Genomic DNA, 110,267 nt, shown 5'->3' with positions numbered 1-110,267 from the left:
ATCGAGGGGGTGTTTCGCTACCTCGCGACGCGGGGCGACTATGGCCCGGGCGAGGTCGAGGGCAAGGTGGCGCGGCGGATGGCCAGGGCGGGCCGCTTCGAGCGCCATTTCGAGGAGTGGGCGCGGCGCGATGGGACGGTCCTGGAGTTGCGAAGCTCGCCGCTGGCGGCGGGCGGTTTTGTGGCCGTGTTTACCGATGTGACGGGCCGGCGGCGCGACCAGCACCTGCTCGAAGCCAAGCACCGGGAGCTCGAAGAGGCGCAGCGCATTGCCCATATCGGCAGCTGGCGCTGGGCGCTTGGCGCCGCAGAGGTCGATGTGTCGGAAGAAATGGCCCGCTTCCTGGGGGCGCCGGATCGTGGCGAGCGCATCACCTTGCGGGGCGGTCTGCGGTGTTTGCGCGGCGACGACCGGGCGCGCTTGCATCGCCCCCTGATGGCCCTCGTTCGTGAGGGCGAGCCGCTCGATGTGATGTGCCAGGTGCAGGCGGCGGGGCGTGTTCGCGATGTGCATCTGCTTGGGCGTGCCGAGCGCGATGAAGCCGGTCGGCTGGTTCGTGTGGTGGGCACCGCGCAGGACGTGACGGCCCGGCGGGAGGCCGAGCGGGCGCTGTCGGAGAGCGAGCAGAAGTTCCACGCGATCTTCAACCAGACTTTCCAGTTCATCGGCCTGCTGTCGCCCGACGGCATCTTGCTGGAGGCCAACCAGACCTCGCTCGATTTTGCCGGCGTGCCGGCCCGCGATGTCATTGGCCGGCCCTTTGCCGACGGGCCGTGGTGGCAGGGGGCGCCCGAGAGCCGCCAGCGGCTGCTGTCGGCTATCAATCGCGCAGCCGCCGGGCAGTTCGAGCGCTTCGAGACCGAGCATCCGGCGGCCGACGGGAGCACGCATTTCGTCGACTTCTCGCTCAAGCCGGTGTTCGATGCGATGGGCCGGGTGAGCTTGCTGATTCCCGAGGGGCGCGACATCACCAGCTTCAAGCTGGCGCAGGCCGAGCTGCACGCCGGGCGGCAGATGTTTGCCACCATCTTCGACAAGAGTCCGGTGGCGCTGGCGCTGGTGTCGCTCACGCGGCAGACGATTCTGCAGGTGAACGCGGCCTGGGAGCGCGTGCTGGCCATCCCGGCGGTGCGCGCCATCGACAATGACACGGTCTCGCTGGGCTTGTGGGACGACCCCTCGGAGCGGCTGCGGTTTCTGGACCTGGTCGGCCAGACACATCGGGTGGATGGGTTTGAAGCGCGGCTGCATCGGGGCGACGGCACGCAAGGGGTGTTCGAGATCTCCAGCCGTGTGGTGCTTCTCGACGAGCAGCGGGTGTTGCTCAGTTCGCTGGTCGATGTCACCGAACAGCGTCGCGCGCGGGAGGAGGTTCGGACGCTCAACGCCACGCTTGAGGCGCGCGTCAGGCAGCGCACCGAGGAGTTGCTGCAGGCCAAGGAGCGGCTGGAGCAGGCCATGGGCCAGCTGGTGCAGTCCGAGAAGCTGGCATCCCTGGGGGCGGTGGTGGCCGGCGTGGCACATGAGCTGAACACGCCGCTGGGCAATGCGCTGACCGTGGCCTCGGCGCTGCATGCCGAGGTGCGCCAGTGCCAGCGCGACGCGGCCGAGGGCGGGCTGACGCGAACCCGCTTCGATGAGTTCATGCGCACCAGCCAGACTGCCGCCGAATTGCTCGAACGCAATATCGACCGCGCGGCGCGGCAGATCAACACCTTCAAGCAGGTGGCCGTGGATCAGACCAGCGAGCGGCGGCGTGAATTCGATTTGCGCGACATCGTCGATGAAGCCTTGCTGACCTTCGCGCCGCGCCTGGCCAGGTCGCCGCACCGCCTGACGGTGGATATCCCCGAGGGCATCCGGATGGACAGCTACCCCGGGCCGCTGGAGCAGGTGCTGGCCAATCTGGTGACCAATGCGCTGATCCACGCCTTCGACGACACCACCGGCGGCCAGATGCGCTTGTGCGCCACGCGGGAGCGCGCCGACGAGATCGTGCTCCGCTTTGAGGACAACGGCCGGGGCATGAGCGCCGAGGTCGCCGCGCATGTTTTCGACCCCTTCTACACCACCCGGCTGGGTCAGGGCGGCAGCGGGCTGGGGCTGTATATCGCCTACAACTTCGTCACCGGCATGCTCGGCGGTCAGGTGAGTTTGCGCACTGCGCCTGGCGAGGGCGCCGGTTTTGTCGTGCGCCTGCCGTGTGTCGCGCCCGAGCGCGATGCCGGGGCGGTGCTGCCGGCCAATCTGCTGGACGCCGGCGCCGACTGATCAGTCCGGCGCGTCGAGCGCTTCCAGCGCTTCGTGCACCTCCAGCCAGCGCAGCTCGGCACCCTCGATGTCGTCGGTGAGCCGGGCCTGACGTTTGAGCAGATCCTGCAACAGCGCAGTGTCTTGCCCGGCATACAGGCCGGGGTCGGCGAGCCGGGTGTCGAGCAGGGATTTTTCGTTCTGCCAATTGGCCAGTTTGCGTTCGAGTTGCTCGACTTCCTTGAGTAGCGGTCGCCGTGTGGTCAGCCGGGCTTTGCGCTCCTCGGCCGATTGGTTTCGTTCGGCCTTGCGGGCGGCTTTGTCGGCGGCCTGATCCGGGCAGGCCAGCGCGGCCTGTTCGGCGGCGCGCTGCGCGGCCAGCCAGTCGCGGTAGTCGTCCAGATCGCCATCGAAGGCCTGGAGCCGGCCGTCGTGTACCAGCACGAAGCGGTCGCAGGTGGCGGCCAGCAGCGCGCGGTCGTGCGAGACCAGCACCATGCCGCCGTCGAAGTCCTGCAGCGCCAGGGTCAGCGCATGGCGCATTTCGAGATCGAGGTGGTTGGTCGGTTCGTCGAGCAGCAGCAGATTGGGCTGGCGCCAGATCAGCAAGGCCAGGGCGAGGCGCGATTTTTCGCCGCCTGAGAACGGCCCGCAGACGCTGGTGACGCAGGCGCCGCTGCCGACGCCGTCCTTTTCGCCGCGAAAGTCGAAGCCGCCGAGATAGTTGCGCAGGTCCTGCTCGCGGGCGGTGGGGTCGAGCCGGGTCATGTGCTGCAGAGGCGATTCGTCCAGGCGCAGGGTGTCGAGCTGGTGCTGGGCGAAGTAGCCGATGGCCAGGCCTTTGCCGTCGGTGCGCTGACCCGTTTGCAGCGCGAGCTGGCCGGCGAGTAGCTTGATGAGCGTCGATTTGCCGGCGCCGTTGCGCCCGAGCAGGCCGATGCGTTCGCCCGGGCGCAGGGTCAGCGTGAGATCCGACAACACCGGCTTGCCGCCGTAACCGACCGCGCCGTTCTCGACATCGAGCAGCGGGTCGGGCGCGGGCGGCGCGGGGCGGAAGCCGAAGTGGAAGGGCGTGTCCACATGCGCGGCCGAGATCAGCTCCATGCGCTCGAGTGCCTTGATGCGGCTCTGCGCCTGGCGCGCCTTGGTGGCCTTGGCGCGGAAGCGGTCGACAAACTTGTGGAGGTGGGCGCGCTCGCGTTGCTGCTTGTCGAACAGCGCCTGCTGCTGGGCGAGGCGCTCGCCGCGCTGGCGCTCGAACTCGGAGTAGCCGCCGCTGTAGAGCGTGAGGCGCTGCTGTTCGATATGCGCGATATGGCCGACCACGGCGTCGAGGAAGACGCGGTCGTGGGAAATGAGCAGCAGCGTGCCGCGATAGTCGCGCAGCCATTGTTCGAGCCAGATGACCGCGTCGAGGTCGAGGTGGTTGGTCGGCTCGTCGAGCAGCAGCAGGTCGGAGCGGCACATCAGCGCCTGCGCGAGGTTGAGCCGCACCCGCCAGCCACCCGAGAAGTCAGACACTGGCCGGGTGAGGTCGGTACGTGCAAAACCCAGACCGTCGAGCAAGGTGGCGGCGCGGGCGGCGGCGCTGTAGCCGTCAATCTCCTGCAGCCGGCCGTGCAGCAGGCCGATGCGCTCGCCGGCGTGCTCGGCTTCGGCGGCGGCCAGCTCGGCTTCGACGCGGCGCAGCGCCACATCGCCATCGAGGGCGTAGTCGAGCGCGCTGCGGGCCAGCGCCGGGGTCTCCTGCGCCACATGCGCGACCACCCAGTGCGGCGGCAGCTCGCAGTCGCCCTGATCCGGGTGGAGCTGGCCGCGCAGCAAGGCGAACAGGCTGGATTTGCCACAGCCGTTGGCGCCGGTGAGGCCGACCTTCCAGCCCGGATGGAGCTGGACGGTGGCGTCGTCAATAAGGACTTTGGCGCCCCGGTTGAGGCGCAGTTTGCGGAACTGGATCACGTGGGCAAACGCGGCGAAAAAACGGTATTGTACGGGCTCGTTTGCTACCTGCTCATCCTCACGCCATGACCCGCCCGCTTCGTTTGTCCGCGCTGCTCTTTACCTGCCTGCTGTCTGCGACCGGGGCCGGGGTGGTTCATGCCGCAGATGACACCGACAGCAGCGAGAATCTGCGCGCGCAGGCCAGGTCGATTCGCAAGGCCGCGGAAGCCGATTTTGCGCAGCGCGAATCGGGCTGTTACGACCGTTTCCGCGTCAATGCCTGTCTCGACGATGCCCGGGAAGATCGCACCGCGCAGATGCAGACCGCGCGCAAGCTGGAGGCCCGGGCCAACCGGATCGACCGCGGCGAGCGCATCAAGGCCATGGAGGCCCGGCTCAAAGAAGCCGAGGAGCGCCGCGCCAAACCCACCCCGGTACCGCTGCTGCCGCTGCCCGGCAATCAGTGAGCGGTCATTGCGGCTGAGTCGGGCGCCGCGCCAATCTGGCCGGCGGGCCGGTTGAAGCTGACCGAGGGCGTCCACGGCGCGGCGCGCAGCACCGGCGTGCGGTCACGCAGCACCAGCGCCGGATTGCTGAAGGGCGCCAGGCGCTCGAGAAAATCAATCATTTCCATCAGCGGCGAATTGCGGAAGAAGCTCGCTTCGGGCGTCTCCAGCCAGATGCGGTCGGCGAACACGTAGAGCTCGTGCGGCTGGTCGCCGATGCCGTCCTGATCCAGATCGAAGCCCTGGTAGGTGTCCCAGTAGTTACCCGCCCAGTGCTCGGCCTCGATCTGCCCGGCGTTGGTGGCGGTGACCTGCCACAGGTTGTGTTCAAAGCGGTTGTTGATGAGGATGCGCCCGCCGCGCTCGCCGTAGAAGTTGATGCCGGTGACGTTGTGGGCGAGGCGGTTGTTCACCATCACCAGCCGGCTGATCGGGTCGGACGAGGAGTCAGCCATCAGGCCGATGGCGCAATGGATCAGCTCGTTGCCCTCGATCAGCACGGCGGTGCTTTCCTTGATGGCGATGCCCGCGCCCGACACATGCATGGCGTGCATCACCCGGTTGTTGCGCAAGATGAAACCGTTGGAGTTGATGACCACCAGGCCGGTGGCGTTGTCGGTGGCCAGGTTGGCTTCGACCAGCGTGCGCGGCGAGAACAGGAAGTTCATTGCCCGCCGGCTGTCGCGGATGGTGTTGCCGATGATGCGGTTGCGCGGCGAGTTGGTGATGGTCAGGTCGCGCATGTGCTCGAACACATTGTCTTCGATGCGGTTGTCCATCGCGTACCACAGGCGCAGGCCGTCGCCGCGGTCGGCGGTGTCTTCTCCGCGCGAGCGCACCCGGTTGCCGCGCACCAGGTTGTGGTTGGATTTTTGCAGCACAATGCCGAACAGCACATCGTCGAGCACGTTGTCTTCGATGCGGTTGTCGTGCCCCTCGACATAGATGCCGGAATGGATCTGGTCGTGCGAGTCGCCGCTGCCGCGCACGATCAGCCCGCGCAGCACCGAGCCGCTGGCCTTGAGCGTGATGACAGAGCCCGCATGATTGCCCTGAATCACGGCCTGACCGCCGCCATCGAGAATCAGCCGCCCGGTGATCTTGACTGGCCCCTCGTAGGTGCCGGGCGCCAGACGCAGGATGCCGGTGCCCGCCAGGGCGGCGTCGATCAGCGGTTGCAGCGGCGCGGCCAACGCGCTGGCGAGCGGCAGCAGACCGGCGAGAACGACGAGAAGGGCGAGACGCAGGGTGGGGAGCATGAGCACGGCGAGATGATGAACCGGCGATGCTAAGGGCGCAATCGCCGCGCGGCTGCGACAAAGATCAAGAAAATGCGTCACCGGGCGTGGGTTCAACATCGGCTGGAGGCGTTGGACAGCCCGGTTTCCGGCCGTCGCGCACCGGGTTCATGTCATTGAATTTCTGATAGAATTCGCCGCGATTGTGCGTCGGCCCCGCTGCCGGCGCTTTGCTTTTTACGGATTCAGGATTCGCGCTGTGCTCATCGCCAACAACATCACCATGCAGTTCGGGGCCAAGCCCCTGTTCGACAACGTCTCGGTCAAGTTCGGGGACGGCAACCGCTACGGCCTGATCGGTGCCAACGGCGCCGGCAAGTCCACCTTCATGAAAATCCTGTGTGGCGAGCTGGAGCAGTCGGCCGGCAATGTCACCAAGGAAGCCAACGAGCGCATGGCCTACCTGCGCCAGGATCAGTTCGGCTTTGAAGACACACGGGTGCTTGACGTGGTGATGATGGGCCACACCGAGATGTGGGCCTGCATGCGCGAGAAGGACGCGATCTACGCCAACCCCGAGGCGAGTGAGGACGACTACATGCGCGCCGCCGAGCTCGAAGGCGTGTTTGCCGAATACGACGGCTACACCGCCGAGGCGCGCGCCGGCGAGCTGCTGCTGGGCGTGGGCATCCCGACCGAACAGCACAACGGCCCGATGAGCCAGGTGGCGCCGGGCTGGAAGCTGCGCGTGCTGCTGTGTCAGGCGCTGTTCGCCAATCCCGAGATCCTGCTGCTCGACGAGCCGACCAACAACCTCGACATCAACACCATCCGCTGGCTGGAAGACACGCTCAACGAGCGCAACTCCACCATGGTCATCATCTCGCACGACCGGCACTTCCTGAACCAGGTGTGCACCCACATGGCCGACCTGGATTACGGCACCATCAAGGTCTATCCGGGCACTTACGACGACTACATGGAAGCGTCCACCCTGGCGCGCCAGCGTCAGGCCAGCGCCAACGCCCGCGCCAAGGACAAGATCGCCGAGCTGCAGCAGTTCGTGCGCCGCTTCTCGGCCAACAAGTCCAAGGCCAAGCAGGCCACCAGCCGGATGAAGCTGATCGACAAGCTCAAGCCGGAAGACGTGAAGCCGTCCAGCCGTCAGTACCCGTGGATCCGCTTCGATGTAGACGCCAAGGACAAGCTGCACCGTCAGGCCGTCGAGCTCGATAACGTGAGCTTCGCCTACGAGGGCATGGACAAGCCGCTGATCAAGTCGCTGTCGCTGGCCATCGATGCCGGCGACAAGGTGGCCATCATCGGCGAGAACGGCGTGGGTAAAACCACGCTGATGCGCCTGCTGATGGGCGAGCTGACGCCGCAGAAAGGCACGATCAAATGGGCCGAAAAAGCCAAGCTCGGCTACTACGCACAGGACCACTCGGCCGAGTTCAAGTCCGATGTGTCGCTGACCGACTGGATCTCCGAGCATGTGCGCGACGGCGGTTTTGAGGGCGAGGACATGGAAACCCTCATCCGCGGCACGCTGGGCCGCCTGCTGTTCTCGGGCGATGAGGTGAAGAAACCGGTGCGCGTGATCTCCGGTGGCGAGCAGGGTCGCATGTTGTTTGGCAAGCTCATGCTGCAGAGCAAGAACGTGCTGCTGATGGACGAGCCGACCAACCACCTCGACATGGAGTCGATCGAGTCGCTCAACTCGGGGCTGGAGAAATACGCCGGCACCTTCCTGTTCATCTCGCACGACCGCGAGTTCGTGTCCTCGCTGGCCACGCGCGTGATCGACATGCGCCCGGACGGCGATGTGATCGACTATCGCGGCACCTACGAAGAATATCTGGGCAGCCAGGGCATCGAATAATCCCGCCCGACTGCTGTTGTTGAGAATGCCGGCCCGGCGATCGCGGGGCCGGCATTGTGTTTTGGCAGACTCGCTATCCGTGAGACCCTGTCGATGACTTACACGAGATGTCATTCATGATCAGCACCATCCTCCCCGTGTCCAGTCTGTTGCTGGGCATGGCCATACTGTTGGCGGGTTCCGGTTTGATTGGCACCCTGCTCGGCCTGCGCGCTAGCGTGGAAGGCTTTACCGGCTTGTCGCTGGGTTTGATCATGTCGGGCTTCTTTGCCGGCTACATCGTTGGCGCCTTTGCGTGTCCGCCCTTGATCCGGCGCATTGGCCACATCCGCGCTTTTACCGCCATGGCCGCGCTGGCGGCGGTGGTCTCCTTGCTGTACGGCATGGTCGTCAATCCGTGGTTCTGGTGGGTGTTGCGGGTGATCCACGGGGTGACCATGGTCGCCATCTACATGATCATCGAAAGCTGGCTCAACGAGCAGATGCACGACAAGCGCGGCAAGATCTTCGCCGTCTACATGATGGTCAGCTTCGTGGCGCTCGGCCTGGGCCAGTTCATGATCGCCATTTATGGCGCCGAGCACATGGGCTCGTTTGCGCTGGTGGCCATTTTCTATTGCCTCGGTCTGGTGCCGATTGCGCTGACGCCGGTCGATCAACCCACCCCGATTCAGACACCGAGCCTGCCGCTGGCCCGCCTTTACAAGGTATCGCCGGTCGGCTTTGCCGGTGGTCTCGTGTCCGGCCTGGTGTCCGGCGCGTTCTGGGGCTTGTCGGCGGCCTTCGCAGCGGCGCAGGGCCTGGATGATTTCAATGTGGCGGTGTTCACGGCGGCGGCCATTTTCGGCGGCGCGTTCATGCAATGGCCGGTGGGTCACGCGTCGGAGCATCGCGACCGGCGGGTCGTGTTGGTCAGCGTGTGTGTGCTGGCGGCCGTTTGCGCCGTGGCGATGTTCGCGGTTGCTGAGCTGTCCGTCATGGCGCTGGTCATCGCCACCGCTCTCTACGGGGGCTTCGCCTTCACCATCTACAGCCTGGCCGTGGCGCAGACCCACGACCGTTTCCACTCGTCCGAGGCGCTCGAAGCCACCAAGGCCTTGCTGGTGTTGCACGGCACGGGCGCGGTGATCGGGCCGGTGCTGGCCGGCGGCATCATCACCGCGGCCGGTGCGCGCGCCTTTCCGCTGGTGCTCGTCGGCATGCTGGTCGGGCTGGCGCTGTTCACCGCCTGGCGTATCCGCCGCGACGCGCCGGTGCCCGACGCCGAGCTGACCGAGTTCCTGGCGGTGCATCGCACCTCGGTGATGGCCATGGAGATGGACCCCCGCACGCCGGACACCAGCACGCACGCCGACGACGACGAGCCCGCGGTGGCCCCGACCGAGGAAGTCCGCCAGGGGGCCTGACACGCGGTGCGCGCTTTCGCTGGCGCCAGAATGAACATGGCATGCTGCCGGCCGTTTAGCCATTTGACATTGCGCACTGCACGCTGAGTTTGGCGGGCTTTTCAGCCACAATGCGCGACCTCCATCGATTTGGGCGCGCCCGTGGCCGAACCTCTTCCCTTCCCTGTTGCCCCCAAAGCGTGGGCCGCGTTCTTGTTCAAGCGGCTGGGCTGGCGCGTGGAGATGGGCACGCCGCCCGGGCCCAAGATGATCCTGCTCGCCTACCCGCACACCTCCAACTGGGACTTCCCCGCGGGTTTGATGGCCCGTTTTACCTGTGGCTGGCCGATACGCTGGGTGGGCAAGCACACCATTTTCCGCGCACCCTTCGGCCGGCTGTTTCGCTGGCTGGGCGGGATTCCCATCAACCGCTCCCGACCCGGCGGCTTCATTGACGATGTGGTGGCGCAGATCCACGCCGACGCGCACGCCATTGTGTGCATCGCGCCGGAAGGCACGCGCGCCTATGTCGAGGGCTGGAAGAGCGGTTTCCACCGGATCGCGCGTCAGGCAAACGTGCCCATCGCGCTGGGCTACATCGACTGGGGCCGGCGCTGCGTCGGGATTGCGGCCTACGTGCAGCCGACCGACGACATCGAAGCCGACCTCGAAGCCATTCGGGCGGGCTATGCCGGCATCAAGGCCCTCTACCCCGAGAAGGCCGGCCGGATCGCGATCCGTTAGGGCGGGCGTCTGGTCGAAAAGTTTTGCACAAAACTATCGTGTGTTAGACTTTACGGCTACTCATTACAATCAATGACTTCGCGTCGGGCGACATCGTCGCCATTCTGAGGACATCACGACTCCGTCATCGTCGGGCAGTTTCGCTTCTGTCGGCATCTTGGCTTTTTGGATGACCTCAATCCGACACGGAGATTGTCGCAAGGACGCATGTCGGAAAAACTCGTCGTCAAAAATCTCTACAAAGTCTTTGGAGACCGGCCCAAGGAAGCGATGAAACTCGTCGCCGAGGGCAAGGACAAAGCCACCATCTTTGCCCGCACCGGGCAGACCCTCGGCGTCATCGACGCCAGCTTCAGTGTCAATGAAGGCGAAATTTTCGTCATCATGGGCCTCTCCGGCTCCGGCAAATCGACGCTGGTTCGCCTGCTCAATCGCCTGATCGAACCGACCTCGGGTCAGGTGCTGATCAACGGTCGTGACATCGCCAAGATGAACGACATCGAGCTGCGCGATCTGCGCCGCTCGGAGGTCAGCATGGTGTTCCAGTCCTTCGCATTGATGCCGCATCTGTCGGTGATCGACAACACCGCCTTCGGGCTGGAACTCGCCGGCATGGCCGAAGCCGAGCGCCATGCCCGCGCCATGGTCGCGCTGGAGCAGGTCGGCCTGGCCGAGCGCGCGCACAGCTATCCGGATGAGCTCTCCGGCGGCATGCAGCAGCGTGTCGGTCTGGCTCGCGCGCTGGCCAATGACCCGCAGGTGCTGCTCATGGACGAAGCCTTCTCGGCGCTCGACCCCTTGATCCGCACCGAAATGCAGGACGAGCTGGTCAAGCTGCAGGCGGCGGACAAGCGCACCATCATCTTCATTTCACACGACCTGGACGAAGCCATCCGAATCGGCGATCGCATCGCCATCATGGAAGGCGGCGTGGTGGTGCAGGTGGGCACGGCCGAAGAGATTCTGCGCAACCCGGCCAACGATTACGTGAAGTCCTTCTTCAAGGGTGTGGACGCCACCAGCATCCTGTCGGCGGCCGATCTGGCGCGCAAGACCCAGGTCAACATCATCGATCACCAGGGCATGGGCGTGCGCAGTGCCATCGAGCGCTTGCGCTCGCATGACCGCGAGTATGGCTACGTGGTGAGCCCCGACCAGAAGCTGATGGGCGTGGTCTCGCTCGACAGCTTGCAGAAGGCGGCCAAGGCCAGCCCGGATGCCAAGCTGCGCGAAGCCTTCCTGCCTGAGCCGCACGTACTCACCCCGGACACCCCGATCAGCGAGCTCTACGAGCCGCTCACCCAGCATCCCTACGGCTTGCCGGTGGTGGATGAGAAGGGGCGCTACCGCGGCGCGATCACCCGCAACACCATGCTCGAATTCCTGCATGCACAGAACACGGAGGACGCGGCATGAGCGATCAGACTGCAAGCAATCCCTGGGCCGCCGCGGCACCCAGTACGCCGCCAGCCGCCGAGGCCAATCCATGGGCGACGCCCGCTGCGGCGGCGCCCGAGCCTGCCGCCGTCGAATCGACGGCCGCCGCCCCTGCCAACCCCTGGGGCGGCGCCGCACCGAGCCCGGCCGAAGCACCTGCCGCCGCCAATGGCGACTGGCTGGGCGCGCCGCCCGAGGCCGCGCCCGAGCCGCCCTTTGACTGGGTGCACCCCTTTAACGATTCGGTGATCCCGCTCGACACCTGGGTCGATCAGGGCCTGAACTGGGTGGTGGATAACTTCCGCCCCTTCTTCCAGGCCGTGCGCCTGCCCATCGACGCCACGCTCACCGGCATCGAGCAGGCGCTGCTCGCCGTGCCGGCCTTCGCCATGATTTTGCTGTTCGGTCTCATCGCCTGGCAGGTGAGTGGTCGCCGCCTGGCCATTGGCTCGGTGATCTCGCTGATCGTGATCGGCCTGATCGGCGCCTGGGACGAAGCCATGGTGACCCTGTCGCTGGTGCTCACCTCGGTGTTCTTCTGCATGGTCATTGGTCTGCCAACGGGCATCATCATGGCGCGCAACGACAAGCTCGAAGGGCTCGCCCGACCGGTGCTCGACGCCATGCAGACCACGCCGGCCTTTGTGTATCTCGTGCCGGTGGTGATGCTCTTCGGCATCGGCAACGTCCCCGGCGTGGTGGTCACCATCGTGTTCGCCCTGCCGCCGCTGATCCGCCTCACCAACCTGGGCATCCGTCAGGTGCGGCCCGACCTGATCGAAGCCTCCCGCGCCTTTGGCGCCTCGCCCTGGCAACTGCTCACCCGCGTGCAACTGCCGCTGGCCATGCCGACCATCATGGCCGGCATCAACCAGACGCTGATGCTCGGTCTGTCGATGGTGGTCATCGCCTCGATGATCGCCGTCGGCGGCCTGGGTCAGATGGTACTTCGCGGTATCGGCCGGCTCGACATGGGGCTGGCCACGATTGGTGGTCTGGGCATCGTGATCCTCGCGATCATGCTCGACCGCATCACACAGGCCATGGCCGGCGGCAAGACCTCGCCGGGTCGCTGGTACGACACCGGACCGATCGGTGCAGTCCGCCGGCTGCTCGGCAAGTCCGCCGCCGCCTGATTTTTCAAACCTTTCACAGGAGACGCACACCATGCGACTTTCCCGACTGACTCATCTTGCGCGCGGCACCGCCATTGCGCTCGCCGCCACCTTTTCGCTCGGCGCCTTTGCCGCCGACATGCCCGGCAAGGGCGTCAAGGTCCTGCCGATCAAGAGCTCCATCGCCGAAGAGACCTTCCAGACCGAACTGGTCATGCAAGGCCTCAAGGACCTCGGCTTTGAGGTCGGTGGCATCAAGGAAATCGAATACGCCGCCGGTCACATCGCGCTGGGCAACGGCGACGCCACCTTCATGGCCGACCACTGGGACCCGCTGCACATCGATTTCTACGAGCGCGCCGGTGGCGACAAGAAGCTGTTCCGCGAGGGCGTGTACTCGCCTGGCGCGCTGCAAGGCTATCTGATCGACAAGGCCACCGCTGACAAGTACGGCATCAAGTCGATTGACCAGCTCAAGGACCCGAAGATCGCCAAGCTCTTCGACACCGACGGCGACGGCAAGGCCGATCTGGCCGGCTGCAATCCGGGCTGGGGCTGCGAGAAGGTCATCGAGCATCATCTCGATGCCTATGGCCTGCGCGACAACGTGACCCACAAGCAGGGCGCCTATTCGGCGATCATCGCCGACACCATCGCGCGTCAGAATCAGGGCCAGGCGGTGTTCTACTACACCTGGACGCCTTACTGGGTGAGCGGTGTGCTCGTGCCGGGCAAGGATGTGGTGTGGCTGCAAGTGCCGTTTTCGGCCTTGCCGGGTGAGCGCAAGGATGTGAACACCGCGCTGCCCGATGGCTCGAACTACGGCTTCCAGGCCAACAACCAGCGCATCATCGCCAACCGTGCTTTTACCGACGCCAACCCGTCGGCGGCCAAGTTGTTTGAGGTGATGAAGCTGTCGGCCAACGACATCTCGGCGCAGAACCTGCGGATGCGCGATGGCGAGAACAAGCCGGCGGATATTGCCCGGCATGTGGCGGGCTGGATCAAGGCCAATCGCGCCACCTACGACGGCTGGCTCGATGCGGCCCGTGCCGCTGCCAAGTAATCGGCGCTGACGCAACGCAAAAACGGCCACCGGTGACGGTGGCCGTTTTTGCGTTCAGGCGGGGGGCGTTGCCGGTCGGCGTGCCGGGTCCAGCCAGCGACGCAGCACCGCGTAGAGCTGTTCGGGTTCGAAGGGCTTGGACAGGTAATCGTTCATGCCCGCCTCGGTGCAGCGCTGCCGGTCTTCGGCGAAGGCGTTGGCCGTCATGGCCAGGATCGGCACCTCGCGTCCTTCGGGTAGCGCGCGGATGGCACGGGTGGCCGCCAGGCCGTCCATCACCGGCATCTGCATGTCCATCAGGATCAGGTCGTAGGGCTGCCGGGTAAACAGCGCGAGCGCTTGCTGACCATCTTCGGCCACGTCTGCGCTCAGACCGACGTCAGCCAGCAACTCCGTTGCCACATACTGATTGACCTCGTTGTCTTCGACCAGCAGCAAGCGGCGCTGGCCAAAGTCGCGCGCCAGCACGCTGGCGTCGGTGTGCAGGTCGGAGGCTTTCGGCAGGGGCGCGGGCTCGGTCTCGACGAGGCCGAAATGCGCAGTGAACCAGAAGGTGCTGCCTTTTTCGGGCGTGCTGCTCACGCCGACGCTGCCGCCCATCAGTTCTGCCAGGCGGCGGCTGATGGCCAGCCCCAGGCCGGTGCCGCCGTAGCGCCGGGTGGTGCTCGGGTCACCCTGTTCGAAGGCGTTGAACAGCCGCGGCTGGATGTCCGCATCAATGCCGATACCGGTGTCGATGACCTCGAAGCGAAGGGTCACGCCGTCGCCAGCCTTCTCCAGCGGGCGAATGCGCAGATGGATGCCGCCGCGCTGGGTGAACTTGACCGCGTTGCCCAAAAAATTGAACAGGATCTGACCGACGCGGGTGGCGTCACCTGTCACGCGGGCGGGGACCCGCGGGTCAACAACAACGCTGAGCGTCAGCCCCTTGGCCTCGGCGCCGTCTTGCACCAGAGCGATCGTGTCGTCAGCCACCCGGGCGATCTCGAAGCCGGCGATGTCGAGCGGCATGCGGTCGGCTTCGATCTTCGCGATGTCGAGCAGATCGTTGATGATGGCCAGCAAGTGTTTGCCGGCACTGACCACGCTGTCCAGCCGTCGGGCGTCATCCGGCCGGGGCTGGTTGCGCAGCATCAGCTGGGTCAGCCCGATGATGGCATTGAGCGGGGTGCGGATCTCGTGGCTCATGTTGGCCAGGAAGGTGCTCTTGGCCCGGCTCGCGGTTTCCAGTGCGGCCGTGCGCTCGGCCACCAGGTCTTCCAGATGGTGGCGGTGCCGCGCCAGCTCTTCGGCGGCCTCGCGCTTTTCGGTGATGTCGCGGGCAAAGCCGACGGTGCCGATGATGCGGCCGTCGACCGTGATGGGTGATTTGTACACTTCGAGCCAGCGTGGTTCGCTGCTGGTTTCATCGAGCGCTTCGAGATGCCGGCTGGAACCGCTGGCGAGCACGGCGCGGTCGTCTTCGCGGTAGCGCTCGGCGACTTCTTGCGGCCAGACATCAAAGTCGGTCTTGCCAGTGACCGCTTCAAAGGACTCGGCGGCACAGGCTTTGACAAAAGGCGCGTTGACCGCCAGATAGCGACTGTCGGCGTCCTTCAGCCACACCATGAAGGGGAAGTTGTCGAGCAAGGCGCGCTGATACCGGTCGCGTCGTTGAAGCTGTTCGGCCGCGTGTTCAGCGTCGGTGATGTCGTTGACATAGGCCACGACATGCGCGCGCCCCTCAATCTCGATGACGCCGGCGGAGAGGCTGCAGCGCATCGTTCGGCCGTCACGGGCGGACAGGCTGGTGCGGTAATTGACGCAGCCGCCATGCTTGACCATTTCATCACGCCACGCGCAGCGTGTTGCCGAGTCTGGCCACAAACCGAGCTCCAGTGAGGTGTGGTCACGCGCCTCGTCGGCACCATAACCAAATACCTTGCGGAAAGCATCGTTAACCTCGCGGTAGCGCCCGGTTTCGAGTTCCGAAATACTGATCGCCAGCGGACTGGATTGGAAGGCGATCGAGAACATCTGTCGCGCCTTGTCGAGGCGCTGGCGCGCCTCGTGCTCGGTGGTGATATCGCGGGCCACGCCGAGCACCCCCACCAGGCGACCCTGCGCATACATTGGTGTCTTGACCGTCTTGAGGAGCGCCCGCCGCTGGTCGACGGCGAAGGTCACCCACTCCTCGTTGCTGCACGGCTCGCCGGCATGCATCGCGGCGAGGTCTTTCGATCGAAAAAAATCGGCCAGCTCACGATCGACGAAGTCGTAATCGGTCTTGCCGATGATGTCGGCTTCCGGCGCGCCAAAAAAATCGGAAAACCGCCGGTTGCAGCTGAGGTAGGCGCCCTCCGGGTCTTTCAGCCAGATCAGGTCGGGGATGGTATTGACCAGCGCGCGCAGATGGGCGCGTTCCTCTTGAAGCGCCGCTTCAGTGTCTTGCCATTCGGTAATGTCCATGACGACGCCGCTCGCCTGCAGCGCCCAGCCGTCCTCGCGCCGCTTGACCACCCGGCCGCGATACCTCACCCAGCACCAGCTCGCGTCGCCGCGCCGGACCCGGACCTTGAGCTCCATGGGGCGACCCTGGCGCCAGGCCGCGATGGTGGTTTCCTGTGCGGGTGTGCGATCTTCCGGGTGGAGCGTGAGCAGCCAGCGCTCGGCGTCCGGTGGCAGGGACTCCGCCGGTACACCGAGCATGGTGGCGATAAAGGGACTCCAGGTGAAACGATCCGCAATGCAGTCGTAAGACCAGATGCCGACACCGGCTTCGTCGAGAATTTTTTGCTGGTCTTTCAGGGGCATGGGCGAAATCTCTCGGGCGCCAAAACCGCGCCAGTTACGAAGATCTAACGGGCTGAATCAGGTGATCTTTACAACAATATCGTGGAGGGTATTGGCGCAGGCGGCCATGCGGTCGGCGGCGTTGGACAGGTGACGGTAAATCTCGCGGCGTTTGAACATGTTCAGATAATCGTCGCCGACGAACAGCTCGGCCAGCGCCTTGCGGTAGAGCTTTTCGACCCGGCGCTCGGCTTTGCGTCCTGCGGCGGCGTCGGTTTCGGCGGCCAACGGGGTGGTGGCCAGCTTGGCATAGCCATTGATCAGCGCCTGGGCGCCGCCGTCGAGCTGGATGGCCATGTGGTGCATGGCCTCGTCGGGGTCTACGCCCAGCACCGACATCTCGTTGACCGTGGTCTTGCAGTAGTTGACCACATCGTCGAGCGTCATGATGGCGCGGTAGATGTCCTCGCGGTCGCAGGGCGTCGAGAAGGCTTCGTTGAGTGTGTGCAGATTGCGGATCTTGATGGTGTCGGCGGTGTGTTCGTCGCGCTTGATCTCCTTGGCCAGCGCGGCGTCGCCACTCTTCATGAAGCGCACCAGCAGATGCGTGGTGTGCTGCACATGAATGGCCTGCTCATGCAGCAGACCGTAAAAGTCCGGCGCCTTGGGCACCATCCGGTCGATGATCCGGTGGAACAGGGCGGATGGCGAGAAGCGGCCAGGGGTGTCGGGGGTCATACGCTAGGCCCGGAGAGAAAAGGAAGAAGTGCCAGCAAGGCGAGCGCGCCCGCGGCGGCCGAGGCGGGCAAGGTGAGCAGCCAGGTGTGGCCGATCTCGCGCGCCTTGCCCCAGCGTACTGCCTTGGGACGCTCGGCGGCGCCGATGCCCATGATCGAGCTGGCCACCACGTGGCTGGTCGACACCGGCGCGCCGACCAGCGCGGCGGTGAAGATCACGCCGGCCGAGGTCAGTTGCGAATCGAGCGCATGCAGCGGCCGCACCTTGTAGACCGAAAAGCCGAGCGTACGGACGATGCGCCAGCCGCCGGAGAGAATGCCCAGGGTGAGCGCGGTGGCACAGGCCAGCATGGCCCAGAACGGAACGGAAAACTCGGGCAGATAGCCGCCGAGCACCAGCAGCAGCGTGATGATGCCCATGCTCTTCTGGGCGTCGTTGGCGCCGTGCGAAAAGGCCAGCGCCGCGGTGGTGACGAACTGCATGCGCCGCAGCCGGGTGTTGATGCGCGGGTGGGCGGCGCGCAGCAAGAGCATCGCCAGCCGGTGAATGGCAAAGCCGGCCAGCAGGCCGATCAGCGGCGAGAGAATGAGCGCGGCGAGCACCTTGAGCACGCCGGTCAGGTGGCCGCCCTCGCGCCAGGCATCCATGCCCCACACCACGTGCTCGGCCCCGGCGGCCAGCACGGTGGCGCCGATCAGCCCGCCGACCAGGGCGTGGGATGACGACGAAGGCAGGCCGCGCCACCAGGTCAGCAGGTTCCAGGCAATCGCGCCGATCAGCCCGGCCAGCACCACCACGATGGCGTGGCTGGCGGCCAGCGCGCTGAGGTCAACAAAGCTGCCGATGGTGTTGGCCACGGCGGTGCCGCCGAGCAGCGGGCCGAGAAATTCGAACACCCCCACCACCACCACCGCCTGGCCCGGCGTCATGGCGCGGGAGGCGATGACGGTGGCCACCACATTGGCCGCATCGTGGAAACCGTTGGTGTAGTCGAACACCAGCACGATCACCACGGCGATGAGGGTCAGCACAAAAATGCCGTCCACGCGGCAGGTCCTTTTTCAGGTCTTTGCCTGAATGCTAACCCCCGGGGGATCTTTCATCCTAGAAACCGTCGTTGGACGCGCCCGAGGGTGCGCCTGGCGCGCTGTCTGGCAAGGCGCGACGACGCACAGCCGGCACGGTGCAAGGAGGCGCAACGCAGCAAGGCGGGCCGCCAGACGCACAATCGGACGCCACCCACCGGGTGATCGGCCTCGAAACCGAAAAGCTTCGCATGTTCAATACCTTGCGCATGGGCACAAGCGGTCAGCTGCGGTTTCTAGGTTCATGCAGCGCACTTCGGGATTCAGTGGGTTGCGCGATGCGTGCGCGGCGAGTCATCCACGTGCATCGCCCAGACGCGGCGGAAGTCGCGTGCCGAGGCAAAGCCGCATTGCTCGGCCACCCGCTCCATCGACAGGCTCGGGTCGGCCAGTAGCTGGCGGGCGCGGGCGATGCGCAGCTGCTGCTGGTAGGCCACCACGCCAATGCCGGCGTGGCGGGTGAACAGGCGGGTGAGGTGGCGCGGGCCGACATGCGCCAGCTCGGCCAGCTCTTCGAGCGTCCAGCGTCGCGCCGGGTCGCGGGTGATGGCGTCCTGCACTTTGTGGACCACCGGGTGCAGATGATTGCGATGCGCCAGCCACGGCGACAGCTGCGGATCGTTTGGCCCGCGCCGCGCGTACATCACCAGGCGCCGCGCCACACGGGCGGCCAGTTCGGCGTCGAAGTGCTGTTCGATGAGGTAGAGCGCCAGATCGATGCCGGTGGTGATGCCCGCGCTGGTCACCACCTGGCCGTCGTCGACAAACACCCGGTTTTCCATCACCCGCGCGGTCGGCGCGCTCTGGCGAAGCAGGTCGAGCAGCGCGTGGTGGGTGGTGCAGGGGCGTGCGTCCAGCCAGCCGGCGCGGGCCAGCAGCAGCGCGCCAGAGCAAATGCTGGCGACGCGGATGTCGCGCCCGCGCTGGGCGGCCAGCCAGTCGATGACGGCCAGCGCCTCGGGGCGGGCGTAGTCGAGTGCTTCTTGCGCGTTGCCGGCGAAGATCAGCAGCGCGCCGTCGGGCAGCGTGTCGGGTAGCGGCGCCAGGCCGGAGAGCGTGACGCCCATCGAGGTGCTCAGCTCGGGCACCGGGGCGCAGGTGGTCACCGTCAGGTCGGCGCCAATGTCGGCGGCCATGCGCAGGGTTTCGGCTGGCCCGGCATAGTCGAGCAGCAACACATTGGGCGTGACGATGAAATAGACCGCCAGCGTCATGTCGCTCCCCGCAGGCGTGTCATCAGACGCGTGCCAAACAGATTCACGCCCAGGCCCAGCATCAGCAGCCCGCCCCCGATCCAGTGCACCGCCTGCAGCGCCTCGCCATACACCAGCCAGCCGGCGCTCAGGCCGACCAGCGGCACCAGCAGCGGAAAGGCGGCCACCTGGTTGGCCGGGTAGCGCGACATCAGCCGCGCCCACAGGCCATAGCCGAGCAGCGTCGCGCCCCAGCCCAGGTACATCACCGCGCCGGCCGAGCGCAGGCTGAAGTGCGATAGCGCACTGACGATGGCGGTCGGCCCTTCGATCAGCAGCGACATGGCCAGGAAGGGCAGCGGTGGCACCAGGCTGGCCCACACCACGAAGGCCAGCAGGTTGATCGGGCCGTTGCGGTTGAGGGTGCGGCTGACCACGTTGCCGGCCGCCCAACTGCAGGCGGCGGCCACGGTGAGCATGAAGCCGGCCAGCGGCATGCTCACGCCGTGCGCCGTGCCGATCAGCCCCAGTCCGCCGGCGGCCAGCACCAGCCCGGCGAGCTGGCTGGGCCGCCAGCTCTCCTTGAGCCAGATGGCCGCAAACAGCATGGTGAAGAAGGCTTGCGACTGCAGCACCAGCGAGGCCAGCCCCGAGGGCATGCCGACATGGATGGCGGTAAACAAAAAGGCAAACTGGCCAAAGGCGATGGTCATGCCATAGGCCAGATAGGTGCGTAGCGGCAACTTGGGCGCACGGAAGAAGAACACCGCCGGCAGCGCCGCGGCCAGAAAGCGCAGCGCGCCGAGCAGTAGCGGCGGCACCTCGGCCACGCCGGCCTTGATGACCACGAAGTTCACTCCCCACACCAGCACGACCAGCAGGGCGAGGGCGATGTCGACCGGCTTCATCGTCACGTTCACGACTTGGCGGCCAGGAAGGCGCCGGCGCCGACCATGATCGAGCCGGCGCTGCGGTTCAGGCCGCGCATGGCGCGCGCCGAGCGGAAGTAGCGCCGTGCGCGCGATGCCATCGTGGCGATCAGCATCAGGCCGAGCATCAGCGCGGCGAGCGTGAGCACTGCGGCCAGCGCGATGTCCTGCACGCTGAGCACGGTCAGGTCCATGAAGGTGGGCAGGAAGGCGATGTAGAACAGGATCACCTTGGGGTTCGAGGCCGAGATCAGAAAGCCTTGCACAAAGCTGCCAAGCGGGCTCATGCGCTTGACCACCTGTGCCGTGAAGCCGTCGTCGACCGGTGTGCGCCACATGCCGACACCCAGATAGATCAGGTAGGCGGCGCCGGTAAAACGGATGACGGTGAACAGCTCGCCCCAGTTCTTGGCAATGGCGGCCAGGCCGAGGCAGGCGAAGATGAGATAGAGGATGTCGCTGATCGTCATGCCCAGCGCCAGGGCGATGCAGTCGCGCGCGCCGCTGACCAGCGCGCGGGCGAGCAGGGCGAAGATGCCCGGGCCCGGCGTGATGGCGAAGATGAAGATGGCGACAAAGAAGGTGAGGGCGCTTTCAAAGCTCATGGCGATGACTCTAGAGGGCTGTCCTGCCAGTGATAGTCCATTTGCCGCGCCGTCGCCATGGCCAGTTTGTCGCCGGCCAACCGGGCCACCAGATGCAGGCTCATGTCGATGCCGGCCGAAATGCCCGCCGAGGTGAGGATGTCGCCATCGTCGATCCAGCGGCCGGTGTCCACCACTGTCAGCGCCGGAAAGGCGTCGGCCAGCGCGGCCACGTCTTCCCAGTGGGTGGTGACCGTACGTCCGTCGAGCAGACCGGCGCCGGCCAGCAGGAAGGCGCCGGTGCACACCGAGGCCAGCAGTTCGACCTGCGTCGCCTGAGTTCGCAGCCATTCGATGAGATCAGCCCGGCCGCGCTCGGCGCGCTCGTCGCCGCCGGGGACGATGAGCACATCCAGCGGCGGGTGTTCGGCCAAAGTGTGCGTCGGCAGCACGCTCAGCCCGGCGCGGGCGGTGATCGGCCCGCGTTGGCGTGCGATCGTCACCACCCGGAACGGCGGTTCGGTGTCCGGCTGTTGGCGGCCGGCGACACGACTCGCCGTGGTGAACACCTCAAAGGGGCCGGCGAGGTCGAGAACCTCGACGTCGTCATAGACATAGATGCCGACGGTGCGCATGGCTCAGTCCAGCGCCGCGAGGGCGTCGGCGGCGGTGGCGATGCGCGCAAAGCGCCCAGCCAGCACCAGCTCGGTGTGCGCCTTGATCTCGTCGGGCGAATAGGTGCGACCGCTGCCGGCGTGGGTCATCGGGAAGGTCAGCGTGGCCTCGGTCACATAGTCCACCGAGTAGCCGATGTCGGCGCCGTAGCGGGTGGTGGTTTCGCAGCACTGCTCGGTGCGGATGCCGGCGATGATCAGGTGGTTGATGTCGCGACGGCGCAGCCACAGATCGAGCCCGGTGTCGGAGAAGGCGTTGTGGGTGTGTTTGTGAAATGTTGCGTCGGGCGCGCCGGGCAGCCAGTCGAGGGCGCGGACATGGCCCGAGGCCTCGGTAAACGGTCCGGCCGCGCCGACGTGGAAAATGTGGACCACCGGCACGGCGCGGGCGCGGCAGCCGGCATCGAGGGCGAGCACGGCCTCGCGAAAGGCCGGCAGATCGACATCCGACCAGAAGGGCATCTGGCGGAAGGATTCCTGGATATCAATCAGGATCAGGGCGCTGCGTTGGGCGGGGTGAGCCATGTGCGTGTCTCCGGTGGGTGAGTGTGCTGACATTGTCGGTCAGCGCCAGGGTCAAGATAAATAGCGGATCCGGACCACCTTGGGACGAAAGTGGACATCCTGTACCGGTGCGCCCTGCGGCACAACCACCCGGCGGTCCCCCGGCGCGGATGTCGTGACACAGGGCGCAGGTCTTGCAACATTGGCTGCAAAGTCGTTCAACCCGGCGCGAATACGGCCGTTGAAGGCGTACTACCTTCGTCTTAAGCATTGTCACGCCTATGCCATCGCTGGACATCCGAACCCTCATCTTGCTGCTCGGCCTGGGCAATCTCTTGCTCTTCCTGACGCTGGTGAGCTTTCGCTTCGTGCGGGACGATCGCAACGCCGGCGTCTCGCATCTGTGGATGGTGTCGAAGCTGTTGCAATCGGCCGCCTGGGCCTTGCTGTGGGCGCGCGGCAGCATTTCCGGCTTCTGGTCGATTGAGGTCGGCAACACCTTGCTCCTGGCCGGCTTCGGGCTGGAGACGCTGGCCGCCTGGCAGTTTTCCCGCGGGCGCCTGCCGCGCTGGCTGATCGCCGTGGTGGTGGTGGTGGTGGCGGTGCGCTATCCGCTCAATCTGCTCGGTGGCGCCGATCCGGCGCATCGGGTGGTCGTGGCCTCACTGCTCTCGGCGGGCTTGTTCGCGATGACCGGCTGGGCGCTGGTGTGGCTGCGCCCCGAGCGCACACGGCTGCAGTACTTTATCGGCGGCAGCACCTTGCTGCTGGCCGCGGTGGTGGCAACGCGCGGCGTGCTCGCCGGTTGGCCGGGCAATGGCTTCGCGCTGCTCGACGCCAATGTCATCCAGGTGGCGACCTTCCTGTCGCTGTTTCTGCTCATGCTGACCAACGGCTTTGGGGTGGTCCTGCTCGATACCGAACGGGTCGGGCACCGGCTCAAGACGCTGGCCACGCGCGACAGCCTGACCGGCGTCAGCAATCGCCGCGATTTTCTGGAGCGACTTCGGGTGATGGTCGCCTCGGCCAGTCGCAACGGCTATCCGTTCACGCTGATGGCGCTCGATCTGGATCACTTCAAGCAGGTCAATGACCGTTTCGGCCACCCGGGTGGCGATATCGCCTTGTGTCGATTTGCGCAGCTGTGTGAAGACACGGTGCGCGAGTCCGACGTGGTCGGCCGGGTGGGGGGTGAGGAGTTCATGGTGGCCATGAACGGCGCTGGTGCCGAGGAGGCGTTGGCGGTGGCAGAGCGGCTGCGGGCCTTGGTGGCCAGCACGCCGGTCACGCTGGCGTCGCGCGGGGAGCTTGACCTCTCGGTGAGCGTGGGCCTGGCGACCTTGATCGCCGGTGACAGCGTGGCCTCGCTGATGACCCGCGCCGATGCCGCGCTCTATCGCGCCAAGCGAAACGGTCGCAACCGGGTCGACGTGGATGGCCAGGCGCCGGCACCGACCGGGGCATCGTGGCTGGAGCAGGCGTCGAGGTTTCCGGACACCGTGTAGACCGGCGGATGCGGCATTCTGCGCTTGACGCCGCCCCCGCCCCTGCGCTTACTCTGAGCGACGTACGACGGCGGTCGGGCGTGCCGCCCCGCCGGGGTGAAACCGAGAGAGATCCATGTCATCGATTGTGCTGAAAACTGAAATTCCGGGTCCTGAGAGTCGCGCCCTGGTGGCGCGTCGCGATGCGGCCGTCTCGCGCGGCGCCGCCCGGCTGACCGGTATCGCCGTGGCCAGCGGGGAAGGCGCGACCGTCACCGATGTGGACGGCAACACCTACATCGACTTCGCCGGCGGTATCGGCACGCTGGCGGTGGGCCACAGCCCGGCCGAGGTGGTGGAGGCGATCCGAACACAGGCCGAGCAGCTCATCCACATGTGTTCGATTGTCGCCACCTACGCGCCCTACGTGGACGTGTGTGAGCGTCTGAACACCTTGGTGCCCGGCGACTTTGCCAAAAAAACCACGCTGCTCAACAGCGGCGCCGAAGCGGTCGAGGCGGCGGTGAAAATCGCCCGCGCCTACACCGGCCGGCAAGCCCTGATCGTGTTCGAGGGCGCCTATCATGGCCGCAGCAACATGACCATGGGCATGACCAGTAAGTACGCGCTGTTCAAGCAGGGCTTTGGCCCCTTCCCGGCCGAGATCTATCGCCTGCCTTTCCCCAATCTGTATCGCCGCCCCGCCGGCATGAGTGAAGACGTCTACATCGACCTGTGCATCGAACAGTTCGACCATGCGCTGATCGCTCAGGTCGCGCCGCCAGCAGTGGCCGCCGTGGTGGTGGAGACGGTGCAGGGCGAGGGCGGCTTCCTGCCGCTGCCGCCGCGCTTTGCCGCGCATTTGCGCGCGCGTTGCACCGAACACGGCATGCTCTATGTGGCCGACGAAGTGCAGGCCGGCATGGGCCGCACCGGCAAGCTGTTTGCGGTCGAACACTACGACCTCGTGCCCGACCTGCTGGTGTGCGGCAAATCGCTCGCCGCCGGCATGCCGCTGGCCGCGGTCACCGGCCGCGCCGAGATCATGGACGCGCCCCACCCCGGTGGCCTGGGCGGCACCTACAGCGGCAATCCGGTGGCCTGCGCCGCGGCGATGGTCGCGCTCGACACACTCACCTCCGACGCCTTCCAGACGCGCGCGGTGCAGGTCGGTCAGCGCCTGCGCGCGCACCTGGAGGGCCTGCAATCGACCTTCCCCGACATCATCGGCGAGGTGCGCGGCCTCGGCCCCATGCTGGCCATGGAGCTGGTCAAGAGCACCACCCACCGCACGCCTGACCCCGAACTGACCAACGCCATCAATGCCGAAAACCTCAAGCGCGGCCTGATTACCCTGCGCGCCGGGCTGCATGCCAACTGCCTGCGCTTCCTGCCGGCGCTCAACATCACGGATGAACAGATCGACGAAGGCATGGCCGTGCTCGCCGAAGGCATCGTCGCGGCCAAAGCGAGTTTGGCATGAGCGTGCCACGCGTGATCCCGCTCGCCGGTTCGCCGCGCCAGATGGGCCTCGCCCACGGCCAGGCCTTTCGCGATGACATCCGCCGCTACTCCGCCGAACGTGTCGCGCTGGCGGGCAGTGAAATCTGGACCGGTCACGCCATGGATCGCGCCGCCGTGCTGGCGCTGGCCGAAGCCTGCGTCGAGGCGCATGTCGCCTACGCGCCGGAGCTGGCCATGGAGTTGTCCGGCATCGCCGAAGCCACCGGGCTCAGCGTGGCCGAGCTGATCATCACCAACGGCTTCACCGATTTCATCGACCTCGTCTATGCCCGCGGCGGCAGTCACGGCGTCACCGAGAAGGTCGAGGACGACTGCACCGCCTTCATCATCCCCGACCGGCTCAGCGTCGACGGTAAGGGCTTCTTTGGCCAGACCTGGGACATGCATGCCGGCTCCAAGCCCTATGTTGTGCTGCTGCACGGCCGCCCCGATCACGCCCCTGCCTTCATGGCCTTCAGCCTCACCGGCTGCATTGGCATGATCGGCATGAACGATGCCGGCATCGCCATCGGCATCACCAACCTGCTTGGCGCCGAGGGGCAGATCGGCGTCAGCTGGCCGTTTGTGGTGCGCAAGGCGCTCCAGCAAACCGATCTCGACGCCGCGCTGGCCTGCATCACCGAGGCCACGCTCATGGGCGCCCACAACTTCCAGCTCTTCGACAAACACGGTAACGGCGTCAACGTTGAAGCCATGCCGGGCCACTGCCATGTCACCCGCAGTGGCGCCGACGCGCTGGTGCACAGCAATCACTGCCTGATGCCCGACACCCTGCGCCGCTGCCGCCCGCGTGCACCCGCATCGCAAGCCTCCAGCGAAGCCCGCCTCGCCCGCGGCCAGTCCCTGCTCAGCGCCGGCGGCCTCACGCCGCAGGCGCTCATGGCCCTCACCCGCGACCCCACCATCTGCGTGCGCGCCACCCCGCCGCTCGACATGGAAACCTGTGGCGCCGTCATCATGCAGCCCGCCACCGGCCGCTTCTGGGCCGTGCAAGGCCTGCCAACCGAAAACGACTACGCGGCGCTGACGGTCTGAGCGACTGCGCCCCGACGATATTGGGAACGGCGGATAAGCGCAGCGCATCCGCCGCGCCTTGTTCCAGCACCGATGGCGGAAGGCGCTTCGACTTTTTGGCCGACGCGCTGTGTCGGGCCCCGACCCGTGCGGGGCTGTCAGGCGCGGCGTAGATCGTCGAGTACCGGGATGGCGGACAAAAAGATCAGAATGCCGGCCAGCGGCACGGTGGCCAGATAGCCGATGTGCTTGAAGCCGAACGCGCCAAGGATGCCGCCGACCAGGAAGAACAGGCAGAGCATGGCCAGGGTTGCCAGCCGGGCCCGATCGGCAACGACAGCGTGTTCGTCGTGTTCGCTGGCGCGGTTCCAGTACACGAGCTTGCCCAGTTCGATGCCCAGGTCGGTGATGACCCCGGTGAGGTGTGTGGTGCGGATCACCGACCCCGACAGCTTGGTGATCACCGCGTTCTGCAAACCCATGGTGAAGCACAGCAGCATCACCGTCATCGGCACGAACAGCCCCTTGAGCGTCGACAGGCTCGCGCCGAGCAAGCCAAAGAGCAGAAACAGGGCGGCTTCGAGCAGCAGCGGCAAGGCGTAGCGGCTGCGCAAGGCATGTCGCCGGGCGAAGTTGATCATCAGGGTGGACACCATCGCGCCGGCCAGGAAGGACAGCAAGGCGCCGAGGGCGCCGAGCGCGAGACCAAATTCACCGAGCACGATATCGTCGGCCATCGATGACACGATGCCCGTCATGTGCGAGGTATAGCGCTGAACGGCCAGAAACGCCCCCGCATTGGCCGCGCCGGCCACAAAGGCCAGTGCAAGGCCCAGGTGCTTGTCGGTACGGCTGGATCGACTGTGGCTGGTCAGGCTGCGTGCGTAATGAATGGGCATGTGGGTTGGACGGGGGGATGGCGTTTTGTCGGGGTGGTCAGCGGGCCAGGCGTGTGGGCCGGGGGTGCCAGGATGGCGTCGTCCCGAGCGCCCGGACGTCGAGCCGGATTTTCGCACGCCAGCGATCTAGGTGCGCCGCTCCGCTCGCCACGCCGACAGCGTCCACAAAAAACTCGCCCCATCCGACACCGCAAAGAACAGCGCCAGCGGCCCCGGCACGATCCCGAACCCCCACAGCGCCGCCATGATGAAGGGCACCAGTGGCCGGTCGAGCAGCGACGCAAACACAAAACCCCGCGCGTCCAGTCGCCCGCTCACCACATACAACATCCCCAGGCCACCCACCAGCAGCCCCACCAGGCGAAAGTAATTCGCCGCCTGATCGCTCAGCGCTGGCAACTGCAACACGCCCGCCACCCAATGCGGCGCGAACAGGATCAGCGGCGCTTCCAGCAGCAGAATCCAGCCGAAGACCTCGACAGTGCGGGCCGAGCGGGATTGCGCTGTGGGGTGGCACAGGCGGTCGAACAGGGTTGAGGACATGGGTTTGGCCAGGGTTGGGGGAGCTTGCCTTCATCATGGTTGTTGAAGCGCGATCTTGCCAGCCGGATGGCCGGAGAAAGTCTTTGCGACCATTTCCTGTTTTTCGCGTCTATACCGGTGTATCGACCCTTCGATGCATGTCGGAACACACTCTGGAGTCGAAAATGAAACGTTTCCATGTCCATATCGCGGTCGACAACCTCGCCGCGAACATTGATTTCTACAGCAAGCTGTTTGGCCAGCGCCCGAGCAAACACAAGGCCGATTACGCCAAATGGATGCTTGACGATCCGCGCATCAACTTCGCCATCTCGTCGCGAGGTGCGGCGAGCGGCGTGGATCACTTTGGCATGCAGGCCGAGCACCCCGAGGAGCTGAGCGCGCTTGAGGCGCACGCCCGTGACGCGTCGGCGGATGCCCTGTTTGATCAGGGCGAGGCAGCCTGCTGCTACGCCAGGAGTGAAAAGCACTGGGTCGTCGACCCCCAGGGTATTGCCTGGGAACACTTTCTGAGCATGGCCGATACCGAGACCTTCGGCGGCGGCAGGCTTGCCAAGACGGGGGACTGCTGCGCGCCGCGGAGTGTGTCCGCGGCCGCCGATGCGCCGACCGAGGCCGGATGCTGCGCGTCTGAGGCCACGACCGCGGCCGGCGGGTCTTGCTGCGGCTGAGCATGGCGCGGATGAAGCCGGCAAACGGCGCGCTCGAAGACGCCTTTGTGGTCTTGCAGCAAAGCCTGCGCAGCTATTTGCGCAGGCGGCTGCCCGACGCCGCGCAGGTTGACGACGTGTTGCAGGACGTGTTCGTCAAGGCCATCGTCTCGCAGCAGGCCGGGCGGTCAATCGAGAACCTGAGCGGGTGGCTCTACGCAGCGGCACGTACCGGGGTGGCCGATTATTTTCGTCACCGGGGGGTGGCGACCGACGCGCTGGACGAGGATCTGGCGATCAGCGCCGACGCGGACGGGCTGCAACTGCACACCGATCTGTCGTCCTGCCTGCGTGCGTTCATCGACCAGCTGCCGCCACACTACCGGGAGACCTTGCTCGCCACGGAACTGGAAGGCCGGCCGCTGCGCGCGCTGGCCCAGGAGCAGGGCGTATCGGTGTCGGCGATCAAGAGCCGGGCTGCGCGCGGACGCCACATGCTCAAGGCGCGGCTTCTTGCGTGCTGTCATGTGGAGATGAAAGACGGCCTGGTGAGTGACTATCATCGTCGGTCCTCCGATGATTGCGACGAGGGGTGTGCCTGACCGAATTCGCACCGCGTGGACGGTCGAAGAGCCCCCAACATGCAGAGTCACCAACGCTTGGGCTTCGCTGCGCACACCGCATGGCATGTCACCCGCGCGTCGCCGTGCCAGGGTGCCGGCGCGTGGCTCGTTGCTGGGTTACACGAAGCGGGTCGCTTCTTCCAGATCGCCATGCGTGCTCGCCTTGCCCAGCGCGCCGACAAACTTGCGCCAGGCCAGATCGTCATGGTCGATGCGGATCAGGGCGATGTGGCGGTCTTGCGAGCCGAGGCGCAGGACGGTGACGCGCATCACGCTCCAGTCGGCGGCGCCCAGCTCGAGGATGACCGTGCCGGTGCTGCCGGCCGGCAGCCGGCTGGTGCTGTGGACGCGAAAACCGGTGGCGGAGCATTCGAACACGGTGAGTTCGAAGTTGCGACGGATGCCGAGCTGGCGGGTGGAGAATTCCCCGGGGCAGCGGACCGAGAAGCGGCGGTGGGTTCGGCGGCGCATCTCCGAGCGCGGGGCATCGTCGGGCACCGGCGGCAGCACGCTCTTGTATTCGGGCAGATCGTAGATCGAGTGCAGCAGCATGAGCTCGCGCAGGCGCAAGGTGGCGAAGGCCTGGGTGCGTTCGTTGAAAAAGTGGTCGATCAGCGCCGGCGTCATGACCGGGTCGGTGGTGGTGTAGAAGCGCTTGGTGGGCCACTGGGTATTGGGCAGGCTGGCGCTGGTGAAGTAGTGGTGCAGGTTTTTTTCGGGTGGCAGGCCGTGGTAGCGCCGCCGGAAGACGGTGGGCGCCGAGCCCAGGTCGAGATGGGCGCCGACGGCGGGCGCGCCGTTGACGAAATCGTAGTGGGCGACGGGGCTCTGCTTGAGGCGGCGGAAGCACAGGATGGCCTCGTAAAACCCGATATGACGCGGATTGACGGCGATGACCAGGTGGCGCGCGTCGAACTGCCGGGTGGCGTATTCATACATGAACTTGAGCAGCGGCAGCAGAATGCGCCCGCTGGCCGAGCGGAAGCGGCGGTCGATGGCGAGCGCTGACACTTCGGCGATATTGCCGCCGGCTTCGCGGATGGCGGCGATGTCGAAAATGCGCTGCATGGGAAAGCCCATGGCGCTTTCGCGCACCAGCGACACAGTGGCCACGACCCGGTCGCCCGAGCGGCACAGCAGCGTCGAGGTGGTGGGCAGGGCGTGATAGACCGTGGCGCGCAGGCCGGAGGCGTCGGGCTTCATGAAGCCGGCCTCGACATAGGCTTCGTGGAGCAGATGGAAACAGGCTTCGAGTTCTTCGCGGGTTTCGGCCAGCTTGAAGACGATCTTGGCCGGCAGCTGTGTTTCGCAGCGAATCGCCCGGCTGTAGGCCGCAAAGCGCCAACTGGCCGGGAGCCAGTGGACCAGCGGGCCGAGAGCCGAACGGGCGAAGCGTTTGAAGAATTTTTTCATCGAAGGCGCGGTCTCGCTGCGCGGCGCGGGTGCTCAGTGGGTTGCCACAGCAGGTGGGTATCGTACCAGCCCGCGTGGCTCGCGCTGGCGAAAGAATCCTCACTCGCGGCGAGCAATTCGGGCTAGCGGGGGTCGGCCTCGGCAGACGAGGCATTGATCTCGTCCTGCAAGGCTTCGAGCGCATCGAGCACCTGGATGAATTTCTCGCCCATGGGGGTTACCGCGTACTCGACGCGCGGCGGCACTTCGTTGAAGGCCTTGCGTTCGAGGATGCCGAATTCGAGGTTGCGGCGCAGGCAGTCATTGAGCACTTTGGTGGTGAGGCCGTCGACACTGCGCACCATTTCGCCGGGGCGCTTGGTGCCGTTCTTGAGGAGCTGGTAGACCGTGAGCGACCATTTGCAGCCGAAGATGGCTTCGACCATGTGGGCACTACGGGCCGGGGCGACACGGCGGGGCATTTTTTTATCGTTTGAATTCATCAAGATAGACCAATAAGTACCTACCAGACCAATTTGTGCTTACTTTTCAACAGGATAAGTGCGCCCCTAAGCTGTGTCCACCTCGATAAATGACTTCAGGAGCACAGCATGAACACCTCAACGCAGACCACTGCACTCATCATCGGCGGCGCCAGCGGCATGGGGCTGGCCAGCGCGCAGCGGCTCGCCGACGACGGGCATCGCGTGATGATTGTCGGGCGCTCGGCCGACAAACTGGCCAGGGCAAAGGCCACGCTGGCGGCGGCGGATACGTTCCAGGCCGACCTGACCGTGCCGGCGGATGTCGACCGGCTCGTCGCGCATATCGATGCCCTGCCCCGGCCGATCGGCGCGCTGGTGAATGCCGCCGGCACCTTCAATCCCAAGCCTTTTCTCGCCCATGAGGCGGCGGACTACGATGGCTACATGGCGCTCAATCGCGCGACCTTTTTCATCACCCAGGCAGTGGCCCGCAACATGCAGCGCCATGGCGGCGGTGCGATGGTGAACATCGGTTCGATGTGGGCGCGGCAGGCGGTCAAGGCCACGCCCTCGTCGGCGTATTCGATGGCCAAGGCGGGGCTGCATGCGATGACCCAGCATCTGGCGATGGAGCTGGCCGAGCATGGCATCCGGGTCAACGCGGTGTCACCCGCCGTGGTGAAGACGCCGATCTACGAAGGCTTTATCGCCCCGGCCGAAGTCGACGCGGCGTTGGCCGGTTTCAATGGGTTTCACCCCATCGGCCGCATCGGCCAGCCGCAGGATGTGGCCAGCGTGATCGCGTTTCTGTTGAGCGACGCGGCGTCCTGGGTGACCGGCGCGGTGTGGGATGTGGACGGCGGCGTGATGGCCGGGCGGAACTGACGCCGACCGCACGGCTTCTATACTGCAGAGCTCAACGGGGAAACAACGAAATGCTCAATATGGACTTCACCCGACAGGTGACGATCGACACCGCCGCCGTGCCCTGGCAGCCCAGCCCCATGCCTGGTGTGTGGCGCAAACCGCTGGCGCGCGAAGACGCCGAGCGCGGCCACGCCACCAGCGTGGTGCGCTACGACGCCGGCGCGCGTTTCAGCCGGCATGAACATCCCGGCGGCGAAGAGATTCTGGTGCTCGACGGCGTGTTCTCCGACGAGCATGGCGACTTCGGCCCCGGCACCTACTTTCGCAACCCGCCGGGCAGCGGCCATGCGCCCTTCAGCGCGGCGGGCTGCACCTTGCTGGTCAAGCTGCATCAGTTTGCGCCGGGCGACACCGCCAGCGTCTGCATCGACACCACGACCACCGCCTGGCTGCCCGGTCAGGGCGGCTTGCAGGTGATGCCGCTGCACGCATTCGAGGGCGAGCATGTGGCGCTGGTGAAATGGCCGGCGGGCGAGCGTTTCGTGCCGCATCGGCATTGGGGTGGCGAAGAGATCTTCGTGCTCAGCGGCGTGTTTCTCGACGAGCACGGCCGCTACCCGGCCGGCACCTGGCTGCGCAGCCCGCACCTGAGCGCGCATCATCCCTTCGTTGAAGTGGAGACGGTGATCTGGGTGAAGACCGGGCATCTGCCGGTGGCTGTCGCGACGTAAGCCACCCGAAAATCCAGCTAAAGTCTGGGGGCTCCGCGATGTGCGTGCCCCTCAACGCTTTCTGGAACTGCCATGCTGTATCTGATTTTGCTGTCCTACCAAGGCCCGCTGAGCGCGGTCGACGCCCACTTGGTCGCGCATCGCGCCTATCTGGCGCGCCACTACGCCGCCAGCCATTTTCTGCTCTCGGGGCCACGCGAGCCGCGCACCGGTGGCGTGATCATGGCGCGTGCCGACAGCCGTGAAACCGTCGAGGCCTGGGTGGCCGAAGACCCGTTTCACGTGGCCGGCGTGGCCGCCTACGAGATCATTGCCTGGGCGCCCAGTCAGCGTGCCGAGGGCATACCGGCCGAGTTCGCGCCGCAAGCGGCCGTCGCCTGACCCGACGTCCGGGGCGTGCGGCAGCGCCTAGTGACTGGCCGGGATGGGCGGCCGCCGATTGGCCAGAAAGATGCCCACGCCGACCAGGCTCATTGCGGCCATGATCGCCGGCGTCAGCGGCTCGTCGAGAAACACCACGCCCGCGAGCACGCCCATGACCGGCGTCAGAAACGAGAAGGCCGACAGCCGGGTGGCCGGGTAGTGGCGGATCAGCCAGAACCAGGCCGCGTAGCTGATGGCGGCGACCACCACGATCTGGAAGCCAAGGCTGGCGAGCAGGGTGGGCGTGATTGCGCCCACGCGCGTTTCGCCCAGCGCCAGGGCGACGGCCGACAACACGGCGGCCGACACTGCCAGCTGATAGATCAGGGTTTTCTCCGGCGCGGCACTGGCGAGGCGTGAAAACTTGATCGTCAGCGTGGTTCCCGCCCACAACACCGCCGCGCCGAGCATCATCATGTCGCCAATCCAGGTGGTCCCGGCCGGCTTGAGCAAGCCCTCGCCAAACAAGGCCAGCACGCCGGCAAAGGCCAGCGCGAGGCCGGCCCATTGCATCGGCCGCATGTGTTCGCCGGGCAGGCGCCAGACCACCGCCAGCGAGACGATGAAGGGCGCGGTGTACAGAAAGATCACACCGCGCGAGGCCGAGGTGTAGAGCAGCGCCCAGTACAGCAGCGCAAACTCCCCCGCGAACAGCACCCCCGCGAGCAGGCCGGGGCGCAGCGTGCCGTCGTTCAGGCGCAGGTCGATGCCGCGATGCCGTGCCCACAGCCACACCAGGCCCACGGCGCCAATCGAGCGGATGGCCGATTGCAGCACCGGCGCCATGTCCGGTGTGGCCAGCTTGATCGCCACCTGCTGCAGCCCCCAGATGGTGCACAGGAGGACCATCAGCGCGGCGGCGCGGGGGTCGAGGTGGGTATGGGTCATGAGTTTGGCACTGTGATGGTGTTGCGATTCAATCGAAGCCGGCCGGGGTGCGCAAGTTGACCTTGGGGCAATGCGCGCCGGTAAAAGTGTCGAAGCGCTTTACAGTGCCCTCTGTTCTGTGGCCTTTGATAAATTGAAAGCGATTGAAAATCAATTGGATAGCGCAGTTGGCGCTGCTTATGCTTGGTGTGATGCAAACCCGCATGATCTGCATGACCGGGTGCTTGGCGAGGGGATGGCGATGAGGCGTTTTGTCTTCCGATGTGTGGCGCTCCTGTCGCTGTGCCTTGGCACCGCCTGGGCGGACCCGGTGTACTACACCGCCAATCTGGCCGGCTCAAATGAGGCGCCTGCCAATCTATCGCCTGCGATGGGTGTGATCACCCTGGGCTATGACGCGACCACCAATGATCTGTCGGTGGATCTGAGTTTTGCCGCGCTGACCGGCGCCACCATCGCCGCGCATCTGCACTGTTGCGCCGCGCCCGGCGTCAATGCCGGCGTTGCCGTGGGCCTGACCGGCTTCGTGGGCGGGGTGACCGGTGCGACCTATAGCGGCTTGTTTGATCTCACCGATTCAAGCGTCTTTGCACCGGGCTTCTTCAGTGGTCCGGGGGGCGGCACGGTGTCGGGGTCTGAGGCGGCGCTGGTCGCGGCCTTGGCCGCCGGGCAGGTGTATATCAATGTGCATACCTTGACCTTCCCCGGCGGCGAGATCCGCGGCAACTTGCAGTTGCGCGCGGTACCGGTGCCCGAACCCGATGGCTTGGCGCTGTTGGCCGTGGCGCTGCTGGCGCTTGGGGTGATTCGCTATCAGCGCCGGGGCTTGCGTGCCCTGCGCCTCAGGACGCAAAAACCCGCGCAACGGTGATGCCGCTCGGGGCCTTCAGCCCGCCTAGCGGCGCCCCGCAAGGGGGATCGCACCGCCGGTACCGGGCGTGAATCTACCCGCCAGGGCGATGCCGGCGCGGGCGTTTCTACGCTTAGAAGCCTTCCAGAATGATCTTGCCGCGCGCGGTGTTGGTCTCCAGCTTGGCATGCGCGCGCTTGAGGTTGGCGGCGTTGATGGTGCCAAAGTGCTCGCCCACCGTGCTGCGCAGGCGGCCGCTGTCGACCAGCTTCGCCATCTCGCTCAGCAGGCGGTGCTGGGCAATCATGTCGGCGGTCTGGAACATCGAGCGGGTGTACATGAACTCCCAGTGCAGCGACACGCTCTTGCGCTTGAGCAGCTTGATGTCGAGCGTGACCGGGTCGTCGATCAGACCAAAGCGGCCCTGCGGGGCGATCAGCTCGGCGATTTGCGCGAAGTGCTGCTCGGTCTGATTCAGGCTCACCACATGGCTGATCGGGCCGAGGCCGAGGCGGGCGACTTCTGCCGCCAACGGCTGGCGGTGGTCGATGACGTGATGGGCGCCGAGCTCGCGCACCCAGTCTTGCGTTTCGGGGCGTGAGGCGGTGCCGATGACGGTCGCGTCAGTGAGCTGGCGGGCGAGCTGGGTCATGATCGAGCCGACTCCGCCGGCGGCGCCGATGATCAGCAGCTGCGTGGGGGCGGCCTGCTTGCCCGGCACCAGCTGCAGGCGGTCGAACAGCATCTCCCAGGCGGTGATGGCGGTCAGCGGCAGGGCGGCGGCCTGGGCGAAGTCGAGACTGTCCGGCATGCGGCCGACGATGCGCTCGTCTACCCGGTGCAGTTCGGCATTGGTGCCCGGGCGGGTCAGATCGCCGGCATACCACACCCGGTCGCCGGCCTTGAACAGCGTCACCTCGGGGCCAACGGCGCGCACGATGCCGGCGGCGTCCCAGCCGAGCACTTTCCAGTCGCCCTCGGCGGGCGCCACGTTGGCGCGGATCTTGGTGTCGACCGGGTTCACCGAGATCGCCTTGATCTCGACCAGCAGGTCGTGACCGGTGGCGACCGGGTCGGGCAGGGTGATGTCCTGCAGCGCGTCGGCGTGGTCGATGGGCAGGGACTTTTGATAGGCAATGGCTTTCATTTGAATCGGTTCCGGTGGGTGTTCGAGATCAGGTGCGGCGGGTGAAAATGCGACATTCGGTGCCGCTCAGGCGTCGGCCTTGGCGGTGAGCTGCGGGCTGCCGTGGCGTGGCGGGTAGTCTGAATAGCCACGAGCGTCGCCACCAAAAAGCGTTGTCGGGTCGAAATCGGCGAGGGGGTGGTCGTGGGCAATGCGCGCGGCCAGATCCGGATTGGCGATGAAGGGGCGCCCGAAGGCCACGGCGTCGGCCAGATCTGCCTGCACGATGGCCTGCGCACGTTCGGCGTCATAGCCACCGGCCACAAGAATGGCGCCGTCGAAGTGACGCCGCAGCGTGTGGCGAAAGTCTTCCGGTACTTGCGGGGCGTCATCCCAATCGGCTTCGGACAGATGCAGGTAGCCGATGTCCAGCGCGTCGAGCCGCCGGGCCGCTTCGAGAATGGTGTCGATGATGTCGGGGCAGGCCATGCCGCGCGCGGTGATGTAAGGCGCCAGACGCACGCCGGTGCGGGCCGCGCCGACTTCGTGGGCGACGACCAGCGCAACTTCTTCGAGAAAGCGCACGCGCTTGTCGATGCTGCCGCCGTAGGCGTCGGTGCGGTTGTTTGACGTGCTGCGCAGGAACTGGTCGATCAGATAGCCGTTGGCGGCGTGGATTTCCACCCCGTCGAAGCCGGCGGCCATGGCGTTGCCCGCGGCGCGCCGGTAGTCCTCGACGATGTCGGCTATCTCCGCCGTCTCCAGCGCGCGTGGCGTGGGGCAATCGACCATGCGGCCGATACCGTCGCTGCCCACCACCCACACCTGGGCGTCGGGCGCCAGCGCCGAGGGCGCCACCGGCAGCGCGCCGTCGTGAAAGACCGGGTGCGACATCCGCCCCACATGCCACAGCTGCAGCACCATGCGCCCGCCCGCGGCATGCACCGCTTCGGTGACTTTCCGCCAGCCGTTGATCTGCGCGGCGCTGTAGATGCCCGGCGTGTGGCTGTAGCCCTGGCCCTGGCAAGAGATCTGCGAGGCCTCGCTGATGATCAAACCGGCGCTGGCGCGCTGGGCGTAGTACTCGGCCATCAGCGCGGTCGGGATGTCGCCCGGCTGCGCGGCGCGGCTGCGGGTCATCGGCGCCATCACGATACGGTTGGGCAGGGCCAGACCGCGGCGACGGAGTGGCGAGAACAGGGCGGGCGCGAGCATGGGCGGGGTTTCCTTGTTTTTCGAACGGGGCTGCCGTGCTGACAGCATGTCGCTATCATCAAGACTGCGAGTCAATTGAAAAACCACTGGCTGTTTGATTTATTTGATAGAGATTTTTGAAAATGAAGGGTTTGCAGGATCTGGAGATCTTTGTCCGCACCGCAGAGCTTGGCAGCCTCTCGGCTGCGGCGCGGCGGCTGGATCTCACCCCGGCTGCCGCCAGTGCGGCGCTCAAGCGGCTGGAGGCCACGTTGCAGGCGGCCTTGTTCGTGCGCTCGACGCGGAGTCAGCGGCTGACGGCGGAGGGTGAGGTGTTCTTGCTGCATTGTCGGCAGGCGCTGGATTTGCTGGCGGATGGGCGCGAGGCACTGGCCTCGGGGCGCAGCGTGGTGCGCGGTGTGTTGCAGCTGTCGCTGCCGTCGGATCTGGGGCGCAACGTGTTGTTGCCCTGGCTGGATGCGTTTCAGGCAGCGCATCCGCAGGTCGAACTGCGTCTGCAGGTGTCGGATCGCTTGGCGGATGTCTATCGCCAGCCGGTGGATCTGGCGATTCGCTACGGCAGCTTGCCTGACTCCAGCCTGGTCGCCCTGCCCTTGCTGCCGGACAACCGGCGTGTGCTGTGCGCTTCGCCGGACTACCTGGTGCGTTATGGCACGCCGACGGCGCCCGCCCAACTCGCCGATCACAACTGCTTGTGTTACCTGCTGGGTGATGCGGTGCATGACCGCTGGCGCTTCTTCCGCGACGGGCAGGAGACGTCGGTGGCGGTGCGTGGCGATCGTGTGTCCGACGATGGCGACGTGGTGCGGCGCTGGGCGCTGGGCGGCTGGGGTCTGGCCTACAAATCGCGACTCGATGTCGAGACCGATCTGCACGCCGGTCGGCTGGTGGCGGTGTGCCAGGACTGGCTGGGCGAGTCGGCGCCGCTTAATCTGCTGTGTGCCGACCGTCGTCAGCTCAGTCCGGTGGTGCAGCAGCTGCGCGAGTTTCTGAGCCTGCGGCTGGCGGCCTTGTGAGCGCCCTGAGCGACCGTTTGCCGCGGCGCGGGCCCGTCTATCGGCAGGCGCTGATATGCTGTAAGTGAGCTTGGGCGCGGTCTCGGACCGGCCGTGGCGCGCCTGCTGATATCACGCATTTCGACCACAAGCGGAGGGAGTCATGACGCAGGATACGGACAAGATTGCACGCGATGTCGAAGCCGCCGTCGCCGACGAGGTGGCGGATGTGTCGGCGCGGGTGCGGCAGATCACGCTCAAGGTGTTGTCGGAAGGTCAGCTCGACAGCGCGGCGCTCAAATCGGTGATGGATGCGGTGGTGCGCGGCGCGAAGCAGGGCGTGGAACGCCCCGACCCGCGCAACGCCGACGCGCTGCGTGAAGCCATGACGGGCCTCGACGATGCGCTGGCCTCGGCCGCCGAGGCCACCACGCTGGCGATGCAGGAGGCGGCCAGCCGCAGCAGCGAGTTCTCGAAGCAGAGCCTCAAGCAGTCGCTGGACGACCTCGGCTCGCTCGAAAAGCTGTTCATCGAAACCCTCGGCGACGCGGCCCGGCAGTCGTCCGGCCATGTGCGCGACACGCTGCACAGCCTCGCCGAGCATGCCCGCAGCAGCGGCACGGCGGTTGGCGGCCGGGTGCAGGGGGCGGTGTCGCAGCTGGCACAGGCGATGTCGGACATGACCCAGGAGCAGATGCAGGCCGGGGCACACACCCTGCGTCAGCAAGGCGCGCTGCTGGCCGGGATTGCGGCCGGCTTTCTGAAGGGCGTGGCCGATCGTCTGCAGGCGCCTGATGCGCCGGATCGGGACTGATGTTCTGGCAGGCGGTGGGGGCGGCGCGCGACTTGTCGCGCGCCCAGGATATTGCCGGCGTGCTGATTCGCTACGGCTTTGGCGATCTGGTGCGTCGGCTGGGGATGGCCGATGCCCTGGGCAAGGCCGGCAAGGTCTTGCACTGGCAGGTGCCCGACGAGCTGGCCCGCCTCGAGCCGCCGGCACGTGCCCGCCGCGCGCTCGAAGACCTCGGCCCGACCTTCGTCAAGCTCGGCCAGATTCTCGCCACCCGGGTGGACCTGTTCACACCGGAATGGATCGACGAGCTCAGCAAATTGCAGGACGCCGCGCCTGCCGTGCCCTTCGAGGCGGTGCGCGCCCAGCTCACCGAAGACCTGGGCGAGGCGCCCGAGGCCGCTTTTGCCGCACTCAACACCCAGCCGCTGGCGGCCGCCTCGCTGGCGCAGGTGTATCGCGCCACCTTGCACGATGGCCGCGAGGTGGTGCTCAAGGTGCGTCGCCCGGGCATCCGCCCGACCGTCGAGGCCGACCTGCGCTTGCTGACCCGGCTGGCCGAGATCATCGACGCCGACATGCCCGAGCTGCACCGCTATCACCCGCAGGCGGTCGTGCGCGAGTTTGCCGTGTCGCTGCGTCGCGAGCTCGATTTTGCTGCCGAGGGCCGCAGCGCCGAGCGCATCCGCGCGCACTTCGCCGATCACGAGGACATCGTGATCCCGGCCATCCACTGGCAGTGGAGCGGCGAGCGGCTGAATGTGCAGGATTACATCGCCGGCATTCCGGGGCGCAACCTGGGGGCGGTCGACGCCACCGGGCTGGACCGCAAGCAACTCGCCCGCTGTGGCGCCGATGCGGTGCTGAAGATGACGCTGGAGGATGGTTTCTTCCACGCCGATCCGCACCCGGGCAATGTCTTCTACCTGCCGGGCAACCGCATCGCTTTCATCGATTTCGGCATGGTCGGTCGGCTGTCCGAGGCGCGACGCTACGAGGTGGCGACGCTGATGCACGGCCTGGTCAGCGGCGATTCGGAAACGGTCGCGGCCATTTTGCTCGACTGGCGCGAGGGCGAAGACCTGGGTGCCGACACCGATCCGGCGCGCCTGCACAACGAGATCGACGCCTTCGTCGACCAGTACAAGGGCGTGCCGCTCAAGCGCCTCAGCCTGAGCGGCATGCTGGCCGATCTGGTGGCCATCCTGCGCGACAACCGGCTGACGCTGCCGGCGGATCTGGCCTTGCTGATCAAGGCCTTCATCTCGCTTGAAGGCATGGGTCGGCAGCTCGACCCGGATTTCGACATGGCCGGCGAAGCGGCGCCCTACCTCGAACGCACCATGATCGCCCACCAGTCGCCCGCGGCGCTGGCCCGGCGCGGCTGGCGTGCGGCGCGTGGCGCGGCCGACCTGATCGCCGGCCTGCCGCAAGACCTCAGCGCACTGCTGCGCGCGGCCAAGCGCGGCAAGCTGCGGGTCGAGGTCGAGGTGCTGCCGCTCAAGCACTTTGGCGATCGCATCGACCGCGCGGTGAGCCGGCTGACCGTCGGCATCGTCACCGCCGCGTTGATTATCGGCACCTCGATCGTCATGACCGTGGCCGGCGAAGGCCTGCTGGCCGGGCTGTCCACCTATGCGCTGCTCGGCTTTCTCGGCGCGGTGGTCGGTGGCGTGTGGTTGCTGCTGTCGATCCGGCGCAGCAACAAGGAGTGAGCGCCGGCGGCAGGCAAAAAAGAACCCGGCGCGCAGGCCGGGTTCGCTGACGGGGGCGCTGCGGCTTACACCGCCAGCCCGGTCGCTTCGTCCACCCCGAGCATCAGGTTCATGCACTGGATGGCGGCGCCCGAGGCGCCCTTGCCGAGGTTGTCGAAGCGCGCGGCGAGCAGGATCTGCTCGCCATGGCCGAACACGAAGATCTCGGCGCGGTTGGTGTCGTTGCACTCGGTGGCCGGCAAAAAGCCGTTGTCGAGCAGCGGCGTGGCGTCGGCCGGCATGACCTTGATGAAGGTCTCGCCCGCGTAGTACTCGGCGAAGTAGTGCTGCAGGTCGGCAGCGGCCACCGGCTTGGTGAGCAGGCGCGGCAGCAGCGGCACAGCCACCACCATGCCCTGCGCGAAGTTGCCGACAATCGGTGTGAACAAGGGCTTGTTGGCCAGGCCGGTGAGGGTCTGCATTTCGGGCAGGTGCTTGTGGGCGAGGCCGAGCGCGTAGAAGCGCGGGCTCAGCATGGCGTCGCCCAGCGTGCCGGCGTCTTCATAGCTGGCGATCATTTCCTTGCCGCCGCCGCTGTAGCCGGTGATCGAGTAGGTGGTGGCCGGGTAGTCGGTGGGCACAATGCCGGCGGCGACCAGCGGATGCATGAGCATGATGAAGCCGCTGGCGTGGCAGCCGGGCACGGCCACTTTCTGCGCGGTGCGCACGCGCTCGCGGTGGCCGGGGTTCAGCTCCGGCAGGCCATACACCCAGTCCGGGTTGGTGCGGTGGGCGGTGCTGGCGTCGAGGAAGCGGGTGCGGGTGTTGTCGGGCTTGAGCAGCGACACCGACTCTTTGGAGGCGGCGTCGGGCAGGCACAGGAAGACCACGTCGGCGCTGTTGATGTACTCGGCCTTGACCGTGGCGTCCTTGCGCTGGGCGTCGGGGATGGTCAGGATTTCGACGTCGTCGCGCAGGGCGAGGCGCTCGTCGATCTTCAGTCCGGTGGTGCCGTGACGGCCGTCGATGAATACCTTGTAAGTCATGGCAGGGCTCCGCTGCGAGCGTGAATTCAAAACGCCATTCTAGCCCGGATGGGCGCGCCGCCAAATGGCCGGCGCGTTCAGGGCAATACGAAGAAGCGATAGCGGCGCGGCAGGCCGGGGCGCAGGGTGATGTCGCCACTGCTGGCTTTGACCGCCAGTGCCGGGTCGCGGGTGAACACCTGTACGGTGGCCGAGGGGCGGGCGAGCAGGCTGTCGGCGTCGCAGCGCACCGCCCCGCCGGCGCTCTGGATGTCGGCGCATTTGGCCAGCCACGCCGGGCCGGCAATCGTGGGTTTGGGGGCGCTGCGGATGACGGGTTTGGGCGGCGGCGGGGTGGGGTCTGCGGCCGGGGCGGGGAGCGGCTTGCGCGCAGGTTTGGCGACGGGCTTGACGGGTTTGACTTCGGCAGCGGGGGCCTCGGGCTCGCGTGTTTCCGCAGCGGGCTCCGCGGGCGCCGGGAGCTTGGCCTTGACCGTGTCGACCGCCGTCTGGAGGGTTGCGCAGCCGCCCAGTGCGAGCACGGCGGCAAGCGCCAGCGCCGCTTGGCACGCCGCGGTTGGCAGCGGGAAACAGCGGGCGACGGGCGAGACTGGGGTTTGGCGTGAGGGCATGACAGAGGTTTACGGCGAAGAGTGGGCGAATTTTAGCCTCGCCATCGGCGCGCGGGGGCCTAGGTGGCCCGGGGGCTGTTGAAGCAAGTGTCCTGTGTTGGCGCCGGGCGCTGTCGTATGCTTGCCGGAGATCCTTTCAGGCTGGTGATATGAGCACGTCCGTCCGTCCGTTTTTTCCCTTGTCGGCGATGGTGACCGGTTTTGTGACGGTGCTGATCGGTTTCACCAGTTCGGCGGTGCTGATCTTTCAGGCGGCCGAGCAAGCCGGTGCCACCCCGGCCCAGGTGTCGTCGTGGATCGGCGCGTTGGCGGTCGGCATGGGGCTGACCACGATCATGTTGTCGTGGCGCTACAAGGTGCCGGTGGTGACGGCCTGGTCCACGCCGGGCGCGGCTTTGCTGGTGGGCAGTCTGAGCGGCGTGCCGATGGCCGAGGTGATGGGTGCCTTTGTGTTTTGTGGCGCGCTGATCACGCTGTTTGGTGTGACCGGCTGGTTCGAGCGGGCCATGCACCGCCTGCCGATCGCGCTGGCGGCAGCGATGCTGGCGGGCGTGTTGCTGCGTTTCGGCATGGATGTGTTCGTGTCACTGACGACGAACTTCTGGCTGGTGATGGCGATGTTCGCGGCCTATCTGGTGTTCAAACGGTGGTGGCCGCGCTATGTGATCTTGATGGTGCTGGCGATCGGCACCGCCATTGCCGCCCTCACCGGCGCGCTGCATCTGGACACCGTGCAGCTGGCAGTGAGCACGCCGGTGTGGGTGACGCCGGCCTTCAACTGGCAGACGCTGATCGGCGTCGGGCTGCCGCTGTTCATCGTGACTATGGCCTCGCAGAACATTCCGGGCGTGGCCGTGATGCGCGCGGCCGGCTATCACCCGCCGATCTCGCCGCTGATCACCACCACCGGCGTGGCTACGCTGGTGCTGGCGCCGTTTGGCGGCTTTGCGATCAACCTGGCCGCCATCACCGCGGCGATCTGCATGGGGCCTGAGGCCGACGAAGACCCGGCAAAGCGCTACGTGGCGGCGATCTTCTCGGGCGGCTTTGCGGTGCTGCTGGGGGTGTTCGGCGCGACCATCGGTGCGTTGTTTGCGGCCTTCCCGAAGGCGCTGGTGCTGGCGGTGGCCGGGCTGGCCTTGCTGGGCACCATCGGCAATGCCTTGTCGCTGGCGGTGAAGGCGGACGACACCCGCGAGGCGGCCTTGGTGACGTTCCTGGCTACCGCCTCGGGCATCAGCTTGTTCGGTATCGGCTCGGCCTTTTGGGGGCTGGTGCTGGGCGGGCTCACGCTGGTGGCGCTCAAGAAACCCGCCGCGTCAGCCTAATCCAGCTCGCCCGTCGCCATGAAGTGTTCCAGCCTGGCGTTGTAGGGCGCCAGATCCAGCCCCTGGCGGGCGATCCATTCGGGGTTGTAATAGGTGTCGAGGTAGCGCTCGCCGGCGTCGCACAGCATGGTCACCACGCTGCCGGTCTCGCCCTTGGCTTTCATGCGGGCACACAGCTGAAAAGCGGCGTAGAGGTTGGTGCCGGTCGAGCCGCCGGCCTTGCGCTGGAGCAGGGTGTCGAGCAGATGGATGGTGGCCAGACTGGCCGCATCGGGCACCTTGATCATCAGATCGACCACCGAGGGGTTGAAGGACGGCTCGACGCGCGGCCGGCCGATGCCTTCGATGCGTGAGCCGACATCGAGCGTGGGCGAGCTGCTGGGGTCGAGAAAATGGTCGTAGAACACCGAGTTTTCGGGGTCGGCCACGCATAGTTCGGTGTGAAAGCGCTTGTAGCGCAGGAAGCGGCCGATGGTGGCCGAGGTGCCGCCGGTGCCGGCGCTGACCACGATCCAGCGCGGAATCGGGTCGGGCTCGGCGGCCATCTGGGCAAAGATCGATTCGGCGATGTTGTTGTTGCCGCGCCAGTCGGTGACGCGCTCGGCGTAGGTGAACTGGTCCATGTAGTGTCCGCCATTGGCCGCCGCCAGCTGCGCCGCTTCGGCGTAGATGTCGCGGGTGGTGACCAGGTGGCACTGGCCACCGTAGAAGCTGATCTGGTCGATCTTCTTCTGCGAGGTGGTGGCCGGCATCACGGCGATGAAGGGCAGGCCGAGCAGGCGGGCAAAATAGGCTTCGGACACCGCGGTGCTGCCCGAGGAGGCCTCGACGATGGTCGTGCCCTCGCGAATCCAGCCATTGCACAGCCCGTACAAAAACAGCGAGCGCGCCAGCCGATGCTTGAGGCTGCCGGTCGGGTGCGTCGACTCATCCTTGAGATAGAGCTGGATCGGCGCAATGGACGGCACCGTCAGCGGGATCAGGTGGGTGTCGGCCGAGCGTTGGTAGTCGGCGTCGATCTTGCGCAGGGCGTCGTGAATCCAGGGGGTCATGGGTTGTCCTTGAGCGGGCGCGAGGGGTGTGCGTTGTCGGGGGGCGACGGTACAGGGGTCAAGTGGCTTCCGGCGAGGGGCATCGCGCCGCCACGGCGCGAATCCAGGCGGCGAATACCTCGGCCGCCGGGTGCAGAACGCCGGGCGCGGGCACCAGCCAGAAGCCGCGCCCGGTCATGGGGTGGCGGTCGCTGCCGAGCGGCATCAGCCGGCCTTCGCGGAACAGCGGGCCCATCATTTCCTTGCGGCCAATCGCCAGGCCCTGGCCCGAGGCGGCGGCATGGATGAGCTGGTCGTAGTGGTTGAAGCGAATGCGACCGCGCGGGCGCACGTCGTCGAGCCCGTGGGCGGTCAGCCAGGGCGACCAGCTGAGCCACGGGAAGCGCGCATCGTCGAAATCGAGCAGCACATGCTGTGGCAGGGTGGTCCGGTCGAGCACGAGGCCCTTGCCGATGGCGGGGTGGGCGACCGGCACCAGGGTATCGCTGAACAGCCGCCAGGCGTTGTCCGGGGCGTCTCGGTCGGCGCAATAGCGCAGCGCCAGGTCGATGTCCTCATGCAGCAGATCGACCACGCGGTTGGAGGTGGAGATGCGCACTTCGATGTCGGGGTGCGCGTCCTGAAAGTCGGGCAGTTGCGGCACCAGCCACAGCGCCGACACGCCGACCCCGGCCGAGATGGTGACGGTCGGGCGCTCGGGGGTGCGCAGCCGGGCGGCGAGGCGGCCGTACTCGACGAGCCACTGTTCGGCGGCACCGGCCAGTCGGGCGCCGGCCTCGGTGAGGGCGAGGCTGCGCACGCCGCGGACGAACAGCGGCGTGCCGAGGGCAGCTTCGAGCGTCTGCACCTGCCGGCTGATGGCCGACTGGCTCAAGCAGAGTTCTTCTGCCGCGTGCGTGAAGGACAGATGGCGCGCGGCGGCGACAAAGCCGCGCAGCGGATCAAGCGGGGGCAGCCGGAGCAGTGAGCTATCCATGCGTTTTATGCATCCATGCAATGCAAATTGACCGTTTGTCCACAGGCTAGCTGCTGACGATACTTCGATCAACCCGACGCCGGATTCGCGGCTGTCGGGGGCTACCGGAGGATGCCATCATGGCTGAAGTCATTGCATGCGAAACCGTCACCCTGACCCCCCGCACCACGCTGGTGCTGGCCCAGATGGCTTATGCCGAAGTCAGCTGCCAGGCCGGCGGCGTGTGGATCACCCAATACGGCGATCATCGCGATGTCTTGCTCAAGCCGGGACAGTCCGTGGTGCTGGACTTGCCGACCGCCACGGTGATGACCGCCAGCGACGGCGCCGAGGTGCTGATCACCCGCCGCCCGGTACCTGCCCAGCGCCCCTCGTTTGCTCGGTGGCTGGTCGGCTTGTTTGACCCGCGCTGGAGCAGTCGCGCCAGTTGCGCCGTGCGACAGTACATGCGGTCGCTGCCGCAGCATTGATTCCGCACCGACCGGCCGCGCCCCCGCGAAGCGCAAGGGGGGCGGCCGGCAACGTACGCCGCCCGGCGGCGGCTGCCGCGGTGAGGATGTGCTGGCGGTCGGCTCGGACTATGCTGCGGATAAGCGTGGTCTGACAAAGCCTTGTCCGAGACGGTGGCCGCGCCATGTGAATTCTTCAAGGAGACGCCGGTCCCATGAGCGCCCCGCAGCCTGTCGAGATCTGGTTCGAGTTCGCCAGTTCGTATTCCTACCTCGCCGTGATGCGCGTTGAATCCGCCGCGCGTGCCGCGGGCGTGACGCTGCACTGGCGCCCTTTTCTGCTCGGCCCGGTGTTCCTGAGTCTGGGCTGGAACGATTCGCCCTTCAATATCTACCCGCCCAAGGGGCGCTACATGTGGCGCGACATGGCGCGGCTGGCGGCCAAGTACGACATCCCCTTCCGCCTGCCCAGCCAGTTTCCGCGCAACGGCCTGCTCGCGGCCCGCGTGGCCATGCTCGGGCAGGATCAGCCATGGATAGCCGATTTTGCCCGCGCCGCGATGCGTGCCAATTTCGGCGAGGACCGCGATATCGGTCAGCCAGAGGTGATCGTCGACATCCTCTCTGCGCTTGATCTGCCCGCCGCCCAGCTGATCGACGCGGCGCAGGCGCCGGCCAACAAGCTGGCCTTGCGCCGGCAGACCGAGCAGGCCGCCGAGCGCGGCATCTTCGGTGCGCCCACCTTGCTTGTCGGCGATGAGATGTTCTGGGGGAATGATCGGCTGGAAGACGCGCTGGCCTGGGCGGTGGCCTCGGGCAGTGGCGCGCTCAGTTGAGCTTTCCGCGGAACATGAAATACACCGCACCAAGCAGGCACAGGCCCGCCCACAGGTAGTCCTGCTTGAGCGGCTCCTTGAGGTAGAACACGGAGAAGGGCACGAACACCGACAGGGTGATCACTTCCTGCAAAATCTTGAGCTGCCCGACGCTCATCACGGTGTAACCGATCCGGTTGGCGGGCACTTGCAGCAGGTATTCAAACAGCGCAATGCCCCAGCTCACCAGCGCGGCGATCAGCCAGGGCTTGCCGTTGAGTTCCTTGAGGTGGGCGTACCAGGCGAAGGTCATGAACACGTTGCTACAGAAGAGCAGACCGATGCTGGTGAGGATGGAGTTCATGGCGGGAGACGTTGCGGGCCGGACACGGGCTGCGAATTATGCGCCGGCCCGATGCGCTCGCACAGGGGCGCCAGCGGGCAGGGTGAATGGCCGTAGAATGGGCTCACACACGCTAGCGCAGGCGGGTGACCGTCGGGTGACCAGGCTGCAATTGAGGACGTAATGTCGGAAGTGCTGATCGGCGAATGGCAAGCCCTCCACGACGAGACACCGCTACCGGTGCGCGAGCGGCTCGCCGCGTTCATCGAAAGTCGCGCAGGTGAGCTGGCCGAGTATTTCTACAGCCAGATGCTGACCGATCCGGCGACCGGATTTTATCTGTCGCACAAGCAGGTTGAAGACCGCCTCAAGCCGTCGATGGCCTTGTGGCTCAGGCGCATCTTCGACGCCTCGCCCGATACCGATATCGAAGCATTGTTCGCACTGCAGCGGCATGTGGGCGAAGTCCACGCGCGCATCGGCGTGCCCGTCGAGTTTGTTGCTCGTGGCGCGCGCCGGCTCGTCAACCGGATCATTGTCGAATACGGAGATGTGCTCACCGAACGCGCCGAATGGGCGGAGGCCGCACGTTTTGTGAGTGATTCGATCGGCATTCCGCTGGAGGTCATGGCGTCGGCGTATACCGGATCCTATAGAAGTCGGTGCCCGCTCCGATGAGGCCTATCGCTTGTTTTCGACCGGGCAAAACCTGCTGGTTGAGCGAGAGCGTCAACGTGCGGCCCTGCTGACCTGGGAGACGCAATTTCTGTATTGGGTGGCGGCGGGTTGTCGGTCTGCCGATACGCCCCTGCTGGCCGAATCGGAGTTTGGCCTGTGGATGCATCACAAAGGCGCGGCGGTGTTTCAGGGGGCCGAGGAGCGCGTTCAGATCGAGCGCGAGGTCAAGGAGATCGACGCGGTGCTGCTGCCCATGCTGCGCTTGGGCCGCAAGCGCAGTACGGATTCGCAGGAGACGGTCCACGCAGTAAAGTCGCACGCGTCGCAGCTCCGGTTCTTGCTCAGCAGTCTGTTCGAACGCCTGGCGAGTCTCGATGCGGGGCGCGATGTGCTCACGCAGCTGTTGAATCGCCGCTTTCTCGACGTCATCCTGAGTCGGGAAAACCGCCTGGCCAGATCGTCCGGCGGTCATTCTTTTGCGGTCATGATGCTTGATATCGACCATTTCAAGCGGATCAATGATCAATACGGTCACCAGGCTGGCGATCTGGTGCTGCAACATACGGCGATGTTGCTGCTCAATAGCGTGCGCGGCGGCGACTATGTGTTCCGCTACGGGGGTGAGGAATTCACCGTGGTGCTGGTCGAGGTCGATCTTGCGCGTGCACAGGTCATTGCCGAGAAGGTGCGTGAGCGCATCGCGGGCGAGGCCGCGCGCTTGCCCGACGGGCACGAAATCCGTCTGGCGGTGAGCATCGGCTTGGCCGGTTTCGAAGGCCACCCTGACCCCATGCGGACGCTGGAGCGCGCCGACAAGGCACTCTACCGCGCCAAGGAAGGCGGGCGGAACCGGGTGGAGCTCGGTTGAGTTGGCGCCGCGCGAAATGCGTGCGTAAGCTTTTGCGCCCCCCAGGCGTCTGTTGAGTCTTCGCGCGGCGCGCGCGCCGGCCGCTTTTCGCCTTCGTAGTAAGATGCGCCGATAACCCGACTGACCTCGCCTGACACGATCAGGCGTCTGGAGCATGTTTGTATGGTCCCCCATCTGACCACGGCCCTGACCGGCCCTTTGCTGGAACTGGAGCGCCAGTTCCTCGACAACCAGACCGAAATCGAACAATGGTTCCGCAGCCAGTGGCTGGAGACGACGCCGCTGTTCTATGGTTCGACCGACCTGCGCAACTCGGGCTTCAAGCTCGCGCCGGTGGATCTGAACCTGTTCCCCGGCGGTTTCAACAACCTGAACGACGTGTTTCTGCCGCTGTGCGTGCAGGCCGCGCAGTCGGCCATCGAGCGCATCTGCCCTGACGCGCGCAATGTGTTGTTGATTCCGGAGAACCACACCCGCAACCAGTTCTATCTGCAGAACGTGGCCAAGCTGGTGTCGATTCTCAAGCTCACCGGCCTGAACGTGCGCATCGGTTCGCTGTTGGCAGAGGTCACCGAGCCGACCACGCTCGAGCTGGCCAATGGCGCCACGCTCACGCTGGAGCCGCTGGAGCGCCGTGGCACCCGGCTGGGGGTGAAAAACTTCGACCCCTGCGCGGTGCTGCTCAATAATGACTTGTCGGCCGGGATCCCGGCGCCCTTGCAGGGCCTGGACGGTCAGTGGCTGATTCCGCCGCTGCACGCCGGCTGGCACAGCCGCCGCAAATCCAACCACGCGCACGCCTATGATCGGGTGGCCAAGGACTTTGCCGCGCATATCGGCATCGACCCGTGGCGCATCAATCCCGAGTTCGGCGTGTGCGGTCAGATCGATTTCAAGGAGCGCACCGGCGAGGAGTGTCTGGCCAGTCAGGTTGACACCTTGCTCACCCGCATCCGCAGCAAGTACCAGGAATACGGCGTCAACGACGAGCCCTTCGTGGTGGTCAAGGCCGACGCCGGCACCTACGGCATGGGCATCATGATGGTCAAGGATGCGGCCGAGGTAAAAGGCCTCAATCGCAAGCAGCGCAACAAGATGAGCGTCATCAAGGAAGGCCTGCAGGTGCACGAGGTGATCATCCAGGAAGGCGTGCACACCTTCGAGACGGTGGATGACGCCGTCGCCGAACCGGTGGTGTACATGATGGATCACTACGTGGTGGGCGGCTTCTACCGGGTGCACACCGAACGCGGCCGCGACGAGAACCTGAATGCGCCGGGCGCCCACTTCAAGCCGCTGGCCTTCGAGACCTGCTGCACCCTTCCGGACGTTCAGCAAGGGCCGGACGCACCGCCCAACCGCTTCTACGCCTATGGCGTGGTGGCGCGCCTGGCGCTGCTGGCCGCCGCGGTGGAAATCGAAGAAACCGCCCCCGTGGTGCTGGAAGAAGCCGCCGCATGAGGCGTGTACCCGCGCCGGTCGCAGGCGTGATCGCGGCGATCGGCGGTGCGGTGACCGGCCTGGTGCTGCTGATCGGTGTGCTGTCGATCACCTCGGCCACCACCGAGCAGCACATGCTGTCGGTGGCCAGCGCCATTGTGGTGCTGCCGGTCGGGCTGATCGTGCTCGCCGCCAGCGTGTATGTGGCGCGGCGGGTGTATCACACCGTCCGCCCGCCGCTGTATGAAGAACCCCCTGAAGACGGAACCGAATGATGCGCCTGGCCTTCATCCTCGACCCCATCGAACACCTCAAAGCCTACAAGGATTCGAGCGTCGCCATGATGCGCGCCGCCGCCGCGCGCGGGCATCAGGTGTTCAGCATCCAGCGCCCCGATCTGCACTGGCTGGACGGTCAGGTGCGGGCCCGCGCGTTGGCGCTCACCCCGACCGCCGACAACGCGGCCTGGTATGTGGCGGGCGAGGCCTCGACCGTGGCGCTGACCGCGTTCGACGCCGTGCTGATGCGTCAGGACCCGCCCTTCGACTTCGAATACCTCACCGCCACCTGGCTGCTCGAACGCGCGGTGCAGGCCGGTGCGCGGGTGTACAACGATCCGCGCGCGGTGCGTGACCACTCCGAAAAGATCGCCATCACCGAGTTCGCCGCGTTCACTGCGCCCACGCTGGTGGCGCGCGATGCGGGCGATCTCAATGCCTTCATCGACGCCATGGGCGACACCATCCTCAAGCCGCTCGACGGCATGGGCGGCACCGGCATCTTCCGGGTGCGCGCCGACGACCCCAACCGCAACGCCATCGTCGAGACGCTGACCCATCTCGGCCGTCAGACCATCATGGCGCAGCGCTATTTGCCGCAGATCAGCGAGGGCGACAAGCGGGTGCTGATCATCGGCGGCGAGGTGGTGCCCTTCAGCCTGGCGCGCATCCCCAAAGCCGGCGAGACGCGCGGCAACCTGGCTGCCGGCGGGCGTGGCGTGGCGATGCCCTTGACCGAGCGTGAACGCGAGATCGCCGAGGCATTGGCGCCGACGCTGTGGGCGCGCGGGCTGCTGATTGTCGGGCTCGATGTGATCGGCGGGCATCTCACCGAGGTGAATGTCACCAGCCCCACCTGCATGGTCGAAATCCATGAGCAGCAGGGCTTCGATGTGGCCACCCGGGTCATCGAAACGATCGAAGCCGAGGCCCGCTCGGCGGGCTGAGCCTCGCGTGTGTCGCCAGTGTGACCGCTTGGGCAGCCCGCGCGGGGGTGGCCGTGTTACTGTCGCCCCTCTCCCGATCGACATGATGCAAAAAGCATGAACGCACCCGCGACCCTGCCGGCCTTTGATGTGCCGCCCCTCAATCCCGACGAACTGCCTTTTGAATTCAGCGGTAGCGGCGGCGCCTACTTCAAGATCTGGATCGTCAATCTGCTGCTGAGCATTGTCACGCTGGGCCTGTATTCCCCCTGGGCCAAGGTGCGCCGCGAACGCTACTTCATGGGGAACACGCTGCTCGATGGCTCGGCCTTCGACTACCACGCCGACCCGGTCAAGATCCTGAAAGGCCGGCTGCTGGTGATGGCGGCGATCGTGGTGCTCAACATCGCTGCCGAGTTCAATCCCCTGTTCAACCTGGTGGTGATGGTGCTGTTTGCCGTGCTGCTGCCGTGGATGATCTCGCGCGCGCTGCGCTTTCGTGCCCACAACACCAGCTGGCGCGGCCTGCGGTTTGCCTTTGACGGTCTCACCTGGGAGGCCGCCAAGGCCTGGGTGCTGTGGCCGATCGCCGGGGTGTTGAGCCTCGGCATCCTTTTTCCTTTCGCGCTCGCCAATCAACGGCGCTACCTGTTCAATCACCTGCGCTTCGGTCAGGCGCAGTTCGACATCGATCTGCCGGTCGGCCCGGTGTATCGCATCTTTGGCCGTGTCGCCTTGCTGGCGCTGGTCTATGTGGCGGTGCTGGTCGCGCTCGGTTTTGTGCTCGGTGGCCCGCTCGACCTGTTCGCCGGCGGCGCGATGGGACAGGGCGGCGGGCGTGAAGTGTTCGGCCTGTATCTGATGCTCGCCATGCTGGCGCTGTATGTCGGTTTTGCGCTGATTGCGCCCTATGTCAGCGCCTGCATGGCCAACCTCAGTTTCAATCGGGCCAATCTGCAGAACCATGGTTTTTTCAGTGACATGGTGGCTGGACGCTATGTGTGGATCGTGCTCACCAACTGGCTGCTGACCGCGCTGACCCTGGGTGCGTACCGGCCCTTTGGCGTGGTGCGCCTGTGGCGTTACCGGGTCGCGCATCTGGCGCTGCTGCCGGCGGGCACACTGACGGCATTCATGGCGGTGCAGGCCGAGGAGGCACGCGTCATCGGCGAAGAGGCGGCCGACCTGCTCGACGTCGATCTGGGCTTCTGAGCATGGCGTCGATTGCCGCCCGCCTGTTCGACGGTCAGACCAGCCGGCCGGTGCCGGTGCGACTCACGGCGTCGGCGGGCCGGGTGGACCTGGAGGTGCTCGACGGCAGTGCACCGCGCGAGTCGTTGGCCGCGGCATCGCTGCACTGGCACGAGCCCCTGGGCACCGCGACGCGGCGGGTCGATCTGCCCGGCGGGCGGCATTGCGAGGTGGTGCCTGATGCCGCGCTGACGGCCTTTCTCCAGGCGCTGGGTCACCGCGAGTCGGGCATCACCGTGTGGCAGCGCAGTGGCCTGCGTGTGGCGCTGGCGATCGGATTGATTCTGGCGGTCGGCCTCGCCGGCTATCGCTGGGGGCTGCCGCTGGTGGCGCGCGCGGTGGCGCAGGCCTTGCCGGTGGCGGCGGTGCAGGCGATCGACGTGCAGTTGTTGCAGACGCTCGACAGCAGCCGGCTGTTGGCGCCGACCGAGCTTCCATCGAGTCGTATCGCGGCCATCGAGATCGAGGTCGCGCCGCTGATTGCGGGCCGAGGCAGCGCCGACCCGGTACGCCTGCATTTTCGCAAGGCGCCGGCCATCGGGGCCAATGCCTTCGCCTTGCCCGGCGGCGACATCGTGGTCACCGATGCGCTGGTGGCGCTGGCGCCCACCGATGCGCATGTGGCGGCGGTGGTGGCGCATGAACTGGGCCATGTGGCGCACCGCCACGGCCTGCGCAATCTCATCCAGGCCTCGGTGCTGGCGGCGGTGATCGGGGTGTGGACCGGCGATTTCAGCTCGCTGGCCACCGCCGGGGCGACCGTCGTGCTCAGCTCGGCCTACTCGCGCGATTTCGAATTCGAGGCCGATGCCTTTGGGGCCGATCTGCTGAGTCGCCATGAGCGCTCGCCGGCGCTGCTGGCGACCATGCTCAAACGGCTTGAACGCGCGCATCAGGCCGAGGGCGAGGCGGCGACGGCGGCCGCGGGAGGCGGCTTGGGCGACTACCTGTCCACCCACCCGGCCACCACCGAGCGCATCGAGCGTTTGACCGGGGCAAACCGGTGAGCGCCCATGCCGGTACAATCGGCGGCTCGTTTTCACGCCGTACGACACAACCATGTTCCTGAGGATTGTCCTCCTTTGCCTGACGGTGACGTTGGTCGGCTGTAGCCGCAGCGCGGTGCATCAGCAAGAAGCCTTTGTCTTCGGTACCCGCGTGGAAGTGCTGGTGTGGGGCGATGATGCCGAGCGCGCGCAGCAGGCGATGGGCGCCGTGCTGCGCGAGTTCGACCGCTTGCACAAGGCCTTCCATGCCTGGAAACCCTCCGAGCTGACGGCGCTGAACCGCATGCTGGCGGCCGGTCAGCGTGCGCAGGTATCGGCCGAACTGGCGACGATGCTGAACGATGCCAAAGCCCTGGCCGCCACCGGCGACCAGCTGTTCAACCCGGCACTTGGCAAGCTGGTGGCCTTGTGGGGGTTTCATGATGACCAGTTCAGCCCGCGCCGGCCGGATCCGGCGGCATTGCAGGCGCTGGTCAGCAGTGCGCCCAACATGGCCGATGTGCACCTCGACGCCGACGGGGTCGCCAGTGACAACCCCGATGTTCAGTTCGATCTGGGCGGCTATGCCAAGGGCTACGCGCTGGATCGCGCGGCCGCCATTTTGCGCGCCGAGGGCGTCGACAATGCGTTGATCAATATCGGTGGCAACGTGATGGCGCTGGGGCGCAAGGGCGACCACCCCTGGCAGGTGGGCATCCAGCATCCGCGTGCGCCGCAGCCGATCGCCGTGCTGGCGCTCTACGATGGCGAGGCCATCGGCACCTCGGGCGACTACCAGCGCTACTTTGAGCTCGACGGCCGGCGCTTCAGCCATCTGATTGACCCGCGCAGCGGCCAGCCCGCCTCGGGGACGCAGGCGGTGACCGTGCTGGTGTCGCCGCAAGCCGGCGCCGGGGTGTTGTCCGATGTGGCCAGCAAACCGGTGTTTCTGGCCGGTGACGCCTGGCGCGAGATGGCGCATCGCTATGGCGTCGAGATGGCGCTGCGTGTGGATGGTGACGGCCGCATCGCCGTGACGCGTGCGCTGCGCGCCCGCATGAAGCCCTTCGGCGGTATCGAGATCGATCAGGTGGTCGACTGAGCGCCGCCCGGACGGTGCAGCGCTCGGCTACAATGGCCGCTCACCCTCGGGCGTGGGTCGCAGATGATCGGTATTCTTCTCATCACACATGCAAATCTTGGCGAAGCCATGATTCAATGCGTATGTCATGTGCTCAACCGGCGCCCGTCGCAGTTGCTGCAGCTCGGGGTGATGGCGCAGGACGATCCGCGGGATCTGCGGCCGATGGCCAAAGAGATGCTCGGCAAGCTCGATCAGGGCGATGGCGTGGTGATTCTGACCGATCTGTATGGCGCCACACCGGCGAATCTGGCGACGTCGCTGGTCAAGCCGGGACAGGTCGAAGCCATCGCCGGCGCCAATCTGCCGATGTTGCTGCGGGTACTGAATTATCGGGAGTACTCCCTCGAGATGGCCGTCAAGCGCGCGATCTCGGGCGCGTGTGACGGGGTGCTCCACATCCATCCGATTCGAACTGACTGAAGACACGATTTATGCCCCGTACCGACGTGGAAATCATCAACCGCCTGGGCCTGCATGCCCGGGCTTCGGCCAAGCTGACCCAGACCGCCAGCAGCTTCCCCTGCGAGGTCTCGCTGGAGCGCAATGGTCGCCGCGTCAATGCCAAAAGCATCATGGGCGTCATGATGCTGGCCGCCGCTCAGGGCGCGACCATCTGCATCGACACCGAGGGCGAGCAAGCCGATGAGGCAATGCAGGCGCTGCTGGATTTGATCAAGGACCGGTTCGGCGAAGACGAATAGCCGGGCGGGAAGTGCGCCCGGTGCGCCGGGTTCTGACGGAATGAGTTGAGCGGGTACGACGGCCCACGGGGGCCTGCCCGAAAAGGGGGATCATGCCTTTCACCCTGCACGGTCTTGCGGTGTCTCAGGGCATCGCCATTGGCCATGTCCATCTGGTGTCGCACGCCTTGCTGGAGGTCAGCCACTATCAGGTGGCGCCGCGCCGACTGGCCGACGAGGTCGCCCGCCTGGCCGCCGCGGTCGACATGGTGCGCGCCGATCTCGGTGAGCTGAAAACCACCGCCGACCAGCAGCCGGGTCACGCCGAGGTGGGGGCGCTGGTCGATCTGCACCTGATGTTCCTCGATGACCCCATGCTCATCGATGCGGCCCGCCAGCTGATCGAAGCTCGGCGTTGCAACGCCGAATGGGCGCTGGTGCAGCAGATGGAGTTGCTCGTCGAGCAATTCGACCAGATCGAAGACGCCTACTTGCGCGAGCGCAAGGCCGATGTGGTGCAGTTGGTCGAGCGTCTGGTCAAGGTCTTGCTCGGCCATCCCGGCCGCCTGCCCAAGAAGCGCAAGAGCGACCTGGCCACCATCGTGGTGGCGCATGACTTGTCGCCGGCCGACACCATCGGTTTCCGCGACCACGCCATCGCCGGCTTCGTCACCGACGTGGGCGGCCCGACCAGTCATACCGCGATCGTTGCGCGGAGCCAGGGCATTCCCGCCGTGGTGGCGCTGCACAATGTGCGCCATCTGGTGCACGACAACGAACTGATCATCATCGATGGCACCCGCGGTGTGGTGATCATCGACCCCGACGAGCGTATCGTCGAAGAGTACACCCTGCGCCAGACCGAGCTGGCGCTGGTGCAGTCCAAGCTGCAGCGGCTCAAGGACACCCGCGCCACCACGCTGGACGGCGAAGAGGTCAAGCTGCTGGCCAACATCGAATTGCCCAAGGATGCGCTGGCGGCGAAGGCGGTGGGTGCCGACGGGGTGGGGCTGTTCCGCACCGAATTCCTGTTTCTCAGCCGCGACGCCCTGCCCGACGAAGACGAGCAGTTCGAGGCCTATCGTCGTGTGCTCAAGAAGATGGGCGACGCACCGGTCACCATCCGGACGCTGGATGTCGGCGCCGACAAGGCGCTCGACAGCATCGGCAAGCGCTCGACCGAAGCCAACCCTGCGCTGGGCATGCGGGCGATCCGCTATTCGCTGTCCGAGCCCAAGGTCTTCCTCACCCAGTTGCGCGCGCTGCTGCGCGCCTCGCACTACGGCAAGCTCAAGATCCTGCTGCCGATGCTGGCGCACGCCCATGAAATGGACCAGTCGCTGGCGCTGATCGCCCAGGCCAAGGTGCAACTGATCGAGCGCAAGCAGAAGTTCGACCCGCGGGTGGAAGTCGGCGGCATGATCGAGGTGCCTGCCGCGGCGCTGTCGCTGGGCATGTTCATCCGCCGCCTGCAGTTTCTGTCGATCGGCACCAATGACCTGATCCAGTACGCGCTGGCGATCGACCGCACCGATGAGGCCGTGGCCCATCTGTATGACCCGCTGCATCCGGCGGTGCTCAAGCTCATCGGCGGCACCATCCAGACCGGCCTGCGCTATGGCGTGCCGGTGTCGGTGTGCGGCGAGATGGCCGGTGACGTGGCCTACACCCGCTTGCTGCTCGGCATGGGGCTGCGTCAGTTTTCGATGCAGGCGACCCAGATGCTCAGCGTCAAACAGGAAATCCTGCGCGCCGATCTGGTCGACCTGGCGCCCAAAGTGCAGCGCATTCTCAAGATGGACGAGCAAGAACGCGTGCATGAGGCGGTCGAGCGCTTGCGCAGCTAAGTGCGCCCACGGTTTGACTTTTTTCCGGCCGAGCGCTAACTTTCAGGCTCATAGCGCCGATTTGACGATCAGCTTGCGGGCGCTCAATAAGTTCGGCTAAAGCGAGGGCAACCTGGTTTGCGCCTCACGGCCGACCGGGTTTTTTGTTTTCAGGATCACCATGACGCAGCCTCAATCCGTCGGTGTCGTCGCACCGCGCACCCAGCGCTTTACCGAGCCGCTCCTGCTCAAGAGCGGCGGGCGCCTCGAAGAATACGAACTGGTCTACGAGACCTACGGCGAGCTGAACGCCGATCGCAGCAATGCGGTGCTGGTGTGTCACGCGCTGTCCGGCTCCCACCATGTGGCCGGCTATTACGCCGATGCGCCCGACAACATTGGCTGGTGGGACAACCTCGTTGGCCCCGGCAAGCCGCTCGATACGCGCAAATTCTTCGTGATCGGGGTGAACAATCTCGGCGGCTGCTACGGCAGCACCGGTCCCACCTCCATCGACCCCGCCACCGGGACGTCGTATGGCGCGAACTTTCCCTTCGTGACCGTGGAAGACTGGGTGGCCTCGCAGGCCCGCCTCGCCGACGTGCTCGGCATCCAGCAGTTCGCCGCTGTGGTCGGCGGTTCGCTGGGCGGCATGCAGGCCTTGTCGTGGACGCTGCAGTATCCGAACCGTGTCGCCAATGCCGCCGTGATCGCCGCCGCGCCCAAGCTGTCGGCCGAGAACATCGCCTTCAACGAAGTGGCCCGTCAGGCCATTCTGACTGACCCGGATTACCACGACGGTGACTACACCGCCCATGGCGTGGTGCCCGAGCGCGGCCTGCGCCTGGCGCGCATGGTCGGGCACATCACTTATCTGTCGGACGACGCGATGGCCGAGAAATTCGGCCGCAGCCTGCGTCACGGCAAGCAGGTGTTCAGCTACGAAGCCGAGTTCGAGATCGAGTCTTACCTGCGCTATCAGGGCAAGAAGTTTGCGGGCTACTTCGACGCCAACACCTATCTGCTGACCACCAAGGCGCTCGACTATTTCGACCCGGCTTTTGAGTACGGTGGCAATCTGCCCGCCGCGCTGTCACGCGCGCAGGCCGATTTTCTGGTGGTGTCCTTTTCCACCGACTGGCGCTTTCCGCCCGAGCGCAGCCATGACATCGTCCAGGCGCTGCTGCACAACCGGCGCAGCGTGAGCTATGCCGAGATCGACTCGGCCGCCGGCCATGACTCCTTTCTGCTCAACGACGCGATCTACCACGGCGTGTTGTCGGCCTATTTCGACCGCATCAAGGTGACCGCCCATGTCTAAGCTCCGCTACGATTTTCAGGCCATTGCCGAGTGGATCGGCGAGGGCGAAACCGTGCTCGATCTGGGCTGCGGCGACGGCAGCCTGCTGCGCCATCTGGCCGATACCCGCGGCGTGCTCGGCTACGGCGTCGAGGCCGACCCGGACAACGTCAAAGCCAGCATCCGCAACGGTATCAACGTGTTGCAGATCGACCTCGAGCGCGGCCTGGCCGGTTTTGAAGACGGCTTCTTCGACCACGTGGTGATGAGCTTCTCGCTGCAGGCCATCCACAACACCATCGGCATCCTCACCGAGATGCTGCGGGTCGGCCACGAGGCGGTGGTGAGCTTCCCGAACTTTGCTTACTGGCGCCACCGGCAGGCGATTCTCAACGGCCACATGCCGGTCTCCGAGAACCTGCCCCACCAGTGGTACAACACGCCCAACGTGCGCTTCTTCACCATCGCCGATTTCGAGCACCTGTGCGAAATGAATGGCATCGTCATCCGCGACGCAATCGGGTTCGACGAGGGCGTGCGCGTGCGCGAAGAGCCCAACTTCCTGGCCAGCGTGGGCTTGTTCCGGCTCGGCCGCGAGCACTGACAAGGCGGTTGTCGCCAGCATGTCCTTCCGCGCGCTGCGCACCCTGGTCGCGATCGAACAGACCGGCAGCTTTGCCGCCGCCGGTGAGCGGCTTGGGCTGACGCAGGCGGCGGTCAGCACGCAGATCCGTCAGCTTGAGGAACATCTGCAGGTTCGCCTGTTCGACCGCGTCGGTCGTAAACAGGTACTCAATCACGACGGGCGTATCGTCCTCGAGCGGGCGCAGCGCATCGTCGCGCTTTACGCACAGCTCGACGAAGGCCTCGGTGCGGCCGGCCAGTTTCGGGGTGAGTTACTGCTGGGGGCGATCTTCAGCATCCAGACCGGGCCGCTCGGCCCGGTGCTGGCGCAGCTTCGTGCGCGCTACCCCGAGCTCAAGATCAAGGTCTTTCATGGCATGTCGATCGACTTGGCCGAGCGCGTCGAGCGCGGCCTGCTCGACGCCGCGATCATCACCGAGCCCATGCAAACGGTGCCGGTGGATTTCGAGTGGAGCACGCTCGAACGCGAACCCTTTTACGTCATCGCTCCACGCGACATCCCGCCCGCGAGCGACGCCGAGCTGCTTGCTCAGCATCCGTTCATACGCCTCGACCCGCGAGCCTGGGCCGGCAGCATGATCGACAACGAACTGCGGCGGCGAGGCATTGCGCCAAACGAAATGATGGAGCTCGACTCGCTTCAAGCCGCCCTGATGATGGTCGAACAAGGCTTGGGTGTGACGGTGATGGCGCTCGGGCGCGACAAGGCGGCCGCGCTGGCGGCGCGCTTCTGTCTGGTGCCTTTTGGCGAGCCGGTGCTCCAGCGCAATGTCGGTCTCTACCAGCGGGCCTCGCATGGACGCAAGGCGCTGGTGAGTGTGCTGCTCGCTGCCTTTGGCCTAGGAAATACATAAATAAAAATGAATAAATCGGCGTGAAAATATAAATTTTCAAGCGGTATTTTGCGGCGTAGGCTTCGTGCATTCGTTTCAGGAGTCATGCATGCCCCCCGCCGTCGAAGCCCTCATCCCCATTACGCTGACCGTACTGATTGGTTATCTGGCCCGCCACCGTTTCGGTGTCGGCGAGGGCGTCTGGAGCGGGCTGGAAAAGCTGACCTACTATTTGTTTGCGCCCGCTCTGTTGGTGGTGTCGCTGGCCAACCGCCCGCTCGACGGGCTGGCCTGGGGCGAGATCTTCGCCACGCTGGTGCTGGTGTTGCTGCTGTGCAGCGCGCTCATCATTGCCTGGCAGCGCTTCTACCGGCCGATCGACCTGCCGTCCTTCACGTCCGTATTTCAGGGCGGTGTGCGTTTCAACAGTTTTGTCGCCCTCGCGCTGGTGGACAACCTGTTCGGCGATGAAGGCCTGATGATCGGCGCCCTGGCGACGGTGGTGATCGTGATCTCGGTGAATATCCTGTGCGTCTCCGTGTTTTCGCTCACCAACCCGGCCAACGGCGGCTGGCGGCGATTGCCGGGGCAGTTGCTGCGCAATCCGCTGATTCTGGGCTGCGTGGTCGGGCTCGGCCTGAACCTCAGTGGTATCGGGTTGCAAAAGGTGCTTGAGGGCCAGCTGATGATGCTTGGCAAGACCGCGCTGCCCATGGCGCTGCTGGCCGTTGGTGCCGCCCTGCATCTGGAGGCCGTCGGCGGTAGTCTGCGTCTGGTCGCTTTCACCTCGGTGATCCAGTTCCTGATCAAACCTGCGGCGGCACTGTTGATTGGTCATGTGCTCGGGCTGGAGGGGCTGACCGCCGTGGTGGTGGTGATCTTCATGGCGGTGCCGACCGCGCCGTCGGCCTATGTGCTGGCGCGCCAGCTGGGCGGGAACGCCCCCGCCATGGCGTCGATCATCACCGGGCAGACCCTGATCGCCTTCCTTACATTGCCGCTCACGCTGGCGATGATTCTGCCAATGCTCGGCAGCCTCCGGTAAACGACAAACCCCGGCAGAAGCCGGGGTTAATATGCGGGGCGCGGATAGGCTCAGCCGACCGAGAAAAGCTTGACGTCAACCTTCATCACCGGGCGGCCCAGCGACACGGCAACGGCCGCGCCGAACTTCTTCGCCCACTCGCCGCCTTCCTTAAAGCGGGCTTCGCCGCCGTATTTGGCGACGTTGAGGATCATGTCCAGCACCAGCACTTTGCCCATCGGGTTGCTCGGGGTGCACTCCAGATCTTCGAATTCCTGCGCAAACCAGGCGCGGGCGGTGCTTTTGTCCATACCCTCGAGGTCGGCGGGGTGAACGACGATTTCGTACTCTTGTGACGGGCCGAACGAGACGAGCACTTGCTGTGACATGGCGGTTCTCCTCTAAATGTTTTGTTTTGAATTGCCTGCATTGTGGCCGCTCCCCTCCGCAGGATCAAGCCACCGTACGACACCGTATGCCAGCTGCGCTTTGATTCCCGGCAAAAACACCACACTTGGCGTGGGATTGGCCTGCTAAAATGCGCCGGTTGTCCACTACTGACAAGGGCTTTGCCGTGCAGATCGTCTGTCTTGACCTCGAAGGTGTGCTGATCCCCGAAATCTGGGTCGAGTTCGCCGCCCGTACCGGTATCGATGCGCTGCGTCGCACCACCCGTGACGAGCCCGATTACGACGTGTTGATGCGTTACCGGCTCGACATCCTGCGCGAGCACAAGCTCGGTCTGCCCGACATCCAGGCCGTCATTGCCGACATGGGGCCGATGCCCGGCGCCAAGGATTTTCTGGATGCCTTGCGCGACACCTTCCAGGTCGTGATCCTGTCCGACACCTTCTATGATTTTGCCAAGCCGATGATGGACCAGCTCGGCCGGCCGACCTTGTTCTGCCACCGGCTCGAAGCCGACGCCAATGGCTTCCTGGTGAACTACCACCTGCGCATGCCCAACCAGAAGCAGGAGGCGGTGCGCCGGTTCAAGGAGCTGAACTTCAAGACCATCGCCGCGGGTGACTCCTACAACGACACCACCATGCTCGGCGAGGCCAATGCCGGCATTCTGTTCTGCCCGCCGGACAACGTGATCCGCGAGTTCCCGCAGTATCCGGTGGTCCGCGACTACGATGCGCTGATGAGCGAAATTCTCTCGGCCAGCGCACGTATCGGGATCTGAACCGGGCGTCAGCCATGAGCGCCGCCTGGGATGCCGAATTGCTGGCCGGGCTCAAGGCGCTGGCCGCGTCGGCGTTTCCCAAGCGCTGCGCCAATTGCGGTCATGTCTATCAGGACGAAGCGGCCTATCTGAGCGAAACCTTACCGATCTCGCCCAACGCCAGCGGGCTCAAGCGTAGTGAAGATGACGATGGCGCGACCATCGTCGAAGCATTTCGCAACTGCGCCTGCGGCTCGACCATGATGGACTTCTTCAGTGATCGCCGAGACGACACCGAGGCCGGCGAACAGCGTCGCGCCCGCTTCGGCGAGTTGCTGAGCTACCTGACCGACCGAGGCCTGGCGCCCGATGCGGCGCGTCACGAGCTGCGCAAAGTCATGCGCGGCGAACCCAGCGACGTGCTGCAGCGCTTCCGGCCCCCCACCTGATATTGCGAATCTCATGCACCGACAACGCTTCTATACCCTCTCCGCCTCCTGCCCCGACCGTGTCGGCATCGTTGCACGGGTCTCGACCTTCATCGCCGAGCATCAGGGCTGGATTCTCGAAACCGCGCTGCACGCTGAGCCGCCCGGTGTCGGTGAATCGGTGGGGCGCTATTTCATGCGCATCGAGATCCGCGCCGATTCGCTGCCCTTCATGCTCAGCGAGTTCCGCGAGCGTTTTGCACCGCTCGCTGGCGAGCTGGAGCTGAGCTGGAAGATCACCGACTCGGCGGTCAAGAAGCGGCTGGTGCTGCTGGTGTCCAAGCAGGAGCACTGCCTCTACGACCTGCTCGCCCGCTGGAAGAGCAAGGAGCTGGACGTCGAAATCCCCTGTGTCATCTCCAACCACAATGACCTGCGCGGCTTCGTCGAGTGGCATGGCATCAGTTTTCACCATGTGCCGGTCACGCCGGACAACAAGGCCGCGGCCTATGCCGAGGTGCAGCGCCTGTTTGAAGAAGTGCACGGCGACACCATGGTGCTGGCGCGCTACATGCAGATCCTGTCGCCTGAGCTGTGCGCCGCTTATCCGGGGCGCATTCTCAACATTCACCACAGCTTCCTGCCCAGCTTCGTGGGCGCCAAGCCCTATCACCAGGCCTACGAAAAAGGCGTCAAGCTGATCGGCGCTACCTGCCACTATGTGACCGCCGACCTCGACCAGGGCCCCATCATCGAGCAGGACGTGATTCGCATCGACCACTCCGATGCGGTCGAAGACATGGTGCGCTACGGCCGCGACATCGAAAAAACCGTGCTGGCCCGTGGCCTGCGCTATCACCTGGAAGACCGGGTGCTGGTGCACGGTCGCAAGACCGTCGTGTTCCGCTAAGCGCGCGCCGGTCACACACAAAAAAGCCGGCACGCCCAGTGGGTCGTGCCGGTTTTTTGTGTCCGGCGCCAAGGTCGGCGCCGGAGGTTTCAGGCGATCAGAACTTGTAAGCCGATTCGCCGTGCGCCGCGATGTCGAGGCCTTCGCGCTCTTCGTCTTCGGCCACACGCAGGCCGACCAGCATATCGACCAGCTTGAAGGCGACCAGCGAGACCACGCCCGACCAGCCGATGGTGACCAGCACGCTATAGGTCTGGATCCAGGTCTGGCTGGCGATCGAGAAGTCCTCGCCACCCGTGCCGCCCAGCGACGGGGCGGTGAACACGCCGGTCAGGATGGCACCCAGGATGCCACCGACACCGTGCACACCGAACACGTCGAGCGAGTCGTCCGCACCGAGCATGCGCTTGAGGCCATTGACGCCCCACAGGCAGATCAGGCCAGAGAGCAGACCGATCACGATGGCGCCCATCGGGCCGACCGAACCGCAGGCCGGGGTGATGGCAACCAGGCCGGCAACCGCACCGGACGCTGCACCCAGCATCGAGGGCTTGCCCTTGAAGATGGCTTCACCGGCGATCCAGGAGAGGGTCGCAGCGGCCGTGGCGGCCAGGGTGTTGATGAAGGCCAGTGCCGCGCCCGAGGTGGCTTCCAGGTTGGAGCCGGCGTTGAAACCGAACCAGCCCACCCACAGCATCGACGCACCGATCATGGTCATGGTCAGCGAGTGCGGTGCCATGGCTTCACGGCCGTAGCCGATCCGCTTGCCCACCAGGTAGGAACCCACCAGACCGGCCACACCGGCGTTGATGTGCACCACGGTACCGCCGGCGAAGTCGAGCGCGCCGTCACCGAGCAGGTAACCGCCCGGGCCCCACACCATGTGGCAGATCGGCAGGTAGCTGAACGAGAACCAGATCACCGTGAACAGCAATACGGCAGAGAACTTGATCCGCTCGGCAAAGGAGCCGACGACCAGCGCGCAGGTGATCCCGGCGAAGGTGGCCTGGAAGGCGACGAAGACCAGCTCCGGCAGCTTCACGTTGTCAGTGAAGGTATCGGCCAGGGTGTCGATGGTCACGCCCGACAGGAAGACTTTGCTGAAGCCGCCGACAAAGGGGCTGGCTTCGGTAAAGGCCACGCTGTAGCCGTAGAGTGCCCACAGCACGACGCCGAGGCTGAACACGACCATGACTTGCATCAGCACGGAGAGCATGTTCTTGGCGCGGACCATGCCGCCGTAGAACAGCGCCAGGCCGGGCACGGCCATGAAGACGACCAGCAAGGTGGCGGTCATCAACCAGGCCACGTCGCCCTTGTCGACGATCACCGCGGCGTCCTGGGCGTGGGCGGGGGCCGCCAGACCGACCAGTGCCGCCAGCATGAGAGATAGGATGGCTTTCATGTATGAGGTCTCCTTACAGGGCGTCGTTACCGGTCTCACCGGTGCGGATGCGGATGGCCTGAGCCAGATCGAACACAAAGATCTTGCCGTCACCGATCTTGCCGGTGTTGCCGGCTTTCTCGATGGCTTCAATGGCCTGGTCCAGCAAGGTCGCGGAGATGGCCGCTTCGATCTTCACTTTGGGCAGAAAATCGACCACGTATTCCGCGCCGCGATACAGCTCGGTGTGGCCTTTCTGACGACCGAAGCCTTTGACTTCGGTCACGGTGATGCCTTGCACGCCGATGGCGGAGAGCGCTTCGCGCACTTCGTCCAGCTTGAAGGGCTTGATGATGGCGACGAGATATTTCATGACAGTTCCCTGTGGTGAGTCCGCCGGGCCGGACAACGGCCCCGCCCGGCGACGGGTTTAGAAGGACTTGGAGACGGAGAGGATCACGCGCGCGTCGGCGTTGTCGTCGTTGTCCACATCAGTGTCGACATAGTTGAGGCCAAAGCTGAAGCCGGCGTAGTCCTTGCTCACACCGACCTTCCAGTCGTTGTAGCTGGTGCCGTTTTCGATCTGCTGGCGGCCGACATGGGCGCCGAGGGTAAAGCCGCCACCGACCTCCTGGCTGGCCGACAGGTCGAAGTACTGGCTGCCGTCGGAGTCGGTTGCGCCGAACAGGTCGGTGAAGGCGTAGGAGTATTTGAAGCTCAGGAACTTCCAGCTCACCCCGACATAAGCTTCGGTCGTGTCGGCGCTTTCACCGCCGATCTTGCCGCCCGGATAGACGTATTGCAGCAGGCCGACGTCGTAGCCGAAATCGCCGAGGGTGTTCTTGAAGCCACCATAGACGTCGACTTCCAGGCTGCCGGTGTCGAGCCAATCAACGTTGGAACCCCACACACCCACATAGAAACCGCTGGCATGGGCGTAGTCGAGTCCGCCCTGAATCGCCATGTTTTCCTTGGTCTGGGAAAAACCACGGTACTGATAGTCGGAGACGAAGCCGACGTTGGCCGAAATCGGGCTGTCTTCGGCGAAGGCTGCACCAGTCAGGCTGGCGAGTGCGACGGCGGTACAGAGGGAACGTTTAAGCATGATGGAAAGCTCCGGGTCAGTTGGGTGATGACCCTATGGCAGGAACTGTGCCAGTTTTTTTGTGATTTAAAATCAATCACTTGTGATGATCGCATTCGACATGTTGCGACGCAGCGCACCGAGAAAATCCAATGCACCACAATGGCGCACCAACTTGGTGCGCACCGGCATGGTGCCTTTTGGGTGTTTGTTGCCACGGGGGATGAGTGCATCGCGGGCGGATTCGCGCGACAATATCGGCGTTTTCGCCTTTGACCTCAGGACGCCGCAATGAACCCACCCCAGTTGCTTGACCAACTCGCCGGAAAATTCGCCGAAGCCGCCGCCAACTCGCCGGTCAAGGACATCGAGAAAAACGTGCGCGCGCTGGCCGCCAGCGCCTTTGCCCGGCTCGATCTCGTGACACGTGAAGAATTTGATGTGCAATGCGCCTTGCTGGAACGGACCAGCGTGCAGCTGGCAGCACTGGAGGCGCGCGTGGCGACACTGGAGGCTGAATTGGCGAAGAAGACCGCCGGCTGATTCGGTCAGCACACAACAAAAAGCGGCCCCGAAAGGGGCCGCTTTTTGTTGTCCGGATGTTTCTGAGATTACATCTGCACCGCTTCGATTGCGATGTCCAGCGTGACTTCGTCGCTGACATTGGGGGCGTACTTGCCAGCGTTGAACTCGCTGCGCTTGATCACCGTGGTGGCGTTGGCGCCGATGGCAGGTTTCTTGAGCATGGGGTGGGCCATGGTCTTGAACGAGGTCACGGTCAGGGTCACCGGGCGGGTCACGCCCTTGAGGGTCAGATTGCCTTCGATGGTGGTCGGCGTGTCGCCGTCGAAATTCACTTTGGTGGACTTGAAGGTGGCGGTCGGGTGATTGGCCGTGTCGAGGAAATCTGCACCCTGGATGTGGCCGTCAAAGGTGTCGTAGCCGGTGTCGACCGAGGTGGTGTCGATGGTCATGTCGACCGAGGCGCTGCGGGCGGCGGCGTCCAGCGTGACCGTGCCGGTGGTCTTGTTGAAGCGCGAGATCTGCTTCGACAGGCCGAAGTGGCTGTACGAGAAGCGCGGGTAGGTGTGCGTGCCTTCGACGGTGTAGACCACCGGCTCGGCGAAGGCCGGTGCGGCGATGAGCGTGGCGAGGGCGGCGGTGAGCAGGGTTTTTTTCATGATGGAACTCCGTGAGTGGGGTTTGGGGTTGGGGGAAATCTATTGCGCCAGTGGCTTGGCGATGAGATGGAAGACCACGTCGACGTTGTTGGCGACGATGTCAAAGCTGGCCCAGTCGCCCTCGCCGATGGCGAAGTCGCCCCGGCGCAGCGGCAGCGCGCCCTCGAACGTGGCGGTCGGTGCGCCCGGGGTGTAGGTGACCGGAAAGCTTACCGGCCGGGTCTTGCCCTTGATGCTGAGCTCGCCGGTGACCTCGAAGCGGTTGTTGCCCAGGGGCTTGACGGCTGAGGAGACAAAGCGTGCCACCGGGTGATTGGCGGTGTCGAACCAGGTCTTGGCCTTGACCTCGTCGTCGCCCTCCGGCGAGCCGGTGTCGATGCCGGCCAGCGGTACTTCGAAGGTCGTCGAGGCGGCCTCGGGGCGAGCCGGGTCGAAGCGCAGTTGTGCCGAGAACTGCTTGAACTGGCCGTCGAGCGTCACGCCCATCTGGGTGTAGCGAAAGCCGACTTTGCTTGCCGTGGTGTCGAGCGTGCCGTACTCGATGGCCTGTGCGGGGCCGGCCAGGCCGAGTGCCAGTGCGGCAGCGAGGGTTGAGCGGGTCAAAGCGGTGTGGGTCATCAAAGTCTCCTTCGGTCGTGCCGAATCAGGATTGCCGGAAGCGGGGCAGCATGCGGGTGAGCACGGTGTCCCGGTCAATGAAATGGTGCTTGAGCGCGGCGGCGACGTGCAGGCCGACCATGGCGAGCAGGGTGAAGTTCAGTGCTTCGTGCACGTCTTTGAGTGTGTCGCCCAGTGCGGCGTCCTTGGCCAGCAGATCGGGCAGCGGCAGCACGCCGAACCACACGGTCTGAAAGCCCTTGGCCGAACTCATCAGCCAGCCTGACAGCGGGATGGCGAGCATCAGGGCATACAGCACCCAGTGGGCGGCACTGGCGGCCAGACGCAGCGCCGGCGGCATGGTGTCGGGCAGCGCCGGGGCGGGGTGGGTGAGCCGCCAGCCGAGGCGGAAGACGATCAGCGCAAACAGCGTCACGCCGGCCCATTTGTGCCATGAGTAGAGCTTGAGCTTGGTCGGCGACAGTGACAGGTCGGTCATGTAGAGGCCAAGGCTGAAGCTGGCGAGGATCCCCAGCGCAATGAGCCAGTGCAGGGCGATGGCGGTGGAAGTGTAGCGTGGTGTCATGGTGGGTCCGTCGGCGCTCAGGCCGCGATGGCTGGGGTGAGGGAGGGTGCGGAAAACACAAAGCTGTCCATGCTCAACTCGCCGGCAAGCACGCCGCCATCGAGCCGGCGGGCCTGTCGCCAGTCGCAACCGGCCGCGCCGATGGCGAAAAACAGCGGCAGAAAGTGTTCGTCTGTGGGGTGTGCGCGCACGGCATGCGGGGCGTGTTCGCGGTAGTTCAGCAGCGCATCCAGATCGCCGGCCTGCAGGTGCGCCCACACCCAATGGGCAAACTCGGCGGCATAAGGTTCCGCGGGGGTGTCAACAAAATAGTCGCGTAGATTGTGGGTCAGACTGCCAGAGCCGATCAGCAGGACGCCCGCTTCGCGCAGGGGCGCCAGGGCCTGCCCCAGTTCGAGCAGCGCCAGGGGCGACGGGGCCGAGGGCTGCGAGATCTGGATGACCGGCACATCGGCCGCCGGATACAGGTGCCTCAGCGGCACCCACACACCGTGGTCGCGGCCGCGGCTGTCGTTGCGGCGGGCGTGCAGGCCGTGGCGCGCCAGCTCGGCGATTACCTTGTCGGCCACCTCGGGGGCCCCCGGCGCCGGGTAGTCCAGCGCATACAGCGCGCGGGGGAAGCCGCCGAAGTCGTGCACCGTCTCGCGGGTGGCGCCGCTGGCGACTTCCAGCGTCGGGCGCATCCAGTGCGGCGATACCACCACCACGGCGCGCGGCCGCGGCAACGACCGCCCGATCGCGCCCAGCGCCGGGCCGAGGCGGCCGGGCTCGACCGCGAACATCGGCGATCCGTGCGAGATGAAGAGGGCGGGGAGAGACATCATGAACTCCTGTGCGTTAGGTCACTGCGGGTGGGGCCCGCGTTGAGATGCATCATATTGGGCTAGCGATTCCGGATAAACAGCGCAGTGCTTGATTGATTGTCGACAAAAACGTGACAATGGGGGCATGGACCGATTTCGTGAAATGCAGTGTTTCGTGGCCGTGGTCGAGGCTGGCAGTTTTGTCGGCGCGGCCGATCTGTTGCGCCTGTCGAAGGCGGCGGTCTCGCGCAGCGTGATCGACCTGGAAGCCCGGCTCGGCGCGCGCCTGCTCCAGCGCACGACGCGCCGGCTGTCGATCACCGAGGCCGGGCGCGCCTACTACGGTCGCTGCAAGCAGATCCTCGACGAGCTTGCAGAGGCCGAGAGCGCGGTCGGCGAGGTCACCGGGCATCCGGTCGGCAGTCTGCGCATCAATGCGCCGCTGTCCTTCGGCGTGCTGCATCTGGCGCCTTTGTGGGGGCCGTTCATGGCGCGTTATCCGGATGTGTCGCTGGATGTCGACCTGGCCGACCGGCTCATTGATGTGGTCGAGGAGGGCTACGACGCGGTGATCCGCATCAGCCGCATGCAGGACTCCACCCTGGTGTACCGGCGCCTCGCCGCGACCCGGGTGATTGCCACCGCCACGCCCGAGTACCTCGCCGCGCATGGCACACCGACACAGGTGGCCGAGCTGGCCGACCACGCGGTGATCGCTTACAGCTATGCGCCCGGTGGTGACACCTGGCGGTTCGACACCCCCGACGGTCCTCAGGAAGTGCAGACTACGCCACGCATGCGCACCAACAATGGTGACACCTGCCGCGCGGTGGCGCTGGCGCACCAGGGTGTCGTGCTGCAGCCCGATTTTCTGGTCGGCGACGACCTCGCCGAGGGGCGGCTGGTCGAGGTGCTGCCCGAGTGCCGCCTGCCCGAGATCGGCGTCTATGTGGTCTATCCCTCGCGCCGACACCTGTCGGTCAAGGTGCGGGTGCTGGTCGATTTTCTGGTCGAGGCCTTCGCCGCCTCGCCCTGGCACCGACCGGCCGGAGGTGGCGTGGCGGCGCAGGGCCGGTGGTAGAATTGGCGCCCCCTACCGCCGCCATCCCCATGTCCGTGCTGCCTTCCCCCGCCGCCCTGCCGCCGCGCCGTCTGGCCATCGCGCCCATGCTCGACTGGACCGACCGCTTCTACCGCTACTTTGCGCGGCAGATCACCCGGCGCACCTGGCTGTATACCGAGATGGTGACCACCGGCGCGCTGATCCACGGTCGCGACCCCGGTCGCTTTCTGCGCTTCGACGACTGCGAACACCCGCTGGCGCTGCAGCTCGGAGGTAGCGATCCGGCGGATCTGGCGCGCTGCGCCCGGTTGGCGACCGAGTGGGGCTACGACGAGATCAACCTCAACGTCGGCTGTCCGTCCGAGCGGGTGCAGTCCGGTGCCTTCGGCGCCTGCCTGATGGCCGAGCCCGATCTGGTCGCCGATTGCCTCAAGGCCATGCAGGACGTCACCGACCGCGCCGTGACCGTCAAACACCGCATCGGCATCGACAGCGTTGAGGACTACAGTTATCTGCGCGATTTTGTCGGCCAGGTACACGCGGCGAGCGGCTGCACGGTGTTCATCGTGCATGCGCGTAACGCGATCCTCAAAGGCCTGTCGCCCAAAGAGAACCGCGACATCCCGCCGCTCAGGTACCACTACGTGCATCAGCTCAAGCGCGACTTCCCCGCGCTGGAGATTCTCATCAATGGTGGCTTCACCGACTGGGACACCATTGCCGCGCAATGGCCGGCGGTGGATGGCGTGATGGTCGGCCGCGAGGCCTATCACAACCCCTGGTTGCTGGCCGAGGCCGACGCGCGCGGCTGGGGCGACACCGAGGCCATGCCCACGCGGCTGGCGGTAGTCGACGCGATGGTCAGCTTCATGGCCGCGCAGATTGCCGAGGGCGTGCCGCTCAAGACCATGACCCGCCATGTGCTCGGCCTCTATCACGGCATGCCCGGCGCGCGGCAGTGGCGACGCATGCTGTCTGACCCGAATCGGCTGCGCGCCAATGACCCGCGCCTGTTGATCGACGCGGCCAATGCGGTGGAGCAACGCCACGCCGCCTGAGCGGCATTGACACGGCATATTCCAATCGCATCGCGGGCCCGCTACACTCGGGCCCCATGTCACTCGCCCTTGTTCATACCCGTGCCCTCGATGGCATGGACGCCCCGCCGGTTGTCGTCGAAGTGCACCTCGCCAACGGCCTGCCCGCCTTCAATCTGGTCGGGCTGCCCGACACCGAAGTGCGCGAGGCGCGCGAGCGGGTGCGCGCCGCGCTGCAAACCGGCAACTTTGAATTCCCCCAGCGACGCATCACCGTCAACCTGGCGCCGGCCGATCTGCCCAAGGAGGGCGGGCGCTTCGACCTGCCGATTGCGGTCGGCATTCTCGCCGCTTCGGGTCAGCTCAACGCGGCGACGCTCGCCAGTCATGAGTTTGCCGGCGAGCTGTCGCTGTCGGGCGAGTTGCGTCCGATTCGTGGCGCGCTGGCCATGGCGCTGCAAACCCGCGCCGCCGGGCGGACGCTGATTTTGCCCACCGCCAGCGCACAAGAAGCCGCGCGGGTGCGCGATGTGTCGGTGCGCCCGGCCGACAGCCTGCTCGCCGTGTGCGCGCATCTCAATGGCCAGACGTTGTTGCCCGATGCGCCGCCACCGTCCGATTCGGCGCCCCTGCCCGCCCCGCCCGATCTCGCCGATGTCAAAGGCCAGCTCGAAGCGCGCCGGGCGCTGGAGGTGGCCGCGGCTGGGTCGCATTCGCTCTTGATGTACGGGCCGCCTGGCACCGGCAAGTCCATGCTTGCCCAGCGGCTGGCCGGCATTTTGCCGCCGCTGGATGAAGCGGCGGCGCTGGAGGCGGCGGCGGTGCAGTCTTTGGCCGGGCATTTTGATCCGGCCAGTTGGGGGCGGCGGACTTTCCGTGCGCCGCATCACTCAGCCTCCGCGCCGGCCATCGTCGGGGGCGGGGCGATTCCGGGGCCCGGCGAGATCAGCATGGCGCATCACGGCGTGCTGTTTCTGGACGAGTTGCCGGAGTTCGACCGCCGCGTGCTCGAAGCTCTGCGCGAGCCGCTGGAAAGCGGGCATGTCGAGGTGGCGCGGGCACGGCGTCGGGCGCGGTTTCCGGCGCGCTTTCAGCTCGTTGCGGCGATGAATCCTTGCCCGTGTGGGTACCTGGGCGACGCGCGTGGACGTTGCCGATGCACGCCGGACCAGGTCGCGCGCTACCGTGGCAAGCTCTCCGGCCCCCTGCTCGATCGTATCGATCTGACGCTCGAAGTGGGCGCGCTGAACGCCGCCGAACTCGAACGCGCGGAGCCCGGCGAGGACAGCGCCACCGTGCTCGCCCGGGTGCTCGCCGCGCGCCAACGTCAGCAGGCGCGGCAGGGTGGCAACAACGCCGCGCTCGATGCCGCTGGCGTGGTGCGGCATTGCCGGCCGGATGATCGCGGGCGTCAGGTGCTGGCGCGCGCGGTCGAATCGCTCGGTCTGTCGGCGCGCAGCCATGACCGCATCCTGCGCGTGGCGCGCACGATTGCCGATCTGGCCGGGGCGGAGGGTGTCGCCGCGCCGCATGTGGCCGAGGCCATCCAGTACCGCCGCGGGCTCGGCGCCTCGGCGCGATAAGCAGTACACTGAGGCGCTCCGCGATCGCGCCTTTTGGCCGGTCGCCATTTTCTTTAGCGACCCGGAATGCACCGCTCCTACACGCAACTGGCCATTATCCTGGCGGCGCTGGCCGCGATCGGCCCGTTCTCGATCGACACCTACCTGCCGGCCTTCCATGCCATGGAAACCGACCTGGGCACGACGCGCTATGCCGTGCAGCAGACGCTCACGCTGTACATGGTGATGTTCGCCGTCATGGTGTTATGGCATGGCGCGCTGTCCGACGGCTTCGGCCGGCGCCGGGTGCTGGTGGTGGCGATGGCCATGTTCACCCTGGCCTCGGTGCTGTGTACCGTGGCCCCGACGATCGAATGGATGTGGGTCGGGCGCGCCCTGCAGGGCATGAGCGCCGGTGCCGGCATGGTGATCGGCCGCGCGATTGTGCGCGATGTGCTCGACGGCCCCGACGCGCAGCGCCTGATGTCGCATGTGGTGATGATGTTCGCGGTGGCACCGGCGGTGGCGCCGATCATCGGCGGCTGGATTCTGGTCTTCGCCGACTGGCGCGCGATTTTCGCCTTTCTGGCGCTGTACGGGCTGGTAATGACCGTGGTCTGCCACCGCGTCTTGCCCGAAACCCTGCCCCCCGACAAGCGCCAGCCCCTCCATCTGGGGGATCTCGCGCGGGCCTATGGCCAGGTGCTGCGCAAGCCGGCCTTCTTGCTGCTGACCGGCGCGCTGGCGCTGAACTTCAACGGTTTCTTCATCTACGTGCTGTCGGCGCCGACCTTTCTGGTCGACCATCTCGGCCGCTCGCCGCAAGCCTTTGCCTGGCTGTTCGTGCCGGCCATGGGCGGCTTGCTGGTCGGCTCCTGGCTGTCGGGCCGGGTCGCCGGGCACTGGTCGCCCAAGCGCAGCGTGAGCATCGGCTATGCGGTCATGGGCGCGTCGGCGCTGGCCAATGTCGTGGTGTCGACGGCGATGACGCCCGGCCTGCCGCAGTCGGTCGCGCCGATCGCGCTCTACACCTTGGGCATGTCGCTGACCATGCCGAACCTGACCCTGATGGCGCTGGACCTGTTCCCGCTGCGCCGTGGCCTGGCCTCAAGCTGCCAGAGCTTCATGCAGATGGCCGTCAATGCGCTGACCGCGGCGGTGACCGCGCCCCTGCTGTGGGGGAGCGTTCAGACCCTGAGTCTGGGCATGGTGACGTATCTGGTGCTCGGCGCCGCGGCGGCGGGGGCGGTGTTTTTCCGGATGGCCGAGTCACGGTGAGCGCCTTGGCCGCGCGCCAGGCTACGCGAGATTCTGGCGTCTGAATTCGCCGGGTGAGCAGCCGACTTCGCGCTTGAAGAACTTCACGAAATTGGTCGGTTCATCGAAGCCGATGCGATCGGCGATCTGGGCGATCGGCAAGGCGGTGTGGGCCAGCAGGCGTTTGGCTTCGAGATTGATCCGCGCGGCGATGTAAGTCTTTGCCGTCACGCCAGCCACGTCGAGCGTCGCCCGGCTCAGGCTTTTTTCCGAACAACCCAACTGACGCGCGTAGCCAGCGACCTGATGCTGGCGGGCAAAGTCCTTTTCCAGCCGCTGCTTGAAGCGTTTGAAGCGCTGAAGGTTCGGCGAGGCCTGGCCCGACGGGCTGCTTTGCCGGCCATGGATCAGGTGCAGTCGCGTCAGCAGGGCCGACAGTTGGTGCCTCAGCAACCTGTTCACGTCTTTGGTGGGGGCGTCGAGTCGCGTGTCCTCATGCATCTGCGCCAAGGCGTGGATGACCGCCTGGCGGTCCTTCTCAGCGAGCAGCTGATGCTCGGGCAGCGATTCCAGACCGCTGACCATCTGCAGGTCGTCGACCGATGCCGTGCTGTGCACTGGCAACAGGAACTCCGGGCGGAAGATCGTGACCCAGCCCTCCCAGTCACTCGAAAAATCGAAGCGCTGTGCTTGCGCCGGACGTAGCGCCAGCAAGGCACCGGGGCGGCAGGGGATCGGGGTGAAGTCGACGGTGTGAACGCAGTGCCCCTGACTGACCAGGATCAGGACGTGAAAGTCGATGCGATGCGCCAGGCGTTCGTCCTCCTCGACGACCCGTTGCCGCAGCTCCGACATTGACATCACCTCGAGATCCAGCCGGTAGCGGTCGGGCGGCTGGTAGCCAATGCGCTTCAGCTCGTCGCTGCCTTGCCTCGGCTTGGTCATTCGTGATGTGTCCGTTTTTCACCATTCATTCGCAGCATTCTACCGGGTCATTCACGGTGTGCGCGCCTAAGATTTGTCCATGGCGCTTGCGTCCGCGATCTCAACAAATGTTCTGGAGAGCCCCGTGAAAAACCTGTTTGCACCCCTCGTATTCTCCGCTATTGCCGCTGCCTCAACGATGGCCAGCGCTGGCGCCACGACCCACGAAAAGGAGATGAAAATGTCACATCAACCCGTCGCGCAAGTGCGCGAACTGCTGAAGAGCATTGAAACCGGTGATGCTGCGCCGGTGGCCTATATCAACCCGAACAAGTACATTCAGCACAATCTCGCCGTGGCGGACGGGCTGGTCGGTTTCGGCGCCGTGCTGCACCAGTTGCTCGCCGGCAGCGCCCGGGTCAACACGGTGCGTGCCTTCCAGGACGGTGACTACGTGTTTACGCACACCGACTACAACTTCTTCGGGCCCAAGATTGGTTTCGACATCTTCCGCTTCGAAGACGGCAAGATCGTCGAGCACTGGGACAACCTGCAGGAGAAGCCTGCCACCGCCAACCCCAGCGGCCACAGCATGATCGACGGTGCGACCGAGATCGTCGATCGTGAGAAGACCGCGTCCAACAAGACGCTGGTGCGTGCGTTTGTTGAGGATGTGCTGGTGAACGGCCGTATGGACAAACTGAGCGGCTACTTTGCCGGGGATGCGTATATTCAGCACAACCCGCAAGTGCCCGATGGCCTGTCGGGGCTCGGCGGCGCGCTGAAGGCCATGGCCGAGCAGGGCATCATCATGAAATACGATCGCATCCACAAAGTGCTGGGCGAGGGCAACTTCGTGCTGGCGGTCAGCGAAGGCAGCTTCGGTGGCAAGCCGACCTCGTTCTACGACCTGTTCCGCGTCGAAAACGGCGTGATCGCCGAGCACTGGGACACGATTGAAACCATTCCGGCTCGCGCTGAATGGAAGAACGACAACGGCAAGTTCTGAGTCTTTTGATCCGCACCAACGGCCGCGCCATCGATTGGCGCGGCCGTTTGTGGTCGACCTGCTGGATCGCCGCCCGGCAGTGCGTCTGGAATCAGACCGTCTGCCAGCGCTGAATGATCTGATTGGCAAGCTGGGTGAGGTCTGCGGCGCACAGGTCCGGCGGCGGCACATTGGCGGCCGGTAGCACGGCATTGTGCGGCCGAGTCACCAGCGCACCCCTGCCGCCGGCGGCTTGCGCGCCCACGGTGTCCCATAAATGGCAGGCGACGAGGCACAGATCTGACATGCCAACGCCGAGCGCTTGTGCCACCTGGCGGTAGGTTTCGGGGGCCGGCTTGAACTTCTGAACGGCTTCGACACTGAAGCTGTGTTCGAAGAAGTGACTGATCCCGGCGCGCTCGAGCGGTGTGGGCGAGGCGGTGCTGGCCGAGTTGGTCAGTGTCACCATCCGGAAGCCGGCGTCGCGCAGTCGGGTGAGCGCGGGTACGACATCGGGGTGCGCGGGCAGGGCGCTCATTCGCGTCTTCAGCTCATGGATGTCGTCGTCGGCAAGGGTGATGCCGTGCGTTGCGCCAAGCATGCGCAGCGTGCCGACGCCCAGTTCGCCGAAGGGCGTGTAGATGCCGGACAGCGTCAGGGTCTGGGAATACAGAATGAGCTGCGCAAACCATTCACGCAGCACTCGCCGGTCGCCGAAGACGCGTTCAAACAGCGGCTCGAGCGTGGTGATGTCGAGCAGTGTCTCATTCACGTCGAAAACAAGAATCAACGCGGGCTTGTGGTCGGGCATGGGCGTTCTCCTTGAAAGATGCTGCGGGCGGCGTGATTCAGTGTGTCAGATTTTCGGGCGCAGCGATGGGGCCTGCCTGTGCGCTTCGGGAAAGATTCGAAGCGAGGAAAAGGTGTGCGTTTGGGTGACAGGGCGGTGTCGTGCCGCTGTTGCAAGACGCATTGTTTAAATCGAATGATTTAACTGAAGTCGATATAAACCGATCGGTCAAGACCCATGTTGACTTCAGCGGTGGGTGTGTCAGACGGCTCAGCGCAACAAGCGCTGCGCCTGGGCGGCGATGGTCTTGAGTGAGGCTTCGTCGAACAGGCCGCGGGCGAGCACGCGGATGGCAACGATCATGGCCATCAGTGCCTTGGCGGTGGGGGCTGGGTCAAGCGTGTTGGGGAATTGCTGGCGCGCCTGTCCCACCTCAAGGCTGCGTCGAAGGAAGGCCTCGGTTTCGCGCAGACCGTTGCGTACGATGCTGTTGATTTCTTCGCTGTGGGTGGTGAACTCGGACGCGGTGTTGACCAGAAAGCACCCCTTCTTTTCCGCGTCGGCAAGGCTCTCCGCCACAATGCCGTCAAACAGCGCAGTGATGGCCCGTTCAGGATCGTCCATCGCCTCCAGCTCGGCCAGCATGACGCGTCGTTTGTCTTTGTCGTACTTTCGGAGCGTCCTGATGAATAACTGCTCTTTGCCGCCAAACGCGTTGTAGAGGCTGCCGCGCGTAATGCCCGTGCCGGCGATGAGATCGGCCAGGGAGGCGGCCTCAAAGCCTTTCTCCCAAAACACCTTCATCGCCTTGCCGACCGCCTCGTCTTCGTCAAATGACTTTTCCCAGGGCATGGCGCACCACCTTCGCGAGCTGGACTGAGGCTCAATGTTAACATGTCTGGATCGACAGGTTTATACGTGGCCCGGCGCGCCGGTGGCGGCATCGTCAATTCAGGGCGCGGCAATACATTCCATTGTCGGGAGACTTGGCCTAAACTTGGCAAAATTTTTCTCGCATGCGCCATGCAGAGGAAAAACATTCCGATTTCGATGCCTTGCCGAAGCCACCATGAAGATTGATCGTATTCAGCGCCAGATCCTTGCCGAGCTGCAGAAGAACTCCCGCATCAGCAACCAGGAACTGGCCGATCGGGTCGGGCTGTCGGTGTCGCCGTGCTGGCGCCGCGTGCGAGAGCTCGAAGAGGGCGGACTGATCCGCTCGTATGTGGCCTTGCTTGACCGCAAGAAGCTGGGGCTGGATGCCTGTCTGTGGTGCCAGGTGCGGCTCAAGAAGCACAGCGCACAGATTGCCGAACAGTTCGAAACCATGGTGGCGGCGCGCCCCGAGGTGGTCGAGTGTTATGAGCTGACCGGCGAGAGTGACTACCTGATGAAGGTCTACTTGCCCGACATGGACGCCTACACCGCGTTCATGCACAGCTTCTTGCTGAAGATGCAGGAGGTCGATGTGGTGCGCACGAGCGTGACGCTGCGCGAAATCAAGAACGAAACCGCGCTGCCCATCTGATCGCCGCCGCAAGGGGTGGGCAAGAAAAAGCCCCGTCGTCGATACGGGGCTTTTTCTTGTCGTGAGGCAGGCTTAGTTGCCTTCGATCGGCGGCTCCGTGAAGCTCCCGCCGGACTGGTTGGCCAGATACGCCACGGCGCGGATCAGCTCCTTGTCGGTCAGGTCGCTCGCGCCACCCTTGGGCGGCATGGCGCCTTTGCCTGCATTGGCGGTGGCGACGAGGGCGTCGAGGCCAAGCGCGATGCGCGGCGCCCAGGCGGCATTGTCGCCGGTCTTGGGCGCTTCGAGCACGCCCGAGCCATGGCAGCTGGCACAGACGCTGGTGTAGATCTGCTCACCCGTACGGCTGCCCGGGGCCACTTTGGCGACGGCGAGTTCGACGCGCGCGACAGGTTGGGTCAGCTGGGCAGACATTTCACCGTCGATGCTTTTGTTATCACCACAGCCGGCCAGCGGCAGGGCGAGGACGGCGAGAAGGCTCAGGAGGCGTGTTTGGGTCATGCTCTTTTCCTCTGTGCGGGTGCAACAATCATAAAGCGGCGATTATAGCGGGGCGAGGGCCGGTTTGGAAAACGCCGACGTGGACGCTTTTGGGAAAAGAGGCTATTCTCACGCCCTCTGCGCGCCTGTAGCTCAGTGGATAGAGTACTGGCCTCCGAAGCCAGGGGCCGCTGGTTCGATTCCAGCCAGGCGCGCCATGCCCCACCAGTCGGTTTCGGCGGTCATACCAGGTGACCATGCTCGAATATCGCATCATTCCCGTAACGCCCTTTGCCCAGAATTGCTCCTTGCTCTGGTGTCCCGACACGCGCAAGGCGGCGGTTGTCGACCCCGGTGGCGATATACCGCGCATCGTGGCGGCGATTGCCGAGGCCGGCGTTGAGGTCGACAAGATCCTTCTGACGCACGGTCATATCGACCACGCTGGCGCCACCGCCGAGCTTGCGCGCATGCTGGATGTCCCGATCATCGGGCCGCAGCTCGAAGAACGCTTCTGGCTCGATGCCCTGGGCCAGCAGAGCAAGATGTTTGGCTTTCCGCCGGTCGAATCCTTCGAGCCCGACCGCTGGTTGGAGGACGGTGACACCGTCGAGATCGGCCAGAATCAACTCCAGGTTTTGCATACGCCGGGCCACACCCCGGGTCATGTGGTGTTTTTTGATGCCGGCTCGCGCCTGGCGGTGGTGGGCGATGTGCTGTTCGCCGGCTCGATTGGCAGGACCGATTTTCCCAAGGGCGACCATGCCACTTTGGTGGCGGCCATCCGCGACAAGCTGTGGCCGCTGGGCGACGATGTCAGCTTCATTCCGGGTCATGGGCCACAGTCGACCTTTGGCGTAGAGCGCGCAAACAACCCATATGTCGGCGACGGTCGTTGAATACGCCGCCGAATGGTGCCGTGATTTCGGGTAGGATGTTCGGCGAATATCGATTGAACGTTTGACAGAGCGAGGACACCGCTGTGCGATTGGCCATTCTTGAAGACGATACGCTCCAGAGCGATACGCTGGCCGATTGGTTGCGCCAGGCCGGCCATGACGTCCACGTGTTTTCGCAGTCGCGCGACTTCGTTCGTGTCGCCGGTCGTGAAAGCTTCGACCTGTGTCTGATCGACTGGATGCTGCCTGAGATGACCGGCACCGAAGTGCTGCACTGGCTGCGCGAAGACCGCGCCAATGACACACCGGTCATTTTCATCACCGCCCGCGACGCCGAAGAAGACATCGTCACGGCGCTCGGCGCGGGCGCGGATGACTATCTCGTCAAGCCGCTGCGTCGCTTTGAGCTGCTCTCGCGTATCGATGCCGTCATGCGCCGCGCCCGTCCGCAGGCGTCTGACAATATTGTCGAGGTGCTGCCCTTTGTTTTTGATGTGCAGTCCAAACGGGTCACCCTCGATGGCGAGCCGGTCGAGTTGACCGACAAGGAATTCGACCTCGCCGCCTTCCTGTTCAAGAATCTCGGCCGTCTGCTCTCGCGTGGCCACATGCTCGAAGCCGTGTGGGGGCGCAATCCCAATCTGGCCACGCGCACCGTCGACACCCATATCAGCCGGGTGCGCAGCAAGCTCGGCCTGCGGCCCGAAAACGGCTTTCGTCTGACACCCACTTATAACTACGGCTACCGGCTCGAGCAAATCGAAGCCGCTGAGGACGCCGCTGAGGGCGCCGCCGACTGATCGACGGCCCCGCTCGGCCAGCGCTTCAGTTGCGCTTCAGCGAATCACGAATCTCACGCAGCAGCACGATGTCTTCCGGGTCGGCCTTGGGCGCTTCCGGCTCGGGCGGGGCTTCGCGCTTGAGCTTGTTGATGGCCTTGATGGCCATGAAGATCGCGAAGGCCACGATCACGAAATCCAGCGCGGTATTGATGAATACCCCGTACTTGATCAAGGGCGCGCCGGCTTTTTCCGCCTCGGCCAGGGAGGCAAACGCGCCCTCGCCAAGATTGACGTAGAGGTTGGAGAAATCGACCCCGCCGATCAGCTTGCCGACCACCGGCATGACCAGATCATTGACCGCCGAATTGACGATCTTGCCAAAGGCCGCACCGATGATCACGCCAACGGCCATGTCCATCACGTTGCCCTTGACGGCAAACTCCTTGAATTCCGAAATAAAACTCATCTGTCGATCTCCTGAATGGGGGTACGGTCGGCCATGGCACACCCGTGTGCCTGAATTGACGGCTTTTGCGGCGCCTGTGAACTATGCTTTCCAGATGGCGACGGTAGACGGAATTGTCGTCCGTGAGAAGAATTATCACTGTTTTTCGCGGTGACAGCAGCGCTCACACGTATGATGAAACGCTTACTTACGAAGGAAGGTCCGATGCAACCAAAAGTCACAATCCGCCGTCTGTTGGCCGTCGGCCTGGCGGCTTTTGCACTGCTGGGTGCCGGTGCTGTGCGCGCAGCCGAGGATGCCGTGCGCTACGTGGTGCAACCGGGCGATACCTTGATCGGGCTGGGCCAGACCCTGCTTGAAAATCCCGATCACTGGCCGACCGTGCAGCGGCTCAACGCGGTAGCCGACCCCTACCGGATGCCGGTCGGGCGCAGCCTGCGTATCCCGGTCTCACTCCTGCGCAAGGAGCCGCGCGCCGCGCGCGTGGTGCATGTGAGCGGTGGTGCCAGCGCCGATGGCCAGCCTATCGTGGTCGATCAGACCGTGTCGGAAGGCGCCCGACTGGTGACGCCGGCCGAAGGCTTCATGACGCTGGAGCTGCCCGATGGCTCCCGTCTGACCTTGCAGCCGCAAAGCGATGTGCGCATCGACGCGCTGCATGGGTTCAAGGGCGTGGATGATGTTCAGCGCGCCACTTTTGATGTCCGCCAGGGCCGTATCGAAACCGACGTCAAACCGCAGGCCGGGCCGGCCGCGCGCTATCGCATCCACACCCCGACCGCCATCATCGGTGTGCGCGGCACCAGTTTCCGTATCGCCAGCGAATCCGAGCAGACCCGCGCCGAAATGCGTAGCGGCACGGTCGTCGTGCGCGGTGACAAGCCGGGGCGCGAGATCGCGCTCAAGCAAGGTTTCGGGCTGGTGGCCCGTGCCGGCCAGCCCGCCGACGCGCCAGTGCCGCTGCTGGCGGCGCCGGATGTGGCGAGCATGGTGACGCTTTACGAGCGCCCGGTGATGCGGGTGCAACTGCCCCCGGTGGCCGGTGCGGTCGGCTATCGCGGTCAGATCGCGCAGGACGCTGCCTTTACCCGCATCGTGGCCGAAACCAAGGCCAGCGTGCCCGATCTGAAGATTGCCGGTTTGCCGGACGGCGCGTACTACCTGCGGGTGCGTGCGCTCGATTCACGCGGGCTCGAAGGCCTCGACGCCGATTTGGCGGTGCGCCTCAAGGCGCGGCCCGAGCCGCCCTTCATCAACGCACCGCGCCCCAATGGCAAGGCCGGCGCCGGCACCGTGGACTTCGCCTGGGCCAAGGCCGAAGGCGCCGCCACCTACCGCTTCGAGATTGCCCGCGACGCCGGCTTTACCGACGTCGTGACCCGCGACCACGCGCTGCCCGACAACGCCGCCGCGGTGCCGCTGGAGGCGGGCGACTACCACTGGCGTCTGGCCAGCACGCGCGCCGATGGCGACCGCGGCCCCTGGGGTGATCCGGTCGGCCTCACTGTGCGCCCGCCGATGGCCGAGGTGCCCCCGCCGGCCTTCGACGAAGACAGCATGCTCTTCGCCTGGGGCGGCGAGCCGGGCCAGACCTTTGACTACCAGTTTGCCGACGACGCCGAGTTCACCCGTCTGGTGGCCAGTGGCAATGTCACGGCGCCCGAGCTGGTGATGCCAAAACCCGCGGCCGGGGCGTACTTCCTGCGCATCCGCGCGATCGACCCCGACGGTTTCGTGGGCGGCTACTCCGCCCCCCAGCAGGTGATCGTGCCGGCCGAGTTGCCGGCATGGATGCTCTTCGTGCCCTTGTTGATCCTGCTTTGATCATTCACGGATTGCTTTTGTGACTGAACGCGGATTTTTCGAGTGGCTGATCGTCACCCTGCTGTGTGCTGCGGTGGCGGTGAGCGCAACCTGGGCGGGCTGGTTGTGGCGCTTTGATCAGGTGGCCTACGACGGCGCCATGTCGGTGGCGCGGCCTGACGCCGACGCGCAAGTGGTGGTGGTGGCCATCGACGACCCGAGCCTGACCGAAATCGGTCGCTGGCCGTGGCGGCGCTCGGTGCACGCCGCCCTCATCGAGCGCCTCAGCGTGGCCGGCGTACGCAGCATTGTGATGGACGTCATCCTCAGCGAAGCCAACTCGGCCGACCCCGAGGCCGACGCCCAGCTCGCCGAGGCGATTCGCGCCAGTGGCCGGGTCATCCTTCCGCTGGTGCAGGCCACGCGGGGCAACGCCATCGTCGGCGAAGCGCCGCCCGCGCCGATCTTTTCGGCAGGCGCTGCCGGCGTCGGTCATATCCATGTCGAGTTCGACCCGGACGGCATCGCCCGCAGCATCTATCTGTGGGAGGGCGACGGGGCGGCGCGGCATCCGCAGCTCGGCCTGGCTGCGCTCCAGCATGCCGAGCCCGAGCGCGCCGCACGCTATGTCGCGCCGCCCGCGGGGGTGGGCGCGGGCTGGCACCGCGCTGACTGGCTGCGCATCCCCTTCGCCGGGCCGCCGGGCAGCTTCCGCTATATCTCCTACGCCGACGTGCTGCGCGGTGATGTCGACGCCGCCGCGCTGCGCGACAAGGTCGTGTTTGTCGGCGCCACAGCGTCCGGCATGGCCGACAGCGTGCCTACGCCCACCTCGGGCTTCAACCGGCCGATGCCGGGCGTCGAGGTCAATGCCAACGTCTATGCCGCCCTCAAGCGCGGCGAAGCGGTGCGCTTGATGCCCGCGCCGCTGGCCGCCAGCATTGCCGGCGGTATTGTTGTGTTGCTGATGGGTTTGATGCTGCGCGCCGCGCCGCGCAACGCCTTGCTCATCGCCTTTGGCGCCTCGGCCGCCAGTTTGCTGCTCAGCTGGGCCGCGCTGCATGCGGCGATGTGGTGGTTCCCGCCGGCGGGTGCGGTGCTCGGCTGCCTGCTGTGCTACCCCTTGTGGAGCTGGCGGCGGCTCGAGGCCGCGCAACGGCACCTCGACGACCAGCTCGAAATCCTCGATCGCGACGCGGCCAAGCTGTTTCCCGCCATGCAGATCGAGCTGCCGCGCGCGCGTGGGGTCGACCCGCTGCAATTGCGTATCCGTCGGGTGGATCAGGCCGTGCAGCGCCAGCGCGATCTGCACCGCTTTGTGGTCGGCACGCTCGACCACCTGCCGGTCGGTGCGGTGGTGACCAACCCGGCCCACCAGGTCATGCTCTGCAACCAGGAAGCCATGCGCCTGCTCGAAGCCTCCGAGCCGCTCACCGTGGCGCGTGCCATCAAGTCGCTGGAGTGGCCGCCGGGCGTGCCCACCGAAGGCGGCGTGCCGCTGCACGAGGGCGCCGGCAGCGTCCGCACCGTCGAGCTCGACGCCCCCAATGGCGCGCGCTTGCTGGTGTCGGTGGCCGGCCTGGCCGATGCATCCGGGCGGCCACTCGGCTCGGTGTTCGGGCTGGCCGACATCACCCGCATCCACGACGCCCAGCGCAGCCGCGAAGAGACCATGCACTACCTCTCGCACGACATGCGCTCGCCAATCGCCTCCATCCTCACCCTGATCGAGGCCGAGCAACTCGCCGGCGACGCAACTGCCAGCGGCCACGCGCTGCTCAACCAGCTCACCCGCTACGCGCGCTCCGCACTCAAGCTGGCCGACGACCTGTTTCGCCTGGTGCGCGCCGACGCCATCGATTCCAGCCAGTTCAAGGAGGTCAGCCTCGCCGCCGTCATGCAGGACGCCGCCGACGAGATCTGGGCGCTGGCCAAGGCACGTGGCGTGACCGTGGCCGTGCAGATCGACAACCGCGGCCACGACGACGGCTATGTGCGCGGCGACCGCGATCTGCTGCGTCGTGCCCTGGTCAATCTGCTCGGCAACGCCGTCAAATACGGCGCGCCCGACAGCACCGTCGAGATCACGCTCCACCGCGAGAACGACGGCTGGGCGGTGTCGGTGCGCGACCATGGCGAAGGCATCCGGCAAGATCTGCTGCCCAGCCTGTTTCAGCGCTTTGGCCGTCTGCCCACCGCCGCCAGTCGCCGCGAATCCGGCATTGGCCTCGGGCTGATGATCGTTAAAACCGTGGCCGAGCGTCACGGCGGCCGCGCCTCGGTCAAGAGCGCTTCGGGCCAGGGCACCACCTTCACGCTGCACTTGCCGGCGCTGCGCTAGGCGTCCTCATGCGCACCGCGCCCCGTCGCCGCGCCGGCCGCTTCATCCTTTGGCTGATGGCCGTCGCCATCCTCGTCACCGGCCTCGTCGCCTGGCAATTCAGCGACCGCTGGCTGGGCGAGACCCTCGCCGAGCAGATCAATGCGCGGCTTGCCGGGCAAGTGCGTATCGACGGCCCGGTGTCGCTGCAAGTGTTTCCGCCCCGGCTCACGCTCGCCGGCGTCGCCTGGCAAGGCCCCGGCGCCACGCCCAGCACCGTGCAGCTCGACCACCTCGAACTGCATAGCGACTGGCGCGCCGACGGTAGCGCCCGCCCGTTGTCCATCGCCATTCGCGGCGTGCGCGGCCAGTTGCGTCAGCAAGCGGACGGCCAGTGGCAAGTGCCCACGCCGCTCGCGACCGCCGAGGCCGCCGACGACGACGCGCCGGTCAAGCTCGCCGCGCTCACCGTGACCGACGCGACGGTCGAGCTCATCGGCCTCGCCATGCCTGCCAGCGTGCGCCTCGCAGAACTCAAACTGATCGAATCGCCCAGCGGCTGGCAGGTGAACGCCAGGGGCGGTGCGTCCAGCGCCGAGGCCAGCGTCGACGGCGCGCTGAGCACCAGCGTAGAAATTGCCGCCACCGGGCCGCGGCTGACTGAGCTCACCGCCACCTTCTCCGGCCAGGTCGGCCCCGCAACGATCGAATCGCTGGCGATCGGCGTCGCCACCGTGGCGTCGGCCCCCGACGGCGCCTGGCAACTCGCTGGCGTCAGCACTGAACTAAGAGCAAGCGGCGGCGATCGCCAGATCACACTCACCGCCGAGGCCGACACCGGCCGCTATGCCGGCGGCGGCGCGCAGCTCCTCGGCCTGCAAGCCAAGGCCACGCTCGTCCCGGCCGGCCCGGCGGACGCCGCCACCGCCACGCTCACTGGCGTGGATCTCGCCCTCGCCGGCCAGCAAGTGACGGCCAGCGGCAAAGTCCATGTCGTCACCGCGCTCGCCGCGGGCCCGGTCGACGTCACCGCCGAGCGCTTTCACCTCGCTGCCGACCTCGCCACCGGTCGCATCGAAGGCGCTTTCCCCAAGGTGAATGCGGCGCTGCCCGACCCCGCCAAACCCGGTGCGCAGCTCGGTGTCGACGCAGCGCTCACCGGCCACTGGCAAGCGGCCGAGCGCACCGGTGCAGGCACCGTAGAAGCCAAAGTGGAAGACAGCCGACTCAAGGGCCAATGGCAGATCGCGCTGGCGCAGCCGCGCTGGCTGACGGTCGACGCCCAGGTCGACCGGCTCAACCTCGACCGCTGGCAAGCCCCCGGCCCCCGCACGGCCGAAGCCCTGCCGCTGGACGCCTGGCGCGACTGGCCGTTACGGCTCGACCTGCAAGTCGGCCGCCTGCGCATGCAAGGCCTTGAGGCGCAAAACACCCGCCTGCGCCTCAACACCCCCGACTAAAGCGCATTCGGTGGTACGCCGTAGGGCCGGTTTCAACCGGCCAACGCTCTCGCCCGACGCCGTACCGCTAGCGCCGTGCCGAATAAATCGGCAAATGCCATTTGAAGCGGATCGACAGCAGCCGGATCGTACAAATCACCGCCCCTGCCGACAGCGCCGACACATCGTGGCCCACGCCCAGCTCGGGCAGCGCGATCAGTGTCAGCGCCCCCAGCCAGGCCGCGCTGCCATACAACTCCCCGCCAAACACCACCGGCGCCTCGTTGCACAACACGTCCCGCAAGATTCCGCCAAACACCCCGGTCACCACACCCATCAGGCTCGCCACCAACCACGGCGCGTCATGCGCCAGTGCCACCGAGGTGCCCACCACCGTGAACAGCGACAGCCCGATCGCGTCCGGCAGCAAGAACAACTGCGCCGGCAGCCGCACCCGCCGCGCCAGCAAAAAGGTTGCCACCCCCGCCACCAGGGCCGTGATCAGGTAAGCCTGGTCCGCAATCCAGAACACCGTGCGGTCCAGCAACATGTCGCGCAAGGACCCGCCGCCCAGCGCCGCCGCCAGGGCGACAACCACCATGCCGAACAGGTCAAAAGGTTTGCGGCCCGCTTCGAGCACGCCCGAGGCCGCGTTAACCGCCGCGCCGGCGAGGCCGAGGCCATAGATGAGAGGTTCAATGCCTTGCATGGGGCGGAGGATAACAGGGCGTGGGGTGGCGTTGCTTGCCCATTTGGAGGATTGCCTTGCCGGGCTTCTCCGCGGTGTCTGGCGGCCTGAGCGATGTCAGTCGATACCGGTTGCTTGGGTCCGCTAGGCGGGACGGTAGGGTAACGAGACCTAGCCAGCGGGTGCGCAAAGTAGGAGTATGCGCCTAGTCTGATGGGCTTTGCGGTGTGAGAAACCGCGTCGGGCTGTCGTCTGAAAGCTCTTCGTGGTGCATATTGATCGTTTTTGAGCATTCTGCCGTTGCACTATCGTCATCGATAAAAAGGGGAGGCGACGATGAAAAACGGCTTCGCGCGCTTTACCCGAAAACTGATGGGTTTTGCGAAAAGCCTCGGTGTGGCGCTGATTCTGCTCAGCGCGGGGCAGGCGCTTGCTGATGACTCGGTGGTTTTGCAGTTGCGCTGGGTGCACCAGTTTCAGTTTGCCGGCTATTACGCCGCGTTGGAGAAAGGCTATTACGCCGCGGCGGGGCTGGATGTCGAGATCCGCGCGGCCGGCCCCAACAAGCCGACGCCACTGGAAGAACTGACCAAGGGCAATGCCCACTACGGTGTAGGCAACTCGGGTCTGGTGGTGGCTTACCAGCAGGGTGCGCCGGTGGTGGCGCTGGCTGCGATCTTTCAGCGTTCGCCCAATGTTTGGCTGACGCTGGAGGCGAGCCACTTGATCACGCCGCTTGACCTCGCCGGCAAGCGCTTGATGATGACCCCGAGTGTGGAGAACGCCGAGTTGCTCTCGCTGCTGGCCATGGAGGGCATTGCGCGCGACCGCCTGAACATCGTGCCGAGCAGCTTCGATATAGACGACCTGATCACGGGGCGGGTCGACGCCTTCAACGCCTACGCAACCAACGAGCCGTATCTGCTGGAGCAGTTGGGTATCGCCTATCGCATCATCGATCCTCACGATTACGGCATCGATTTTTATAGCGATGTGCTGTTCACCACTGAGGATGAGTTGCTTCGACACCCTCAGCGTGTGGCCGCCTTCCAAGCCGCGAGCCTGAAGGGCTGGGACTATGCCATGGCCCACCCGGAGGAAATCGTCGATCTGATCCGTCAGCGCTACAACCCCGAGAAGAGCCGCGACCACCTCCTGTTTGAGGCCACCACCATCCGGACCATCATGCAACCCGACCTGATTCAGATCGGGCATATGAATCCGCTGCGCTGGCAACGCATCGCCGACACCTTCGTCCGCCAGGGCATGAACACGCCAGCACGCCCACTCGATGGTTTTCTCTACGATCCGGCGCCGAAACCCGTGGCCGCATGGCTGATTTATGCGCTCGTTGCCGCGTTGGTGGTGATCGGTATCGCCGTGCTGATCACCGGTTTCATGCATCGGGCGAACAGGAGTTTGCTGGCAGCAAAGCGCTCGCTGCAATCCAGTGAATATCGGCTGAACATGGCGCTGGTAGCGGCCAAGCAGGGCTGGTTCGATGTCGACCTGCGCAGCGGCAAGGTGGCGGTCAGTCCCGAATATCTGCGCATGATCGGTCACGCGGCGGCTGAGCTCGAGACCGATGTGACCAGCTGGATGGCGCGTGTTCACGACGAGGATCGCCCCGGCGTGCGCGAGGCCTTCGACGCCTGTATTGCTTCGGGCGGACCCACCACGCTGGCCTACCGCCGGCAGACGAAGACCGGCGACTGGAAGTGGATCGAGTCGGTCGGCAAGATCATTGAATGGGACGACGCACACCGAGCGACGCGCATGATTGGCGTCCATACCGACATCACCGAGCGCAAGCGCCTCGAAGCCGAGATCCTCGATTTGGCGCTGCACGACCACCTGACCGGCTTGCCAAATCGTAGCCTGTTGGCCGAGCGACTCGGTCAGGCCATCGCCGCGAGCAAGCGCACCGGCCGCTACGGTGCCGCGCTGTTTCTCGATCTGGACAACTTCAAGCCATTGAATGATGAGCATGGGCACGACATCGGTGACCTGCTGCTGATCGAGGTCGCACGGCGTCTGAAATCATGCATCCGTGAGATCGACACAGCGGCGCGCTTTGGCGGTGACGAGTTTGTGCTTGTCCTGGGGGAGCTCAATGAAGATGTGGATACGGCAACCATCGAGGCGCTTCAGGTCGCGCAAAAGATCGGTGCCGCGCTCGCTGCGCCTTACGTGTTGACGGCGTCCGGCGATGGGCGCGGGCGGACCCTGGAGTATCACTGCACTGCCAGTATCGGTGTCGCCCTGTTCGGCAATGACCGTGTCGACCGCAGCAGCATTCTGAGCCGGGCCGATAGTGCCATGTATTTGGCCAAGCACGCCGGCGGTGGGCGGGTTCAGCTGGTTGTTCCGGACGGTCGCTGACGCCGGTCGCCGACGCGCCCGCGAAACCTGCGATACTCGAACGTATTGCGACTCGATCAGGCCGTGAGTGGCGGCCCCCAAGCGCGTGCAGACAAGAACTGACTCCCGTGCCGTTCGGGTGGTCGTGGCCGATGACCACGCCATCATCCAGGATGCCATCCGCAGCTTGCTGACGCAGGCCGAGGCGCAGTTGTTGATGCGCTTCGAGATCTGCGCGATCGCGCCCGATGGCCTGGCGGCGATTGCGCAAGTGAAGACACACCGGCCCGATCTGCTGTTTCTCGACATCTCCATGCCGCTGGCCAGCGGCGCCGAGATCATCCACGACATCCGCCGCTGGAGCCCGGACACCCGCATCGTGGTGTTCACCGGCATCACTTCGCCCGGTCTGGTGGCAAGTACGGTCGAGGCCGGGGTGGATGGCCTGTTCAGTAAGGGCGGCGCGGCGACGGCGATGATCGACAAGTTGCCGCTGATCCTGCGCGGCGGGCGGCATATTGCGCCCGAGTTCGAAGCCATGATCGCGGCCGGTCAGCAGGCGGCTGCACTCACCGACCGGGAGCGGCAGATTCTCAACATGGTGGTTGCCGGCAAGACCAACAAGGAAATGGCGGCGCTGCTCAACATCAGTCCCAAGACGGTGGACAAGCATCGCACCAGCCTGATGACCAAGCTCGATGTCCATTCGGCCGCGCAGTTGATGATGCGCGCGCTCAAGGACGGGCTGATCGACCCGACGTGAGGGCGACTGCGCAGCCTGTGGCCGGTGACAAAGATGGGGTCTTCACCCCATGCCGCCCGAGCGTGCCCGGCAAAACAATGGAAGGCCCCGGCCCTTCAGGCCGATTTGCGAGCACGCCGCCATGATTGCCCTTCCGTTCCACCGTTTGATCACGTCACGCTGGCTGTTTTTGCTGGCCGGGCTCTTCCCGCTGTCGGCGCTGGCGCTCACGCCCGGCGCCAGCATTGGCGCCGCCGACATCGCCTTCTACACCTTCGCGTTCAGCGCAGCGGCCTTCTCGGCCGCCATCGTCGCCGCCTACCGCCAGCCGCGCTGGCTTGGTTACGTGCTGCTCATCGTGCTGCTCACGTTCAACGCCGCAGCGCAGGACGGCATGCTCGCGCGGGTGCTGGGTGAGAGTGATTTCGTGCTGTGGGCGCTGCCCTTTGTCATCACCACCGCGGTCACCGCTTACGGCTACGGGCTGGTCGCGCTGCGCCTCGACGCGCCGCATCCGCTGGCCCGGCTGACGCGCCCGGCGTGGGTGTTGGCCGCTGCCTCGGCGCTGCTGTGTGTCAGCAGCGCGCTGTGGCTCAAGCGCATTCCGCTGTCGGCGATGTGGCTGCCGGCCAACGCGCTGTTTTTTGTCATGATTCTCGCGCAGACCTTGCCGCCGCTCACCTGGCATACGCCGGATGTGCGCCTGCGCTGGCTGATGCGCGCCTTCCCGGCGGTGGTCGGCAGCGCCACGGCCGGCGTCTATCTTGGCCACTGGTTGCTCTTCGATTTCGAGCGCGCCACGCTCAATCAGATCAATCGCGGCTTGCTGGTCTTGATGGCCGCCTTCGCGCTCACCATCGTCATCTGGCAAGCGTTCGCCGCCGCGCGCGAAAAGGTCGCGGCCGAACGTCGCGCGCTCGAAGCCGCCAAGGCCGAGGCCGACATGCAGCTCGCGCTGGTGCAGGCCGAGCGCGACTACGAAAAAGCCTGCGCTGCCGCCGAGCAGCATCGCAGCCAGCTGGCCTCGGTGTCGCACGACCTCAAGCAGCCGATTGCCTCCTTGCGCATCGCCATCGAGCACCTCCAGCGCGCCTCGCCCGGCGCCGGGGCCGACAAGCTCGACCGCGCGGTGGACTACATCGACAGCCTCGCCCGCGCCTACCTCGACGGTGGCGCGCCCGCCGCGCCCCGCGGCGGGGATGACGAAAACACCGTCGACGGCACGCGTGAGTGCGTCTCTACGACGCTGCTGGCCGGCATGCTGCGCCAGATGTTCGCCGACGACGCGGCGCAGCGTGGCATCCGCTTGACGGTGCGCGCGGCCGAGGCGTGGATCTGTGTTGACCCCTTGTCGACGATGCGCGCGATGACCAACCTGATTTCGAACGCGTTGGCGCACGCCGCGCCCACGCGGATTCTGGTCAGCTTTCGCCGGCGGGGCGATGCGGTGTGCTTCCATGTGCGCGACAACGGCCGTGGGATGGATGCCGAAACGCTGGCGCGCGTACGCGAACCCGGCGCGCGCGGCGAGACGGAGAGCGACGGCCACGGGCTGGGCCTGGGCATCGTGCAGGCCTTGTGCGATGCCGGCGAGATGCGCTTTGCGCTCGCGTCGACCGCCGGGCGCGGCAGTTGCGCGACGATCGAGATCGCGCGCGTCGCACCGCCGGCCTGAGCCGGCGCGCAAAGAAAGCGGCCGGTCATCGGCCGCTTTTTGGTTGGGCTGCGTGGCTGACTAAATGCAGGATTTCGGGGCCGTGTCGGGCGCGGCCTTGCGGCTGCGCGCACAGCGCGCCATGCGCTGCACCGGGCGGCCGTCGTTTGGCACGATGTACCACAGCCAGGTCAGGGTGACGTTGGTGTCGCCGATGTCGTAGCCCAGATGATAGGCGCCGTCCTTGAGCACCGCGCGCGGCGCAGTGAAACGCATCGCGCCATGGGTTCTCGCAACGTGCATCACGATCACCCGCTGGCGCGTGAAGTCGACCGATGACGCCAGGGGACGATCGGGGCCGGCGAGCGGCAGGTTTTCGAACTGCTCGGCGGTGGCGGCTTCAGTCAGCATGTCGCCGAGCTGCGTCGGCAGATCGAAGCCGGCCTCGCGGATCTGTGGCTCGTCTGCCTGCCACGCGCCGTCGCGCCAGCGCAGCGTCACCTCAACGTTGAAGGGCTGCGCGCCGCTCGGCCCGGCGCCGGTGATATAGCGCGCCCGCACCTGCGCCACCCTGGTGGCTTCATCCACCCAGCGGGCGACCACGAAGTCGTTCAGCCACCAGCCTTTGACCAGTGGAATCAGGGGGGCGGCGGCGGGCGCATGGCGCCGCACATCCTGCACGAAAAGCCCGCCGGCGCAGCGCGAGGTGCTGCGGAAGGCGAGCGACTCCCCATCGGCGCTGCGCAGTGACTGCGCGTAATCGAGCTTTTCTGCGCACGGATGCTCGGCGGCAGTGCTGGCGGCGGGCTCGGCAAAGGCCATGCTCGCGGCGCCGCACAGGCAAAGACTCAGCGCGAGGCGGCGGGTGATGTGGGCAGTGTATTTCATGCGGGACTCCCGGCGGTTTGACGGCTCCACCATAGCAAGGCTTTTGTGTGCAGGGCATGGGGTGATCACCGCATTTCTGGCGCGATCGGAACCGAAACCCGCAGCGCGCTCATTGCGCAGGATGGGGTGTGTACCCCATTCAAGCATCGGGGCGGTTGGCCAAGAATGCAGCTGTCGTCAGGGCACATGAGGCCCGACATCTCCCCCTTGGACAACAGCGAGACGATCATGAAAACACCGACCACACTCCCGACCCCGCGCCGCTTCGTCGGCACTTTGCGTGCAGTGATTGCCACCGGCCTGATGGCCGCCAGCCTTGGCAGCACCGCTGTTCAGGCGCAGGTGCCGCAGATTCCCGCCTTCCTGCCCTCCTCGGCGAGCGTGCCGGCCGGGGCGGCGATGGATATTGATGGCGAATGGATGATCAACACCATCGGCAAGCGGATTCGCTTCGAAGGCGGGCGCGCCTACGCGGTCGATTCATGGCTGCATATGTTCGTGCTGCAGGTGCAGCCCGGCATGGTGGTGATCCAGAACATCCAGCAGGCCGGCGATGGACGCTATGTGGGTGACGATCTGCCCTTGCTGGGGCGATTCGAGGCGGTTCGCGATGCCAGCGGCGTACTCGATGTGACCGTCGCCAGCGTGCTTGGGACTATTCGCTACCAGCTTCAGCCTGTTAGTCTCGGTCATGATGGCGGGCTGTCAGGAGAGGACGAAGCCCCGGTCGAGCACGACGCTGGTGACGATAGCGACGTCGATGACGACGCTGATGATTAAACGGAGCCCACAAAAATGAAAACGCCCCATCACAAGACCTCAAGCTATCTCAAGCTCCGTCTTTTGCTGCTGATGCCCCTGCTGGGACTGCTTGGCGCCTGCGCCCAGATCCCCGCGGCGCTGCCAATGAAGGAGGCTGTCGGACGCAATACCGTCACCTCAGTCGATGGCGAATGGCGGATCAGCACGATTGGCAAACGCATTCGCATCGAGGCTGGCCGCGCTTACGCGGTCGACCCCTGGTTGCATCTGGGCGTGATGCAGATCCAGCCCGGCATGGTGGTGTGGCAGAACGTGCGTCGCGCCAGCCCGGCGCAGTTCGCCGGTGACGATCTGCCCCTGCAGGGCCCCTTCAGCGCCAGCCTGAACAGCGAGGGGCAGATGGATGTGGCGGTGCAGGGCGCGCTCGGGCCGGTCCGCTATCAGCTCATTCCGGTCGACATCGATAACCGGACGGCCTACGAGGCCGAGATGCGCATGGCCGGGCCTCCCGTGCCCGTGCCGCCGATCGCGATTGTGCCGCCGGTGCCGTTGCCCGACCCGACACCGACGCCGCCCCCGCCGGTGCGCGATGACGTGACGCCGGGTTGTGGTGGATTTGGCGAAGTGCCCTGCAGCAAGGTGAAGCCCATTGCCAAGGGCAAGGCCAGGAACCTGGGCTGCCCCGGCAAGCAGTCGTACTTCTCCACCGTGCGCGGCGGCAGCTGCTGGGTGTGCCCCAATGGCTACAAGCGCACCGCGCACAAACTCGATCACGCCAAGGCCTGCCGCGAGCGCGGCAAGCTTATTGGCGGCCCGTACAAGCGCGCGGTCTATCAGAAGCAGGCCTCGGGTTGTGCAAGTGGCCAGTTCAATGTCTTCGGCACCTGCATGTCCTGCCCCGCCGGCTATGAGCGTGACGGCGTCGGCGCGGCGTCGACCAACCGCTGCAAGCCGGTCAAAGGCAGTTTTGGCTGCGACAGCAACCTGCGTCCGGCCAAACAGCCGCCCAAGCTCAAGACCATGCTCAGCAGCCTGTTCGGCACGAAGAAGGGCAAGGCCTGCGCGCCGGCCTTCGATATCAAGGCGGCGGCGCGTCAGAACCTGCCGCGCTCAAACCAGCTCAAGGGTGCGGCCAAGGAGTTTCTCGACGGCATGTTCTCGGGCAAAGAAACGCGCAAGGCGTATCGCAACGCCCTGATCCGGCGTGACTGGAAGGCGGCAACCGAGGTGCTGATCGGCCAGCAAAGCTTCATCCGCGTCGTCAAACTCGCACGCAGCCTCGGTTATCGCGAGCTCACGGTCGGCGCCGGCGGCGACGTGGCCGTGCTCGGCGGCATCAATGGCGAGCTCGGGCTGGCAATCAATACCGCCAGCGGCCGGCTGCGGCCCTACGCGTCGGGGGGGCTGAGCAAGGGCGTGGCGGTGGGCGTCGATGGCAGCGTGGTCATCGGTTTCTGGAAGCTGCCCTATGAAACCGGCCATACGCAAGGCGTGGTCGGTTCTGTCAGCGGCGTGGTCAGTGTCGGGGGCGGTGTCTGGTACACCTACTTCGACCCCGATGCCCGTGCCCAGGAGCGCCTGGCCGGCTTCACCTTCAGCGCCGGGGTCGGGCTGGGGGCAGAGTATGGCGAGTACAACGAAGTGGGCACCAAGGTGTGGGATCAGGTCGCCGTGACGGTGCCGGTGCTGTAAGCGCCTTCTGAGTCCATCCGACAGCGGCCGGGCGGGTAGCCCGGCCGTTTTCTATTGGAGGGCGCCGACCAATATGGGGTGTCGACCCCATTAACGCTGCACCCGCCGCGCTCGAGAATGAATCACCAGCCGACGCAAGGGCCACCCGCCCGAAGCGCACCGGCCATGGCACTCATTCGAACGACTCAAGGAGCGCATCATGTCAAAGCAATCGACCCCCCTCACCCGCCTGATCCATTCGGCCGCAATCGCTGCGATCGCCGCCGGCAGCCTGCTTGGCGCCAGCGTGGCGCATGCCGGCAAGGGGCATCCGGTGTGTCTCTATCTGTATGAGAAAGCCGGCGAGCAGAAGATCAAGAGCGAGCGCTCCTGCGTGCGCTGGGGCGGCCACGGCATCAACGGCGTGGGCGGCGATGAAAAGAAATTTCGCGACAAGTACCTGAAAAAGGCGGTGCCGCACTTCGACCTGCCGGTGCAGTACATCGGGCTGAAGGCCGGCTGGGGCGCGACCGTCTGGTATGAGAACGCCAGCGGTGCGTTGATCAAGACCAAGATCACCCAGGACGGCCCGATCGACATCCGTCGCGGCAAGCTGCGCGGGGTGTGGGCCTACGAACTCAACGACAAGGTGGGCGGCTATCCGGTGTGTGTTTACACCAGCCGCCACGACATGAAGGCCAAGAAAGACGGCCTGTGCCTGCGCTATGGCGAGTACACCGACATCCGCCACACCGGCTGGGACACGCTGGGCAAGCGAGTGGACTTCGTCGATCTGCGCGACGGCTACATGCTGGAGATGTATCCCAAGGCCGGCTGGCGGGGCGGCCAGTTCCGCCAGACCAAGGACGGCCGCCTGCCCAAAGAGATCCGCAACCAGGTGCGTTCGATGCGTGTTGTGAAGATCCCGTGAGCCAGCGCTTGCGTGGTGCCGGCCTTGTCGGCATCCGCGTCTGGAGCAGGTATTCTCTGCGCCATGATTCTCCAGATTCTCCTCAGCGGCATTGCCACCGGCTGTATCTACGGTCTGGTGGCCTTGTCGTTTGTGCTGGTCTACAAGGCCACCGAGGCAGTGAGCTTCATGCAGGGCGAGCTGCTGATGGTGGGCGCGTTTGCGGCGGTGGCGCTGACGGCAGCGGCGGGTTGGCCGGCGTGGCTGGCGGTGGCGGTCGCGGTGGCAGGCATGGCGTTGGCGGGTGCGTTGGTGGAGCGCCTGGCGCTGCGCCGGGCGATGGGGCAGCCGCATCTGACGGCGGTGTTGCTCACTTTTGGCCTGGGTTTGATGCTGCGCGGTGGCGTCACCACCGTGCCGGCGGCGACGCATAGCGCGCACCAGTTGGCTTTGCCGGGTTTGTCGGGGCAGGTGCAGCTCGGGTCGCTGACCGTCAGTTTTGCGCACCTGGGGGTGATCGCGGCCACCGTGCTCACGTGTGCCGCGCTGGCGGCTTTCTTTCGATTGTCGCGGGCCGGTCTGGCCTTGCGGGCGTGCTCCGAGAACCCGCGCATCGCGGCGATGATGGGCGTGTCGACGTCTGGCATGCACACGCTGGCCTGGGCACTCGGCGCGGCGCTGGCGGCGCTGGCGGGCATCTTGATGGCGCCGGTCACTTTCGTGCATCCGGCCATGGGCGTGGTCGCGCTCAAGGCGTTTCCAGCGGCGGTGATTGGCGGCATGCACAGCCTGCCCGGCGCCCTGGCGGGCGGGGTGTTCATTGGCGTGGCCGAGGCCTTGGCCGGGCGCTACCTGCCCGAAGGCGCGAACCATGTGACGGCGTATGTCTTGATGCTGCTGGCCTTGCTGTGCTTTCCGCGCGGGCTGTTTGCGGGGCGTTCGGCATGAGGCAGGCGGCCGCACTGCTTGCGCTCGTGGTGGCCACGGTGGGGACGCTCGGGCTCGATTACGGTCTTGGCCAGCTCGCCTTTGTGGCGACCTGGGCCATCGCCGGGTTGGGGTTGGTGATCATCCTCGGGCAGAGCGGGCAGATTTCGTTGGGGCATGGCGCGTTTCTGGCGGTGGGGGCCTACCTGCAAGCGGGGTGGGTGGCGCTCGGTGGACCGCCGCTGCTGGGATTGGCGGTGGCGATTGCCGGCGGCGCGCTGCTCGGCGTGCTGGCCAGCTTGCCGGGCCGGCGCCTGGGGGGGCTGGCGTTTGGAATGAGCACGCTGGCGGTGGCGCTGATTGTGGAAGAGGCGCTGGTGCGTTTTGACGGCCTCACCGGCGGCGCCTCGGGCTTGAGCGTGCCGGCGCTGACATTGGCGGGCTGGGCGGTGGTTGATCCGCTGACTCAGTTTGCGGTGAGTGCGACGGCGCTGGCGCTGGCCTTGCTCGTCTGCCGGCGTCTGCTGAACTCACGCCTCGGCCGGGCATGGCGGGCGGTGCGCGATGATGAGGGCGCGGCGGAGGCGAGCGGGATCGACACCGCGCACGCCAAGGGGCTGGCCTTTGCCGTGGGCGGCGCGCTGGGCGCGCTGGCTGGGGCGTTGTACGCGCATTGGCTGGGCTACCTCAGCCCGGAGCAGTTTGGGCTGCATGTGTCGTTTGAGATGCTGATGCTGGTGTTTGTCGGCGGCGCGAGTCGCTTGATGGGCGCGATTTGGGGTGCGGTGGTGATCGTCGCGCTGCCGCAGGCGATTGCGCTGCTGCGCGATGTGCTGCCGGCCGGGGTGGCAAACATGGCGGGGCTGGAGCTGGTGGCGTTCGGGCTGGTGCTGGTGGCCGTGGTGCTGTGGCGACCGGCGGGGCTGGTGCGTTAGCCGCGCGGTCAACGTAGATACTGTTATCCGAATCAAGCCCCATGTAGGCTCGGATCGAACGGACGTCGGGACTTGAGTACGCCGAAGGCGACGTGTACGAGCTTTCGCATCATGGCGCCAATGATCACCATGGGCGGCTTGCCGGCGGTGGTGAGGCGTTGGTGGAAGCGGGAGCCCCAGTCGGTACGGTTGAGTGCCACCATCGCAGGCATGTAGAGCGCCTTACGCATAAAGGCGTGGCCGATTTTCGACATGTGTGGCGGGACTTTGACGCTGCTACCGGACTCGTGATGACGCGGGTCGAGCCCGGCAAAGGCCACGGCTTGGCGCGCATTGCCAAAGCGATCCGGGTCCCCATAGAAGGCGAGCAACACGGCAATGGTGCGCTCACCGAGGCCGGGGATGGACATGAGTAGTTCGTGCTTGTCGTGCATGCCGGGGTCTTGGTCGATGTGGTCGCGGATCTTTTTGGCCAGGGCCTCGATCTGCGTATCGAGCCAATGCACATGCGCCTCGATCCCCTCGCGCACCGTCGCTCGCGCCACTTTCAGCCGGTTGCGCTCTTGGGTACGCATGCGCTGCAGCGCATCGAGCCGTAACACCATGGCACGCAGTGCCTGCTCGGTCGGACTAGGTGCCTGCCAGGGCGGGGGGCGACGCTCGGCACAGAAGCGGGCAATGAGCCCGGCATCGACCCGATCGGTCTTGGTGCGCACCAGCTCGGAGGCGCCAAAGGCTTTGATCTGGGATGGGTTGATGACGCTCACGCATACTGAGTCGAACGCCGCCATGTACTCGGCGACACCCTCCCAATACACGCCCGTCGCCTCCATGCACACATGCACCGGCTCGGCGCCGCTTTTGCGCAACCACACGCGTAGTGTGTCAAAGCCTTCCGGTGTATTGGGAACCGTCTTGTGACGCAGTTTGCCCTCGGGCAAGAGCAGGGCGCAGTCGAGCTTGGCTTTGGCGACATCGATGCCCAGGAAAAACGGATTCATGGGAGCCTCCTCGTTGATCTACCTTGTTAATGCGGGCTGCCGGCGCGGCCGGGCCAAAGATACTGTCCGATCTTTTCAAGAGGATGAGCGGTCGCTGCAAGGATCTACGATTCGGGCGAGAAGCCCAAGGGTGGGCACGGCATCCGACCGCTCGCTCCGGGGTGCCCCCCGGAGATGTTTCCTGATCAATGCAAAAGCAAAATACAACGATCAGGATTCATGGGGAAACAATACAAGGGTGGGCAGCTTGCCTGCCCACCCTGCATTGGTTGTGCGGGAAGTCGCTGGTGGGCGGCGAGCCGCCCACCCTACGGCGGGTGCCGTGGGTGTCTTCCCGGGGTATTTTTTGTGCGACAGCGCGGCTGGCGGGGGGGATGCCCCGGCCAGCCGCTGCCGTTTTACTGCATGGCCATCGGGTTGAAGGGCTTGCCGTTGACGGTGAGCTGGCCGGCCTTGAAGGCGACGGTGGATTTGACCACGCCGCCGTCGCGGGTGATGAAGCCCTGGCCGCTCAGTTCTTGCAGTTTGCCTTCGAATTGCGCGGCGACCATCTGCATGTCTTCGTCGGACACGGTGCCGGTCTCGCTTTGGGCGGCGAGTGCGGCGGTGGCGTTTTCCTTGAGCAGGTTGAAGACCAGCGCTTCGGGTACGGCGATGTTGGCGCCGGCGTCGAGCACGGCCATGATCAGACCCGGATTGGCCATGGCCTCGGGCGTGATGCCGGGGGCGCTGGCGCGCAGGTCGAGGTGGGCGTTGCCATGCGGGGTGGTGAAGCTGAGGCGGTCAAGCGAGAAGCTGGGGTTGTGGCCGAGCAGTTCCATGGCCGGCCCGGCGAGCGGTGCCAGCGCCAGCTGTGGATCGGCGTCGGGGCCCATCATGGCGGGGTTGGCATAGGCTTCGAGCAGCACGCGGTAGAGCTTGGCGACGGTGCGCGCGTGCAGGTGCTTGAGCGACAGGTCGTAGTGGGCGGGGCCGTAGTTCGTGCCGCCGATGTCGACAATCTCGGCGCCCATTTTGGCGCTCATGTCGATGAAGTCGCCCTGTACCGGCATGTCGATGTCGTAGCTGATCTGCTTGAAGCTGACCTGGCCGGCGTCTTCCTCGGGAATGGTCATCTGCATGGCATCGATGGTGATGCGCTGCTTGCCCGAAAAGAGCAGGGGCTCGTCCTCAAACATGCGCTGCTGCTCGCCGGTGAAGCGCATGCCGGTCATGAGCATGTGCGCGCCGGTCGGGTCTTGGACTTCGAGCTTGGGGGCTTCGCCACTCATGGTGTAGCGGCTCATGCCGGGGGCGAAATCGACCGTGGCGCGGATGCCTTCCCATGCGATGTTCACCGGCTCGCCGGTTTCGGGGTTGGCGAACTGCGAGGCAAAGGCCGGGCTCAGCACGGTGGCCGTGCCGCTGCCGTCGAGCTTGAACACGGTGTGGCCGGTGAGCGGCTGGCTGTTGCCAAACAGCTTGGCAACTTCGGCTTGCGTGGCGGCGTCGAGCACCAACTCGCTATCGACCACCGCGGCGGCCAGCGCGCCGCCGGCAAAGGGGCCGTGCTGGATCTGCGAGCGGAAGCGGATGCGCATCGGTTCGGCTGGTTTGGCGTCGGGCGTGGCCTGCTGTACGGCCTGCATCATCGCGCCAAACAGTTCGACCGTGACCGACTCGGTGGCGCTGAACACGCCGCGCTCATACGTGCGCTCGACGACCTTCATGTACGGCAGCGTCTCGACCTGCTTGTACTGCGCACTGAGGGTGGATTCGACTTGTGAGCCGAGATACCACGCGGCCGCCGGATAGGCGACAACGGGGGCGGCAAGCAGGGCGAGCCAGGTCTTCTTCATTGCGGGGCAATCCTATGATTGAGGTGTTTGGGCATGTCGGTGCTGCGGCAGCTGGCGAGTATAACGGCATCATAAGCAGGCGGTGTGACACGCCGAGGCTTGAGTGCCGCCACCGGTTTGGCGTGATAATGGCCGTTCAGAAAACAACAAAAGCGAGGGCGCCGTGCTGCGACGATTCTTGATGGCCATGATGGCGAGTGTGTTTGCCAGTGGGGTGGCGCAGGCCGAGCCGGGCGTGACGGCGGGCACGATACGGGTGGGCACGATTCAGGATCTGTCAGGCCCGATCGCCATGCTGGGCGCGCCGATCCGCGATGGCATGCTGCTGCGCTTTGAAGAGGCGAACGCTCGCGGCGGGGTGCACGGACGCAAGCTGGAGTTGCATGCGGAAGACAGCGGCTACGACCCGAAGCGGGCGGTGCTGGCGACCCGCAAGCTGCTCTCGCGCGACAAGGTGTTTGCCTTTGTGGGCAACCTTGGCACGCCGGTGGTGATGGCCTCGATGCCGCTGGCGCTCGACGCCGGCCGGCCGCATCTGTTTCCGTTCTCGCCGCATCAGGCCACGTATTCGCCGCTGCATCCGCTCAAGTTTCAGCTCTTTGCGCCTTATCAGGACTACATGAGCGCGGCGGTGCGCGAGATGCTCACGCGCGGCGGCTACACGCGGGTCGGGCTGCTGTTTCAGGACGACGACTACGGCCACGAGGTAAAGAAGGGCGTCGAGGCCGGTCTGGCGCAGCGCGGCCTGACGCTGGTTGAGGCGGTGGGCTACAAGCGCGGCGCGACTGACTTTGCCAGCCAGATCGCCCGCTTGCGCGCGGCTGACTGCGACCTGGTGGTGCTGGCCACCGTGGTGCGCGAGACCGTGGCCTCGGTGGCCGAGGCGCGCAAGACCGGCTGGGCCGTCGACATGCTGGTCACCGCCTCGGGCTACTCGGCGCAAACCCATGAACTGGGCGGTGCGGCGGTCGAGGGCTTGTACGGCGTGAGCGTGATGCCGCTGCCCTACGCCGAGGGCGCCAACAGCGCACTGGCCGACTGGATTGGTCGCTACCGCCAGCGCTTTGGCGCGACGCCCAACATCTGGAGTGCCATGGGCTACAACGTGGCGGACGTGTTCATCCAGGGGCTTGAGGCGACCGGGGCTGAGCTCACTGCGCCGCGCTTTGTCGCCGCGATGGAAACCGTGCACACCACGCGCGACTTTTTTGGCAGCCCGGAGTATCGCTTCTCCAAAACCGACCACCTCGGCAACCGCGTCGGGCGGCTGGCGCGCATCGAGAACGGGCGCTGGGCCTTGATCAGCGATTATCTGCAATGAGCGCACCGTCATGACACAACCCCTCACCGTCACCGTTGCGCTGACCGGCGCCTCCGGCATGGCCTACGGCCTGCGTCTGATCGAATGCCTGCTGGGCGCGGGCCACACGGTCTGGTTGCTGTATAGCCAGGTGGCGCAGATCGTGGCGCAGCAGGAGATGGACTGGCACCTGCCCTCGCGCGCGGCGGAGGTGGAGACCGAGCTGTCGGCGCGCTTTGGCGCGGCGCCGGGGCAACTGCGTGTGTTTGGGCGCGAGGCCTGGTTTGCGCCGCCGGCGTCGGGCTCCAACCCACCGGATGCGATGGTGGTTTGCCCCTGCACCATGGGGCGACTGGCCGCGATTGCCAATGGCATGAGTCAGGACCTGATCGAGCGCGCCGCCGATGTGGTCATCAAAGAGGGCCGAAAACTGGTGCTGGTGCCTCGGGAAACGCCGTTTTCGGCCATCCATCTCGAGAACATGCTCAAGCTGTCGCGGCTCGGGGTGTGCATCCTTCCGGCGAATCCGGGCTTCTACACGCGCCCCACGTCGGTGCAGGACGTGATTGATTTTGTTGTTGCACGCATCCTTGATCAGCTTGGAATTGCGCATGCGCTGATGCCGCGCTGGGGCGAAACCGATTGAATTTTCAGCGCTTTTGTGTGCTGCGACATTTTAAATAAGCCGCTTGAGCATTGATTGGCATCAATTCTGCTACTGGATAACTGCTGCGGTGCAGCGAAAGACGGCTGACTACTTATCCAGCATTGCTGCATCCCAGCATTCTGTCCGGTGGTGGCGCTGAGTGTCAGTGTTCATAGGGGTTTCCCGCAGTGCTGCCACGTTGTATTGCTGCCGAACAGTTGTTTAAATAGGGGTATGCCCGGCTACGAGCCGGCATGACAGTGGACCGACCAGGCCTATCCGAAAGCCTGGCTCCCACGCTAACCAGATTAAGAACTGGAGGAGATGTTGATGAACTTCAAGCGGATTTCTGTATTGACTGCTGCCGCGACGGCCGGTCTGATGATTGCCGGCACGGTGCAGGCGGGTGCAACTTTCGATGCTGTGAAGAAGAAGGGATATGTGCAGTGTGGCGTCAGTACCGGCCTGCCGGGCTTCTCCGCCACTGACGACAAGGGCAACTGGAAAGGCATCGACGTGGATGCTTGCCGTGCCGTTGCCGCCGCGATGTTTGGTGATGCGAGCAAGGTGAAGTACACCCCGCTCAACGCCAAAGAGCGCTTTACCGCGCTGCAGTCTGGCGAGATCGACATGCTGCCGCGTAACACCACCTGGACCTTCACCCGTGACACCAGCCTGGGCCTGAACTTTGCCGGCGTGAACTACTACGACGGTCAGGGCTTCATGGTCTCCAAGAAGCTGGGTGTGAAGAGCGCCAAGGAGCTGTCCGGCGCATCCGTGTGTATTCAGGCCGGCACCACCACGGAGCTGAACCTGGCGGACTACTTCCGTGCCAACAAGATGGAATACAAGGCCATCACCTACGATAGCTCGGACGAAACCGTCAAAGCCTTCGAGGCCGGCCGTTGCGACATGCTGACCTCCGACCAGTCGCAGCTGTATGCACTTCGGATCAAGCTGACGGACCCGAACAGCGCCATGGTGCTGCCGGAAGTGATCTCGAAAGAGCCGCTGGGTCCGGTCGTGCGTCAGGGTGACGACGAGTGGTTCAATCTGGTGCGCTGGTCGTTGTTTGCTCAGATCAACGCCGAAGAAGCGGGCATCACCATGAAGAACGTCGACGAGATGCTCAAGAGCGCCGACCCCAACATCCGCCGCATCCTCGGTGTTGAGGGCGTGAAGGGTGAGTTCCTCGGCGTTGATGACAAGTGGGCCTACAACATCGTCAAGCAAGTGGGCAACTACGGCGAGATGTTTGAGCGCAACGTGGGTGAAGGCAGCGCGCTGAAGATTTCGCGTGGTCAGAACGCACTGTGGAACAAGGGCGGCATTCAGTACGCACCGCCGATTCGCTAAGGCGGCCAGCGACCCGGCGCTTCCTCGTGGCGCGCCGGGTCGCCCTCTTTCTCAAACCGTCTGAGGCATACCATGGCTGATGCAAGCCCCGAGCGGGACTCCCCCGCCAAGCCACGGCTTCTGTCCGATCCCAAGTTCAGAGCACTGGTTTTCCAGATAATCGCCAGCATTACCGTCGCGGCGTTTATCTTCTTCATCGTCCGCAACACCCTGACCAACATGGAGTCGCGCGGTATTTCGACCGGTTTCGGCTTTCTCGACAGAGCCTCCGGTTTCGGCATTCTTCAGTCGCTGATCGAATACAACGAAACCTCAACCTATGGCCGCACCTTTCTGGTGGGTCTGCTCAACACTATCTTGGTGTCGGTGCTCGGTGTTTTCTTTGCCACGATCATCGGTTTCATCATGGGCGTGCTCCGCCTGTCGTCGAACTGGCTGATCAGCAAGCTGGCGGCGACTTACATCGAAATCTTCCGCAACATTCCGTTGCTGCTGCAGATCTTCTTCTGGTACTACGCCATCGGCTTCAACCTGCCGGGGCCGCGCCAGGCCATGTCGGTCGGCGATTCGCTGTTTCTCAGCAATCGCGGTTTGTATATCCCGGCGCCGGTGTTCGAGTCGGGCTTCATGGCAACCGGGCTGGCGATCATCGCGTCGATCGTGGCGGTCATCATCCTGGCGCGCTGGGCGCGTAAGCGTTTTGAAGCGACCGGGCAGTTGTTCCACACCGTGTATGCGTCGCTGGCGATCCTGATTGGCGTGCCTGCCGTGGTGTTTTTTGCCACCGGTGCGCCCATGCACCTCGACTACCCGTCCTTGCAAGGCTTCAACTTTCAAGGTGGGGTGGCGATCATCCCAGAGCTGTTTGCGCTGGTGCTGGCCTTGTCGATCTACACCGCGGCCTTTATTGCCGAAACAGTGCGAAGCGGCATCCAGGCGGTGTCGCACGGGCAGACCGAAGCGGCGAGCGCGCTGGGGCTGCGCCCGGGCTGGATCTTGCGTCTGGTGGTGATTCCGCAAGCCATGCGAGTGATCATCCCGCCGCTGACCAGCCAGTACCTGAACCTCACCAAGAACTCGTCCCTGGCGGCCGCCATCGGCTACCCGGACCTGGTCGCGGTGTTTGCCGGTACCACGCTGAACCAGACCGGTCAGGCCGTTGAGATCATCGCGATCACGATGAGCGTGTATCTGGTGCTCAGCCTGATCATTTCGATATTCATGAACTGGTACAACGCCAAGATGGCGTTGAGGGAGCGTTGATCATGAGTCATGACTTTGCTCCACTGCCCGATCTGCCGCCTCCCGCAGCTTCGGTGGGCGTCATCGGGTGGCTACGACGCAACCTGTTCTCGAACACCATCAACTCGTTGCTCACGCTGTTCGCCATCTATTTGCTGGCGACCTTGTTGCCGCCTTTGCTCAACTGGTTGTTCTTCGATGCCGACTGGATCGGCGACAGCCGCGATGCCTGCACCTCGGGCGGCGCGTGCTGGGTGTTTATCAGCGCCCGGTTCTCCACCTTCATGTACGGCTTCTTCCCGGAGAACGAGACCTGGCGGATCAACCTGATCTACATCGCGCTGATCGCATGCATGGCCCCGTTGTTCATCGAGAGCTTCCGGCACAAGGTGAAACTGGGCGTGTTCGTCATCTTCGTTTTTCCGATCTTCGGCTTCATCCTGTTGTTTGGCGGCGTGTTTGGTCTCGAACAGACCGAGACCTCGCAATGGGGCGGCCTGACGCTGACCCTGTTGCTTGCGTCGGTGGGCTGCGTGGCCGCCTTGCCCTTGGGCATCATGCTGGCACTGGGCCGTCAGGCCACCAACATGCCGGCGGTGAAGTCGATGTGCGTGCTGTTCATCGAGTTCTGGCGCGGCGTGCCGCTCATTACCGTGCTGTTCATGTCCTCGGTGATGCTGCCGCTGTTCCTGCCCGAAGGCGTCAGCTTCGACAAGCTGCTGCGGGCGCTGATCGGTATCACGCTGTTCCAGTCGGCCTACATCGCCGAAGTGGTGCGCGGGGGGCTGCAGGCGATTCCCAAGGGACAGTACGAAGCGGCCGACGCGCTGGGCCTGAGCTACTGGAAGAAGATGGGTCTGATCATCTTGCCGCAGGCCATGAAGATCGTGATTCCGGGCATCGTCAATACCTTCATCGCCCTGTTCAAGGACACCACGCTGGTCATCATCGTTGGCCTGCTTGACGTCCTGGGCATGGTGCAGAACGCCTTGAACGACCCGAACTGGCTGGGCTACTCGACCGAGGGCTATGTGTTTACCGCCTTCGTGTTCTGGATCTTCTGCTTCAGCATGTCGCGCTACAGCCAGGCGCTGGAACGCAAGCTGCACACCGGACACAAGCGCTGACCCAACAGGTCGCGCCCGTTATTGAATAGAACCTGGAGATGGCCATGACAGCTGCCGTTCCGAATACCGCCGCAGACAACGAAGTGATGATCGAGCTTCGCGGCGTCAACAAGTGGTATGACAAATTCCATGTCTTGAAAGACATCAACCTGCAAGTGGCCAAGGGCGAGCGCATCGTGGTGTGCGGCCCCTCGGGCTCGGGCAAGTCGACCATGATCCGCTGCATCAACCGTCTGGAAGAACACCAGAAGGGGCAGATCATCGTCGACGGCACCGAACTGACCTCCGACCTGCGCCAGATCGAGCAGATCCGCAAGGAAGTCGGCATGGTGTTCCAGCACTTCAACCTGTTCCCCCACCTCACGGTGCTGGAGAACCTGGCGCTGGCGCCGATGTGGGTGCGCAAGATGCCGCGCAAGGAAGCCGAAGCCATCGGCATGCAATACCTTGAGCGGGTGAAGATCCCCGACCAGGCCAAGAAATACCCCGGTCAGCTCTCCGGCGGTCAGCAGCAACGCGTGGCGATTGCCCGCAGCCTGTGCATGAACCCGCGCATCATGCTGTTTGATGAGCCGACCTCCGCGCTCGACCCCGAGATGATCAAGGAAGTGCTGGACGTCATGATCGAGCTGGCCGAGTCCGGCATGACCATGATGTGCGTGACGCACGAAATGGGCTTCGCCAAGACGGTGGCCGACAAGGTCATCTTCATGGACCGCGGCCAGATCGTCGAAAGCAATCCGCCCGAGGAGTTCTTCAACAACCCGCAAAACGAGCGTACGCAGCTCTTCCTCAGCCAGATCATCGGCCACTGAGCGCGGCCGGCGCCGTGGCGTCGGTCTTGTTAGAATGTTTCATCCGCTGGCGGGCGCCCCGGGTCATTCCGGGGCGCCCGCTGCCATTTACGGCCCGGCTCAGGCTTCGCCGGCCGAACCATGACGCGCCGTTTTCATGAGTCAAACCACGACACTTCCGCTGTTCCCCCTTCAGGCCGTGCTGTTTCCCGGCGGGCACCTGCCACTGCGCATTTTTGAGCCGCGCTACATGGACATGCTTGCCGAGTGCCTGCGGGTGAAGTCGACATTTGGCATCTGCCTGATCGCCGCCGGCGGCGAAACCGGCGAGGCGGCCGTGCCGCACACGGTGGGTACCGAAGCCCGGGTGGTGGCCGCCGATGCCGATGCGGTGAATGAAGTGAACATCGTGGTCGCGGGCGAGCGCCGGTTCCGGATCACCGACCACAGCGTCGATCGCATGCAGTTGCTGACCGGCGAGGTGGAATGGCTGCCGCCCCTGCCGGTGACGCCGCTGCCGGCCGCGCAGGCCAACCTGATTCCGCTGCTTGAGCGCATCGTCAGGGATCTGGGCGAGCGCGTGCCGCAACCGCATCTGTTTGAAGACGCCGAGTGGGTCGGCGCGCGTTACGCCGAAGTCTTGCCGATCTCGCTGCTGGCGCGCCAGAAACTGCTCGAACTCGACGACGTGGTGAGCCGGCTGGAGATCATCCAGCAGTATCTCGGCCAGCGAAACCTGCTTTAGTGGTCTGCATTGCAATTGTTGTCACCCCTGTAGGGCGGGTTTCAACCCGCCTTGGTCGGCTGAAGCCGACCCTAAGCGGTATGGGGACTTCGCAAGCACTACGCTAGGGCCCCGCGTAGCGCGATAGCAAAGTACGCACCGGCGCCGGCAGTGCCGCGTCGGCCAGCTTCGACAGTGGAAGCCATTGCTGCGTATCGGCCAGGCGGGGCGTGGCATCGGTGGGCAGGAGGATGTGCTCCGGCGTGATGTCGAGCACAAAATGCGTGAAGGTGTGGCGCAAGATTTCCCCGGTCGCGATCGCGCTGGTGAGGGTGCTGAACTGGGCGCTCAGCCAGTCGGCGGTCGGCGCGTCGCCGATCTCGGGTAGCACCAGCAACCCCCCCCAGATGCCCTTGGGCGGGCGTCGTTCCAGCAGCACTTCATTGCCCCGTTGAATGATTGCCAGCCGGCTTTGCCGCAGCGGCGGGCGCTTGCGTGGGCGAGGCGTGGGGAGTGATTGCGTCTGATCGGTGAGGCGGGCGACGCAGTCTTCTGCCAGCGGACAGGCGCCGCAGTTGGGCGTGCCGCGGGTGCACACCGTGGCACCCAGATCCATCTGGGCCTGAATATAGTCGCCAATCTGTGTGTCGGGCAACAGCGCTTCAGCCAGCGTCCAGAGTTGTTTCTCAACCGCTGCGCTACCCGGAAAACCGTCCACGCCGAATGCCCGGCACAGCACGCGTTTGACGTTGCCGTCGAGAATCGCCGCCCGCTCGCCCTGCGAGAAGGCGGCTATCGCGGCGGCGGTTGAGCGGCCAATGCCGGGCAGCGTGGCGATCTGGTCCGCCGTGGCCGGAAACTGTCCGCCGTGAGCCGACATGAGCTGCCGCGCGCAGGCGTGCAGATTGCGCGCCCGGGCGTAGTAGCCCAGGCCGCTCCACTGCGCCATCACCGCCTCGACCGGCGCGGCCGCCAGCGCGGCCAGATCAGGGAAGGCGGCCAGAAAGCGCGCGTAGTAGGGAATCACCGTCTCCACCTGGGTCTGCTGCAGCATGATTTCTGACAGCCAGATGCGGTAGGCGTCGCGGGTATTCTGCCAGGGCAGATCATGGCGGCCACACTGGCGATGCCAGGCCAGCAGACGGGGGGCAAAGGTCGAGATTGGGTCGGTCATGTGGGGCGTCAAGGTCGACGGCGGCGAACAGGCGGGCGATAATCGCCTGCTTATACTAAAAAACAGCCGGCAATTGCCGGATTCCCCGACTTCTGGTGAGCTGAATGAGTCAATCCAACAACGCGCAGGACGACCGCGCCCTGCGTGATTCACTGGGCATGTTTGCGACCGGCATCACGGTGGTGACGGCGCGCGCCCCCGATGGTACGCCGATCGGCCTGACCGTCAATTCCTTCAATTCGGTGTCGCTCGACCCCGCGCTGATCGTCTGGTCGCTGGCCCGCCACCTGCCGAGTGTGGACGTCTTCATCGACTGCGAGTACTACGCCATCAACGTGCTCGCGCATGACCAACAAGATTTGTCGCAGCGCTTTGCCACCCGCGATATCGACAAGTTCGCCGGGCTCAATTGCCGCGATGGCCTGGGCGGTGCGCCGTTGCTCGACGGCTGCAGCGCCTGGTTCGAATGTCGCAATACCACGCGCCACGAAGGTGGCGATCATGTGCTCTTCCTGAGCGAAGTGGTGCGCCACGACCGCAACCCGCACGATCCGCTGGTCTATTTTGGTGGGAAGTACCGCCGACTGGCGCCCTGAGCGCCCACGATGGCGCGCGCCGGCGAGTCTGTCCGGTGCGGTTGTGTCTGGACAAAGCGGCAGGGTCGACCAAGATGGGATAAGGCATGAACGCCCCATCACAGGAGAGCCGCGCCATGACGCCCACCCCCTTGATCATGAAACCCGAAGACCGGCGCGCCGCGCTGAGTGTGGTTGGCACACAGGTCGTGGTCTTGTCGGACGGGCATGCCGACCTGAAAATCACGCTGCAAAACGGCGAAGAAGGTGCCGGGCCGCCGCCTCACCATCATGATTGGGATGAGGCCTTTTATGTGATGCGGGGGCAGGTGAACTTCGCTTTCGGTGACACCGCCACCCTGTGCCCGGCCGGCACGCTCGTGCATATCCCGGCCGGCGTCGTGCATGGTTTCAGCTACGGCGCTGGCGGGGGCGAGATGCTTGAGGTGACCGGGCCGCGCAGCCAGGCGGTGACCATGTTTGCTGCGCTCGACCGGCTCGCCTCGGCCGGCGAGTCCGCGCCTGAAAAGTTGATCGCGGTGACCGCCGCGCATGGCGTCACGATCTGCGGATGAGCTGTTCTGGCGCGCCCCCAGTCCCGCTGAGGGTTTGATAGCGGAGATGGCTCAGTCGCGCCGTCGCGCCTCGCCCGGCCCGTAACCCATGATGCGCTTGAAGGCGCGGGCAAAGGCGGCTTCGGAGCGGTAGCCACAGCGCTCGGCCACTTCCGGCACGCAA

112 protein-coding genes and 1 tRNA gene (2 of these 113 cut by a window edge) are annotated in these 110,267 nt (G+C 65.5%); 71 read left to right on the top strand and 42 right to left on the bottom strand.

Translation table 11 applies throughout. The features are described from left to right. Nucleotides 1-2,271 carry the 3' portion of a PAS domain-containing protein gene (locus FHP89_RS15900; protein ID WP_186300214.1) on the top strand. It extends 1,053 nt beyond the left edge of the window, so 2,271 of the gene's 3,324 nt are visible here — the last part of the coding sequence; its start codon lies off the left edge, out of view; the stop codon is at nt 2,269-2,271. On the opposite strand, the gene FHP89_RS15895 is transcribed toward FHP89_RS15900, so the two are convergent. Next, nucleotides 2,272-4,209, bottom strand: a complete 1,938-nt coding sequence (locus FHP89_RS15895) for an ATP-binding cassette domain-containing protein (RefSeq protein ID WP_144174689.1) — start codon at nt 4,207-4,209, stop codon at nt 2,272-2,274. Between the two features lie 65 nt (nt 4,210-4,274). Here FHP89_RS15895 and FHP89_RS15890 point away from each other — a divergent pair, with 65 nt between their 5' ends. Next, nucleotides 4,275-4,658, top strand: a complete 384-nt coding sequence (locus FHP89_RS15890) for a hypothetical protein (RefSeq protein WP_144174687.1) — start codon at nt 4,275-4,277, stop codon at nt 4,656-4,658. Here the strand turns inward: FHP89_RS15890 and nosD are convergent. Next, on the bottom strand, nt 4,652-5,956 hold the full coding sequence (gene nosD / locus FHP89_RS15885; protein WP_144174685.1) for a nitrous oxide reductase family maturation protein NosD: 1,305 nt from the start codon (nt 5,954-5,956) through the stop codon (nt 4,652-4,654). The two genes, FHP89_RS15890 and nosD, sit on opposite strands and share 7 nt — an antisense overlap. A 238-nt stretch (nt 5,957-6,194) precedes the next feature. On the opposite strand from nosD, the gene FHP89_RS15880 reads away from it, so the two are divergent. From FHP89_RS15880 to proX, 6 genes are all read left to right on the top strand, one after another. Next, complete coding sequence (locus FHP89_RS15880) at nt 6,195-7,817, top strand: ABC-F family ATPase (protein WP_144174682.1); 1,623 nt, start codon at nt 6,195-6,197, stop codon at nt 7,815-7,817. A gap of 116 nt (nt 7,818-7,933) precedes the next feature. Then, nucleotides 7,934-9,223 carry an MFS transporter gene (locus FHP89_RS15875; protein ID WP_222105419.1) on the top strand — a complete coding sequence of 430 codons (1,290 nt, stop codon included), beginning with the start codon at nt 7,934-7,936 and terminating at the stop codon, nt 9,221-9,223. Nucleotides 9,224-9,364: 141 nt separating this feature from the next. Beyond that, nucleotides 9,365-9,946, top strand: a complete 582-nt coding sequence (locus FHP89_RS15870; RefSeq protein ID WP_260851636.1) for a 1-acyl-sn-glycerol-3-phosphate acyltransferase — start codon at nt 9,365-9,367, stop codon at nt 9,944-9,946. A 207-nt stretch (nt 9,947-10,153) separates the two neighbouring features. Further along, nucleotides 10,154-11,362, top strand: a complete 1,209-nt coding sequence (gene proV / locus FHP89_RS15865) for a glycine betaine/L-proline ABC transporter ATP-binding protein ProV (RefSeq protein ID WP_144174680.1) — start codon at nt 10,154-10,156, stop codon at nt 11,360-11,362. Beyond that, the gene (gene proW, locus FHP89_RS15860; protein ID WP_144174678.1) at nt 11,359-12,519 is read left to right on the top strand and encodes a glycine betaine/L-proline ABC transporter permease ProW; all 1,161 of its coding nucleotides are present in this window, start codon (nt 11,359-11,361) and stop codon (nt 12,517-12,519) included. Before proV ends, proW begins: the two co-directional genes overlap by 4 nt. 31 nt (nt 12,520-12,550) lie before the next feature. Further along, nucleotides 12,551-13,564: a glycine betaine/L-proline ABC transporter substrate-binding protein ProX gene (gene proX / locus FHP89_RS15855; protein WP_144174676.1), complete on the top strand. Its 1,014-nt coding sequence runs from the start codon at nt 12,551-12,553 to the stop codon at nt 13,562-13,564. A 54-nt stretch (nt 13,565-13,618) separates the two neighbouring features. Here proX and FHP89_RS15850 read toward each other — a convergent pair whose 3' ends face one another. From FHP89_RS15850 to FHP89_RS15815, 8 genes are all read right to left on the bottom strand, one after another. Continuing rightward, nucleotides 13,619-16,357 (bottom strand): PAS domain-containing protein, encoded by a 2,739-nt coding sequence (locus FHP89_RS15850; protein ID WP_144174674.1) that lies wholly within the window; start codon nt 16,355-16,357, stop codon nt 13,619-13,621. A 57-nt stretch (nt 16,358-16,414) separates the two neighbouring features. Then, nucleotides 16,415-17,074 (bottom strand): DUF47 domain-containing protein, encoded by a 660-nt coding sequence (locus tag FHP89_RS15845; protein WP_144174671.1) that lies wholly within the window; start codon nt 17,072-17,074, stop codon nt 16,415-16,417. Continuing rightward, nucleotides 17,071-18,120, bottom strand: a complete 1,050-nt coding sequence (locus tag FHP89_RS15840; RefSeq protein WP_144174669.1) for an inorganic phosphate transporter — start codon at nt 18,118-18,120, stop codon at nt 17,071-17,073. The genes FHP89_RS15845 and FHP89_RS15840 overlap by 4 nt, the downstream gene beginning before the upstream one ends. 302 nt (nt 18,121-18,422) lie before the next feature. Next, a complete protein-coding gene (locus tag FHP89_RS15835) occupies nt 18,423-19,373 on the bottom strand; it encodes a GlxA family transcriptional regulator (protein ID WP_144174667.1) in 951 nt (316 codons plus the stop codon). Next, nucleotides 19,370-20,272, bottom strand: a complete 903-nt coding sequence (locus FHP89_RS15830; RefSeq protein ID WP_222105418.1) for an EamA family transporter — start codon at nt 20,270-20,272, stop codon at nt 19,370-19,372. Before FHP89_RS15830 ends, FHP89_RS15835 begins: the two co-directional genes overlap by 4 nt. Then, nucleotides 20,269-20,886, bottom strand: a complete 618-nt coding sequence (locus FHP89_RS15825; protein ID WP_144174665.1) for a LysE family translocator — start codon at nt 20,884-20,886, stop codon at nt 20,269-20,271. The genes FHP89_RS15830 and FHP89_RS15825 overlap by 4 nt, the downstream gene beginning before the upstream one ends. Continuing rightward, entirely contained in the window at nt 20,883-21,500 is a 618-nt protein-coding gene (locus tag FHP89_RS15820) for a DJ-1/PfpI family protein (protein ID WP_144174663.1), read from the bottom strand. Before FHP89_RS15820 ends, FHP89_RS15825 begins: the two co-directional genes overlap by 4 nt. A 3-nt stretch (nt 21,501-21,503) precedes the next feature. After that, the gene (locus FHP89_RS15815; protein WP_144174661.1) at nt 21,504-22,064 is read right to left on the bottom strand and encodes an isochorismatase family protein; all 561 of its coding nucleotides are present in this window, start codon (nt 22,062-22,064) and stop codon (nt 21,504-21,506) included. Nucleotides 22,065-22,324: 260 nt separating this feature from the next. On the opposite strand from FHP89_RS15815, the gene FHP89_RS15810 reads away from it, so the two are divergent. The 3 genes from FHP89_RS15810 (at nt 22,325) to FHP89_RS15800 (ending at nt 26,086) form a co-directional block, all read left to right on the top strand. After that, complete coding sequence (locus FHP89_RS15810) at nt 22,325-23,548, top strand: GGDEF domain-containing protein (protein ID WP_144174659.1); 1,224 nt, start codon at nt 22,325-22,327, stop codon at nt 23,546-23,548. A 115-nt stretch (nt 23,549-23,663) separates the two neighbouring features. Continuing rightward, a complete protein-coding gene (gene gabT / locus FHP89_RS15805) occupies nt 23,664-25,010 on the top strand; it encodes a 4-aminobutyrate--2-oxoglutarate transaminase (protein WP_144174657.1) in 1,347 nt (448 codons plus the stop codon). After that, nucleotides 25,007-26,086, top strand: a complete 1,080-nt coding sequence (locus FHP89_RS15800; RefSeq protein WP_144174655.1) for a C45 family autoproteolytic acyltransferase/hydolase — start codon at nt 25,007-25,009, stop codon at nt 26,084-26,086. The genes gabT and FHP89_RS15800 overlap by 4 nt, the downstream gene beginning before the upstream one ends. 137 nt (nt 26,087-26,223) lie before the next feature. On the opposite strand, the gene FHP89_RS15795 is transcribed toward FHP89_RS15800, so the two are convergent. After that, entirely contained in the window at nt 26,224-26,964 is a 741-nt protein-coding gene (locus tag FHP89_RS15795) for a YoaK family protein (RefSeq protein ID WP_144174653.1), read from the bottom strand. A gap of 126 nt (nt 26,965-27,090) precedes the next feature. Next, entirely contained in the window at nt 27,091-27,507 is a 417-nt protein-coding gene (locus FHP89_RS15790) for a hypothetical protein (RefSeq protein WP_144174650.1), read from the bottom strand. A gap of 35 nt (nt 27,508-27,542) precedes the next feature. Between FHP89_RS15790 and FHP89_RS15785 the strand changes: the two genes are divergently transcribed. Further along, nucleotides 27,543-28,178 (top strand): ArsI/CadI family heavy metal resistance metalloenzyme, encoded by a 636-nt coding sequence (locus tag FHP89_RS15785; RefSeq protein WP_222105417.1) that lies wholly within the window; start codon nt 27,543-27,545, stop codon nt 28,176-28,178. An 11-nt stretch (nt 28,179-28,189) separates the two neighbouring features. Next, a complete protein-coding gene (locus FHP89_RS15780; RefSeq protein ID WP_186300213.1) occupies nt 28,190-28,759 on the top strand; it encodes a sigma-70 family RNA polymerase sigma factor in 570 nt (189 codons plus the stop codon). Between the two features lie 138 nt (nt 28,760-28,897). Here the strand turns inward: FHP89_RS15780 and FHP89_RS15775 are convergent, their stop codons facing one another. Both FHP89_RS15775 and FHP89_RS15770 read right to left on the bottom strand, forming a co-directional pair. Then, nucleotides 28,898-30,193, bottom strand: coding sequence for an N-acyl amino acid synthase FeeM domain-containing protein (locus FHP89_RS15775; RefSeq protein ID WP_144174646.1), 1,296 nt, complete (start codon nt 30,191-30,193; stop codon nt 28,898-28,900). Nucleotides 30,194-30,315: 122 nt separating this feature from the next. Continuing rightward, nucleotides 30,316-30,654 carry a winged helix-turn-helix transcriptional regulator gene (locus tag FHP89_RS15770; RefSeq protein ID WP_222105416.1) on the bottom strand — a complete coding sequence of 113 codons (339 nt, stop codon included), beginning with the start codon at nt 30,652-30,654 and terminating at the stop codon, nt 30,316-30,318. A gap of 129 nt (nt 30,655-30,783) precedes the next feature. Here FHP89_RS15770 and FHP89_RS15765 point away from each other — a divergent pair, with 129 nt between their 5' ends. The 3 genes from FHP89_RS15765 to FHP89_RS15755 all read left to right on the top strand — a co-directional run bounded on the left by FHP89_RS15765 (nt 30,784) and on the right by FHP89_RS15755 (nt 32,636). Then, nucleotides 30,784-31,542 carry an SDR family NAD(P)-dependent oxidoreductase gene (locus tag FHP89_RS15765; protein ID WP_144174642.1) on the top strand — a complete coding sequence of 253 codons (759 nt, stop codon included), beginning with the start codon at nt 30,784-30,786 and terminating at the stop codon, nt 31,540-31,542. Nucleotides 31,543-31,592: 50 nt separating this feature from the next. Next, complete coding sequence (locus FHP89_RS15760) at nt 31,593-32,255, top strand: cupin domain-containing protein (protein ID WP_144174640.1); 663 nt, start codon at nt 31,593-31,595, stop codon at nt 32,253-32,255. Nucleotides 32,256-32,327: 72 nt separating this feature from the next. After that, entirely contained in the window at nt 32,328-32,636 is a 309-nt protein-coding gene (locus FHP89_RS15755) for a YciI family protein (protein ID WP_144174638.1), read from the top strand. Nucleotides 32,637-32,663: 27 nt separating this feature from the next. Here FHP89_RS15755 and FHP89_RS15750 read toward each other — a convergent pair whose 3' ends face one another. After that, on the bottom strand, nt 32,664-33,566 hold the full coding sequence (locus FHP89_RS15750) for a DMT family transporter (RefSeq protein WP_144174636.1): 903 nt from the start codon (nt 33,564-33,566) through the stop codon (nt 32,664-32,666). A 241-nt stretch (nt 33,567-33,807) separates the two neighbouring features. Here FHP89_RS15750 and FHP89_RS15745 point away from each other — a divergent pair, with 241 nt between their 5' ends. Beyond that, entirely contained in the window at nt 33,808-34,437 is a 630-nt protein-coding gene (locus FHP89_RS15745) for a CHRD domain-containing protein (protein WP_186300211.1), read from the top strand. Nucleotides 34,438-34,549: 112 nt separating this feature from the next. Here FHP89_RS15745 and FHP89_RS15740 read toward each other — a convergent pair whose 3' ends face one another. Together FHP89_RS15740 and FHP89_RS15735 are read right to left on the bottom strand one after the other, a co-directional pair. Beyond that, nucleotides 34,550-35,563, bottom strand: coding sequence for a zinc-binding alcohol dehydrogenase family protein (locus tag FHP89_RS15740; RefSeq protein WP_144174632.1), 1,014 nt, complete (start codon nt 35,561-35,563; stop codon nt 34,550-34,552). Between the two features lie 66 nt (nt 35,564-35,629). Continuing rightward, nucleotides 35,630-36,757 carry an alkene reductase gene (locus tag FHP89_RS15735; protein ID WP_144174630.1) on the bottom strand — a complete coding sequence of 376 codons (1,128 nt, stop codon included), beginning with the start codon at nt 36,755-36,757 and terminating at the stop codon, nt 35,630-35,632. A 122-nt stretch (nt 36,758-36,879) separates the two neighbouring features. On the opposite strand from FHP89_RS15735, the gene FHP89_RS15730 reads away from it, so the two are divergent. The 3 genes from FHP89_RS15730 to FHP89_RS15720 all read left to right on the top strand — a co-directional run bounded on the left by FHP89_RS15730 (nt 36,880) and on the right by FHP89_RS15720 (nt 40,257). After that, complete coding sequence (locus FHP89_RS15730) at nt 36,880-37,773, top strand: LysR family transcriptional regulator (RefSeq protein ID WP_144174628.1); 894 nt, start codon at nt 36,880-36,882, stop codon at nt 37,771-37,773. A 142-nt stretch (nt 37,774-37,915) separates the two neighbouring features. Further along, nucleotides 37,916-38,566 (top strand): DUF6781 family protein, encoded by a 651-nt coding sequence (locus tag FHP89_RS15725; protein ID WP_144174626.1) that lies wholly within the window; start codon nt 37,916-37,918, stop codon nt 38,564-38,566. Next, nucleotides 38,566-40,257: an ABC1 kinase family protein gene (locus tag FHP89_RS15720; RefSeq protein WP_144174624.1), complete on the top strand. Its 1,692-nt coding sequence runs from the start codon at nt 38,566-38,568 to the stop codon at nt 40,255-40,257. The genes FHP89_RS15725 and FHP89_RS15720 overlap by 1 nt, the downstream gene beginning before the upstream one ends. A gap of 65 nt (nt 40,258-40,322) precedes the next feature. Here FHP89_RS15720 and argC read toward each other — a convergent pair whose 3' ends face one another. Then, on the bottom strand, nt 40,323-41,282 hold the full coding sequence (argC, locus tag FHP89_RS15715; protein WP_144174622.1) for an N-acetyl-gamma-glutamyl-phosphate reductase: 960 nt from the start codon (nt 41,280-41,282) through the stop codon (nt 40,323-40,325). Between the two features lie 77 nt (nt 41,283-41,359). Next, a complete protein-coding gene (locus FHP89_RS15710) occupies nt 41,360-41,893 on the bottom strand; it encodes a hypothetical protein (protein WP_144174620.1) in 534 nt (177 codons plus the stop codon). Nucleotides 41,894-42,042: 149 nt separating this feature from the next. On the opposite strand from FHP89_RS15710, the gene FHP89_RS15705 reads away from it, so the two are divergent. Next, the gene (locus FHP89_RS15705) at nt 42,043-43,221 is read left to right on the top strand and encodes a benzoate/H(+) symporter BenE family transporter (RefSeq protein WP_144174618.1); all 1,179 of its coding nucleotides are present in this window, start codon (nt 42,043-42,045) and stop codon (nt 43,219-43,221) included. Here the strand turns inward: FHP89_RS15705 and FHP89_RS15700 are convergent. Continuing rightward, nucleotides 43,218-44,273 carry a PLP-dependent cysteine synthase family protein gene (locus FHP89_RS15700; protein ID WP_144174616.1) on the bottom strand — a complete coding sequence of 352 codons (1,056 nt, stop codon included), beginning with the start codon at nt 44,271-44,273 and terminating at the stop codon, nt 43,218-43,220. The genes FHP89_RS15705 and FHP89_RS15700 overlap by 4 nt on opposite strands. 58 nt (nt 44,274-44,331) lie before the next feature. Next, nucleotides 44,332-45,249, bottom strand: a complete 918-nt coding sequence (locus FHP89_RS15695) for a LysR substrate-binding domain-containing protein (RefSeq protein ID WP_144174614.1) — start codon at nt 45,247-45,249, stop codon at nt 44,332-44,334. 119 nt (nt 45,250-45,368) lie between these two features. Between FHP89_RS15695 and FHP89_RS15690 the strand changes: the two genes are divergently transcribed. Both FHP89_RS15690 and FHP89_RS15685 read left to right on the top strand, forming a co-directional pair. After that, entirely contained in the window at nt 45,369-45,719 is a 351-nt protein-coding gene (locus FHP89_RS15690) for a DUF2917 domain-containing protein (RefSeq protein WP_144174611.1), read from the top strand. A gap of 194 nt (nt 45,720-45,913) precedes the next feature. Then, nucleotides 45,914-46,534: a 2-hydroxychromene-2-carboxylate isomerase gene (locus tag FHP89_RS15685; protein WP_144174609.1), complete on the top strand. Its 621-nt coding sequence runs from the start codon at nt 45,914-45,916 to the stop codon at nt 46,532-46,534. On the opposite strand, the gene FHP89_RS15680 is transcribed toward FHP89_RS15685, so the two are convergent. Further along, entirely contained in the window at nt 46,527-46,877 is a 351-nt protein-coding gene (locus FHP89_RS15680; protein WP_144174607.1) for a DMT family protein, read from the bottom strand. The two genes, FHP89_RS15685 and FHP89_RS15680, sit on opposite strands and share 8 nt — an antisense overlap. Nucleotides 46,878-47,039: 162 nt before the next feature. Between FHP89_RS15680 and FHP89_RS15675 the strand changes: the two genes are divergently transcribed. The 15 genes from FHP89_RS15675 to FHP89_RS15605 all read left to right on the top strand — a co-directional run bounded on the left by FHP89_RS15675 (nt 47,040) and on the right by FHP89_RS15605 (nt 60,756). Beyond that, nucleotides 47,040-47,534: a protoglobin domain-containing protein gene (locus tag FHP89_RS15675; protein ID WP_144174605.1), complete on the top strand. Its 495-nt coding sequence runs from the start codon at nt 47,040-47,042 to the stop codon at nt 47,532-47,534. Nucleotides 47,535-47,544: 10 nt separating this feature from the next. Next, nucleotides 47,545-48,402 (top strand): GGDEF domain-containing protein, encoded by an 858-nt coding sequence (locus FHP89_RS15670; RefSeq protein ID WP_144174603.1) that lies wholly within the window; start codon nt 47,545-47,547, stop codon nt 48,400-48,402. A gap of 162 nt (nt 48,403-48,564) precedes the next feature. Then, the gene (gshA, locus tag FHP89_RS15665) at nt 48,565-49,863 is read left to right on the top strand and encodes a glutamate--cysteine ligase (RefSeq protein ID WP_144174598.1); all 1,299 of its coding nucleotides are present in this window, start codon (nt 48,565-48,567) and stop codon (nt 49,861-49,863) included. Next, nucleotides 49,860-50,117 carry a hypothetical protein gene (locus FHP89_RS15660; protein WP_144174590.1) on the top strand — a complete coding sequence of 86 codons (258 nt, stop codon included), beginning with the start codon at nt 49,860-49,862 and terminating at the stop codon, nt 50,115-50,117. The genes gshA and FHP89_RS15660 overlap by 4 nt, the downstream gene beginning before the upstream one ends. Continuing rightward, the gene (gshB, locus tag FHP89_RS15655) at nt 50,117-51,067 is read left to right on the top strand and encodes a glutathione synthase (protein ID WP_144174767.1); all 951 of its coding nucleotides are present in this window, start codon (nt 50,117-50,119) and stop codon (nt 51,065-51,067) included. The genes FHP89_RS15660 and gshB overlap by 1 nt, the downstream gene beginning before the upstream one ends. Nucleotides 51,068-51,163: 96 nt before the next feature. Further along, nucleotides 51,164-52,258, top strand: coding sequence for a YjgN family protein (locus tag FHP89_RS15650; RefSeq protein WP_144174588.1), 1,095 nt, complete (start codon nt 51,164-51,166; stop codon nt 52,256-52,258). A gap of 2 nt (nt 52,259-52,260) precedes the next feature. Continuing rightward, nucleotides 52,261-53,304, top strand: a complete 1,044-nt coding sequence (locus tag FHP89_RS15645) for a M48 family metallopeptidase (protein WP_144174586.1) — start codon at nt 52,261-52,263, stop codon at nt 53,302-53,304. Nucleotides 53,305-53,356: 52 nt separating this feature from the next. Beyond that, a complete protein-coding gene (locus tag FHP89_RS15640; RefSeq protein ID WP_144174584.1) occupies nt 53,357-54,385 on the top strand; it encodes an FAD:protein FMN transferase in 1,029 nt (342 codons plus the stop codon). A gap of 63 nt (nt 54,386-54,448) precedes the next feature. Next, nucleotides 54,449-54,847, top strand: coding sequence for a PTS sugar transporter subunit IIA (locus FHP89_RS15635; protein WP_144174582.1), 399 nt, complete (start codon nt 54,449-54,451; stop codon nt 54,845-54,847). 11 nt (nt 54,848-54,858) lie between these two features. Continuing rightward, nucleotides 54,859-55,128: an HPr family phosphocarrier protein gene (locus FHP89_RS15630; protein ID WP_144174580.1), complete on the top strand. Its 270-nt coding sequence runs from the start codon at nt 54,859-54,861 to the stop codon at nt 55,126-55,128. A 92-nt stretch (nt 55,129-55,220) separates the two neighbouring features. Continuing rightward, a complete protein-coding gene (gene ptsP / locus FHP89_RS15625) occupies nt 55,221-56,954 on the top strand; it encodes a phosphoenolpyruvate--protein phosphotransferase (protein WP_144174578.1) in 1,734 nt (577 codons plus the stop codon). A gap of 160 nt (nt 56,955-57,114) precedes the next feature. Further along, nucleotides 57,115-58,254 carry a homoserine O-succinyltransferase MetX gene (gene metX, locus FHP89_RS15620; RefSeq protein ID WP_144174576.1) on the top strand — a complete coding sequence of 380 codons (1,140 nt, stop codon included), beginning with the start codon at nt 57,115-57,117 and terminating at the stop codon, nt 58,252-58,254. Next, a complete protein-coding gene (gene metW / locus FHP89_RS15615; protein ID WP_144174574.1) occupies nt 58,247-58,837 on the top strand; it encodes a methionine biosynthesis protein MetW in 591 nt (196 codons plus the stop codon). Before metX ends, metW begins: the two co-directional genes overlap by 8 nt. Before the next feature lie 19 nt (nt 58,838-58,856). Next, nucleotides 58,857-59,732, top strand: coding sequence for a LysR family transcriptional regulator (locus FHP89_RS15610; protein ID WP_144174572.1), 876 nt, complete (start codon nt 58,857-58,859; stop codon nt 59,730-59,732). An 88-nt stretch (nt 59,733-59,820) separates the two neighbouring features. Beyond that, nucleotides 59,821-60,756, top strand: coding sequence for an AEC family transporter (locus FHP89_RS15605; RefSeq protein ID WP_144174570.1), 936 nt, complete (start codon nt 59,821-59,823; stop codon nt 60,754-60,756). A gap of 50 nt (nt 60,757-60,806) precedes the next feature. Here FHP89_RS15605 and FHP89_RS15600 read toward each other — a convergent pair whose 3' ends face one another. After that, nucleotides 60,807-61,124 (bottom strand): hypothetical protein, encoded by a 318-nt coding sequence (locus FHP89_RS15600; RefSeq protein ID WP_144174568.1) that lies wholly within the window; start codon nt 61,122-61,124, stop codon nt 60,807-60,809. Nucleotides 61,125-61,309: 185 nt separating this feature from the next. Here FHP89_RS15600 and thrH point away from each other — a divergent pair, with 185 nt between their 5' ends. From thrH to purU, 3 genes are read left to right on the top strand one after another with little or no spacing between them, the layout of a single operon-like run. Next, nucleotides 61,310-61,924: a bifunctional phosphoserine phosphatase/homoserine phosphotransferase ThrH gene (gene thrH / locus FHP89_RS15595; RefSeq protein ID WP_144174764.1), complete on the top strand. Its 615-nt coding sequence runs from the start codon at nt 61,310-61,312 to the stop codon at nt 61,922-61,924. Between the two features lie 14 nt (nt 61,925-61,938). Then, a complete protein-coding gene (locus FHP89_RS15590; RefSeq protein WP_144174565.1) occupies nt 61,939-62,352 on the top strand; it encodes an oxidoreductase in 414 nt (137 codons plus the stop codon). Nucleotides 62,353-62,365: 13 nt separating this feature from the next. Continuing rightward, a complete protein-coding gene (gene purU, locus FHP89_RS15585) occupies nt 62,366-63,241 on the top strand; it encodes a formyltetrahydrofolate deformylase (RefSeq protein WP_144174563.1) in 876 nt (291 codons plus the stop codon). A gap of 97 nt (nt 63,242-63,338) precedes the next feature. Here the strand turns inward: purU and FHP89_RS15580 are convergent, their stop codons facing one another. The 4 genes from FHP89_RS15580 to FHP89_RS20995 form a co-directional block, all read right to left on the bottom strand. After that, nucleotides 63,339-64,646, bottom strand: a complete 1,308-nt coding sequence (locus tag FHP89_RS15580) for an ammonium transporter (RefSeq protein ID WP_144174561.1) — start codon at nt 64,644-64,646, stop codon at nt 63,339-63,341. Nucleotides 64,647-64,659: 13 nt separating this feature from the next. After that, the gene (locus FHP89_RS15575; RefSeq protein ID WP_144174559.1) at nt 64,660-64,998 is read right to left on the bottom strand and encodes a P-II family nitrogen regulator; all 339 of its coding nucleotides are present in this window, start codon (nt 64,996-64,998) and stop codon (nt 64,660-64,662) included. 57 nt (nt 64,999-65,055) lie between these two features. Then, a complete protein-coding gene (locus FHP89_RS15570) occupies nt 65,056-65,730 on the bottom strand; it encodes a TorF family putative porin (RefSeq protein WP_144174557.1) in 675 nt (224 codons plus the stop codon). Between the two features lie 72 nt (nt 65,731-65,802). Beyond that, nucleotides 65,803-65,964: a hypothetical protein gene (locus FHP89_RS20995; protein WP_186300823.1), complete on the bottom strand. Its 162-nt coding sequence runs from the start codon at nt 65,962-65,964 to the stop codon at nt 65,803-65,805. 36 nt (nt 65,965-66,000) lie between these two features. On the opposite strand from FHP89_RS20995, the gene FHP89_RS15565 reads away from it, so the two are divergent. After that, nucleotides 66,001-66,252, top strand: coding sequence for an accessory factor UbiK family protein (locus FHP89_RS15565; RefSeq protein ID WP_144174552.1), 252 nt, complete (start codon nt 66,001-66,003; stop codon nt 66,250-66,252). A gap of 68 nt (nt 66,253-66,320) precedes the next feature. Here FHP89_RS15565 and FHP89_RS15560 read toward each other — a convergent pair whose 3' ends face one another. The 4 genes from FHP89_RS15560 to FHP89_RS15545 are packed head-to-tail and all read right to left on the bottom strand — an operon-like array spanning nt 66,321 to nt 68,894. After that, on the bottom strand, nt 66,321-66,890 hold the full coding sequence (locus tag FHP89_RS15560; protein ID WP_144174550.1) for a YceI family protein: 570 nt from the start codon (nt 66,888-66,890) through the stop codon (nt 66,321-66,323). A 39-nt stretch (nt 66,891-66,929) separates the two neighbouring features. Then, complete coding sequence (locus tag FHP89_RS15555) at nt 66,930-67,508, bottom strand: YceI family protein (RefSeq protein WP_144174548.1); 579 nt, start codon at nt 67,506-67,508, stop codon at nt 66,930-66,932. Between the two features lie 25 nt (nt 67,509-67,533). Continuing rightward, entirely contained in the window at nt 67,534-68,073 is a 540-nt protein-coding gene (locus tag FHP89_RS15550) for a cytochrome b (RefSeq protein WP_144174546.1), read from the bottom strand. A gap of 17 nt (nt 68,074-68,090) precedes the next feature. Further along, entirely contained in the window at nt 68,091-68,894 is an 804-nt protein-coding gene (locus FHP89_RS15545; RefSeq protein ID WP_144174544.1) for a DODA-type extradiol aromatic ring-opening family dioxygenase, read from the bottom strand. A 127-nt stretch (nt 68,895-69,021) separates the two neighbouring features. Between FHP89_RS15545 and FHP89_RS15540 the strand changes: the two genes are divergently transcribed. From FHP89_RS15540 to FHP89_RS15525, 4 genes are all read left to right on the top strand, one after another. Next, nucleotides 69,022-69,957, top strand: coding sequence for a LysR family transcriptional regulator (locus FHP89_RS15540; RefSeq protein WP_144174542.1), 936 nt, complete (start codon nt 69,022-69,024; stop codon nt 69,955-69,957). Between the two features lie 29 nt (nt 69,958-69,986). After that, on the top strand, nt 69,987-70,997 hold the full coding sequence (gene dusA, locus FHP89_RS15535) for a tRNA dihydrouridine(20/20a) synthase DusA (protein WP_144174538.1): 1,011 nt from the start codon (nt 69,987-69,989) through the stop codon (nt 70,995-70,997). 56 nt (nt 70,998-71,053) lie between these two features. Continuing rightward, nucleotides 71,054-72,559, top strand: a complete 1,506-nt coding sequence (locus FHP89_RS15530; RefSeq protein ID WP_144174530.1) for a YifB family Mg chelatase-like AAA ATPase — start codon at nt 71,054-71,056, stop codon at nt 72,557-72,559. A gap of 66 nt (nt 72,560-72,625) precedes the next feature. Continuing rightward, nucleotides 72,626-73,816, top strand: coding sequence for a multidrug effflux MFS transporter (locus FHP89_RS15525; RefSeq protein WP_144174521.1), 1,191 nt, complete (start codon nt 72,626-72,628; stop codon nt 73,814-73,816). Between the two features lie 21 nt (nt 73,817-73,837). Here FHP89_RS15525 and FHP89_RS15520 read toward each other — a convergent pair whose 3' ends face one another. Beyond that, on the bottom strand, nt 73,838-74,740 hold the full coding sequence (locus FHP89_RS15520; RefSeq protein ID WP_144174514.1) for an AraC family transcriptional regulator: 903 nt from the start codon (nt 74,738-74,740) through the stop codon (nt 73,838-73,840). A 220-nt stretch (nt 74,741-74,960) separates the two neighbouring features. Between FHP89_RS15520 and FHP89_RS15515 the strand changes: the two genes are divergently transcribed. Continuing rightward, nucleotides 74,961-75,728 carry a nuclear transport factor 2 family protein gene (locus tag FHP89_RS15515; protein ID WP_222105413.1) on the top strand — a complete coding sequence of 256 codons (768 nt, stop codon included), beginning with the start codon at nt 74,961-74,963 and terminating at the stop codon, nt 75,726-75,728. Between the two features lie 91 nt (nt 75,729-75,819). On the opposite strand, the gene FHP89_RS15510 is transcribed toward FHP89_RS15515, so the two are convergent. Next, on the bottom strand, nt 75,820-76,518 hold the full coding sequence (locus FHP89_RS15510) for a haloacid dehalogenase type II (protein ID WP_144174510.1): 699 nt from the start codon (nt 76,516-76,518) through the stop codon (nt 75,820-75,822). Nucleotides 76,519-76,767: 249 nt separating this feature from the next. Further along, nucleotides 76,768-77,349, bottom strand: a complete 582-nt coding sequence (locus FHP89_RS15505; protein ID WP_144174508.1) for a TetR/AcrR family transcriptional regulator — start codon at nt 77,347-77,349, stop codon at nt 76,768-76,770. Nucleotides 77,350-77,566: 217 nt separating this feature from the next. Between FHP89_RS15505 and FHP89_RS15500 the strand changes: the two genes are divergently transcribed. Continuing rightward, a complete protein-coding gene (locus FHP89_RS15500; protein ID WP_144174505.1) occupies nt 77,567-78,025 on the top strand; it encodes an Lrp/AsnC family transcriptional regulator in 459 nt (152 codons plus the stop codon). 72 nt (nt 78,026-78,097) lie between these two features. On the opposite strand, the gene FHP89_RS15495 is transcribed toward FHP89_RS15500, so the two are convergent. Continuing rightward, a complete protein-coding gene (locus FHP89_RS15495) occupies nt 78,098-78,526 on the bottom strand; it encodes a c-type cytochrome (RefSeq protein WP_144174496.1) in 429 nt (142 codons plus the stop codon). A gap of 121 nt (nt 78,527-78,647) precedes the next feature. On the opposite strand from FHP89_RS15495, the gene FHP89_RS15490 reads away from it, so the two are divergent. From FHP89_RS15490 to FHP89_RS15480, 3 genes are all read left to right on the top strand, one after another. Further along, a tRNA-Arg gene (locus FHP89_RS15490) sits at nt 78,648-78,723 on the top strand. Nucleotides 78,724-78,762: 39 nt separating this feature from the next. Further along, nucleotides 78,763-79,404 carry an MBL fold metallo-hydrolase gene (locus FHP89_RS15485; RefSeq protein ID WP_144174494.1) on the top strand — a complete coding sequence of 214 codons (642 nt, stop codon included), beginning with the start codon at nt 78,763-78,765 and terminating at the stop codon, nt 79,402-79,404. 83 nt (nt 79,405-79,487) lie between these two features. Further along, entirely contained in the window at nt 79,488-80,204 is a 717-nt protein-coding gene (locus tag FHP89_RS15480; protein ID WP_222105412.1) for a response regulator transcription factor, read from the top strand. A gap of 25 nt (nt 80,205-80,229) precedes the next feature. Here FHP89_RS15480 and mscL read toward each other — a convergent pair whose 3' ends face one another. Next, nucleotides 80,230-80,652: a large conductance mechanosensitive channel protein MscL gene (gene mscL, locus FHP89_RS15475; RefSeq protein ID WP_144174492.1), complete on the bottom strand. Its 423-nt coding sequence runs from the start codon at nt 80,650-80,652 to the stop codon at nt 80,230-80,232. A 204-nt stretch (nt 80,653-80,856) separates the two neighbouring features. Between mscL and FHP89_RS15470 the strand changes: the two genes are divergently transcribed. Genes FHP89_RS15470 through FHP89_RS15460 form a run of 3 tightly spaced genes read left to right on the top strand, consistent with a single transcriptional unit; the run spans nt 80,857 to nt 86,235 of the window. Next, on the top strand, nt 80,857-82,476 hold the full coding sequence (locus FHP89_RS15470) for a FecR family protein (protein ID WP_186300210.1): 1,620 nt from the start codon (nt 80,857-80,859) through the stop codon (nt 82,474-82,476). A gap of 19 nt (nt 82,477-82,495) precedes the next feature. Next, entirely contained in the window at nt 82,496-84,796 is a 2,301-nt protein-coding gene (locus FHP89_RS15465) for a CHASE2 domain-containing protein (protein WP_144174488.1), read from the top strand. A gap of 8 nt (nt 84,797-84,804) precedes the next feature. Then, nucleotides 84,805-86,235 carry a hypothetical protein gene (locus FHP89_RS15460; protein ID WP_144174480.1) on the top strand — a complete coding sequence of 477 codons (1,431 nt, stop codon included), beginning with the start codon at nt 84,805-84,807 and terminating at the stop codon, nt 86,233-86,235. Between the two features lie 67 nt (nt 86,236-86,302). Here FHP89_RS15460 and FHP89_RS15455 read toward each other — a convergent pair whose 3' ends face one another. Next, nucleotides 86,303-86,923 (bottom strand): trimeric intracellular cation channel family protein, encoded by a 621-nt coding sequence (locus FHP89_RS15455; RefSeq protein WP_144174472.1) that lies wholly within the window; start codon nt 86,921-86,923, stop codon nt 86,303-86,305. 315 nt (nt 86,924-87,238) lie between these two features. On the opposite strand from FHP89_RS15455, the gene FHP89_RS15450 reads away from it, so the two are divergent. The 3 genes from FHP89_RS15450 to FHP89_RS15440 all read left to right on the top strand — a co-directional run bounded on the left by FHP89_RS15450 (nt 87,239) and on the right by FHP89_RS15440 (nt 91,680). Continuing rightward, nucleotides 87,239-89,284: an ABC transporter substrate-binding protein gene (locus FHP89_RS15450; protein ID WP_144174470.1), complete on the top strand. Its 2,046-nt coding sequence runs from the start codon at nt 87,239-87,241 to the stop codon at nt 89,282-89,284. 85 nt (nt 89,285-89,369) lie between these two features. Then, a complete protein-coding gene (locus FHP89_RS15445; protein ID WP_222105411.1) occupies nt 89,370-90,026 on the top strand; it encodes a LuxR C-terminal-related transcriptional regulator in 657 nt (218 codons plus the stop codon). Between the two features lie 121 nt (nt 90,027-90,147). Further along, the gene (locus tag FHP89_RS15440) at nt 90,148-91,680 is read left to right on the top strand and encodes a sensor histidine kinase (RefSeq protein WP_186300209.1); all 1,533 of its coding nucleotides are present in this window, start codon (nt 90,148-90,150) and stop codon (nt 91,678-91,680) included. Nucleotides 91,681-91,740: 60 nt separating this feature from the next. Here FHP89_RS15440 and FHP89_RS15435 read toward each other — a convergent pair whose 3' ends face one another. Next, nucleotides 91,741-92,547, bottom strand: coding sequence for a hypothetical protein (locus FHP89_RS15435; protein WP_144174466.1), 807 nt, complete (start codon nt 92,545-92,547; stop codon nt 91,741-91,743). A gap of 228 nt (nt 92,548-92,775) precedes the next feature. Here FHP89_RS15435 and FHP89_RS15430 point away from each other — a divergent pair, with 228 nt between their 5' ends. The 5 genes from FHP89_RS15430 (at nt 92,776) to FHP89_RS15410 (ending at nt 97,752) form a co-directional block, all read left to right on the top strand. After that, entirely contained in the window at nt 92,776-93,327 is a 552-nt protein-coding gene (locus tag FHP89_RS15430) for a hypothetical protein (RefSeq protein ID WP_144174464.1), read from the top strand. 15 nt (nt 93,328-93,342) lie between these two features. After that, nucleotides 93,343-95,001 (top strand): hypothetical protein, encoded by a 1,659-nt coding sequence (locus FHP89_RS15425; protein WP_144174462.1) that lies wholly within the window; start codon nt 93,343-93,345, stop codon nt 94,999-95,001. Nucleotides 95,002-95,200: 199 nt separating this feature from the next. Further along, complete coding sequence (locus tag FHP89_RS15420; RefSeq protein ID WP_144174459.1) at nt 95,201-95,911, top strand: hypothetical protein; 711 nt, start codon at nt 95,201-95,203, stop codon at nt 95,909-95,911. Nucleotides 95,912-95,974: 63 nt separating this feature from the next. Continuing rightward, nucleotides 95,975-96,838, top strand: coding sequence for a branched-chain amino acid ABC transporter permease (locus tag FHP89_RS15415; protein ID WP_144174457.1), 864 nt, complete (start codon nt 95,975-95,977; stop codon nt 96,836-96,838). Beyond that, nucleotides 96,835-97,752 carry a branched-chain amino acid ABC transporter permease gene (locus FHP89_RS15410; protein ID WP_144174455.1) on the top strand — a complete coding sequence of 306 codons (918 nt, stop codon included), beginning with the start codon at nt 96,835-96,837 and terminating at the stop codon, nt 97,750-97,752. The genes FHP89_RS15415 and FHP89_RS15410 overlap by 4 nt, the downstream gene beginning before the upstream one ends. Before the next feature lie 32 nt (nt 97,753-97,784). Here the strand turns inward: FHP89_RS15410 and FHP89_RS15405 are convergent, their stop codons facing one another. Together FHP89_RS15405 and FHP89_RS15400 are read right to left on the bottom strand one after the other, a co-directional pair. Beyond that, a complete protein-coding gene (locus FHP89_RS15405) occupies nt 97,785-98,753 on the bottom strand; it encodes an IS110 family transposase (protein ID WP_144174453.1) in 969 nt (322 codons plus the stop codon). 398 nt (nt 98,754-99,151) lie between these two features. Further along, entirely contained in the window at nt 99,152-100,591 is a 1,440-nt protein-coding gene (locus FHP89_RS15400) for a YdgA family protein (RefSeq protein WP_144174450.1), read from the bottom strand. A 181-nt stretch (nt 100,592-100,772) separates the two neighbouring features. On the opposite strand from FHP89_RS15400, the gene FHP89_RS15395 reads away from it, so the two are divergent. The 7 genes from FHP89_RS15395 (at nt 100,773) to FHP89_RS15365 (ending at nt 107,801) form a co-directional block, all read left to right on the top strand. Then, entirely contained in the window at nt 100,773-101,912 is a 1,140-nt protein-coding gene (locus FHP89_RS15395) for an ABC transporter substrate-binding protein (protein WP_144174760.1), read from the top strand. Between the two features lie 10 nt (nt 101,913-101,922). After that, nucleotides 101,923-102,537 carry a flavin prenyltransferase UbiX gene (locus tag FHP89_RS15390; protein WP_144174448.1) on the top strand — a complete coding sequence of 205 codons (615 nt, stop codon included), beginning with the start codon at nt 101,923-101,925 and terminating at the stop codon, nt 102,535-102,537. A 330-nt stretch (nt 102,538-102,867) separates the two neighbouring features. Further along, complete coding sequence (locus FHP89_RS15385) at nt 102,868-103,893, top strand: amino acid ABC transporter substrate-binding protein (protein WP_222105410.1); 1,026 nt, start codon at nt 102,868-102,870, stop codon at nt 103,891-103,893. A 72-nt stretch (nt 103,894-103,965) separates the two neighbouring features. Next, nucleotides 103,966-105,156: an amino acid ABC transporter permease gene (locus FHP89_RS15380; RefSeq protein ID WP_144174444.1), complete on the top strand. Its 1,191-nt coding sequence runs from the start codon at nt 103,966-103,968 to the stop codon at nt 105,154-105,156. Between the two features lie 2 nt (nt 105,157-105,158). Next, nucleotides 105,159-106,262, top strand: a complete 1,104-nt coding sequence (locus FHP89_RS15375) for an amino acid ABC transporter permease (RefSeq protein WP_144174442.1) — start codon at nt 105,159-105,161, stop codon at nt 106,260-106,262. Between the two features lie 86 nt (nt 106,263-106,348). Continuing rightward, a complete protein-coding gene (locus FHP89_RS15370; protein WP_186300215.1) occupies nt 106,349-107,077 on the top strand; it encodes an amino acid ABC transporter ATP-binding protein in 729 nt (242 codons plus the stop codon). Between the two features lie 136 nt (nt 107,078-107,213). Beyond that, nucleotides 107,214-107,801: an LON peptidase substrate-binding domain-containing protein gene (locus tag FHP89_RS15365; protein ID WP_144174438.1), complete on the top strand. Its 588-nt coding sequence runs from the start codon at nt 107,214-107,216 to the stop codon at nt 107,799-107,801. 103 nt (nt 107,802-107,904) lie between these two features. Here the strand turns inward: FHP89_RS15365 and mutY are convergent, their stop codons facing one another. After that, entirely contained in the window at nt 107,905-108,954 is a 1,050-nt protein-coding gene (mutY, locus tag FHP89_RS15360) for an A/G-specific adenine glycosylase (protein ID WP_186300208.1), read from the bottom strand. Between the two features lie 104 nt (nt 108,955-109,058). Here mutY and FHP89_RS15355 point away from each other — a divergent pair, with 104 nt between their 5' ends. Both FHP89_RS15355 and FHP89_RS15350 read left to right on the top strand, forming a co-directional pair. Next, on the top strand, nt 109,059-109,550 hold the full coding sequence (locus FHP89_RS15355) for a flavin reductase family protein (RefSeq protein ID WP_144174436.1): 492 nt from the start codon (nt 109,059-109,061) through the stop codon (nt 109,548-109,550). A 116-nt stretch (nt 109,551-109,666) separates the two neighbouring features. Continuing rightward, nucleotides 109,667-110,104, top strand: coding sequence for a cupin domain-containing protein (locus tag FHP89_RS15350; protein ID WP_222105409.1), 438 nt, complete (start codon nt 109,667-109,669; stop codon nt 110,102-110,104). 51 nt (nt 110,105-110,155) lie between these two features. Here FHP89_RS15350 and FHP89_RS15345 read toward each other — a convergent pair whose 3' ends face one another. Next, on the bottom strand, nt 110,156-110,267 hold the end of the coding sequence (locus FHP89_RS15345; protein ID WP_144174434.1) for a cupin domain-containing protein. Its footprint extends 800 nt past the window's final position; the window shows 112 of its 912 coding nt (coding positions 801-912); the start codon falls outside the window, past its right edge; it ends in the stop codon at nt 110,156-110,158.

It is taken from the genome of Denitromonas ohlonensis (assembly GCF_007625205.1).
Taxonomy (GTDB): Bacteria; Pseudomonadota; Gammaproteobacteria; order Burkholderiales; family Rhodocyclaceae; genus Nitrogeniibacter; species Nitrogeniibacter ohlonensis.
Note: the sequence above shows the minus strand (reverse complement) of the source record. Positions and strands in the feature narration are given on the sequence as shown.

Coding starts and splice junctions, on each gene's coding strand:
- FHP89_RS15890 (WP_144174687.1), top strand. CDS start 4,275: ATGACCCGCCCGCTTCGTTTGTCCGCGCTGCTCTTTACCTGCCTGCTG.
- nosD (WP_144174685.1), bottom strand. CDS start 5,956: ATGCTCCCCACCCTGCGTCTCGCCCTTCTCGTCGTTCTCGCCGGTCTG.
- FHP89_RS15875 (WP_222105419.1), top strand. CDS start 7,934: ATGATCAGCACCATCCTCCCCGTGTCCAGTCTGTTGCTGGGCATGGCC.
- proV (WP_144174680.1), top strand. CDS start 10,154: ATGTCGGAAAAACTCGTCGTCAAAAATCTCTACAAAGTCTTTGGAGAC.
- proW (WP_144174678.1), top strand. CDS start 11,359: ATGAGCGATCAGACTGCAAGCAATCCCTGGGCCGCCGCGGCACCCAGT.
- proX (WP_144174676.1), top strand. CDS start 12,551: ATGCGACTTTCCCGACTGACTCATCTTGCGCGCGGCACCGCCATTGCG.
- FHP89_RS15850 (WP_144174674.1), bottom strand. CDS start 16,357: ATGCCCCTGAAAGACCAGCAAAAAATTCTCGACGAAGCCGGTGTCGGC.
- FHP89_RS15845 (WP_144174671.1), bottom strand. CDS start 17,074: ATGACCCCCGACACCCCTGGCCGCTTCTCGCCATCCGCCCTGTTCCAC.
- FHP89_RS15835 (WP_144174667.1), bottom strand. CDS start 19,373: ATGACGCTGGCGGTCTATTTCATCGTCACGCCCAATGTGTTGCTGCTC.
- FHP89_RS15825 (WP_144174665.1), bottom strand. CDS start 20,886: ATGAGCTTTGAAAGCGCCCTCACCTTCTTTGTCGCCATCTTCATCTTC.
- FHP89_RS15820 (WP_144174663.1), bottom strand. CDS start 21,500: ATGCGCACCGTCGGCATCTATGTCTATGACGACGTCGAGGTTCTCGAC.
- FHP89_RS15815 (WP_144174661.1), bottom strand. CDS start 22,064: ATGGCTCACCCCGCCCAACGCAGCGCCCTGATCCTGATTGATATCCAG.
- FHP89_RS15810 (WP_144174659.1), top strand. CDS start 22,325: ATGCCATCGCTGGACATCCGAACCCTCATCTTGCTGCTCGGCCTGGGC.
- gabT (WP_144174657.1), top strand. CDS start 23,664: ATGTCATCGATTGTGCTGAAAACTGAAATTCCGGGTCCTGAGAGTCGC.
- FHP89_RS15800 (WP_144174655.1), top strand. CDS start 25,007: ATGAGCGTGCCACGCGTGATCCCGCTCGCCGGTTCGCCGCGCCAGATG.
- FHP89_RS15795 (WP_144174653.1), bottom strand. CDS start 26,964: ATGCCCATTCATTACGCACGCAGCCTGACCAGCCACAGTCGATCCAGC.
- FHP89_RS15790 (WP_144174650.1), bottom strand. CDS start 27,507: ATGTCCTCAACCCTGTTCGACCGCCTGTGCCACCCCACAGCGCAATCC.
- FHP89_RS15785 (WP_222105417.1), top strand. CDS start 27,543: ATGGTTGTTGAAGCGCGATCTTGCCAGCCGGATGGCCGGAGAAAGTCT.
- FHP89_RS15780 (WP_186300213.1), top strand. CDS start 28,190: ATGAAGCCGGCAAACGGCGCGCTCGAAGACGCCTTTGTGGTCTTGCAG.
- FHP89_RS15775 (WP_144174646.1), bottom strand. CDS start 30,193: ATGAAAAAATTCTTCAAACGCTTCGCCCGTTCGGCTCTCGGCCCGCTG.
- FHP89_RS15770 (WP_222105416.1), bottom strand. CDS start 30,654: ATGCCCCGCCGTGTCGCCCCGGCCCGTAGTGCCCACATGGTCGAAGCC.
- FHP89_RS15765 (WP_144174642.1), top strand. CDS start 30,784: ATGAACACCTCAACGCAGACCACTGCACTCATCATCGGCGGCGCCAGC.
- FHP89_RS15760 (WP_144174640.1), top strand. CDS start 31,593: ATGCTCAATATGGACTTCACCCGACAGGTGACGATCGACACCGCCGCC.
- FHP89_RS15755 (WP_144174638.1), top strand. CDS start 32,328: ATGCTGTATCTGATTTTGCTGTCCTACCAAGGCCCGCTGAGCGCGGTC.
- FHP89_RS15750 (WP_144174636.1), bottom strand. CDS start 33,566: ATGACCCATACCCACCTCGACCCCCGCGCCGCCGCGCTGATGGTCCTC.
- FHP89_RS15745 (WP_186300211.1), top strand. CDS start 33,808: ATGAGGCGTTTTGTCTTCCGATGTGTGGCGCTCCTGTCGCTGTGCCTT.
- FHP89_RS15740 (WP_144174632.1), bottom strand. CDS start 35,563: ATGAAAGCCATTGCCTATCAAAAGTCCCTGCCCATCGACCACGCCGAC.
- FHP89_RS15735 (WP_144174630.1), bottom strand. CDS start 36,757: ATGCTCGCGCCCGCCCTGTTCTCGCCACTCCGTCGCCGCGGTCTGGCC.
- FHP89_RS15730 (WP_144174628.1), top strand. CDS start 36,880: ATGAAGGGTTTGCAGGATCTGGAGATCTTTGTCCGCACCGCAGAGCTT.
- FHP89_RS15725 (WP_144174626.1), top strand. CDS start 37,916: ATGACGCAGGATACGGACAAGATTGCACGCGATGTCGAAGCCGCCGTC.
- FHP89_RS15720 (WP_144174624.1), top strand. CDS start 38,566: ATGTTCTGGCAGGCGGTGGGGGCGGCGCGCGACTTGTCGCGCGCCCAG.
- argC (WP_144174622.1), bottom strand. CDS start 41,282: ATGACTTACAAGGTATTCATCGACGGCCGTCACGGCACCACCGGACTG.
- FHP89_RS15710 (WP_144174620.1), bottom strand. CDS start 41,893: ATGCCCTCACGCCAAACCCCAGTCTCGCCCGTCGCCCGCTGTTTCCCG.
- FHP89_RS15705 (WP_144174618.1), top strand. CDS start 42,043: ATGAGCACGTCCGTCCGTCCGTTTTTTCCCTTGTCGGCGATGGTGACC.
- FHP89_RS15700 (WP_144174616.1), bottom strand. CDS start 44,273: ATGACCCCCTGGATTCACGACGCCCTGCGCAAGATCGACGCCGACTAC.
- FHP89_RS15695 (WP_144174614.1), bottom strand. CDS start 45,249: ATGGATAGCTCACTGCTCCGGCTGCCCCCGCTTGATCCGCTGCGCGGC.
- FHP89_RS15690 (WP_144174611.1), top strand. CDS start 45,369: ATGGCTGAAGTCATTGCATGCGAAACCGTCACCCTGACCCCCCGCACC.
- FHP89_RS15685 (WP_144174609.1), top strand. CDS start 45,914: ATGAGCGCCCCGCAGCCTGTCGAGATCTGGTTCGAGTTCGCCAGTTCG.
- FHP89_RS15680 (WP_144174607.1), bottom strand. CDS start 46,877: ATGAACTCCATCCTCACCAGCATCGGTCTGCTCTTCTGTAGCAACGTG.
- FHP89_RS15675 (WP_144174605.1), top strand. CDS start 47,040: ATGTCGGAAGTGCTGATCGGCGAATGGCAAGCCCTCCACGACGAGACA.
- gshA (WP_144174598.1), top strand. CDS start 48,565: ATGGTCCCCCATCTGACCACGGCCCTGACCGGCCCTTTGCTGGAACTG.
- FHP89_RS15660 (WP_144174590.1), top strand. CDS start 49,860: ATGAGGCGTGTACCCGCGCCGGTCGCAGGCGTGATCGCGGCGATCGGC.
- gshB (WP_144174767.1), top strand. CDS start 50,117: ATGCGCCTGGCCTTCATCCTCGACCCCATCGAACACCTCAAAGCCTAC.
- FHP89_RS15650 (WP_144174588.1), top strand. CDS start 51,164: ATGAACGCACCCGCGACCCTGCCGGCCTTTGATGTGCCGCCCCTCAAT.
- FHP89_RS15645 (WP_144174586.1), top strand. CDS start 52,261: ATGGCGTCGATTGCCGCCCGCCTGTTCGACGGTCAGACCAGCCGGCCG.
- FHP89_RS15640 (WP_144174584.1), top strand. CDS start 53,357: ATGTTCCTGAGGATTGTCCTCCTTTGCCTGACGGTGACGTTGGTCGGC.
- FHP89_RS15635 (WP_144174582.1), top strand. CDS start 54,449: ATGATCGGTATTCTTCTCATCACACATGCAAATCTTGGCGAAGCCATG.
- FHP89_RS15630 (WP_144174580.1), top strand. CDS start 54,859: ATGCCCCGTACCGACGTGGAAATCATCAACCGCCTGGGCCTGCATGCC.
- ptsP (WP_144174578.1), top strand. CDS start 55,221: ATGCCTTTCACCCTGCACGGTCTTGCGGTGTCTCAGGGCATCGCCATT.
- metX (WP_144174576.1), top strand. CDS start 57,115: ATGACGCAGCCTCAATCCGTCGGTGTCGTCGCACCGCGCACCCAGCGC.
- metW (WP_144174574.1), top strand. CDS start 58,247: ATGTCTAAGCTCCGCTACGATTTTCAGGCCATTGCCGAGTGGATCGGC.
- FHP89_RS15610 (WP_144174572.1), top strand. CDS start 58,857: ATGTCCTTCCGCGCGCTGCGCACCCTGGTCGCGATCGAACAGACCGGC.
- FHP89_RS15605 (WP_144174570.1), top strand. CDS start 59,821: ATGCCCCCCGCCGTCGAAGCCCTCATCCCCATTACGCTGACCGTACTG.
- FHP89_RS15600 (WP_144174568.1), bottom strand. CDS start 61,124: ATGTCACAGCAAGTGCTCGTCTCGTTCGGCCCGTCACAAGAGTACGAA.
- FHP89_RS15590 (WP_144174565.1), top strand. CDS start 61,939: ATGAGCGCCGCCTGGGATGCCGAATTGCTGGCCGGGCTCAAGGCGCTG.
- purU (WP_144174563.1), top strand. CDS start 62,366: ATGCACCGACAACGCTTCTATACCCTCTCCGCCTCCTGCCCCGACCGT.
- FHP89_RS15580 (WP_144174561.1), bottom strand. CDS start 64,646: ATGAAAGCCATCCTATCTCTCATGCTGGCGGCACTGGTCGGTCTGGCG.
- FHP89_RS15575 (WP_144174559.1), bottom strand. CDS start 64,998: ATGAAATATCTCGTCGCCATCATCAAGCCCTTCAAGCTGGACGAAGTG.
- FHP89_RS15570 (WP_144174557.1), bottom strand. CDS start 65,730: ATGCTTAAACGTTCCCTCTGTACCGCCGTCGCACTCGCCAGCCTGACT.
- FHP89_RS15565 (WP_144174552.1), top strand. CDS start 66,001: ATGAACCCACCCCAGTTGCTTGACCAACTCGCCGGAAAATTCGCCGAA.
- FHP89_RS15560 (WP_144174550.1), bottom strand. CDS start 66,890: ATGAAAAAAACCCTGCTCACCGCCGCCCTCGCCACGCTCATCGCCGCA.
- FHP89_RS15555 (WP_144174548.1), bottom strand. CDS start 67,508: ATGACCCACACCGCTTTGACCCGCTCAACCCTCGCTGCCGCACTGGCA.
- FHP89_RS15550 (WP_144174546.1), bottom strand. CDS start 68,073: ATGACACCACGCTACACTTCCACCGCCATCGCCCTGCACTGGCTCATT.
- FHP89_RS15545 (WP_144174544.1), bottom strand. CDS start 68,894: ATGTCTCTCCCCGCCCTCTTCATCTCGCACGGATCGCCGATGTTCGCG.
- FHP89_RS15540 (WP_144174542.1), top strand. CDS start 69,022: ATGGACCGATTTCGTGAAATGCAGTGTTTCGTGGCCGTGGTCGAGGCT.
- dusA (WP_144174538.1), top strand. CDS start 69,987: ATGTCCGTGCTGCCTTCCCCCGCCGCCCTGCCGCCGCGCCGTCTGGCC.
- FHP89_RS15530 (WP_144174530.1), top strand. CDS start 71,054: ATGTCACTCGCCCTTGTTCATACCCGTGCCCTCGATGGCATGGACGCC.
- FHP89_RS15525 (WP_144174521.1), top strand. CDS start 72,626: ATGCACCGCTCCTACACGCAACTGGCCATTATCCTGGCGGCGCTGGCC.
- FHP89_RS15520 (WP_144174514.1), bottom strand. CDS start 74,740: ATGACCAAGCCGAGGCAAGGCAGCGACGAGCTGAAGCGCATTGGCTAC.
- FHP89_RS15515 (WP_222105413.1), top strand. CDS start 74,961: ATGTCACATCAACCCGTCGCGCAAGTGCGCGAACTGCTGAAGAGCATT.
- FHP89_RS15510 (WP_144174510.1), bottom strand. CDS start 76,518: ATGCCCGACCACAAGCCCGCGTTGATTCTTGTTTTCGACGTGAATGAG.
- FHP89_RS15505 (WP_144174508.1), bottom strand. CDS start 77,349: ATGCCCTGGGAAAAGTCATTTGACGAAGACGAGGCGGTCGGCAAGGCG.
- FHP89_RS15500 (WP_144174505.1), top strand. CDS start 77,567: ATGAAGATTGATCGTATTCAGCGCCAGATCCTTGCCGAGCTGCAGAAG.
- FHP89_RS15495 (WP_144174496.1), bottom strand. CDS start 78,526: ATGACCCAAACACGCCTCCTGAGCCTTCTCGCCGTCCTCGCCCTGCCG.
- FHP89_RS15485 (WP_144174494.1), top strand. CDS start 78,763: ATGCTCGAATATCGCATCATTCCCGTAACGCCCTTTGCCCAGAATTGC.
- mscL (WP_144174492.1), bottom strand. CDS start 80,652: ATGAGTTTTATTTCGGAATTCAAGGAGTTTGCCGTCAAGGGCAACGTG.
- FHP89_RS15470 (WP_186300210.1), top strand. CDS start 80,857: ATGCAACCAAAAGTCACAATCCGCCGTCTGTTGGCCGTCGGCCTGGCG.
- FHP89_RS15460 (WP_144174480.1), top strand. CDS start 84,805: ATGCGCACCGCGCCCCGTCGCCGCGCCGGCCGCTTCATCCTTTGGCTG.
- FHP89_RS15455 (WP_144174472.1), bottom strand. CDS start 86,923: ATGCAAGGCATTGAACCTCTCATCTATGGCCTCGGCCTCGCCGGCGCG.
- FHP89_RS15450 (WP_144174470.1), top strand. CDS start 87,239: ATGAAAAACGGCTTCGCGCGCTTTACCCGAAAACTGATGGGTTTTGCG.
- FHP89_RS15440 (WP_186300209.1), top strand. CDS start 90,148: ATGATTGCCCTTCCGTTCCACCGTTTGATCACGTCACGCTGGCTGTTT.
- FHP89_RS15435 (WP_144174466.1), bottom strand. CDS start 92,547: ATGAAATACACTGCCCACATCACCCGCCGCCTCGCGCTGAGTCTTTGC.
- FHP89_RS15430 (WP_144174464.1), top strand. CDS start 92,776: ATGAAAACACCGACCACACTCCCGACCCCGCGCCGCTTCGTCGGCACT.
- FHP89_RS15425 (WP_144174462.1), top strand. CDS start 93,343: ATGAAAACGCCCCATCACAAGACCTCAAGCTATCTCAAGCTCCGTCTT.
- FHP89_RS15420 (WP_144174459.1), top strand. CDS start 95,201: ATGTCAAAGCAATCGACCCCCCTCACCCGCCTGATCCATTCGGCCGCA.
- FHP89_RS15415 (WP_144174457.1), top strand. CDS start 95,975: ATGATTCTCCAGATTCTCCTCAGCGGCATTGCCACCGGCTGTATCTAC.
- FHP89_RS15410 (WP_144174455.1), top strand. CDS start 96,835: ATGAGGCAGGCGGCCGCACTGCTTGCGCTCGTGGTGGCCACGGTGGGG.
- FHP89_RS15405 (WP_144174453.1), bottom strand. CDS start 98,753: ATGAATCCGTTTTTCCTGGGCATCGATGTCGCCAAAGCCAAGCTCGAC.
- FHP89_RS15400 (WP_144174450.1), bottom strand. CDS start 100,591: ATGAAGAAGACCTGGCTCGCCCTGCTTGCCGCCCCCGTTGTCGCCTAT.
- FHP89_RS15395 (WP_144174760.1), top strand. CDS start 100,773: ATGGCCATGATGGCGAGTGTGTTTGCCAGTGGGGTGGCGCAGGCCGAG.
- FHP89_RS15390 (WP_144174448.1), top strand. CDS start 101,923: ATGACACAACCCCTCACCGTCACCGTTGCGCTGACCGGCGCCTCCGGC.
- FHP89_RS15385 (WP_222105410.1), top strand. CDS start 102,868: ATGAACTTCAAGCGGATTTCTGTATTGACTGCTGCCGCGACGGCCGGT.
- FHP89_RS15380 (WP_144174444.1), top strand. CDS start 103,966: ATGGCTGATGCAAGCCCCGAGCGGGACTCCCCCGCCAAGCCACGGCTT.
- FHP89_RS15375 (WP_144174442.1), top strand. CDS start 105,159: ATGAGTCATGACTTTGCTCCACTGCCCGATCTGCCGCCTCCCGCAGCT.
- FHP89_RS15370 (WP_186300215.1), top strand. CDS start 106,349: ATGATCGAGCTTCGCGGCGTCAACAAGTGGTATGACAAATTCCATGTC.
- FHP89_RS15365 (WP_144174438.1), top strand. CDS start 107,214: ATGAGTCAAACCACGACACTTCCGCTGTTCCCCCTTCAGGCCGTGCTG.
- mutY (WP_186300208.1), bottom strand. CDS start 108,954: ATGACCGACCCAATCTCGACCTTTGCCCCCCGTCTGCTGGCCTGGCAT.
- FHP89_RS15355 (WP_144174436.1), top strand. CDS start 109,059: ATGAGTCAATCCAACAACGCGCAGGACGACCGCGCCCTGCGTGATTCA.
- FHP89_RS15350 (WP_222105409.1), top strand. CDS start 109,667: ATGACGCCCACCCCCTTGATCATGAAACCCGAAGACCGGCGCGCCGCG.